The organism is Halopseudomonas xinjiangensis (genome assembly GCF_900104945.1).
Classification (GTDB): Bacteria; Pseudomonadota; Gammaproteobacteria; order Pseudomonadales; family Pseudomonadaceae; genus Halopseudomonas; species Halopseudomonas xinjiangensis.
On sequence record NZ_LT629736.1, the window covers coordinates 1,664,054 to 1,776,916 of the forward strand.

At 61.2% G+C, this 112,863-nt stretch carries 109 protein-coding genes, 3 tRNA genes, 2 pseudogenes and 1 riboswitch; of the genes and pseudogenes, 45 read left to right on the plus strand and 69 right to left on the minus strand.

The window, feature by feature from the left end; translation table 11 throughout:
* Positions 1–144: 144 nt before the first annotated feature.
* The gene (locus BLT85_RS07585) at positions 145–981 is read left to right on the plus strand and encodes a DUF1853 family protein (protein WP_231701563.1); all 837 of its coding nucleotides are present in this window, start codon (positions 145–147) and stop codon (positions 979–981) included.
* Here the strand turns inward: BLT85_RS07585 and BLT85_RS07590 are convergent.
* Positions 935–1,795: an MICOS complex subunit MIC60 gene (locus BLT85_RS07590; protein ID WP_093392774.1), complete on the minus strand. Its 861-nt coding sequence runs from the start codon at positions 1,793–1,795 to the stop codon at positions 935–937. The genes BLT85_RS07585 and BLT85_RS07590 overlap by 47 nt on opposite strands.
* 234 nt (positions 1,796–2,029) lie before the next feature.
* Entirely contained in the window at positions 2,030–4,066 is a 2,037-nt protein-coding gene (locus tag BLT85_RS07595; protein WP_093392776.1) for an NADPH-dependent 2,4-dienoyl-CoA reductase, read from the minus strand.
* A gap of 159 nt (positions 4,067–4,225) precedes the next feature.
* Here BLT85_RS07595 and BLT85_RS07600 point away from each other — a divergent pair, with 159 nt between their 5' ends.
* Complete coding sequence (locus tag BLT85_RS07600; protein ID WP_093392779.1) at positions 4,226–5,263, plus strand: AraC family transcriptional regulator; 1,038 nt, start codon at positions 4,226–4,228, stop codon at positions 5,261–5,263.
* Positions 5,264–5,493: 230 nt separating this feature from the next.
* Here the strand turns inward: BLT85_RS07600 and BLT85_RS07605 are convergent, their stop codons facing one another.
* Genes BLT85_RS07605 through btuB form a run of 13 tightly spaced genes read right to left on the minus strand, consistent with a single transcriptional unit; the run spans position 5,494 to position 17,486 of the window.
* On the minus strand, positions 5,494–6,234 hold the full coding sequence (locus BLT85_RS07605; protein WP_093392782.1) for an adenosylcobinamide-GDP ribazoletransferase: 741 nt from the start codon (positions 6,232–6,234) through the stop codon (positions 5,494–5,496).
* The gene (locus tag BLT85_RS07610) at positions 6,231–6,803 is read right to left on the minus strand and encodes a histidine phosphatase family protein (protein ID WP_093392785.1); all 573 of its coding nucleotides are present in this window, start codon (positions 6,801–6,803) and stop codon (positions 6,231–6,233) included. Before BLT85_RS07610 ends, BLT85_RS07605 begins: the two co-directional genes overlap by 4 nt.
* Positions 6,800–7,858, minus strand: coding sequence for a nicotinate-nucleotide--dimethylbenzimidazole phosphoribosyltransferase (gene cobT / locus BLT85_RS07615; RefSeq protein WP_407920162.1), 1,059 nt, complete (start codon positions 7,856–7,858; stop codon positions 6,800–6,802). The genes BLT85_RS07610 and cobT overlap by 4 nt, the downstream gene beginning before the upstream one ends.
* Positions 7,855–8,376, minus strand: a complete 522-nt coding sequence (cobU, locus tag BLT85_RS07620) for a bifunctional adenosylcobinamide kinase/adenosylcobinamide-phosphate guanylyltransferase (protein WP_093392791.1) — start codon at positions 8,374–8,376, stop codon at positions 7,855–7,857. The genes cobT and cobU overlap by 4 nt, the downstream gene beginning before the upstream one ends.
* Positions 8,373–9,830 (minus strand): cobyric acid synthase, encoded by a 1,458-nt coding sequence (locus BLT85_RS07625; RefSeq protein ID WP_093392793.1) that lies wholly within the window; start codon positions 9,828–9,830, stop codon positions 8,373–8,375. Before BLT85_RS07625 ends, cobU begins: the two co-directional genes overlap by 4 nt.
* 2 nt (positions 9,831–9,832) lie before the next feature.
* Positions 9,833–10,822, minus strand: coding sequence for a threonine-phosphate decarboxylase CobD (gene cobD, locus BLT85_RS07630; protein WP_093392796.1), 990 nt, complete (start codon positions 10,820–10,822; stop codon positions 9,833–9,835).
* On the minus strand, positions 10,815–11,720 hold the full coding sequence (cbiB, locus tag BLT85_RS07635) for an adenosylcobinamide-phosphate synthase CbiB (RefSeq protein WP_093392798.1): 906 nt from the start codon (positions 11,718–11,720) through the stop codon (positions 10,815–10,817). Before cbiB ends, cobD begins: the two co-directional genes overlap by 8 nt.
* Positions 11,717–12,514, minus strand: a complete 798-nt coding sequence (locus BLT85_RS07640; RefSeq protein ID WP_093392801.1) for a cobalamin-binding protein — start codon at positions 12,512–12,514, stop codon at positions 11,717–11,719. The genes cbiB and BLT85_RS07640 overlap by 4 nt, the downstream gene beginning before the upstream one ends.
* Before the next feature lie 2 nt (positions 12,515–12,516).
* Complete coding sequence (gene bluB / locus BLT85_RS07645; RefSeq protein WP_093392803.1) at positions 12,517–13,161, minus strand: 5,6-dimethylbenzimidazole synthase; 645 nt, start codon at positions 13,159–13,161, stop codon at positions 12,517–12,519.
* A complete protein-coding gene (locus BLT85_RS07650) occupies positions 13,158–14,450 on the minus strand; it encodes a cobyrinate a,c-diamide synthase (protein ID WP_093392806.1) in 1,293 nt (430 codons plus the stop codon). The genes bluB and BLT85_RS07650 overlap by 4 nt, the downstream gene beginning before the upstream one ends.
* Positions 14,447–15,016 carry a cob(I)yrinic acid a,c-diamide adenosyltransferase gene (gene cobO / locus BLT85_RS07655; RefSeq protein ID WP_093397512.1) on the minus strand — a complete coding sequence of 190 codons (570 nt, stop codon included), beginning with the start codon at positions 15,014–15,016 and terminating at the stop codon, positions 14,447–14,449. The genes BLT85_RS07650 and cobO overlap by 4 nt, the downstream gene beginning before the upstream one ends.
* Positions 15,017–15,051: 35 nt before the next feature.
* On the minus strand, positions 15,052–15,627 hold the full coding sequence (locus BLT85_RS07660) for a hypothetical protein (RefSeq protein WP_093392808.1): 576 nt from the start codon (positions 15,625–15,627) through the stop codon (positions 15,052–15,054).
* A gap of 38 nt (positions 15,628–15,665) precedes the next feature.
* Positions 15,666–17,486: a TonB-dependent vitamin B12 receptor gene (gene btuB / locus BLT85_RS07665; protein ID WP_093397515.1), complete on the minus strand. Its 1,821-nt coding sequence runs from the start codon at positions 17,484–17,486 to the stop codon at positions 15,666–15,668.
* A gap of 112 nt (positions 17,487–17,598) precedes the next feature.
* Positions 17,599–17,844: riboswitch (cobalamin riboswitch) on the minus strand.
* A 127-nt stretch (positions 17,845–17,971) separates the two neighbouring features.
* On the opposite strand from btuB, the gene cadR reads away from it, so the two are divergent.
* Positions 17,972–18,424, plus strand: coding sequence for a Cd(II)/Pb(II)-responsive transcriptional regulator (gene cadR, locus BLT85_RS07670; protein ID WP_093392810.1), 453 nt, complete (start codon positions 17,972–17,974; stop codon positions 18,422–18,424).
* Positions 18,425–18,433: 9 nt separating this feature from the next.
* Here cadR and BLT85_RS07675 read toward each other — a convergent pair whose 3' ends face one another.
* From BLT85_RS07675 to BLT85_RS16770, 6 genes and pseudogenes are all read right to left on the minus strand, one after another.
* On the minus strand, positions 18,434–18,685 hold the full coding sequence (locus BLT85_RS07675) for a hypothetical protein (RefSeq protein WP_093392813.1): 252 nt from the start codon (positions 18,683–18,685) through the stop codon (positions 18,434–18,436).
* Entirely contained in the window at positions 18,682–18,897 is a 216-nt protein-coding gene (locus BLT85_RS16655; RefSeq protein ID WP_157718148.1) for a cytochrome c oxidase subunit 3, read from the minus strand. Before BLT85_RS16655 ends, BLT85_RS07675 begins: the two co-directional genes overlap by 4 nt.
* A gap of 92 nt (positions 18,898–18,989) precedes the next feature.
* A complete protein-coding gene (locus BLT85_RS16660) occupies positions 18,990–19,202 on the minus strand; it encodes a hypothetical protein (protein ID WP_157718149.1) in 213 nt (70 codons plus the stop codon).
* Between the two features lie 110 nt (positions 19,203–19,312).
* Positions 19,313–19,564 carry a hypothetical protein gene (locus tag BLT85_RS16835; RefSeq protein WP_231701564.1) on the minus strand — a complete coding sequence of 84 codons (252 nt, stop codon included), beginning with the start codon at positions 19,562–19,564 and terminating at the stop codon, positions 19,313–19,315.
* Between the two features lie 111 nt (positions 19,565–19,675).
* Positions 19,676–20,040, minus strand: a pseudogene (locus BLT85_RS16845) (cbb3-type cytochrome c oxidase subunit I).
* A gap of 8 nt (positions 20,041–20,048) precedes the next feature.
* Entirely contained in the window at positions 20,049–20,192 is a 144-nt protein-coding gene (locus tag BLT85_RS16770) for a hypothetical protein (RefSeq protein ID WP_197673877.1), read from the minus strand.
* A 607-nt stretch (positions 20,193–20,799) separates the two neighbouring features.
* Between BLT85_RS16770 and fdhF the strand changes: the two genes are divergently transcribed.
* Together fdhF and BLT85_RS07700 are read left to right on the plus strand one after the other, a co-directional pair.
* Positions 20,800–23,769, plus strand: coding sequence for a formate dehydrogenase subunit alpha (gene fdhF, locus BLT85_RS07695; RefSeq protein ID WP_093392818.1), 2,970 nt, complete (start codon positions 20,800–20,802; stop codon positions 23,767–23,769).
* A complete protein-coding gene (locus BLT85_RS07700) occupies positions 23,769–24,251 on the plus strand; it encodes a DUF1641 domain-containing protein (protein WP_093392821.1) in 483 nt (160 codons plus the stop codon). Before fdhF ends, BLT85_RS07700 begins: the two co-directional genes overlap by 1 nt.
* 55 nt (positions 24,252–24,306) lie before the next feature.
* Here the strand turns inward: BLT85_RS07700 and BLT85_RS07705 are convergent.
* From BLT85_RS07705 to BLT85_RS07715, 3 genes are all read right to left on the minus strand, one after another.
* A tRNA-Asp gene (locus tag BLT85_RS07705) sits at positions 24,307–24,383 on the minus strand.
* A 146-nt stretch (positions 24,384–24,529) separates the two neighbouring features.
* Positions 24,530–27,565: an efflux RND transporter permease subunit gene (locus tag BLT85_RS07710; RefSeq protein WP_231701566.1), complete on the minus strand. Its 3,036-nt coding sequence runs from the start codon at positions 27,563–27,565 to the stop codon at positions 24,530–24,532.
* Entirely contained in the window at positions 27,562–28,656 is a 1,095-nt protein-coding gene (locus BLT85_RS07715) for an efflux RND transporter periplasmic adaptor subunit (protein ID WP_093392823.1), read from the minus strand. The genes BLT85_RS07710 and BLT85_RS07715 overlap by 4 nt, the downstream gene beginning before the upstream one ends.
* Positions 28,657–28,771: 115 nt before the next feature.
* On the opposite strand from BLT85_RS07715, the gene BLT85_RS07720 reads away from it, so the two are divergent.
* Positions 28,772–29,404 (plus strand): TetR/AcrR family transcriptional regulator, encoded by a 633-nt coding sequence (locus tag BLT85_RS07720; protein WP_093392826.1) that lies wholly within the window; start codon positions 28,772–28,774, stop codon positions 29,402–29,404.
* A 49-nt stretch (positions 29,405–29,453) separates the two neighbouring features.
* Positions 29,454–30,056 carry an NAD(P)H:quinone oxidoreductase gene (wrbA, locus tag BLT85_RS07725; protein WP_093392829.1) on the plus strand — a complete coding sequence of 201 codons (603 nt, stop codon included), beginning with the start codon at positions 29,454–29,456 and terminating at the stop codon, positions 30,054–30,056.
* A 51-nt stretch (positions 30,057–30,107) separates the two neighbouring features.
* On the opposite strand, the gene BLT85_RS07730 is transcribed toward wrbA, so the two are convergent.
* Together BLT85_RS07730 and BLT85_RS07735 are read right to left on the minus strand one after the other, a co-directional pair.
* Entirely contained in the window at positions 30,108–30,800 is a 693-nt protein-coding gene (locus BLT85_RS07730) for a pirin family protein (protein WP_093392832.1), read from the minus strand.
* 87 nt (positions 30,801–30,887) lie between these two features.
* Entirely contained in the window at positions 30,888–32,144 is a 1,257-nt protein-coding gene (locus tag BLT85_RS07735) for a D-serine ammonia-lyase (RefSeq protein ID WP_093392835.1), read from the minus strand.
* A 65-nt stretch (positions 32,145–32,209) separates the two neighbouring features.
* Here BLT85_RS07735 and BLT85_RS07740 point away from each other — a divergent pair, with 65 nt between their 5' ends.
* The gene (locus BLT85_RS07740; RefSeq protein WP_093392837.1) at positions 32,210–32,377 is read left to right on the plus strand and encodes a DUF2897 family protein; all 168 of its coding nucleotides are present in this window, start codon (positions 32,210–32,212) and stop codon (positions 32,375–32,377) included.
* A gap of 49 nt (positions 32,378–32,426) precedes the next feature.
* Positions 32,427–32,957 (plus strand): DUF2058 domain-containing protein, encoded by a 531-nt coding sequence (locus BLT85_RS07745; protein ID WP_093392839.1) that lies wholly within the window; start codon positions 32,427–32,429, stop codon positions 32,955–32,957.
* Positions 32,958–32,996: 39 nt separating this feature from the next.
* Here the strand turns inward: BLT85_RS07745 and rloA3 are convergent, their stop codons facing one another.
* Both rloA3 and BLT85_RS07755 read right to left on the minus strand, forming a co-directional pair.
* The gene (gene rloA3 / locus BLT85_RS07750; protein ID WP_197673878.1) at positions 32,997–33,677 is read right to left on the minus strand and encodes a retropepsin-like aspartic peptidase RloA3; all 681 of its coding nucleotides are present in this window, start codon (positions 33,675–33,677) and stop codon (positions 32,997–32,999) included.
* A 115-nt stretch (positions 33,678–33,792) separates the two neighbouring features.
* Positions 33,793–34,560: a substrate-binding periplasmic protein gene (locus tag BLT85_RS07755; protein WP_093392842.1), complete on the minus strand. Its 768-nt coding sequence runs from the start codon at positions 34,558–34,560 to the stop codon at positions 33,793–33,795.
* Between the two features lie 318 nt (positions 34,561–34,878).
* Here BLT85_RS07755 and BLT85_RS07760 point away from each other — a divergent pair, with 318 nt between their 5' ends.
* The 4 genes from BLT85_RS07760 to tal all read left to right on the plus strand — a co-directional run bounded on the left by BLT85_RS07760 (position 34,879) and on the right by tal (position 39,672).
* Complete coding sequence (locus tag BLT85_RS07760) at positions 34,879–36,525, plus strand: methyl-accepting chemotaxis protein (RefSeq protein ID WP_093392844.1); 1,647 nt, start codon at positions 34,879–34,881, stop codon at positions 36,523–36,525.
* A gap of 176 nt (positions 36,526–36,701) precedes the next feature.
* On the plus strand, positions 36,702–37,397 hold the full coding sequence (locus BLT85_RS07765; RefSeq protein WP_093392847.1) for a NirD/YgiW/YdeI family stress tolerance protein: 696 nt from the start codon (positions 36,702–36,704) through the stop codon (positions 37,395–37,397).
* 242 nt (positions 37,398–37,639) lie between these two features.
* Complete coding sequence (dusA, locus tag BLT85_RS07770) at positions 37,640–38,674, plus strand: tRNA dihydrouridine(20/20a) synthase DusA (RefSeq protein ID WP_093392849.1); 1,035 nt, start codon at positions 37,640–37,642, stop codon at positions 38,672–38,674.
* A 47-nt stretch (positions 38,675–38,721) separates the two neighbouring features.
* A complete protein-coding gene (tal, locus tag BLT85_RS07775) occupies positions 38,722–39,672 on the plus strand; it encodes a transaldolase (RefSeq protein WP_093392851.1) in 951 nt (316 codons plus the stop codon).
* On the opposite strand, the gene rssC is transcribed toward tal, so the two are convergent.
* Both rssC and BLT85_RS07785 read right to left on the minus strand, forming a co-directional pair.
* A complete protein-coding gene (gene rssC, locus BLT85_RS07780) occupies positions 39,661–40,146 on the minus strand; it encodes an anti-sigma factor antagonist RssC (RefSeq protein WP_093397524.1) in 486 nt (161 codons plus the stop codon). The genes tal and rssC overlap by 12 nt on opposite strands.
* Entirely contained in the window at positions 40,146–41,333 is a 1,188-nt protein-coding gene (locus BLT85_RS07785) for a PP2C family protein-serine/threonine phosphatase (RefSeq protein WP_093392853.1), read from the minus strand. The genes rssC and BLT85_RS07785 overlap by 1 nt, the downstream gene beginning before the upstream one ends.
* Before the next feature lie 230 nt (positions 41,334–41,563).
* Between BLT85_RS07785 and BLT85_RS07790 the strand changes: the two genes are divergently transcribed.
* Positions 41,564–41,869: a PilZ domain-containing protein gene (locus BLT85_RS07790; protein WP_093392855.1), complete on the plus strand. Its 306-nt coding sequence runs from the start codon at positions 41,564–41,566 to the stop codon at positions 41,867–41,869.
* An 18-nt stretch (positions 41,870–41,887) separates the two neighbouring features.
* Here BLT85_RS07790 and BLT85_RS07795 read toward each other — a convergent pair whose 3' ends face one another.
* On the minus strand, positions 41,888–42,613 hold the full coding sequence (locus BLT85_RS07795; RefSeq protein WP_093392858.1) for an MlaA family lipoprotein: 726 nt from the start codon (positions 42,611–42,613) through the stop codon (positions 41,888–41,890).
* Positions 42,614–42,774: 161 nt separating this feature from the next.
* On the opposite strand from BLT85_RS07795, the gene BLT85_RS07800 reads away from it, so the two are divergent.
* Both BLT85_RS07800 and BLT85_RS07805 read left to right on the plus strand, forming a co-directional pair.
* Positions 42,775–43,407: a hypothetical protein gene (locus tag BLT85_RS07800; RefSeq protein ID WP_093392860.1), complete on the plus strand. Its 633-nt coding sequence runs from the start codon at positions 42,775–42,777 to the stop codon at positions 43,405–43,407.
* Between the two features lie 31 nt (positions 43,408–43,438).
* Positions 43,439–43,717, plus strand: a complete 279-nt coding sequence (locus tag BLT85_RS07805) for a DUF4404 family protein (protein WP_093392862.1) — start codon at positions 43,439–43,441, stop codon at positions 43,715–43,717.
* A 2-nt stretch (positions 43,718–43,719) separates the two neighbouring features.
* Here BLT85_RS07805 and queF read toward each other — a convergent pair whose 3' ends face one another.
* The 3 genes from queF to BLT85_RS07820 all read right to left on the minus strand — a co-directional run bounded on the left by queF (position 43,720) and on the right by BLT85_RS07820 (position 46,343).
* The gene (gene queF, locus BLT85_RS07810; protein ID WP_093392864.1) at positions 43,720–44,559 is read right to left on the minus strand and encodes an NADPH-dependent 7-cyano-7-deazaguanine reductase QueF; all 840 of its coding nucleotides are present in this window, start codon (positions 44,557–44,559) and stop codon (positions 43,720–43,722) included.
* Positions 44,560–44,634: 75 nt separating this feature from the next.
* Positions 44,635–45,411, minus strand: a complete 777-nt coding sequence (locus BLT85_RS07815; RefSeq protein ID WP_093392866.1) for an ABC transporter permease — start codon at positions 45,409–45,411, stop codon at positions 44,635–44,637.
* On the minus strand, positions 45,408–46,343 hold the full coding sequence (locus BLT85_RS07820) for an ABC transporter ATP-binding protein (RefSeq protein ID WP_093392868.1): 936 nt from the start codon (positions 46,341–46,343) through the stop codon (positions 45,408–45,410). The genes BLT85_RS07815 and BLT85_RS07820 overlap by 4 nt, the downstream gene beginning before the upstream one ends.
* 202 nt (positions 46,344–46,545) lie before the next feature.
* On the opposite strand from BLT85_RS07820, the gene BLT85_RS07825 reads away from it, so the two are divergent.
* Both BLT85_RS07825 and BLT85_RS07830 read left to right on the plus strand, forming a co-directional pair.
* Positions 46,546–47,862, plus strand: coding sequence for a spinster family MFS transporter (locus tag BLT85_RS07825; protein WP_093392870.1), 1,317 nt, complete (start codon positions 46,546–46,548; stop codon positions 47,860–47,862).
* A 140-nt stretch (positions 47,863–48,002) separates the two neighbouring features.
* The gene (locus BLT85_RS07830) at positions 48,003–50,444 is read left to right on the plus strand and encodes an acyl-CoA dehydrogenase (protein ID WP_093392872.1); all 2,442 of its coding nucleotides are present in this window, start codon (positions 48,003–48,005) and stop codon (positions 50,442–50,444) included.
* A 34-nt stretch (positions 50,445–50,478) separates the two neighbouring features.
* Here BLT85_RS07830 and BLT85_RS07835 read toward each other — a convergent pair whose 3' ends face one another.
* The gene (locus BLT85_RS07835) at positions 50,479–51,798 is read right to left on the minus strand and encodes a Na+/H+ antiporter family protein (RefSeq protein ID WP_093392875.1); all 1,320 of its coding nucleotides are present in this window, start codon (positions 51,796–51,798) and stop codon (positions 50,479–50,481) included.
* 181 nt (positions 51,799–51,979) lie between these two features.
* Between BLT85_RS07835 and BLT85_RS07840 the strand changes: the two genes are divergently transcribed.
* Positions 51,980–52,576, plus strand: coding sequence for an NADPH-dependent FMN reductase (locus BLT85_RS07840; protein ID WP_093392877.1), 597 nt, complete (start codon positions 51,980–51,982; stop codon positions 52,574–52,576).
* Positions 52,577–52,814: 238 nt separating this feature from the next.
* Entirely contained in the window at positions 52,815–54,047 is a 1,233-nt protein-coding gene (locus BLT85_RS07845) for an OprD family porin (protein ID WP_231701567.1), read from the plus strand.
* A gap of 61 nt (positions 54,048–54,108) precedes the next feature.
* Here BLT85_RS07845 and BLT85_RS07850 read toward each other — a convergent pair whose 3' ends face one another.
* On the minus strand, positions 54,109–55,317 hold the full coding sequence (locus BLT85_RS07850; RefSeq protein WP_093392879.1) for an ammonium transporter: 1,209 nt from the start codon (positions 55,315–55,317) through the stop codon (positions 54,109–54,111).
* 393 nt (positions 55,318–55,710) lie between these two features.
* Between BLT85_RS07850 and BLT85_RS07855 the strand changes: the two genes are divergently transcribed.
* Positions 55,711–56,874, plus strand: coding sequence for an EAL domain-containing protein (locus tag BLT85_RS07855; RefSeq protein ID WP_231701568.1), 1,164 nt, complete (start codon positions 55,711–55,713; stop codon positions 56,872–56,874).
* On the opposite strand, the gene BLT85_RS07860 is transcribed toward BLT85_RS07855, so the two are convergent.
* From BLT85_RS07860 to BLT85_RS07875, 4 genes are read right to left on the minus strand one after another with little or no spacing between them, the layout of a single operon-like run.
* Positions 56,871–58,187 carry a sensor histidine kinase gene (locus BLT85_RS07860; protein WP_093392883.1) on the minus strand — a complete coding sequence of 439 codons (1,317 nt, stop codon included), beginning with the start codon at positions 58,185–58,187 and terminating at the stop codon, positions 56,871–56,873. The genes BLT85_RS07855 and BLT85_RS07860 overlap by 4 nt on opposite strands.
* Entirely contained in the window at positions 58,184–58,852 is a 669-nt protein-coding gene (locus BLT85_RS07865) for a response regulator transcription factor (protein ID WP_093392885.1), read from the minus strand. The genes BLT85_RS07860 and BLT85_RS07865 overlap by 4 nt, the downstream gene beginning before the upstream one ends.
* On the minus strand, positions 58,852–59,172 hold the full coding sequence (locus tag BLT85_RS07870; RefSeq protein WP_093392887.1) for a PepSY domain-containing protein: 321 nt from the start codon (positions 59,170–59,172) through the stop codon (positions 58,852–58,854). The genes BLT85_RS07865 and BLT85_RS07870 overlap by 1 nt, the downstream gene beginning before the upstream one ends.
* Positions 59,165–59,473, minus strand: a complete 309-nt coding sequence (locus BLT85_RS07875) for a PepSY domain-containing protein (protein WP_093392889.1) — start codon at positions 59,471–59,473, stop codon at positions 59,165–59,167. The genes BLT85_RS07870 and BLT85_RS07875 overlap by 8 nt, the downstream gene beginning before the upstream one ends.
* A gap of 99 nt (positions 59,474–59,572) precedes the next feature.
* On the opposite strand from BLT85_RS07875, the gene BLT85_RS07880 reads away from it, so the two are divergent.
* From BLT85_RS07880 to BLT85_RS07890, 3 genes are read left to right on the plus strand one after another with little or no spacing between them, the layout of a single operon-like run.
* A complete protein-coding gene (locus tag BLT85_RS07880) occupies positions 59,573–60,652 on the plus strand; it encodes a hypothetical protein (protein WP_093392891.1) in 1,080 nt (359 codons plus the stop codon).
* A 5-nt stretch (positions 60,653–60,657) separates the two neighbouring features.
* Entirely contained in the window at positions 60,658–61,401 is a 744-nt protein-coding gene (locus tag BLT85_RS07885) for a CPBP family intramembrane glutamic endopeptidase (protein ID WP_093392893.1), read from the plus strand.
* Positions 61,398–62,069, plus strand: a complete 672-nt coding sequence (locus BLT85_RS07890) for a class I SAM-dependent methyltransferase (RefSeq protein WP_093392895.1) — start codon at positions 61,398–61,400, stop codon at positions 62,067–62,069. Before BLT85_RS07885 ends, BLT85_RS07890 begins: the two co-directional genes overlap by 4 nt.
* On the opposite strand, the gene BLT85_RS07895 is transcribed toward BLT85_RS07890, so the two are convergent.
* From BLT85_RS07895 to BLT85_RS07940, 10 genes are all read right to left on the minus strand, one after another.
* Positions 62,028–62,909, minus strand: coding sequence for a LysR family transcriptional regulator (locus tag BLT85_RS07895; RefSeq protein WP_093392897.1), 882 nt, complete (start codon positions 62,907–62,909; stop codon positions 62,028–62,030). The genes BLT85_RS07890 and BLT85_RS07895 overlap by 42 nt on opposite strands.
* On the minus strand, positions 62,903–63,913 hold the full coding sequence (locus tag BLT85_RS07900) for a phosphonate dehydrogenase (protein ID WP_093392899.1): 1,011 nt from the start codon (positions 63,911–63,913) through the stop codon (positions 62,903–62,905). The genes BLT85_RS07895 and BLT85_RS07900 overlap by 7 nt, the downstream gene beginning before the upstream one ends.
* A gap of 12 nt (positions 63,914–63,925) precedes the next feature.
* Positions 63,926–64,753, minus strand: a complete 828-nt coding sequence (gene phnE, locus BLT85_RS07905; RefSeq protein ID WP_093392901.1) for a phosphonate ABC transporter, permease protein PhnE — start codon at positions 64,751–64,753, stop codon at positions 63,926–63,928.
* Positions 64,754–64,763: 10 nt separating this feature from the next.
* Entirely contained in the window at positions 64,764–65,627 is an 864-nt protein-coding gene (gene phnD / locus BLT85_RS07910; RefSeq protein WP_093392903.1) for a phosphate/phosphite/phosphonate ABC transporter substrate-binding protein, read from the minus strand.
* A complete protein-coding gene (gene phnC, locus BLT85_RS07915; RefSeq protein ID WP_093392905.1) occupies positions 65,624–66,463 on the minus strand; it encodes a phosphonate ABC transporter ATP-binding protein in 840 nt (279 codons plus the stop codon). Before phnC ends, phnD begins: the two co-directional genes overlap by 4 nt.
* A 121-nt stretch (positions 66,464–66,584) precedes the next feature.
* Positions 66,585–67,052 (minus strand): C40 family peptidase, encoded by a 468-nt coding sequence (locus BLT85_RS07920; protein ID WP_093397530.1) that lies wholly within the window; start codon positions 67,050–67,052, stop codon positions 66,585–66,587.
* A gap of 122 nt (positions 67,053–67,174) precedes the next feature.
* On the minus strand, positions 67,175–67,846 hold the full coding sequence (locus tag BLT85_RS07925; protein ID WP_093392907.1) for a DNA-3-methyladenine glycosylase I: 672 nt from the start codon (positions 67,844–67,846) through the stop codon (positions 67,175–67,177).
* 14 nt (positions 67,847–67,860) lie between these two features.
* A complete protein-coding gene (gene ttcA, locus BLT85_RS07930; RefSeq protein WP_093392909.1) occupies positions 67,861–68,685 on the minus strand; it encodes a tRNA 2-thiocytidine(32) synthetase TtcA in 825 nt (274 codons plus the stop codon).
* A 132-nt stretch (positions 68,686–68,817) separates the two neighbouring features.
* Positions 68,818–69,417: a Yip1 family protein gene (locus BLT85_RS07935; protein ID WP_093392911.1), complete on the minus strand. Its 600-nt coding sequence runs from the start codon at positions 69,415–69,417 to the stop codon at positions 68,818–68,820.
* A gap of 150 nt (positions 69,418–69,567) precedes the next feature.
* Positions 69,568–70,176, minus strand: a complete 609-nt coding sequence (locus BLT85_RS07940) for a DNA-J related domain-containing protein (RefSeq protein WP_093392913.1) — start codon at positions 70,174–70,176, stop codon at positions 69,568–69,570.
* Positions 70,177–70,319: 143 nt separating this feature from the next.
* Here BLT85_RS07940 and BLT85_RS07945 point away from each other — a divergent pair, with 143 nt between their 5' ends.
* Positions 70,320–72,200: a choice-of-anchor I family protein gene (locus BLT85_RS07945; protein ID WP_093397533.1), complete on the plus strand. Its 1,881-nt coding sequence runs from the start codon at positions 70,320–70,322 to the stop codon at positions 72,198–72,200.
* Between the two features lie 50 nt (positions 72,201–72,250).
* On the opposite strand, the gene ggpS is transcribed toward BLT85_RS07945, so the two are convergent.
* Positions 72,251–74,518: a glucosylglycerol-phosphate synthase gene (gene ggpS, locus BLT85_RS07950; protein WP_093392915.1), complete on the minus strand. Its 2,268-nt coding sequence runs from the start codon at positions 74,516–74,518 to the stop codon at positions 72,251–72,253.
* Between the two features lie 30 nt (positions 74,519–74,548).
* Positions 74,549–75,880 (minus strand): MFS transporter, encoded by a 1,332-nt coding sequence (locus tag BLT85_RS07955; RefSeq protein WP_093392917.1) that lies wholly within the window; start codon positions 75,878–75,880, stop codon positions 74,549–74,551.
* A gap of 233 nt (positions 75,881–76,113) precedes the next feature.
* On the opposite strand from BLT85_RS07955, the gene BLT85_RS07960 reads away from it, so the two are divergent.
* Genes BLT85_RS07960 through BLT85_RS07970 form a run of 3 tightly spaced genes read left to right on the plus strand, consistent with a single transcriptional unit; the run spans position 76,114 to position 77,425 of the window.
* Positions 76,114–76,401 (plus strand): hypothetical protein, encoded by a 288-nt coding sequence (locus BLT85_RS07960; protein ID WP_093392919.1) that lies wholly within the window; start codon positions 76,114–76,116, stop codon positions 76,399–76,401.
* Between the two features lie 15 nt (positions 76,402–76,416).
* Positions 76,417–76,884 (plus strand): flavodoxin family protein, encoded by a 468-nt coding sequence (locus BLT85_RS07965; RefSeq protein WP_093392922.1) that lies wholly within the window; start codon positions 76,417–76,419, stop codon positions 76,882–76,884.
* Between the two features lie 52 nt (positions 76,885–76,936).
* The gene (locus BLT85_RS07970) at positions 76,937–77,425 is read left to right on the plus strand and encodes a SprT family zinc-dependent metalloprotease (RefSeq protein WP_093392924.1); all 489 of its coding nucleotides are present in this window, start codon (positions 76,937–76,939) and stop codon (positions 77,423–77,425) included.
* Here BLT85_RS07970 and BLT85_RS07975 read toward each other — a convergent pair whose 3' ends face one another.
* Positions 77,426–78,268 (minus strand): spermidine synthase, encoded by an 843-nt coding sequence (locus tag BLT85_RS07975; protein ID WP_093392927.1) that lies wholly within the window; start codon positions 78,266–78,268, stop codon positions 77,426–77,428.
* A 55-nt stretch (positions 78,269–78,323) separates the two neighbouring features.
* Between BLT85_RS07975 and BLT85_RS07980 the strand changes: the two genes are divergently transcribed.
* From BLT85_RS07980 to BLT85_RS07995, 4 genes are all read left to right on the plus strand, one after another.
* A complete protein-coding gene (locus BLT85_RS07980) occupies positions 78,324–79,676 on the plus strand; it encodes a class II 3-deoxy-7-phosphoheptulonate synthase (protein WP_093392929.1) in 1,353 nt (450 codons plus the stop codon).
* Positions 79,677–79,817: 141 nt separating this feature from the next.
* A complete protein-coding gene (locus tag BLT85_RS07985; protein WP_093392931.1) occupies positions 79,818–80,492 on the plus strand; it encodes an SGNH/GDSL hydrolase family protein in 675 nt (224 codons plus the stop codon).
* Positions 80,493–80,606: 114 nt separating this feature from the next.
* Positions 80,607–82,439 (plus strand): ABC transporter ATP-binding protein, encoded by a 1,833-nt coding sequence (locus BLT85_RS07990; RefSeq protein WP_269432727.1) that lies wholly within the window; start codon positions 80,607–80,609, stop codon positions 82,437–82,439.
* Between the two features lie 80 nt (positions 82,440–82,519).
* Entirely contained in the window at positions 82,520–82,921 is a 402-nt protein-coding gene (locus tag BLT85_RS07995; protein WP_093392933.1) for a PA2817 family protein, read from the plus strand.
* A gap of 112 nt (positions 82,922–83,033) precedes the next feature.
* Here BLT85_RS07995 and BLT85_RS08000 read toward each other — a convergent pair.
* The 6 genes from BLT85_RS08000 to BLT85_RS08025 form a co-directional block, all read right to left on the minus strand.
* Positions 83,034–83,109, minus strand: a tRNA-Gly gene (locus BLT85_RS08000).
* Between the two features lie 16 nt (positions 83,110–83,125).
* Positions 83,126–83,201: transfer RNA gene (locus BLT85_RS08005), tRNA-Glu, on the minus strand.
* A 186-nt stretch (positions 83,202–83,387) separates the two neighbouring features.
* Positions 83,388–83,759 (minus strand): sensory rhodopsin transducer, encoded by a 372-nt coding sequence (locus tag BLT85_RS08010; protein WP_093392935.1) that lies wholly within the window; start codon positions 83,757–83,759, stop codon positions 83,388–83,390.
* 29 nt (positions 83,760–83,788) lie between these two features.
* Positions 83,789–86,725: an FAD-binding and (Fe-S)-binding domain-containing protein gene (locus BLT85_RS08015; RefSeq protein WP_093392937.1), complete on the minus strand. Its 2,937-nt coding sequence runs from the start codon at positions 86,723–86,725 to the stop codon at positions 83,789–83,791.
* A gap of 11 nt (positions 86,726–86,736) precedes the next feature.
* Complete coding sequence (locus tag BLT85_RS08020; RefSeq protein ID WP_093392939.1) at positions 86,737–87,825, minus strand: enolase C-terminal domain-like protein; 1,089 nt, start codon at positions 87,823–87,825, stop codon at positions 86,737–86,739.
* 1 nt (position 87,826) lies between these two features.
* The gene (locus BLT85_RS08025) at positions 87,827–89,611 is read right to left on the minus strand and encodes a thiamine pyrophosphate-requiring protein (protein ID WP_093392941.1); all 1,785 of its coding nucleotides are present in this window, start codon (positions 89,609–89,611) and stop codon (positions 87,827–87,829) included.
* A 254-nt stretch (positions 89,612–89,865) separates the two neighbouring features.
* On the opposite strand from BLT85_RS08025, the gene BLT85_RS08030 reads away from it, so the two are divergent.
* Together BLT85_RS08030 and BLT85_RS08035 are read left to right on the plus strand one after the other, a co-directional pair.
* Positions 89,866–90,636, plus strand: a complete 771-nt coding sequence (locus tag BLT85_RS08030; RefSeq protein ID WP_093392943.1) for a hypothetical protein — start codon at positions 89,866–89,868, stop codon at positions 90,634–90,636.
* Between the two features lie 45 nt (positions 90,637–90,681).
* Positions 90,682–91,338, plus strand: coding sequence for a glutathione S-transferase family protein (locus BLT85_RS08035; protein WP_093392945.1), 657 nt, complete (start codon positions 90,682–90,684; stop codon positions 91,336–91,338).
* A 1-nt stretch (position 91,339) separates the two neighbouring features.
* On the opposite strand, the gene BLT85_RS08040 is transcribed toward BLT85_RS08035, so the two are convergent.
* A complete protein-coding gene (locus BLT85_RS08040; RefSeq protein ID WP_093397538.1) occupies positions 91,340–92,227 on the minus strand; it encodes an ATP-binding protein in 888 nt (295 codons plus the stop codon).
* Positions 92,228–92,363: 136 nt separating this feature from the next.
* On the opposite strand from BLT85_RS08040, the gene BLT85_RS08045 reads away from it, so the two are divergent.
* Positions 92,364–94,709, plus strand: coding sequence for an ATP-binding protein (locus BLT85_RS08045; protein WP_093392947.1), 2,346 nt, complete (start codon positions 92,364–92,366; stop codon positions 94,707–94,709).
* Positions 94,710–94,914: 205 nt separating this feature from the next.
* Here BLT85_RS08045 and BLT85_RS08050 read toward each other — a convergent pair whose 3' ends face one another.
* The 3 genes from BLT85_RS08050 to msrB form a co-directional block, all read right to left on the minus strand.
* Positions 94,915–95,379 (minus strand): MarR family winged helix-turn-helix transcriptional regulator, encoded by a 465-nt coding sequence (locus tag BLT85_RS08050; RefSeq protein ID WP_093392949.1) that lies wholly within the window; start codon positions 95,377–95,379, stop codon positions 94,915–94,917.
* Entirely contained in the window at positions 95,376–95,861 is a 486-nt protein-coding gene (locus BLT85_RS08055) for a glutathione peroxidase (protein ID WP_093392951.1), read from the minus strand. Before BLT85_RS08055 ends, BLT85_RS08050 begins: the two co-directional genes overlap by 4 nt.
* A gap of 68 nt (positions 95,862–95,929) precedes the next feature.
* Positions 95,930–96,334 (minus strand): peptide-methionine (R)-S-oxide reductase MsrB, encoded by a 405-nt coding sequence (gene msrB, locus BLT85_RS08060; RefSeq protein WP_093392954.1) that lies wholly within the window; start codon positions 96,332–96,334, stop codon positions 95,930–95,932.
* Between the two features lie 132 nt (positions 96,335–96,466).
* Here msrB and BLT85_RS08065 point away from each other — a divergent pair, with 132 nt between their 5' ends.
* The 3 genes from BLT85_RS08065 (at position 96,467) to htpX (ending at position 99,171) form a co-directional block, all read left to right on the plus strand.
* Positions 96,467–97,678, plus strand: a complete 1,212-nt coding sequence (locus BLT85_RS08065) for a pyridoxal phosphate-dependent aminotransferase (protein ID WP_093392957.1) — start codon at positions 96,467–96,469, stop codon at positions 97,676–97,678.
* A gap of 29 nt (positions 97,679–97,707) precedes the next feature.
* A complete protein-coding gene (locus BLT85_RS08070) occupies positions 97,708–98,145 on the plus strand; it encodes a hypothetical protein (protein ID WP_093392959.1) in 438 nt (145 codons plus the stop codon).
* A gap of 132 nt (positions 98,146–98,277) precedes the next feature.
* Positions 98,278–99,171 (plus strand): protease HtpX, encoded by an 894-nt coding sequence (gene htpX / locus BLT85_RS08075; protein WP_093392961.1) that lies wholly within the window; start codon positions 98,278–98,280, stop codon positions 99,169–99,171.
* Between the two features lie 172 nt (positions 99,172–99,343).
* Here the strand turns inward: htpX and BLT85_RS08080 are convergent, their stop codons facing one another.
* Positions 99,344–100,474 carry an ATP-NAD kinase family protein gene (locus BLT85_RS08080; RefSeq protein ID WP_093392963.1) on the minus strand — a complete coding sequence of 377 codons (1,131 nt, stop codon included), beginning with the start codon at positions 100,472–100,474 and terminating at the stop codon, positions 99,344–99,346.
* Between the two features lie 119 nt (positions 100,475–100,593).
* Between BLT85_RS08080 and BLT85_RS08085 the strand changes: the two genes are divergently transcribed.
* Positions 100,594–100,797, plus strand: coding sequence for a PA1571 family protein (locus tag BLT85_RS08085; RefSeq protein WP_093392965.1), 204 nt, complete (start codon positions 100,594–100,596; stop codon positions 100,795–100,797).
* Here the strand turns inward: BLT85_RS08085 and pdxB are convergent.
* Entirely contained in the window at positions 100,763–101,959 is a 1,197-nt protein-coding gene (gene pdxB, locus BLT85_RS08090; protein ID WP_093392968.1) for a 4-phosphoerythronate dehydrogenase PdxB, read from the minus strand. The two genes, BLT85_RS08085 and pdxB, sit on opposite strands and share 35 nt — an antisense overlap.
* 63 nt (positions 101,960–102,022) lie before the next feature.
* A complete protein-coding gene (locus BLT85_RS08095) occupies positions 102,023–102,559 on the minus strand; it encodes an elongation factor P hydroxylase (RefSeq protein ID WP_093392971.1) in 537 nt (178 codons plus the stop codon).
* Between the two features lie 62 nt (positions 102,560–102,621).
* Here BLT85_RS08095 and BLT85_RS08100 point away from each other — a divergent pair, with 62 nt between their 5' ends.
* Both BLT85_RS08100 and BLT85_RS08105 read left to right on the plus strand, forming a co-directional pair.
* Positions 102,622–104,028 (plus strand): MATE family efflux transporter, encoded by a 1,407-nt coding sequence (locus BLT85_RS08100; RefSeq protein WP_093392974.1) that lies wholly within the window; start codon positions 102,622–102,624, stop codon positions 104,026–104,028.
* Between the two features lie 48 nt (positions 104,029–104,076).
* Positions 104,077–105,156: a DUF3080 family protein gene (locus tag BLT85_RS08105; RefSeq protein ID WP_093392977.1), complete on the plus strand. Its 1,080-nt coding sequence runs from the start codon at positions 104,077–104,079 to the stop codon at positions 105,154–105,156.
* A gap of 3 nt (positions 105,157–105,159) precedes the next feature.
* Here the strand turns inward: BLT85_RS08105 and tusA are convergent, their stop codons facing one another.
* Positions 105,160–105,396: a sulfurtransferase TusA gene (gene tusA, locus BLT85_RS08110; RefSeq protein WP_093392980.1), complete on the minus strand. Its 237-nt coding sequence runs from the start codon at positions 105,394–105,396 to the stop codon at positions 105,160–105,162.
* A gap of 124 nt (positions 105,397–105,520) precedes the next feature.
* On the opposite strand from tusA, the gene BLT85_RS08115 reads away from it, so the two are divergent.
* Positions 105,521–105,805 carry an antibiotic biosynthesis monooxygenase family protein gene (locus tag BLT85_RS08115; RefSeq protein ID WP_093392983.1) on the plus strand — a complete coding sequence of 95 codons (285 nt, stop codon included), beginning with the start codon at positions 105,521–105,523 and terminating at the stop codon, positions 105,803–105,805.
* 143 nt (positions 105,806–105,948) lie between these two features.
* Here the strand turns inward: BLT85_RS08115 and rlmM are convergent, their stop codons facing one another.
* Positions 105,949–107,025 carry a 23S rRNA (cytidine(2498)-2'-O)-methyltransferase RlmM gene (rlmM, locus tag BLT85_RS08120; protein WP_093392986.1) on the minus strand — a complete coding sequence of 359 codons (1,077 nt, stop codon included), beginning with the start codon at positions 107,023–107,025 and terminating at the stop codon, positions 105,949–105,951.
* A 27-nt stretch (positions 107,026–107,052) separates the two neighbouring features.
* Positions 107,053–109,397: pseudogene (gene metE / locus BLT85_RS08125) on the minus strand (5-methyltetrahydropteroyltriglutamate--homocysteine S-methyltransferase).
* Positions 109,398–109,514: 117 nt separating this feature from the next.
* Between metE and BLT85_RS08130 the strand changes: the two are divergent.
* From BLT85_RS08130 to BLT85_RS08140, 3 genes are all read left to right on the plus strand, one after another.
* Positions 109,515–110,429, plus strand: a complete 915-nt coding sequence (locus BLT85_RS08130; RefSeq protein ID WP_093392989.1) for a LysR family transcriptional regulator — start codon at positions 109,515–109,517, stop codon at positions 110,427–110,429.
* 217 nt (positions 110,430–110,646) lie between these two features.
* Positions 110,647–111,510 carry an alpha/beta hydrolase family protein gene (locus BLT85_RS08135; RefSeq protein WP_093392992.1) on the plus strand — a complete coding sequence of 288 codons (864 nt, stop codon included), beginning with the start codon at positions 110,647–110,649 and terminating at the stop codon, positions 111,508–111,510.
* 300 nt (positions 111,511–111,810) lie between these two features.
* Positions 111,811–112,668: a poly(ethylene terephthalate) hydrolase family protein gene (locus tag BLT85_RS08140; protein WP_093392995.1), complete on the plus strand. Its 858-nt coding sequence runs from the start codon at positions 111,811–111,813 to the stop codon at positions 112,666–112,668.
* Positions 112,669–112,863: the final 195 nt, after the last annotated feature.

Here is a 112,863-nt window from a genome sequence, read left to right on the forward strand (position 1 = left end):
ACTGCCCGGAAGCCCACCGATTATCCGCAGCCAGCTCGATACTGGCAAATTAGGCCTAGCATGTCGTTGTCGCCGTTACTGCACCCTATTTGCCGCGATCTGGCATGGATCGCCGACGCTCCCCCGCTGATGGAAGCGGGCTCCTTGTCCGTACTGGATCCGCTCGCCGGCAGCGTCTGGCGCAGCGACCCGGAACAGCGGCTCTACGCTCTCCGACAGCTCGATAACGATCCAGTGCGACTGGCGCAGCTGATCGGACCGTCCAAAGATTATCGATTGGGCAGTTATTACGAGCGGCTCTGGCGCGCCATGCTGACCATCGCGCCGGATATCGAGGTGCTCGCACATAACGTGGCGATACGTCAGGCCCAACGCAGTGTCGGCGAACTCGACCTGGTCATAGAGACAGCTGACGGGGCGGTAACGCACCTGGAATTGGCGATCAAGTTCTACCTCGGACGCGCCGACATCGGCGGCTCTGCAGGGCGAAGCTCGCAGCACGCATGGTGGGGGCCGGACCCGCGGGATCGCCTGGCGATCAAGATCAATCGGTTGATCAATCACCAGTTGCCCATGGCGACTCGCTACTCGGAGCTGCTTGCCGGGCTGCCTCGTATCGACAGGTCCTGCGCGTGGCTGCAGGGGTGCTTGTTCTATCCTGCAGACTCAACGATGCCGGCCGCGGAGCAGGCGTATGTTCCGCCCTGTCGGCATACCTGGCGTTATCGAGGAGAGCTGAACGACAGTTCGTTCGAGGGGTGGTTTGCGCTGCCTCATAAAAAGTGGCTGGCGCCGACTGCGGACAATTTTGAGTCTGTCCTGGATTGGGATGGGACATTGTCCCGCGGCCCGGTGATGCTGGTGCGCAAGGCCAGCCGCGACTCATGCGACGTGGCACGCATGCTGATCATGCCTGACGGCTGGCCGGACCTTGCTACTCCACCGAAGACCGTGTCTGCAGACGACTCAGATCGCGTTTGAGCGCGGCATTGGCTTTCTGTTGAGACGCCAGTTCCTGCTTGATGTCCATCAGCTCGCCCTGCGCCACTTTAAGGTGATCGGTGTGCTCTTCGCGCAACCGTTCGAGTTCGGCTTGGTGCGCTGACTGCATGGCACGCAGCTGCTCCTGAAGCGATTGAATCTGCCGGGTGTACAAGGCAGCCTTGCGCTGAAATTCCTCTCGCTCCTGCTGCACTTCCGCGGCCACAGCTTCCGGCTCGGGGGCATCTTCAGATTCCTCAGCTGAGCCCAGACGCACCGTCTCGATCGAGTTGCCACCGCCGTACCAGGCGTCCTCCGCGGCGACCTGCAGCCGCTCGGACGCCAGCAGTGCTCTGGCCTCCTCATCTTCGCCGACAATGCCCAGCGCGTTGCGGCGCACCGCTTCCTTGAGCCAGACCAGATCGGAGCGCCCGTTGCGCTGCCCCGGCTTCCATAGATGCGGCTTGTACTGTGTCTGATTGGTGAACCCGAGGCATACGAGCCGTATCGGTCCGCCACCCATATCGGGCCCACGTCCAGCCTTCTCGGCTATGCTCCGAAGCGGCAGATTCCACAACCGGTTGACGTAACCATCTTCGTCGAAATCCAGGGTGAAGAACACGGCGGCGCGAATTTGCAGGCGGTTGTTGATCTGCAGGAAGACCGCTTCCATCGTCTCGTCAGCAAAGTCGGGAGTGGCCATCAACCCATCGAGCAGGGCCTCGAACTCGGGATAAAGCATCTCCTTGCCTATCCCGCGCTCGGAAAAGAACATCACTGCTTCGGTCAGCAATGGTTTGGGTGCCGCGTTCATGTGATTCTCCGCCAAATCCTTCTTGCGATGCCGCTGGCCAGTATTACCCAGCGCACCCTACTTTGCGCACTTTTTCAGACAAATGCACCCAGGTCGCGCAAGTGTAGGTCAAAAGGCCATATGGCGATGTGATGCATTTGGCACGAACCGAGCGATGGCGGAGCCTTACCAGCCGCAGCGGCGACTCGCCGAGCACACGAGGCTAGGCGAGTCTTGGTGAGGGTGCGGAGGTCGTCAGATCGCTGCAGCGAGGCGGCAACCTTGGTTGATGGCACGCTTGGCATCGAGTTCGGCTGCGACATCTGCTCCGCCGATCAGGTGTACCGCTTTGCCGGCCGCTTGCAGACCCGCTTCCAGCTCGCGCAACGGCTCCTGACCGGCGCAGATGACAATCGTGTCGACCTCGAGCAGCTGCGGTTCGGCCGCTTCGCCCAGTCGAACATGCAAGCCCGCTTCGTCAATGCCCAGATACTGCACTGCATTGAGCATCTTCACCTGCTTGTTCTTCAACCCGGTGCGATGAATCCACCCGGTAGTCTTGCCCAGGCCATCGCCAACCTTGGTCACCTTGCGCTGCATCAGGTAAACCTCGCGAGCCGGCGCATGCGGCTGAGGCTGGACCCCGGCAATGCCGCCGCGAGCCTCAAGCGCCGGATCAATTCCCCATTCCTTCCAGAACAGCTCGGTGTTCAGGCTCGGATTCTCGCCCTGATGGGTGAGGAGTTCGGATACGTCGAAGCCGATCCCGCCGGCACCGATCACCGCGACCCGCTGGCCAACCGGCTTGCGACCGAGGATGGCGTCCAGATAGCTGATGACCATGGGATGATCAACGCCGGGAATCTCCGGCGTGCGCGGTTTGATGCCAGTCGCCAGAATGACTTCATCGAAGGCACTCAGATCCGCGACGTCGACGCGCTGGCCCAGGCGCAGCTGCACGCCGTGTTTCTCGATCATGCGCGCGAAATAGCGCAGCGTTTCGTAGAACTCTTCCTTGCCGGGGATGCGCTTGGCGACGTTGAACTGGCCGCCGATCTCGTCGGCGGAATCGAACAGCGTCACGTCATGGCCCCGCTCGGCAGCCACGGTGGCGGCGGACAGACCCGCCGGGCCGGCGCCGACCACGGCGATCTTCTTCACCTGGGTGGTCGGAATGTAGTTGAGTTCGGTTTCGTGACAGGCGCGCGGGTTAACCAGGCAGCTGGTCAGCTTGCCACCGAAGGTATGATCAAGGCAGGCCTGGTTACAACCGATACAGGTATTGATCTCATCGGCGCGGCCTTCTGCAGCCTTGTTGACGAAGTCCGCATCGGCGAGAAACGGACGGGCCATCGAGACCATGTCCGCCTCACCTTCGGCCAATACCCGCTCGGCCACTTCCGGCGTGTTGATACGGTTGGTGGTTACCAGCGGAATGTTTACCTCGCCCTTGAGCTTGGCGGTTACCCGGGTGAAGGCTCCCCGCGGCACTTTGGTGGCAATGGTAGGAATCCGCGCCTCGTGCCAGCCGATACCAGTATTGATCAGCGTAGCGCCGGCTTTCTCGACGGCCTTGGCCAGCATTACCACTTCATCCCAGGTGCTGCCGCTCTCGACCAGATCCAGCATCGACAGGCGATAAATGATGATGAAGTTGGTTCCGACAGCCTCGCGTACGCGGCGGACGATCTCCACCGGCAGACGCATGCGGTTTTCGTAACTGCCTCCCCAGCTGTCGGTGCGCTTGTTGACGTGGGCGACCAGGAACTGGTTGATGAAGTAACCTTCCGAGCCCATGATCTCCACGCCGTCGTAGCCGGCGCTTTGCGCCAGGCTGGCGCAGTTTGCGAAGTCGGCAATCTGTTTCTCGATGCCCGCCTCGTCCAGCTCTTTCGGCGTGAACGGATTGATCGGCGCTTTCACTGCGCTGGCCGATACCTGCTTGGGGCTGTAGGCATAGCGTCCGGCATGCAGAATCTGCATACAGATCTTGCCGCCCGCTTCATGCACCGCAGCGGTTACCACCTTGTGTCGCTCGGCCTCCTCTGGCGTGCTCATCTTCGCCGCACCGTGGCCTACGCTGCCCTCTTCATTCGGGCCTATCCCGCCGGTGACGATCAGGCCGACACCGCCGCGGGCACGCTCGGCGAAATAAACGGCCATCTTTTCGAAGCCGTTCTCGCGCTCTTCCAGGCCGGTATGCATGGAGCCCATCAAGGTGCGATTGCGCAGGGTAGTGAAGCCCAGATCGAGCGGGGCCAGAAGATTAGGGTACAGGCTGTGGGTGCTCATGTGTCGCTCCGGTGACTCATCATCAGTGCCTGGCGGTCCTTGCCGCCCGGGTCATGGAGCAAGACGATAGGCTCGCGCACGCGCTTGCTCAATCACCTTGGATCACAGTTAAATACCCGCTAGTAACAATCTGACCCAGAAACCCCGGAAGCATCGTCCATGAAACTCGGCGACCTGTCGGTCGGCTATCTCTATAGCCTGCGCGCGGCCCTGGAATATCTGGGGCATGACCCGGCGCCACTATTCCAGCGTTTCGCCGTGGCGGATGAACTGCTGGCCAAGGCGGAGGCAAGAATCAGCATTCCACGCTTCATGCGCCTGGGCAACGCTGCCATCCAGCTGAGCGGACAACCGGCAATCGGGTTGTGGATGGGCCGGCACAGTCATGCCAGCCATCTGGGGCTCCCAGGCATGGCGGCAAGTAGTGCACCCACGCTTGGCGCGGCATTCGCCACGCTGACGCGCTTCGAGCGGCTGACCAGTCAGAACTATCGAGGTCATTCGGCCTACGTACCGCCCGCGCTGCGCTTCTATTCCATCAGCCCGTACAACCAGTACAACCTGTTCGTCGTCGACTCGGCGCTCAGCTCGCGCGCCACCATTGCCCTGCAGTTGACCGGAGGGCGGGCGCGGCTGCGCGAAGTGCATATCGAGTTCCCCGAACCGGACTACGCCGATGCGTACGCGCAATTTTTCCCCTGCCCGGTTCTGTTCGGCCAGGCAGAAAACCAACTGGTGTGGGAGCCGTCGAGTCTCGAATTGCCCCTGATTCAGACTGCACTTTCCACGCATGCGGAGCTGGTCGAGTTGTGCATAGCGCGCCTCGAGCGCCTGAGTCGGGTACGAAGATTACGGGACCGCGTGGCGGATATCGTGTCGCCCGAACTGCACCAGCGTCTACCGACACTCAGCGAGGTCGCGCGGAAACTGGGGCAACCATCCTGGACGCTGCGGCGACGCTTGCTCGCAGAGGACAACGTGCGATTCCAGGAGATCATCGACGAAACCCGCCGGGATCTGGCTCTCAGCTATATCCGCGATACGGAGATGGCGCTGGGTGAAGTGGCGTTTCTGCTGGGGTTTTCCTCACCGGCGGCATTTCAGCGCGCATTCCGGCGCTGGACCGGCCAGGCCCCGGGAGGCTACAGGCGAGAGTTTCGGCGATCGCGCAGTGAGGCGATCACAAAGGAAGGCTGAACAAAGGAGAGAAACAGATGCGCTTGTTAACCGGAAAACGCCGGAAGAGTTACATCTCTTCGGCGTCTTCTACTTCCTGATCCCATTCCTGGGCGTGCTGCTCAATAAGTTCTTCCACATAGTCATTCATGGGTTTTCTCCTGACTGTACGAGCGGGTCGAAACCAGACCTCGACTCGACGTTATTGTCCTTACATTACAGTCAGATGAAGCACCTTTGGAAAAGTTCAGTCAAGAGACGAACGGTCCGTTCGCCCATACTAGGGCGACCAGAGCCAGGGCTTCGCCCAGCTCCACCAGCGCACCGGCGGTGTCGCCGGTCGTGCCGCCCAAGCGTCGCTTGAGGAGCGCTCGCCACACCACGCCCAACAAGAGCACGATCAGCAGCCAGCCAAACCCGCCGATCACCATCATCGCGAAGCCGTGCACGAACAGCACCGCCGGGAGCCAGACGCGAGGTATGTGTTCACTGAGCGCTTGCCCTAAACCACCTTCTCGCACGTAGGAGGTGGTCAGCAGCAGTGCGGGCAGCAACCAGCGCCCGATCCAGGGAGCGATCAGCAGTACCCACCAGAAGTTCATTTCGATGGCGGTAGCCAGCGCAGCGAACTTGACCAGCAGAACCAGCACCAGCGCCAGTACACCCATCGGCCCGCTTGCCGGATCCTTCATGATGGCGAGCGTCTTCTCCCGGTCGCCGCGCCCGCCCACCCATGCATCCACAGTGTCGGCCAGACCGTCCAGGTGCAGCCCCCCGCTGATCGCTACCCAGAAGGCCAGCACCAGCGCCGCCTGCAGCATGATCGGCAACCCGGCCACCGCCCACTGAACCAGCAGCAATAACAGTCCGACGAGGAAACCAACCACCGGATACCAGAGCAGCGATGCGCCGGTTTCTTCCGGGCGCGGCGGTCTAGACAGGCGAATCGGGATGGTCGTCAAAAATTGCAGGGCAATCAGCAATGGGGTCATGCAGATACCTCCTTAAGGGTGCCGTCATCCAGGCGACGCAGCGACACGAGCTGTGCGTAACCGACCTGAACCTGCAACAGATCGCGGTCCGGTAGCCCTCGGGCGCGCGCGAGCAACAGGCGCATGACGCCGGCGTGGGTGACCGCGAGTACCCGTTGCCCGGCATAACGCTCGGCAAGCGCCGCCAGCACATCGACGATACGCTGACGGAACGCGACGACCGGTTCGCCAGCCGGTGGTGTGAAGGTATAGGGATCATCCCAGAACCTGCCGAGTTCCTCCGCCTGATCCAACATCAGCTCGCTGGGGTGCCTGCCCTCCCACTGGCCAAAGTGCAATTCCCGCAGATCCGGGCGAATATCCACTGCGACCCCGTGAAGCTTACCCAGTTCGGCAGCGAAGCCAGCACAGCGCTGCAGCGGTGACGAGACGATCGCGTCCCAACCGTCCAGCCCTGCCAGGGCCTCATTCATCTGTTTCCAGCCGGCCGGCGTCAGCGCATCATCGATGCTCCCGCGGAAACCGCCGCCGCGTTCGGTTTCGCCGTGTCGCAGCAGCTCGAGGATCATTGGCCGGCCCTGCCGGACACGGCGGCTTCGGCGAACGTGGCCATGCCGTTGTGCAGGACGCAGGCCAGGCGCAACAGCGGGACCACCGCTGCAGCTCCACTGGCTTCGCCCAGACGCATGCCTATGTCGAGCAACGGTTTGGCCTTCATCGCCTCGAGTACGTGGCGATGGCCGGGCTCGGCACTGCTGTGACCGAACAGTAACCAGGGTCGCACTCCAGCGTTCAACCGGACCGCACAGAGCGCAGCGACCGAACAGATGTATCCATCAACCAGTACCGGAACACCACGCTGCGCGGCTCGCACATAGGCGCCAGTCAAAGCAGCGATTTCCAAGCCCCCGAGACAGGCAAGCGCATCGAACGGCAATGCCGTCCGCGACGCATGCAACCTCAAGGCTTTCTCGATGACGCGCAGCTTATGTCTCACCCCGGACGCGTCCAGACCGGTGCCAGGCCCGACCAGAGCATTGGGCGCGAGACCGAGCAAGGCGCTGGCCAGTGCGCTTGCGCTGGTGGTGTTGCCGATCCCCATTTCACCTGCGATATACAGGTCGGCGCCCTCTTCGGCCGTCGCTTCGAGAGCGTCATGTCCGGCATGCAGCGCCAGTTCACATTGTTCGTTGGTCATCGCCGCGGTACGGGAGAAATTGGCCGTCCCTGCTGCGATATTCAGATGTTTGACGCCTGGCAGCTCTTCGATGGGCACCGCCAGGCCGAGGTCGAAAACACGCAACCGGGCATCCAGCGATTTCGCCAGCACACTAATCGCCGCCCCACCATTGGCAAAATTGGCCAGCATCTGACCGGTCACGGCCTGGGGGAAGGCGGAGACGCCTTCGGCAACGACGCCGTGATCGGCGGCAAATATATGAATCGCCACGAGCCCGGCCTGCGGCTGGTCGCGGCCCTGAAGCGCGGCCAGCGTGGTGGCAACCTCCTCCAGCCGACCCAGCGACCCGGGCGGCTTGGTCAGTTCACCCTGTCGGGTCATGGCGCGGGCGCGACACGCCTCGTCCGGTGATGCGGCAGGCGCTTCCCACCATGCGCGCTTCACGCTTTCCCTCCCTTGAGAATCATCGGTAGCCCTGCCACGCAAAACGTGACCCGATCGCTCAATCCGGCCAAGGCCTGATGTAGCCATCCCGCTTCATCGACATAGCGGCGCGTGAGCTCCCCCATCGGCACGACACCGAGTCCGGTTTCGTTGCTGACCAGGATGATGTGTCCCGGTAATTGAGGCAGAACTTCAATCAACGCGGAACGCTCGGCAGCCAAACGCTGCGGGTCGTTATGCAGCAGCAAATTGGTGAGCCAAAGGGTCAGGCAATCCACCAGCACGCAGCGGTCCTCTGCGGCTATCTGGCGCAGAGCATCTGCCAGCGCAACCGGCTCTTCGACAAGGCCCCAGTGGGCAGGCCGTTGGGCGCGATGGCGTGCAATACGCTCGGCCATGGCATCGTCCAGCGGCTGGCTGGTGGCGACGTAACTGACGGTCTGACCGGAGGCGGCAGCGGTGTCTTCCGCCAACCTGCTCTTGCCGGAACGTGCACCGCCTAATATTAACTCGATCATATAGTTAGACCTATTACTTCGCGTAACCTGGGAATATCCATATGCCGTTCTATCAGGTCCGCCAGACGGTCGATATCACGCGCGCGAAGCCCAGCGTAATCCTGCCCTTCGACCCGTTCGACGCCGGCCCAGGCAAGTAAAGCACCGCTCGCCTCGGCCGCCTCGAACAACCCGTGTAGATAGGTACCGGCTACCAGACCGTCCTCGCTCAAGGCTCCATCCGACTGGCCGTTGTCGAAATTCACCAGGGCCCGAGCCAGGGCCGGCCCTGAGCTTATCCCCGCGTGAATTTCATAACCACGTACGACCGCGTCGTCCAGCACCAGCCGCCCTGAAACGTTGGTCAGACGCTTCTGCGCCTGCAACGTCGTTTCGAAATCGAGCAGGCCGAAGCCCGGCGAGTCACCCGCCGGCCCTTCCAAACCCAGCGGGTCGCAGACGCGCTTGCCGAGCATCTGCAGGCCGCCGCAGATCCCCAGGACCCGACCGCCGTAACGCAAATGTCGCTGGATTGCTGTTTCCCAGCCGTGTTCACGGAGGAACGCCAGATCAGCGCGCACGCTTTTTGAACCAGGAAGGATGATCAGGTCTGCCGGCGGAATAATCTCGCCCGCGCGTACGAATTGCAGGTCGACCTGCAGATGCAGGCGCAACGGGTCGAAATCGGTGTGGTTGCTGATGCGCGGCAATACCGGTACGACCACCTTCAACGCTGCCTGGGATTTGCTCGCCTGGCGCGCATTCACTGCGTCTTCGGCTTCCAGATGCAGGTCGTGCAGATACGGCAGCACGCCCAGCACCGGCACACCGGTGCGCGCCTCGAGCCAGTCGATACCCGGCTGCAGCAGGCTCACGTCGCCGCGAAAACGGTTGATGACGAAACCGCGTACCCGGGCGCGTTCAGTCGGCGACAGCAGCTCCAGCGTGCCGACCAGATGGGCGAACACGCCACCCTTGTCGATATCGGCGACCAGCAGTACCGGGCAGTCGACTGCCTCGGCGAATCCCATGTTGGCGATGTCGCCTTCACGCAGGTTGATTTCGGCAGGCGAACCGGCACCTTCGACCATGATCACGTCATAGCGCTGACAGAGACGCTGATGCGAGACCAGCACGGCGCGCATCGCCTCGGGTTTGTAGGCGTGGTAGGTCCGGGCATCCATGCAGCCAATCGCGTGCCCGTGGATGATCACCTGCGCCCCGGTATCGGTATTTGGCTTCAGCAGTACCGGATTCATATCGGTGTGCGGCAAGACGCCTGAGGCCTCGGCCTGGACCGCCTGGGCGCGCCCGATCTCTCCGCCATCAACCGTCACCGCTGAGTTCAGCGCCATGTTTTGCGGCTTGAACGGCGCCACACTGACGCCCTGACGACGCAGCCAGCGGCATAGCGCGGTCACGAGCGTACTCTTGCCGGCGTCCGAGGTGGTGCCCTGCACCATGACGGTAGGCATGATCAGCGAAACTCCCGCACGGGCTGCAAGGCCAGGCTCAAGCGCTTCCAGCCGGACTCGTCCGCCGGCAAGCCGATACGCAGGGCCGATTGCTCGGCAAACAGCCGCGTGAGGATCCCCTGTCTGGCAAATGATTCATATATCGATATCGACTGTGCGTCTTGAACCCACTGAAACAACGCGCAGCCGCCGGAGGGAGCAAGGCTGCGGGAAGCCAGCAGCTCGGCAAGCCGCCAACCGTCCGCGGCGAGGCGATCACGCCAGTCCTGCTGGGTTTTCCAGTCAGCCAGAGCGAGCCGTCCGACATAGCGAGTCGGCCCACTGACAGCCCAAGGTCCCAGTCGCTCCGCCAGTGCCTGACAAACCGGCTCGGCGGCCAACACGAAACCCAGCCGTGCACCACCCAGCCCGAAGAACTTGCCGAGCGAACGCAGCACGACCAGACCGGGAAGATGTGAATGCGCGGCGAGGCTATCCTCGGGGGTCGGGTCGACGAACGCCTCGTCGACAATCAGGCAGCCACCGCGACTCGCCAGGTGCGAGTGCCAGCCGAGAAGCTGATCGACAGTGAACCGTCGTCCGGTCGGATTGTTGGGGTTGATCACAACAAGCACGTCGATATGCGCGAGACCGGCTTCCACATCCTCTGAACCCAGCGACTCGGGCACGAAGCCGGCCGCTTCCCAGGCATGGCGATGCTCGGCATAACATGGCTCGACGATGCCCACGCGCTTACCGGCGAACAGAGAAGGCAATGCCTGTATCGCCGCCTGCGATCCCGCCACGGCAAGGATCGAGTCGGCGCCGTAATACGCTCGCGCGGCCTCTTCGAGGCCGTCCTGCTCTTCCGGCAGACGCTGCCATACCTCAGCGGGAACGGGCTGCAGCGGCCAGGCATAGGGGGCCAGGCCGGTCGACAGATCCAGCCAGTCCGCAAGCGGGATCCCGTACTGCGCGGCCGCTTGGCGCAAACGCCCACCGTGTTCAAGCAAGGCTTAATCCCCAGATGAGGAAAATGACTATCACCCAGAGCGTGACGCTGCGGCGTACCAGCCGAAGGGCATGCAGGATGTCTACCGCGCCGGGCGCAGGTCCCGCGCCGAGCAAGGGTCGCTTATGGATCTCACCTTCGTAGCTGGCTGGTCCGCCGAGGCTGACGCCGAGCGCACCTGCCCCGGCCGCCATGACCGGGCCGGCGTTGGGACTATCCCAGAGCGGAGCTTGCTGCGCCCAACAGGCAAGCGCCAGCCGCGTCTTGCCGCACAATGCATAGGTCAGCGCGACAAGGCGGGCCGGAATGAAGTTGAGGAAGTCGTCGATCTTCGCCGCAGCCCAGCCGAAGTGCAGGAAGCGCTCGTTCCGATAGCCCCACATTGCGTCCAGCGTATTGGCCAGCCGGTACAGAACCACACCAGGCCCGCCGAAGATGGCAAACCAGAACAGCGCAGCGAACACGGCATCGCTGCCATTTTCCAGAACCGACTCGGTGGTGGCGCGGGCGATACCGGTCTCATCCAGGGCGTTGGTGTTACGGCTGACTATGCGTCCGACCCGTTCCCTTGCGGCGTCCACGTTGCCCGCTCCCAGAGCCCGCACGATCGGCATCGCGTGTTCGGAGAGACTGCGCAGGCCGATGGCAAGATAGAGCAGTATCATTTCCGCGAGCCAGCCAATGCCGGGCAGATTCGAGATCAGCCAGGCCGCGAAGGTGAGCGGCAACACCGCCAGTGACCATGCCAGGAGTCCCTTGTTGCGCCGCGGCTGCCCCCGGTTGAACCGCAGCTCGATGGCCGAAGCCAGCCAGCCGAACCCCACCAGCGGATGCCAGCGACGCGGCTCGCCCAGTACCTGGTCGAGCAGGATGGCAGCCAGCATGAGCGGCGCCATCATCGCATGCGCTCCGCACAGTTACGGATGAGACGCTGCAATTCATCGAGCCCCAGCGTCAGCGCCGAGATACCCGGCTGAAGAATGTCCGGAGACTTGATTTCGTGTACGTCACCACTACGAATCGCCGGGATCGATCGCCAACCATCGCGCTCGGCCAGCTGCTCCGGGCGGAAACGCTTGCCGCACCAGGAGCCGATGATCAGATCCGGCGCGCGGCGAACCACCTCCATTGGTTCGGTGATATAGCGGTCACGCGCCCGGGGGTGATGGCTGAGATCGGCGAAGCAGTCCTCACCCCCGGCTATGTCGATCAGCTCGCTGACCCAGCGGATGCCCGAGATCAACGGATCATTCCACTCCTCGAAGTACACCCGTGGTCTGCAGGGCAAGGATGAAGACTGCTGACGAACCTGATCGAGGCGCTCCTGCAGCCCCTGAACCAGCTCAGCGGCCCGCTCACCCGCGCCGACGAGCGCACCCAGCGTTTCGATCATGCGCAGGATGCCGGCTATGTCGCGCTGGTTGAACAGATGCACTTCCAGCCCTTCCCGGGCCAGGTCGGCAGCGATACCGGCTTGCAGGTCGCAATATCCCAGGACCAGATCAGGCTTGAGCTCGATAATCCGCTCGGTCTTGGCACTGGTGAAGGCGGAGACCTTGGGTTTTTCCCGGCGCGCCTGTGGCGGATGAACGGTAAAGCCGGAAATACCGGCAATGCGATCCTGCTCGCCAAGCCGGTATAGCACTTCGCAGGTTTCGGTAGACAGACAGACGATGCGCTGTGGCCCCTTCACGACTAATGACCCCAGCCATCGGTAAAGACCAGTTCGGACAGCGGTTGCGCCTGGGCCCAGCCCTCTTCTTCCAGCATTGGTCGCGGATAGAATTCCCGCACCGGTCCCAGACAGAGTATTGCCACCGGACGCGCGCCCTCCGGCATGCTAAGCAACGCGGCGAGCGCATCGGGATCGAAAAGCGATACCCAGCCCATGCCGAGTCCTTCGGCGCGAGCTGCCAGCCACATGTTCTGGATGGCGCAGGCCAGCGATGCCAGATCCATCTCAGGCAAGGTGCGGCGGCCGAACAGATGCTTCTCGCGCCCATCCGGCAGCGCAGCGACCAGCAGTTCGGCGCAGTCGAGGATGCCTTCGACCTTGAGTTGCATGAACTCATCGCTGCGCTGACCCAGCGCTTCGGCGGTAAGACGGCGCTCGGCCTCGACCAGGCGATGAAGCTCGGCGCGGATATCCTGGCGAGTGATTCTCACGAAGCGCCACGGCTGCATCAGCCCGACGCTGGGCGCGTTATGGGCTGCCTGCAGCAGCCGCGCAAGCAGCTCCGGCTCGACGCTGCCGCCACTGAAGTGGCGCATGTCGCGGCGTTCGCGAATAGCCCGGTACACCCCTGCCCGCTCGGTGTCGGTGAAGGCCTGATCGTTCATGGCTGAAACAATGCTGCCACGGCGCGCGGATTGCCGGGAAAATACAGATGGATATACGACGCGGTCAGCCGACCCAACCGATAGACCGCCTCGGCCGTGCGCTTGTAGTTCGGGCATTCGCCGCGCACCAGAACGGGATGCTCGCACTGCAGCGCAGAGTGATGGAAGGTGTGGCCGCGCAGAGAACCTTCAGGCAGCGACACCTCCTGCAAGGCCAGCGCAGCCAGGCGCTTTTGCATGGTGACCTGCCCCGAAACCAGCCCGACCATTTCAGCCGTCGTGCCCTCGGCATCGGTCAACGTTTCGCATAGATAGAGCATGCCGCCGCATTCGGCGAGGATCGGCTTGCCGGACTGCTGGTGCTGGCGGATCGCCGATTGCATCGCGCGGTTGGACGCCAACTGTTCGAGGTGCAATTCGGGATATCCCCCCGGCAGATACAGACTCTCAACATCTGGCAGCGCCGAATCGCGCAGCGGCGAGAAAAACACCAACTCGGCACCGAGCGATTCGAGCACGTCGAGGTTGGCCTGGTAGATAAAAGCGAACGCAGGATCACGCGCGACACCTATGCGCACGCCGGCCAGCAGCCGATCCCGAGCGGCTTGCGGCGCGCCCTCAAAGTCGACCGGTGCGGGCAGCGCCGAACCGGCACTGGCCTCCAGCGCGTCGGCCGCGGCATCCAACCGCGCGTCGAGGTCGAGCAGCTCGTCCGCCTGCACCAGACCCAGATGCCGGCTGGGCAGCGCTACGTCCGGACTGCGTGGTAGCGCGCCATACCAATGCATGCCCGCCGGCAGGCTGTCACGAAGGATCTTGCCATGACGGGCGCTGCCAACCTTGTTACCGAGCACACCGGAGAATGGCAAGTGCAACTGGAAATGCGCCAGCCCGTGAGCCATGGCGCCGAAGGTCTGCGCCATCCCCGACCCGTCGATGACGCCCATCACCGGCACGCCGAAGTGCCGGGCGAGATCCGCCGCGGAAGGATTGCCGTCGAACAGTCCCATGACGCCTTCGATCAGGATGAGATCCGCCTCGCCTGCCGCTCCCCACAGCATGCGCCGGCTCTCCTGCTCTCCGATCATCCACAAATCGAGCTGGTAGACCGGCTGGCCGCTGGCTCGCTGCAGGATCATCGGATCGAGAAAGTCCGGGCCGCACTTGAACACCCGGACGCGACGCCCTTGCCTGTGGTGCAAGCGCGCCAGTGCCGCGGTGACGGTGGTCTTGCCCTGCCCCGAAGCAGGCGCGGCGATCAGAAGCGCCGGGCACTGCCGTGTGGTCAAAACTCGACCCCCTTCTGCGCCTTGATCCCGGACTTGAAGGCGTGCTTGACCACGCCCATCTCAGTCACCGTATCGGCGGCCTCGATCAGCTCGGGCGGCGCACCACGGCCAGTCACGACAACATGCTGATGCATGGGCCGCGAACCGATGTCGCGCAGTACCTGTTCGATTTCGAGATAACGATATTTCAAAGCGATGTTCAGCTCGTCGAGCACTACCAGGGCGATCTCCGGATCGCTCATCAACTCGACCGCCACGTCCCAGGCTGCACGAGCCTTGGCCATGTCGTCCTGACGATCCTGCGTTTCCCAGGTGAAGCCGGCGCCCATGACGTGATAGCGCACTTCGTCAGGGAAGCGACGGAAGAAGGTTTCCTCACCGGTACTGCGTGCGCCCTTGATGAACTGGACGATGCCCACCTTGTAACCGTGGCCGAGCGAGCGAGCCGCCATGCCGAACGCGGAGCTGCTCTTGCCCTTGCCGTTGCCGGTCAACACCAGGAGCAGCCCGTGTTCATCCTGGGCCTGGGCGATCTTCTCGTCCATTACCGCCTTCTTGCGCTGCATGCGCAGGCGGTGACGTTCATCGCGTTCGGCGTCGCTCACGCGTGACGGTCCTGCCCGTTGCGCAGCGGCGCCGCGGCGTGAAGCGCTGCATACAACAGCGCAGCGACAGCCACGTAGAAGGCCATGGTCGCCAGATACTGCGGATAGTAGGTCGCGATCCGCTCAAGCATGCCAACGAACGTCGGCTCGGCGTAACGGCCAGAGAAGAAGTAGAACCCGCCGCTGGAGAACAACTGGCATACCAGCGCGCTGACCGACATCACACCGGCAAGAACCGGCAGGCTACGCAGGCTGTCCTGGTGCCAGCGAGCGTACAGACGACCGCCAAACCACAGCGCGGCGTAGGCGGGAACCAGCATCCAGTAGGCTACGGTCATGCAGTGATGACCGGCGTTTGTCCAGCCAACACTCATGACGTCCATGAAGGTCGCCTGCAGAAACAGCGCAGGGAAGATCCAGCGCGGACGCAGCAACACGCCAGCGAGGAAAAACACCGCCCACGAGGCGCTGCGCAGGTTCACCAGATCGAAATGGCTCCCCCGTGTCATCGCCATCAACAGGACCAGGGCGACGCCCACGATCACCTGGCTACGTTTGGATAGTTCGAGCATGTATTTCCCCTTTTTTGCTGTCGTTATAAGTCAACTTCTCAAATCGGTTGGTAGCGCAAGGTCAGATAACCGGCCCGGCCCGGCTGCTGATAGGTACGGGCGGTTTCATAATCGGTATCGAACAGGTTGGTCACACTGACCTGTACCCGCCAAGCATGGCTGAACCAGTACTGGGCGCGTAGATCGACTGTATTGTAGCCAGACAACTCGTTGGTGTTCTGGGTATTGTCCCAACGGCGCCCTTCGGCATGCACGCTGGCGCCGACGCCAACCGAGCCGAAGCGGCGATCGACGTCAAGATTGAACAACTGTTCTGCCCGGCGTGGCAACAGCTCACCCTGGTTGGCGCGACTGGAACGGTTCGCCGGGTCCTGCAGAGTCAGATTGGTGCGCCAGTCCCAGCTCAGCCACTGGCTGCCCAGACCCATCTCGACACCCCGGATGACTGCCTTGTCGATGTTGTACGCGCGCAGCCCGTCTCCTTGGTTGAAGTAGGCAATCAGATCATCGATCTCGTTGTGGAATACGGCTACCGACCAGTCCCCCCAGCCATGCTCGCCGTTCAGGCCTGCCTCGATATTCTTCGATGTCTCGTCAGTGATATCGGGGTTGCCGTAAAACGGATGGTACAGCTGGTTGAAGGTCGGAGCCTTGTAGGCAGTACCGTAGCTGAGGGTGGCCTGTATCGCCTGGCTGAGCGCGAAACCGTAGCCGACGCTACCTGTGTTGTGCCGACCGTGTGCTTCGTTATCGTCACTGCGAAGGCCGAGCTGCCAGGAATGGCGACCGAAGTCGGCAAGATACTGAGCATAGATGCCATGGTTGTCGCGGCTGTCTTCACGAAAATCCGTGGTGCCGTTGACCGAATCGTCGAGGTAGTCGTAGCCCAGCGTCAGTAGCTGATCCTTGGCGATCTCCACGTCGTTCTGCCAACCGAAACTGTCCCGACGGGTATCGATCCGCGTATCGAATACGCTGCCGTTGAAGGTGTCGAGCTTGTCTTCGCTGCGCCCCGCCTGAATGGTCATCCGCCATGGATCGATCGGCGAAAATGCTGCCCGGGCACCGTAGGTCTTGAGCACATTGTCCGCGTTGGCCTTACGTCCGGAGTCGAAATCGTTATGCGAGTGCACTTCGGTCACGTAGCCGTCCAGTTCCAGGCCGTTATCGAATCGATAACCGCCGTTGAGATTCGCTGCCAGCTCGCGGTAGCCGTCATGGTCCGGCTCGGGCGAAGGCGCACCGGGACGCGCGTCTATCCCACGCGTATCCAGGCTGCTGATACCCAGGTTGTACCAGGCATTGCCATGCCCGCCCGATACGCCGGCGCTGCCAGCGTGATGGTTGCGGCTGCCGACAGTGACCGACGCGTACGGATTGACGCCATCCTGCTCGCCGCGCCGGGTGAAGATCTGTATGACGCCACCTATAGCCTCGGAGCCGTACAGACTGGAGCGAGGCCCGCGTACAACTTCAATGCGCTCGATCAGCTCCACCGGCAGGTTCTGCCAGGCCGCGTCGCCGGTCGTCGCCGACCCCGTGCGGACGCCGTCGATCAGCACCAGCACGTGATTGCTGTTGCTGCCACGAATGCTCACCGTGGTGTTCTTGCCGGGGCCTCCGGTGTTGGTCAGGCTGATGCCCGGTACCCGGCGCAGCAGATCAGGCACGCTTGTCGCCTGCAAACGCTCGATTTCATAACGACCTATGACACTGGTGGCGGCGATGCCGGGCGTACTGCTCTGAGTGGTCCGGGTGGCGGTGACCACCTGATCGTCGAGACGATAGGGGTTTGCCAGAGACAAGCTGGAAGTACTGACGATGGCCACGGCCACCGAAGCGGAAAGAAAGGTTTTCATCTGAGTGCGCTGCTCCGTCGTGCCTACCCGCACGACCCTGCTGTTGGTATTGCAGGGCGAGCAACGCTGGCAGACGGCACGAGAGCCGAACACCCGCAGAAGCCCGCCGCTCTGCTGTGGAAAGCGTCAGGCCGGTCTCCGGGCTCACAAGTGAATGATCCATCGCGATGGATGATCGATTCGGCGATCGCACCTTCCCATGCCGAGGCACAGTGGTCTGAGCGATCGCTGCCGGCCAAGAGGCTGGCGGCACTTGTATACCGTTGCGGGGGCAGCGCCGGGATTGCTCGAAGAGCGCACCGGCTTCCCAGTTTCACCCACCGAATCATTGGCGGGCACCTGAAGCAGGCGCAAGGTTAGAAGTTTTGTAACAACGCGTCAACGACAGCGTCAGCGGCCATCCGCCCGCCAGGTCCGCTAACCTGGTTGCCAAGCCAGCACCCTCTAGCCACTATAGGATGAACCGGTCATTCGTTGAGGTGGACATGAGAATTGGAGAACTGGGTGCCAGCACCGCCTGCCAGGTGGAAACCATACGTTATTACGAGCAGCAACAACTGCTCCCCCCGCCCGCGCGAATGGCCAACAATTATCGCGTGTACGGGCCGGAGCACGTCGAGCGCCTGACCTTCATCCGTAACTGCCGCACCCTGGACATGACGCTCGACGAGATCAAGCGGCTGCTCGCCCTGCGCGACCAGCCCCAGGAAAGCTGCGAGACGGTGGACAGCCTGATCGACGAGCACATCACCCATGTGCAGGCTCGAATCAATGCCTTGCATGACCTGCAGAAGCAACTGGTCGAACTGCGCCACCGCTGCGGTGGCGCACGCGACATCGACAACTGCGCGATACTCGGCCAGCTCAATACGTCCGGGTCAATCAGCGCGCCGGATACGCAGGGCACGCACGTCGGCAACAGCCATCAGCACCGCTAGGATCGCACTTTAGCGCGTGAAGAGATCAGCCAGCGTCAGGGTGAACATCAGAACTATCCAGAAGCCGGCACCGAGCGCGAAAAAGCGCACCAGCGCGGGATGATCCTGCAGACGCACGAAGCCGCCGAGAAGCAGGACCACTTGCCCCGCAGAACCGATCAGCGCGAGCCAGGCGTAAGCGGGGAAAAAGTGAGCCAGCCCGACCATGCCGGCCAGCAGCGCCAGCAGGCCGATCCAGACGATGAATAGTCGTTGGCTCATGCGCCGCGCCCCACCAGGTACAGCGACGCGTAAAGCAATATCCAGATCGCGTCCACCAGGTGCCAATAAAAAGCGACTGCCTCGAGCGTGATCGCCCGTTCGGGCATCTTCATGTGGCCGGTATGGATGCGTAACAGCATGCCGATCGTCAGGGCGACGGCGACCAGTACGTGAATGGCGTGCAGCCCGGTGGCGAACAGATAGACGTGCATGTAGAGCCTCGCCGGCTGTGAGCTCAGCGGGGACTCCGGCGAGGTCGGCGGCGACAGTCCTTCGCGCACTTCCCAGGCGTACTCGAAACCCTTCAGCGCCAGAATGCCAGGCCAAACAGCGCGGCACCGCCCAGCATCCACTTCACCCGGCCGTATACCTGCCGCCGGGCCGCCTCGACCACCAGCGTCATGCACAGGCTGCCGGTCAGCAGCAGTGCGCTGTTGAAACCGGCAAGCAGGTAGTGCAAGTGTCCCATGGCCTCGGCAACTGCCTGGGTGTGGGCAACCCGATAGTAGTAGATCACCAGGCACGCCGCCGAACATCATCAGCTCTGTCGCCAGGAACAGCCATATGCCCAGGTAGGTCGCCTCGCGCTGCTGCGCAGGGGTCTGGAAATGCTCCGCCAAGTATTCCCTACGAGGTTCCATGAGTGGCCTCCGGCGGGTACTCGTAGGCTTCGAAATCGACAATGGGGATCTCCGCGAAGTTGTGCGTCGGCGGCGGCGAGGACGTGCGCCACTCGAGGCCGGCAGCGTCCCACGGATCATCGTCCGCCAGCGGACCATAGCGCAGCGACCAGAGCAGGTAGAAGAACGGCAGCACGTAACCGACCGCCAGGACCGCAGCGCCCGTCGACGACATGACATGCACGGAACATGAACTCATCCGGATAGCTGTGGTAGCGCCGCGGCATGCCCAGACAACCGAGGATGAACTGCGGAAAAAGGTCAGGTTGAAGCCGAAGAAGATGGTCGAAGCGGAGATCTTGCCCCACAGCTATGAATACATGCGCCCGGTCATCTTCGGCCACCAGAAGTGCAGCGCGCCGAAGAAGCCCGCTACCGCCGCGCCGATCATGATGTAGTGAAAATGCGCGACGACGAAGTGGTATCGTGCACGTGCACGTCCGCAGCCAGCAGCGCCAGGAACAATCCGGTCACGCCGCCGATGACGAACAAACCAATGAAGGTGACCGCGAACAGAAAGGGCGCATTGATCGTCAGGTTGCTCTTGTACAGTGTGGCGGTCCAGTTGTAGACCTTGATCGCCGAGGGAATCGCGACGGGAAAGCTTAGCAGCGAAAAGACCATGCTGGCGTACATCGATTGTCCGGCAACGAACATGTGATGCCCCCAGACCATGAAGCCGATTACCGCGATGGCCAGGCTGGAATAGGCAACGAAGCGATAGCCGAAGCGCCGTGGTGGAAATAGACGAAGTCCGGCAGTTCGGTGACGCGATTCCAGCGAATCGGTTTCCCCTCGACCAGGCTCTGCACCACCGGCTGGAGCATCTCTTCATCCGTCCATATCTGCGAATGGCAGTTCATGCAGGTGTGGGTTGCTGGCAATCCGGCAACCGAACTGGTTTCGCGGTGTCGTGGCAGTAGCGGCAATCAATCTGCAAGCCTCCCGCGTGACGCTCATGGGAAAACGGTACAGGCTGCCTGACGAACCAGCCCTTGCCGGTGCGGTAGTCGGAACGGTCGAACACGACGGCCGCGGCGAAGGCGCCGACAACTGTCAACAGGAGCAGGCCTAGTATCAGCCTCAGCCACATGTCAGCCGATCGCGGGAATAGTTGTGCCATGGCGTAGCGGTACCAATTTGTATCTGTCTGTTTCGTCAACCGAGCCGGGAGTGAGTTCCATCGGATCGCCGTCCTAGCCGTGAACGAATCCGGACCCGGTCAGTCCCAATCCGAAAGCGAGACCACAAGCGTCGTCCTAGACCAGATGGCCGGGTTCGCTCGTTTGGCAGCGCTGATAGGTTCAGCGGGAGCAGTAGTCGGTTCGCGATGGTGTTTCGCCACCATCTGTTGCCAGAGCGTCTCGAAGAAGGCGCAGGATGCCAGGATGGTCCAAGCCGGATGAGCCCCAGGCCCCATAACAAGGTGCCCTGATGAGCAAAGCGACAGACTGCACGATTATCTACGACGGACAGAAACTGACCGGCAAAGCCGATCAGCCTCTGGTCGAATTCCTCGGCGAGCACGGCATCGAGTTGCCGCATGTCTGCTATCACCCCTCTCTCGGTCCGTTGCAAACCTGCGATACCTGCTGGGTGCTGGTCGACGGCGAACTGCAGCGCGGCTGCACCTTGCGAACCGCTGAAGGTCTGGCGTTATCGAGCACCGGGCAGGCGCAGACGGCACGCGGCGAAGGCATGGACCGGCTTCTCGCCAAACACGAGCTGTATTGCACCGTCTGCGAGAACAACAACGACTGCACGCTGCACGACACCGTGGTCAGCATGGACATCCCCATACAGCGCTACGAATTCGAGCGCACGCCCTACGAGAAAGACGAATCCAACCCGTTCTACACCTACGATCCCGACCAGTGCATCCTCTGCGGCCGCTGCGTCGAGGCGTGTCAGAACGTCGAGGTCAACGAAACGCTGAGCATCGACTTCACCATGGAGCGCCCGCGCGTGCTGTGGGACGGCGGCCAGCCAATCGATGAATCCAGCTGCGTCAGCTGCGGCCACTGCGTCACCGTGTGCCCGTGCAACGCCTTGATGGAAAAGACCATGCAGCCGGACGCCGGCCCCTTTACCTCGATTCCGCAGGACCTGAAACGGCCGATGATCGATATGGTCAAGACGGTCGAGCGCACCATCAGCGCCAAGCCGATCACGGCCATCTCGGTGATGGACAAGCACTGGCGTCAGCCCGAGGTGAAGCGCACCAAGACCGTGTGCACTTACTGCGGCGTGGGTTGTTCATTCGAGATGTGGACGCGCGACCGGCAGATTCTCAAGGTCCAGCCGGTGGAACATGCGCCCGCCAACGGCATTTCCACTTGCATCAAGGGCAAGTTCGCCTGGGACTTCGTCAACGATCCCAAACGTTTGACCACCCCGCTCATCCGCGAAAACGGCCAGTTTCGCGAGGCCAGCTGGGACGAAGCGCTCGACCTGGTCGCGCGTCGCTTCATGCAGATTCGCGATACGGAAGGTCCGGAAAAGATCGGCTTCATCGGCTCCAGCAAGGCGAGCAACGAAGAGGCCTACCTGACACAGAAGATCGCCAGGCTGATCATCGGCACCAACAGCGTCGACAACTCCTCGCGCTACTGCCAGAACCCCGCTACCAAGGGCCTGTTCCGCACGGTCGGTTACGGCGGAGACGCCGGCACCATCGAAGACATGGAAAAGGCCGAGCTGATCGTCATCGTCGGCAGCAACCTCTCCGAGAACCACCCGGTTATCGCCTCCAAGCTGAAGGCAGCGCGCAAGCTGCGCGGGCAAAAGTTGATCGTTGCCGATGTGCGCGGGCATGAGATGGCCGAGCGCGCCGATATCTTCCTGCGTCCGAACGCCAGTACCGACATGATCTGGGCGTCTGCCATGGCCCGCTACATTCTCGACAACGACCTGGCCGACACCGAGTTCCTCGAAACCAAGGTCAATCAGGTCGAGGAATTCCGTGAATCGCTGGCTCCATTCACCATGGAGTTCGCCGAGCAAAAGACCGGTATTCCGAAGCAGCAACTGATCGACGCGGCGGAGATGATCGCCCGCGCCGATTCGGTTTGCCTGCTGTGGGCAATGGGTATCACCCAGCATAGCCATGGTGCTGACATCAGCACCTCGCTATCCAACCTGTTGCTGGTTACCGGCAACTACGGCAAGCCTGGCACCGGCGGCTACCCGATGCGCGGCCATAACAACGTCCAGGGCGCCAGTGACTTCGGTTGCCTGAAGAACATGTACCCGGGCTACGAGAAAGTCAGCAACGACGAGGTCCGGGCGAAGTGGGCGAAGGCCTGGGGCGTTCCGCCCGAGAAGCTGTCCGGCGAAGTCGGCTCGGATAATTTTCTGATGGTTCAGGACGCCGGGACCGAGAAACTGCAGGCCATGTACATCATCGGCGAGGAAACCGCGTTCTCCGATGCGAACGCCAACAGTGTTCACGACTCCTTCAGTAATCTGGAATTCATGGTGGTGCAGGACATCTTTCTCAGCCGCACTGCACAGTTCGCTGACGTCGTTCTGCCCGCCTGCCCCAGTGTGGAGAAGGAAGGTACCTTCACCAATACCGAGCGCCGCATTCAGCGCTTCTATCAGGTCATGCCACCGTTGGGGAACAGCCGGCCGGACTGGGAAATCCTCACAGACCTGGCCAAGCGCATGGGCCATGACTGGGGCTATACGCACCCTTCGGAGATCATGGCCGAGTGCGCGGGGATCTCAGAGATGTTCAAGGGTGTAAGCTACGAGCGGCTCGAAGGCTGGAAGTCGCAGTGCTGGCCGGTTCGTGAAGACGGGACCGACACGCCGCTGCTGTACACCGATGGTTTTCACACCGATGACGGCAAGGCGGTGCTGTTCCCGCTGGAATGGAAAGAGCCCGCCGAAGGTCCGGATGCGGAATACGATCTCATGCTCGACAATGGCCGTATGCTCGAACACTTTCAGGGTCTGAACCAGACCGGTCGTGGCGAGCGGCTCATGTCCCGGTCGCCGAACTGGTTCGTCGAGGTCAGCCCAGAGCTGGCCAAGGAGAAGAACATCGAGGATGGCACGTGGGTCAAAGTCACCTCGCGTCGGGGCTCGGTAGAAGTTCAGGCGTTGGTCACCGAACGCGTCCGCGGCAAGACCCTGTTCATGCCGATTCACCAGGGCAAGCCCGGACTCAACTTGCTGACCGGTGAGCATCACGACCCCGATGTGAACACGCCGGCCTACAAGGAGACTGCGGTCAAACTCGAGGTCCTGCCCCGCGAACGCGGCCCCTCCCCACTGCCCGCGCACAACTTCCGCAACGGCCACCGCACGCCCAACGAAGGCGTGCCAGTCGAGGTGAAGTGGATGCAGCCCGAGTACGTCGAACCGCCCGTCCATGCACCGCAGCCGGAGAAATTCTGATGGCCGAACGAATCGATTATGACGTCAAACCCACCCCCATCGGCCCAGACGCCCATGAAGAGCTTCAGCGGCTGCTGCAGAGTCTGCATGAAGGCGGTGTGTTGCGCTTCGCCAACGACCTGGTCTCGTCCAAGAGCGAGGTGACGAAAGTGCTGATCGACGGCATGAATCAGGAAGGATCGCTGAACGCCGTGCAGAATCTGTCGATTCTGCTGATGGCGCTGTCGCGCATCGAGCCGGGCGAATTCTACAAGGTCGTATTCGGTCTCAAGGACGCCATGACCGAGCTAGGCCGGCACGCGCCGGACACACAGCAGGAGGACGCGCCGGGCATTACTGGCGCCTACAAGATGCTGCATGACGACAAGTTATGGGCCGCGCTAACGCCGGTGATCAGCGCATTGAAGGTGTTTGCCGAGCGCCTGGGTGAAGACACCGAAAAACCGGTGACCAAGTTCACCGGCAAGCCAACCGAACTCTGACCGTCGGCCGGAAACAAAAAAAGCGACCCAAGGGTCGCTTTTTTCGTTTGAATAGTGGCGCAGCGGACGGGACTCGAACCCGCGACCCCCGGCGTGACAGGCCGGTATTCTAACCGACTGAACTACCGCTGCGCGTCGGCCCAGCGACACCGGCGAGCGGTACGGGTGGGGTGCACCCTGTCATCTGAACTGGCGCGCATTTTAACCATTCCCCGAAGCGAGTCAAGCAGTTAGCGCATATTTTTATCACGCACTGCCAACTCACCGGCTCGCCCGCTTCAGACCGGCTGCGCCGCCGTTGGTCGAGCGGCTTGGGCGTCGGATGCCAGTGTCAACCTGCATACCGCTGGCACCACCAGCAGCGTCAGCACGGTCGACGCCAGCAACCCGGAAATAATCGCCCAGGCCATCGGTGGCCACAGCGTCGAAGCCGAAAAGGCCAGCGGCAGCAACCCCGCAATCGTCGTCGCGGTCGTGAGCAGGATCGGCCGGGTCCGACGCGTCACCGCCTCGGCTACCGCGTCGCCTATCGACAAGCCCTCGCCCAGCCGCTGATCGACCACATCGATCAGCACGATGGCGTTGTTTACCACGATACCCACCAGCGCGATGATACCCAGCACCGACTGGAATCCGAACGGCGACCCGGACAATACCAGCCCGGGGAAAACGCCGACGCTGGCCAGCGGCACGGTCAGCAGGATGATCCCGACCCGTCGGAACGAGTTGAATTGCAACAGCAGGAAAAACAGCAGCAGCAGGATGCCCACCGGCGCAGTGGTGAACAAGGCGCGGTTGGCGTCGCCTGAGCCTTCGCTATCACCGCCCAGTTCCAACCGGGTACCAGCCGGCAAGGGGTTGGTTTCCAGGCGGGTCTGCAACTGATCTAGCACCTGGCTGAAGCTGTAGCCGTCCTCAAGACCTGCTGTGACCGTATACATCCTGGCGCCATCACGCTGACGGATGCTCGCTGGCTGCCAATCGGCATCGATTCGGGCGACTGCGGTCAGCGGCACGCCCTGCCCGGCTTCATTGAACACCTGCGCGGACATCAACCGCTCAACGCTCTGCTGTGTCCCTTCGCGTGAGCGCAGGACCAGCGGGATCGGGTCCAGCTCCTGGCGGTATTGTTCGGCGGTGAAACCGAGACTCTGGGTGAACAGCGTACGTGCTACATCGGCACGGGTGACCCCATGGCGCTGCGCCAGCGCATCATCCACCTCGACCTTCAGCACAGGCACGCCCAGATCGATATCGTGACGCACGTCCACCGCCCCCTCGCTCTGCTTGATCAAGGTGAACACGTGTTCGGCAGCGGCGATCCGCTGGCGATCGTCGTGATGGTAGAGACGAACCTCAACCGGCGCCGCACGCGGCGGACCCTGCCCCAGGGTACTGGCTACCACATCCAGTTCCGGCATGGTTTCGGCCACGTGATGACGAACCCAATGGATGACGCCGGTGGTGTCGGCAAGTTGCGAGGTGGTAACCACCAGCCGCGCCCGATTGGGTGCCTCGGGTGCACGCATCAGGTTGTAGTAGAAACTCGGACCCGCCGAGCCGACGAAGCGGTGTACGGACAGTACATCTGGTCGCTGGCGAAGGCGCTGTTCCAGGTCGGCCGCAACGGTTTCTGTACGCTGCTGATCGGTTCCTTCCGGCATGTACAGCTCGACCACCACCAGCGGACGATCAGCGTTGGGGAAGAACTGCAGTTTCATCAATGGCGTCAGTGCCAGGCTGGCCAGCAGCACGACGGCCCCGAACGCGATGACCCGACGCGGCGCGCGGGTGGTGAGCCTGGCCAGACGTGAGCCGAGTGCCTCCATCCGATCCCCGCGACCGGGCCGCGCAGGTTTGAGAAAGCGGCCAGCCAGCAACGGCGCCACGCTGATCGCCAGCAGATAGCTGACGATCAGCGTGAGCATGATCATGACCGGAATCCCGCGGGTGAAGTCGGCAGTGCCCCCCTTGGACAGCAGCATGGGCGTGAACGCAGCAAGCGTGGTCGCCGTGGAGGCGCCGAGCGGGCCGGCCAGCTCATGTATTCCGTTACGCACCGCATCGCGGGACGTCTCGCCACGGTTCAGCCGATCCTGGATGTTTTCGACCATGACGATGGCGTTGTCGATGAGGATACCCAGCGAGATGACCATGCCGATCACCGCGATCTGGTGCAGTATCCCACCGCCCAGGTCGTAGATACCCAGGCTGATCAAAGCGACGAGGGGCAGCATGGCCGCCACCAGCACGCCCATACGCCAGCCCATGCCGAGCAGCACGACAGCCACGATAATCGCGACGCTACCGATGAGATTGGCTTCCAGGCCATCGAGACGCTCCTTGACCTGGTCTGGCTGAAAGAACATTTCGTCGATATGCAGCGGCTCGAAATCCGCGCGAACCAGATTCAGCCGCTCGCGCACGGCGCTGCCGAAGCTGATCGCATCGACCTGCCCCCGCTGCGCGGTCAGCTCCACCAGCACTGCCTGTTCGCCATCGAACCACGCCCGCGGTTGCATGGGCTCCTGTGGGCCACGCCATATCTCGGCGATGGCCGCCAAGGGCACACTGGCACCGTCAGGCAGCGGTATCTGCGTCGCCCTCAATGCATCCAGGCTGGCGAATTCACTGTTGGGCAAAATGCCCAGGCGCTTGCCACCTGCCTCGACGAAGCCGCCGGGTATCACCTGGTTGCGCTGGGCCAGCAGCTGAGCGAGATAACCCGGGGAGATGCCCAGGCGCTGAAGCTCGGCATCCTGGATGGCAATAGTGATCTGCTCGTCGACATCACCCGACAACTCCACGCGCGACAGCCCGGGCAGGTCGGCGAGCTCCCGTTTGAGCCGCTCGGCCTCTTCGCTCAGCCGGACCAGTGAGGCATCACCACGCACCGCCAGGATGATGGCGGGAATATCGATAAGCCGATCATCCAGAGCCACCTGGCCGACACCGGCCGGGAATTCCAGACGGGCTCGCTCCATTGCCTGTCTGACCCGATCCCAGGCCGAATCAGTGTCGTAGATTTCATCCTCGAGATGGATGGTAACCAGCGCGACACCCGAGCGGGCGGTCGCCATGAAATGCTCGATTTCCTCGACCTGGGAGAGTTCGTCGGACAGAGGCTCGAGCACCAGACGCTCGACCGACTCGGCTATCGCGCCCGGATAGATCACGGTGATCATGCCCGAGCGATAGGGGAAGCTCGGATCCTCCTGTCGAGCCATGGTCAGATAAGAGGCGACACCCAGCAAACAGAGCATCACCACGACCATGCCGATCAGCCTAGGCCTGACGAGAAACCCGGCGTTCACGGCAGAAGCTCCACTGCATCACCCTCTGCCAGCCGCGTCAGCCCGGCGTAAACCACCCTGTCGCCTACCTGCAGCGCCTCCCCGCGCAGCACTGCCCGCTCGCCTTGCAGCGAGCTGACTTCCACCGCTATCCGCCGGGCACGGTCCTGTTCAACGCGAAACACCGCCAGCCCAGTGGGCGAGCGCATGATGGCCGAGACCGGTACGCTGGTCTGGGCAAGCCGGGAAGCCTTTAGCCCGACCTCTACTCCGTCGCCGGAACGAGCCACGTCACCATCCAATCCAACCACCAGGGGGTACAGGGACCCGCCCGCCGACGAGCCAAGACCTATATCGATGATGCGCCCAGCACTTTCTGCACCAGTCAGGCTGTTCCAGACGGGTAGCGTCTGCCCGGTTTCCAGGCCGGCTAGCAACCGTGCCGGTACACTCACTTCGACCTCGTGGCGATCAAACGCGGCCAGACGCATGACCATCTGACCAGGCGAAACGAATTCGCCTGGTTCCACCTCGAGCGCTTCGATGCTGCCAGCGAAAGGTGCACGCAGTTCGGTCTCACGCTGCAGCTGCTGAGTCTGGCGCAACGACGCCCGCGCGCTCGCCATTCCCGCCTGCAAGGCTTCCAGACGGGACCGTTGCTGCTCCCGCTGCTGAGTGGACACCACGCCACGCTCGAACAACTGCTCGGAGCGCTGCAGATCGCGTTCGGCCTGGGCTGTCTGCGCCTGTAGCTCGGCCAGTCTTGCTTTGGCCGCATCCCGGGCCGGAAGCAGTTCGGGGTTGTAAAGTGTGGCCAGCAGCTGACCCGCCTCGACTCGCTGCCCGAGCTGTACCGGCCGCTCCTTCAGCACCCCTCCAACCTGGAAGGTCAGGCCGGCGCGCTGGCGAGCGCGAACCACCCCGGCGAAACGCAAAGGCTCACCGATTTCTGCGCGGCTGACCTCGGCGACCCGTACCGGCACGGCACCAACTGGAGTCATCTCGGCAGCATCGGCGTTGCTGTCTCCGCCACAGCCAGCCAGGGTCGCGACACCGAAGGTGGCGAACGCGATAAGAAGGGTGAACCGGGGAACACACGAGGGGATCAACATGGCTTTGGCTCCGCAAGAGCTGGACGGTGATTAACATATTGTCAGTTATTGACACTTTGTCAACATGCCGCGCACACTTGCCGCTGAGCAACATAAAACCAGTTGTGAGGACTACATGAGCGCCGATGAACGCCGCGAGCGGGAAAAACAGGAACGTCGAGTCAGCATTCTCGATGCAGCCGAACAGGTGTTCTTCACCAAGGGCTACGACAAGTGCTCGATGGACGAAATCGCTCGCACCGCGCAACTGAGCCGAGCCCTGCTCTACGTCTATTTCAAGGATAAGTCGGCGATGATGCGCGGTATCATGCTGCGCGCTGTGGAGTGCCTTCGCGATCGCTTCGCCCGGGCAATCAGTGAGGCCGAACTGGGGCTCGACCAGGTCGGCAAATTCGGCCAGGCCTACTACGATTTCAGCCGTGAAGAGTCGCACTATTTCGACGTGCTGACACAGATCAACACCTTTCCTCATCTGAGCGAAGACGACGAACACAGCGAGGCGCTGCGGTGCTGCGCCGAAGACGTGATGGGCCTTATGGTCGAAGCGCTTCAGCGTGGCGTGGCAGACGGCAGCCTCAGCCGCGACCGGGTGCGCGATCCGATGATGACGGCATTCTATCTGCGCGGCGCATTGCACGGCGTGATCATGGAAACCCGGCAGGCAGACCAGAAAGCAACGCAGCTACCCGACGCCGCTGAACTTATCTGCTATACCATCGACGCACTGGGGCAATCGCTCCGCCCTTGATAGGCAATCTTTCCTACACTGGGGGCACGTCAATCAACCGGAGAGAAGCATGGCTAAGATTCTTGTGTTGTATCACTCGATGTACGGGCACGTGGAGATTCTGGCGAACGCCGTCGTCGAGGGTGCCCGCCGGGTTTCGGGGACCGAGGTCAGCGTGAAACGCGTACCGGAGACCATGCCTGAAGATGCGTTCAAGGCTGCCGGCGGCAAGACCGACCAGGCCGCGCCTATTGCCTCCCCCGCGGAGCTCGCCGACTATGACGCCATCATCGTCGGCACACCTACCCGGTTCGGCAACATGAGCGGACAGATGCGAACCTTCTTCGATCAGACCGGCGGACTCTGGGCCAAGGGTGCGCTGCGCGGCAAGGTGGCCAGTGCGTTCACCTCGACCGGCACCGGCGGCGGTGAGGAAATGACCATCACCTCGACCTGGACCACACTTGCCCATCATGGGATGGTCATTGTGCCGATCGGGTACGGCGTACCGGAGATGTTCGACATATCGAAGGTGCGTGGCGGCACGCCTTACGGCGCGGGCACCGTCGCTGGAGGAGACAACTCGCGACAGCCGAGCGAAGACGAACTGACCGTGGCGCGGCACCAGGGCGAATTTGTCGCCCAGATCACCAGCAAGCTCGCGTCCAACTGATCCGATGACAGCGGCCGGGCGAACACCCGGCCTTTGCTCGGCACTCGAGCTTCAGGGCAGGTCGAATACCAGCGCCCTGACGGACGCGTCCTGAGCCCGGAATACCATCGCCTCGACCTCCGATGCCTGCAGCCCATCTCCCGCTTTGAGGACCTCGTTGGCCGCCTCCAGCGGGCCATCCACCACGTGCACGTATAGCTTGCGGCCCGCATCCAGGGACAACGGGGCGCTGTCGCCGGGGCCGAGCAACAACTGATACAGACGCGCATCCTGGCGAATGGTCAGGCTGGAATCAGAGCCGTCCGGGCTCGCTACGAGGGTCAGACCCGGCTCCAGACCGAAGTCCTTTTGTTGATAGCCAGGCTGCTCATCTCGCACATTCGGCTCGATCCATACCTGCAAAAATCGCAGCGGGTCGGCGGACGAACCGTTGTATTCACTATGTGATATCCCGCTGCCGGCCGACATGAGCTGAAATTCGCCCGCTGGCAGCCTTTCCACGTTCCCCTCACTGTCTCGGTGTCGGATTTCCCCGGACAGCACGTAACTGATGATTTCCATGTTGCGGTGACGATGGGTGTCAAAACCGGCACCTGCCGCGACTTCATCGTCGTTGATCACCCGCAGTGCCGAGAAACCCATACGCCGGGAATCGTGATAATCCCCGAAGGAAAAACTGTGCTGGCTGCGCAGCCAGCTGAACGCCGACCGGCCCCGTTGATGACTGCGAAATGTTTCGATCATGACTCGCTCCCTTGGGCGGAGACAGGGGGAATGACGCACTTTTCGCGGAAGTCAACTGGCGAGCCAGGGCAGATAGGGCGTCGGCTTCTACCCCTGCAGCCACTCATCGAACACCTCCGCTGGCACCAGTCCGCCTCCGGTGCTCCAGAGCACGTGCGTCGCGCTATCCAGGTTCACTTCGTTTGCCTTGCACCACGACCGCCCCGCCTCGGTTTCGGCAAGCCATCGCGGGCCCGCAAAGCCCGCCGCGGCAGACGGTTCCAGTCGCTCACCCAGTTTGTCCCATGCCAATCGAAGATAGTCCGGCAATGATTCGTCGGCCACGGTGAACACTCCGGCCAATCGGCTGGCCATGCATGTTGCCGCCAGCATCGACGCCTGCGCCACCGCCAGACCGTCGGCGAGCGTCTGATTGTCCAGCCCTACGTCATACACGGAAACAGGCGTCTCGAGGCCTGAAGCCAGCTGAGCCAGCACGCTCGGCGAGGCGACAGGCTCGGCAAACCAGCAGTGCACCGAATCACCGAAAACCTGTTTCAATCCATAGGTAATTCCGCCTGGCGCCCCGCCCACTCCACAGGGCAGATAAACGACTAGCGGCCGTTCACGGGACACCTCGATCCGCTGATCAGTGAGCTGCTCAGCGAGGCGCCGGCCAGCTACTGCGTAACCGGCAAAGAGCAGCTCGGAGCGCTCATCATCGACAAAGTGCGCCGCCGGGTCGGACTCTGCCTCGCGGCGCCCGGCCTGCACGGCCTTCGCATAGTCACCTGAGTGCTCGACGACTTCGGCGCCCTTGTCGCGCAGCAGCTGCTTTTTCCACTCGCTCGCGTCACGAGACATATGCACCTGCGCCTTGAAGCCCAGTGCCCTAGACAGCAGACCGATGCTGATCCCCAGATTGCCGGTGCTACCGACGATCAGACGGTGAGATTCGAAGCGGCTGCGCCACTGATCACCGGCCAGCTCGCCGAAGTCTTTCCCATCCCAACCCAATCTGTGCGCAACGCGTTCGGCGTAAACCAGCACTTCATGGAACCCGCCCCGGGCCTTGACCGATCCAGCCAGCGGCATCCGGTGGTCCGCTTTCAATAGCCAGCGCCCCTTGCCGTCCAGAGCTGCGCGTAGCGGCTCGGCATCAAGCAGAGGCGATTCCACCAGTCCGTCGCTTCCCTTCAGGACCTCGATCGTGCGCGACAGAAGCGCTCCCGCGCGGTCAAAACGGTCAGCAGCCTGGTCGACTGCTTCCGGAGGGAATGTCTCCTGGAGCATGTCATGGCGCGGATTGATCCAGAGAGTGGGTTCGCGCCGGGACAACGTATCCAATAAATGCGTTTTGAGCATGGGCTTGCCTTGAGCGGTCGACTAGACTTTAGCTTAGACACCTTCACCGCAATACGGAGCCACGAATGCCCTTGATTGGCTGGTTTTTCCTGCTTGGGGCTGTCGGCATGATTATCGGCAGCCTGCTCGTGCTTCGCGACACGGCGAACAAGCAGCCTATCGATCCGGAAAAGATGAAGCGCATCAAGGAGCGTCAGGCCGAGCTCGAAGCGCAGGAAAAGAACCGGGATTAGCGCTAGAATCGCCCTCCTCAACCCAGCTCAAAGCAGGTAGCAGCACAGCATGGTCAACTCCCTACAAGCCCAGTTGCTCAAGGCCGGACTGGTCGACGAGAAGAAGCTCAAGCAGGCCCAACGGGCCAAGAAGAAGCAGGCCAAGAACGAGCCCGAGAAAGTTCACAACCCCGCCGAGGCAGTAGAAAAGGCTCGCGCCGAAAAGGCAGAGCGGGACCGGCAGTTAAACCAGCAACGCCGGGAAGAAACCGCAAAGAAGGAACGCGAAGCGCAGGCAAAGCAGTTGATCGACCAGGGCAAGGTGGACCGCGCAGGCGGCGAGACGCCGTATCAGTTCGTGATGAAGAACAAGGTCAAGAAAATGCACGTGACGGCGGAGCAGTTCGACAAGCTGAGCCGTGGCAAGCTGGCAATCGTTCGCCTGTCCGGCAACTTCGAACTGATTCCCTTGGACGTGGCGGAAAAGGTGATGGAACGGGCACCGCACTGGCCGGTGGTGATCGCCAAGGTACAAGCTGATACACCTGCCGACGATGATCCGTACGCGGCATTCAAGGTTCCCGACGATCTGATGTGGTAACGCGCCTCGGGCGGCTCGAAACGAGCCGCCCGAAAGCTATCAGTCGTCGTTGTCGTCTTCGGATTCTTCCGGATCGTCCATATGGCTGTCGTCGACCAGCTTCTCGTCGTCCTTCATCCGCTTCTGCTTGGTGCGCTCGTCATCTTCTGCAGCCTTCGGGCAATTCAGCGGCAGCATGAACGTCTGCGACACATCGATCAGACCGATGTGTTCGATGGTGCGACGGCCGATCAGCACCGGATAGGTCATGTCGCCACGATCACGTAACGTAAATTGCTCTTCATACACCTTGTCGCCCAGGCAGATCGACATTTGCACCACCGGGCGGCGCTCCTTGCCACCGGCACCACGGATCAGCACACGGCGATAGACCGGACGCTCGAACTTCATGGTCACCATCTCCTCGGTGTCGGCGTCACGCACCGGTACGTCATAGCGCACCCACTCTTTGCCCTTGCGCTTGAATTTCTCGATGTTCACCGCGTGCATGGATGAGGTCAGTGCGCCGGAATCCACCTTGATCTTCACCGCAGCACGCTCGGGCAGCACCCGGCCCTTTTCGATCCAGCCAACCACCACGCGACCGGCGAGCTCGTCTGAGGTGGTGATCGAGGAAGCCATCTCACCGCTGACTTCTCGCTCAGCGTAGGCGACGGAGCTCTGAAAACTGACAGCGGCACATAGCGCGGCGACAGAACACAGTTTGTAAAACGACAACATAGGAAATCCTTTGAGGGGAGACGTCGGGTAGACCCGGCTCGGGCTGTAAAGTGCCGGTGCGCGCATTCTATCCAAACCAACGAAGGTGCCAAGGGGCCAGCCTGCGAATGGGGGTTCAGGGCTGTGTCTGATTGATTCCGTTGTGCTCGAGGATCAGACCCAGCGCCCCGGAATCCTGCAGTTGGTCGACGTATGCCTTCATTTGCGCCAGCCCCGGCTCTGCCCCACTGCGCATCAACAGAAAGTGCTGGTAGTACTGATCGGCCTCCTCGGCGATCAGCAGCCGGCTTCGGTAATGCGGGTGCCTGGAGAGATAGGCTTCGAGAAAGGATTCGGTGACTACCGCCATGTCCACCCGTCCGCGCAGGACCATCTGGATGTTGCTTTCCTGCGAAAGCGTCAGTACCGCATTGTGTACATCGCGCAGATGATTGGGGTCCGCGATGAAGCCAGCGAAGGCGTAGTGGTATCCGCTGAACAGCGCGATGCGCTTGCCTTGCCGATCGTCGAAATAGTCCTGGGTGCGGCTATCCTCGGCCAGCGCGATGAACAATGCCCGGCTCAGCACGACGCCGTCGATGCTTTGAGTGTCCTGCCCTTGCCAACCCCACGCCGGGTTTTCGAAAAACAGCATGTCGAAGTGGCCCGTTTCCAATTCGCGGTAGCGTCGTGCAGCAGCCGTAGGCACGAACTCGAAGTGGTACTCGGACTGCATGGCATTGAGCCGATCGATGAGATCGAGCGTTACGCCGGTCCACTCGCCTTCGGAACTCACCTCGACGAAAGGCGGAAAGACATAACCGCCTACCCGCACGGTAGCCGGGTTAGCCAAGGCAAGCGTCGCAAGGCTCCACAGCAATAGAATTCGTGCGCAAAAGGACATGGGAAGCTCTTGTTATCATCGATGGCACATCGCCATACGGAGAGTATAGGAGACTTCAGGCGTACGCACACTCGACTGGCATGATCACCTTATGTTTTGACCACTCATCGGTTGAATTGATACCCGGCGAAATGAGGTTGCGAGGTCGCCAAGGATCGTCCAATAATCTGACGCCAGATTGCCATCGCACCCTCGAAAAAGCCGCTCAGGTTTTTCTCGTTCGTGTCGATATAACTATAAGCAGCTCGTCTCGCCTTGATATACATAGGATGGCGGCTCTAAAAAAAATAATGCTCGAATGGAAGTGGGAGAGACTCAATGAAGCTGTTGCGCAGCATCAACATACGTCAGCGAATCTGGTTGATTCTGATCGTGGCGCTGGTCGGCATGCTGGCCCTGGAAGCGGTGTCTCTGACACACCTGCGCTCGGAAATCCGTAATGCCGAAGTCACCAAAGCGACGCATCTGGTGGAGGTTGCGCATGATCTGCTTGCCCATTACCACGGCCTGCAGCAGCGCGGCGAGCTGAGCGAGGCCGAGGCCAAGACCCAGGCCCTGGCTGCGTTGCGCGTTTTACGATACGGCGGCAATGAGTATTTCTGGATCAATGACATGAACAACATCATGATCATGCATCCTTTCGCGCCCCAGACCGAGGGCACCGACCTGTCCACCATGAACAATCAGCATGGTGTCTCGGTCATCAAGGAAATGGTCGCCCTGGCGCGCAAGGAAGGCACGGCCAGCTTCGAATACAGCTGGGCCAAACCGGGCCAGACACCTGGCGAAGATCCCGGCTCACGCAAGCTTGCCGCGTTCAAGCATTTCACCCCGTGGGGCTACATGATCGGGACCGGTATCTTCCTCGACGACATGCGCGCTAAGGTGGTCCAGCAGGCCGTGCAATCGTCGGCCATCGTGCTAGGCCTGATCGCCATCATGGTCATCATCCTGTACATCATCGGCAGCAGCATTTCGCAACCGCTCAACCGGATTGTCGAGGCCATGCGCAACGTCGCCAGCGGCGAAGGCGATCTCACGCGCAAGCTGGACGACGACGCCCACGACGAATTGTCACTGATCGCCCGACACTTCAATCAGTTCACCGGCAACCTGCGCAGCCTGGTGCAACAACTGGGGGACAGCGCGCGGCAGCTGATCAGCGCCAGCCAGCAGCTCGATGGCATCAGCAACAACAGCCTGCGTGACATGACTCGCCAATCCGAGCGCATGGAGCTGATGGCCACTGCGATCAACGAGATCACCTACGGCGTGCAGGATGTTGCGCAAAATGCCAACGCAGCTGCGCAGGAAGTCGAGAATGCCAACGAGGGCGCAAACAATGGCCGGGTGCAGGTTACACGCACCATCGAGCAGATCGGTCACCTGTCGACCAGCGTCAAGACTGCCGTTGCGCATATGGAGACGCTATCCACCGATGCGAACGAGATCACCACTGTCCTGGACGTGATTCGCAACATCGCCGAACAGACCAACTTGCTCGCCCTCAACGCCGCTATCGAGGCCGCGCGAGCCGGCGAGATGGGCCGTGGCTTTGCCGTGGTCGCCGACGAAGTGCGCAACCTTGCCCAGCGCACCCAAAAGTCCACCGAAGAGATTCACAACATGATCACCAAGCTGCAGAACAACACGCAGACGGTGGTGACCGTGATCAACGAAAGCAGCCGTTATTCGGAGCTGAGCGTTCAACAAGCCAACGCAGCCGGGGAAGCGCTGGACCTCATCGCACAATCGATGCAGCAAATGGTGGAATTGAACGCATCGATCGCCAGCGCCACCACCCAGCAGTCCACCGTGGTGGAAGACGTCAACCGCAACGTGACCGAAGCAGCCGAGCTGGCTCGCGAGACCACCGACGGCGCGCAGCAAACTGCCCAGGCTAGCCAGCACCTGGCGCAGCTAGGCCAGCAGATCGACAATCTGGTCAGCCGTTTCCGTACCTGACGGTGCAAAAGCAGCGGCATTCGCAAGGGTGCCGCTGCCCTGCCCTTCTATTCCATCTTTCCCTTCTTCCTTCTGTTACTCGGGCAAGCGAGCCCGGTGAACTCTGACAAATCGTCTCTGTCGACCGCACTGAGAGCCAAGTCGGCTCATGTATCCACCAAATCAGCGGAGGAAACATGATGAAGAAACAGACATTCGCCCTTGGGTTGCTCACCTCGGCTTTGGTTGCCGCTCCCGCAATGGCGCAATCGCCCAAGCAGCAGCCGGACGACTCCTGGGTTTCAATCAGCGGTACGGTTGTTGACTCGGAAAACGATGAGTTCACGCTTGACTATGGCCACGGGCAAATCAGCGTCGAGACCGATGACTGGGAATGGTATGGCAACGAGCTGCCACTCCTGCCAGGCGATGTGGTAACCGTGTATGGCCAGGTCGAGAAACACTTGTTCGTGGACGCGTCCATCGAGGCTGACAGCATCTATGTGGAAAGCCTCGGCACCTACTTCCATCCTTCACCAGCTGCTGACGTGACAACCTTCACTGTCATGGATGTGACGCCGGTAACGCCTGTTGTCGTCGGGAACCTGGTATTCACCGGCACCGTGGAAAACGTCAAGGATCGGGAGTTCACCATCAACACCGGCGACCTCCAGCTCACCGTAGACACCAGCGACATGGAGAACAATCCTCTCGACGACCAGGGCCGCCTGAAAGTAGAGAAGGGAGACACCGTCTCCGTGCTGGGCGACCTGGGCACCGGTGTGATCGGCGATCGTAAGCTGCAGGCCGATAGCATCGTCATCCTCGAAGAACGCAACCAGCAGAATCAGCAAAACCAGAATAATCAGCAGCAACAGAAACAGAGCGGCTGATGTCCCCTCAGGCCGGCTAGTCCGAGCGGGCTGACTGGCCTCGCTCTATATACGTGGAGTACCAACACCGAGCGTCAGGGCAGAATAGCCATTAGTTATCCCTGCCTTGAACCGGTCACGAGACCGACGTACCATTTCGGCCCGCCTATCGGACGGCCTGACCCCACCAGACCGCTGCCCGCGGCATCGGCTTCACCGGGCACGGCCCACTACGTCCCTCACCGGCAGGATGACCATCAAGCATGCAAGCGAAACGTTCGGCAGATCCCATCATCACGCGCCCCGGCCCGTCCCGGCGGTTCTGCGTGGCGCCAATGATGGACTGGACGGACCGGCACTATCGCTATTTCGCGCGTCTTGTCAGTCGTCACGCCCTGCTCTATACCGAGATGGTCACCAGCGGGGCAGTACTGAAAGGTGATCGCGAACGACTTCTCGGTTTCGACGTTGCTGAACACCCCCTGGCGCTTCAGCTCGGCGGCAGCAATGCCAGCGAGTTGGCGCAGTGCGCAACCATTGCCGAGGAGTACGGATACGCTGAGGTGAATCTGAACGTCGGCTGCCCAAGCGATCGCGTCCAGAACAACCTGATCGGTGCCTGCCTGATGGCACATCCGCACCTCGTCGCAGAGGCCGTCGCCGCCATGAGAGATGCGTGTTCGCTGCCCGTCACCGTCAAGCACCGCATCGGCATCAACGGTCGGGACAGCTATGAGCAGTTGGGTGATTTCGTCGAAACCGTCCACAAGGCAGGCTGTGAAACCTTCATCGTGCACGCACGCATCGCCATTCTCGAAGGGCTCTCGCCCAAGGAAAACCGCGAGATTCCGCCGCTGCGCTACGAGGTGGTCCACCAGCTCAAGCGTGATTTCCCCCAGCTGGAGATCATTATCAATGGTGGCCTGGTCGACATCGAAACCATCCGGACCGAGCTTGAGCTGGTCGACGGCACGATGGTTGGAAGGGAGGCCTATCACAATCCCTATCTGCTGGCCGATGTCGATCGATTACTGTTTGGCGACGACGCGCCGGTCCTCAGCCGTCTCGATGTGCTTCGCGCGATGCGCCCCTACATAGCCAGGCATCTGGCAAGCGGCGGTCAGATGCACCATGTCACCCGGCATATGCTTGGCCTGTTCCAAGGGCTGCCCGGTGCGCGGCATTTCCGCCGCCAACTCAGTAGCGAAATCCACCGCCGCCAGGACCCTCTCGGGCTGTTCGACGAACTGATCAGCGAGATGAGCGCCCGTCTGGAGCAGCGGGATTGCCCCGCCTGACAGCGCTGAGGTAAGGTCGGAGCATACCCACTGATATGATCCGACCAATGACAAGCAAACTAGACAGCCTCAAGCAACACACACTCATCGTCGCCGACACCGGTGACATCCAGGCCATTCGGACGTTGCGCCCCCAGGATGCAACCACCAACCCTTCCCTGCTCCTGAAAGCTTCCGGCCAGGCGGAGTATCACCACCTACTCGACGATGCCATAGCGCGTGCTAAAAACAGCGCCAGTCCGGTGGTCGAGGCGTGCGACCATTTCTCCGTCGCCCTGGGCAGTGAAATCGTCAAGCTGGTTCCTGGCAGAGTTTCCACTGAAGTCGACGCCCGGTTGTCCTTCGACCGCGAAGCCACGCTGGACAAAGCGCGTGACCTGATCGCGCGCTACGAAAAATTCGGCGTCACTCGCGACCGGGTACTCATCAAGATCGCCTCCACCTGGGAAGGGATTCAGGCTGCCCGCGAGCTGGAGAAGGAGGGCATTCAGTGCAACCTGACGCTGCTCTTCTCATTCGCCCAGGCGCAAGCCTGTGCCGACGCCGGCGCATTTCTCATATCGCCTTTCGTTGGCCGTATCTACGACTGGTACAAGCAGCGCGACGGCCGTGACTTTACCGGCATCGAAGATCCCGGCGTGCAATCGGTCGCTCGTATTTACCGGTATTTCAAGCAGCATATGTACGACACGGTGGTGATGGGCGCGAGCTTCCGCAATATCGGGCAGATCGAAGCGCTGACAGGCTGCGACCGCCTGACGATAAGTCCCGCCCTGCTCACGCAGCTCGCCGGAGAACAAGGCGAGCTGTCCCAGTCTCCGTTGCTGACCAGCGGCTGTGAAGACCAGCTTGAGCGGCTCGACGAGAAACGCTTCCGCTGGGAACACAACGAGGATGCGATGGCCACCGAAAAACTGGCCGAAGGCATACGCACGTTCGCTGCGGATCAGATCAAGCTGGAAAAAGTGATGGCGAAACGCGCTGGATCAGCGGCTTGATTCCAACGAACTGACGAGGTCGCGGAAAGCTTCGCGGTTGTTGTCGTTGAGGTTCATCAGGATGCGATGGGCCTCGATGACCTTGTCACGGACCAGGTCCTCGGAGAGGATTTGCCCCGGCAGATCGGCAAGCTCGGCATCGGTGGGTGTACTTTGCGACACGATGTGGAACACCTGATCGAATCCCATGCTGTAAAGCAGGCGATTCATGTCCTCGTTGTGGGATACCAGCGTGGGCAGCAAGCCGACCTTCTGCTTGGACAGGATGGACAACTTCGCCAGCAGGCCTAACGAGGTGCTGTCTATTCCTTGAGTCTCGGTCAGGTCGATGATGATCGACTCGAAGCTCAAGGCGCTGAAAATCTTCTCGATATAGGCGTCCAGCGCCGCGCACAGAGTTAAGCGAACGTCGCCGATGAATTTCAGGACGAAGGTTCCCTCCGATTCTGCGAACTGGATCTTGCCGGTACTCATCATGCCGGATTCCTGCTAAGCACCAAGACTGAAATGTCATCGGGCATGGGTCTGGACGGATCCAGTCCCAGCCGCTCCATGAAGCGACGCATCTCGCCACCCGCCTCGGCAACCCGAGTGGGCAGGCGCTGCTCCTTTTCTCTAAGCGTAGTCCCTTCCAGGCAATCGAGCACACCATCGGAGCAAAGCGTCAGACTGAAGCGGGGCGGCAGATCAATGGTGTGATCTTCATAGCTCGCATCGTCGAACAGCCCGACCGGGCGCCCCTTGCCCTGCAGGTAACGCGCCTCACCCTCGGCAAACAACACCGGCAGCGGTAGATGGCCGCCGATACTGTAGGTGAGCGTCTGCGCGGCCTCGTCGATGACGCCGCCAAGCATGGTCACATGCTTGCCGAGCTTGCAGGCGATAAGGCTACGGTTGATATGCCCCAGCACGTCCGACGGCTTGAACGCTACCGGACCAGCAACGTCCTGCTTTCGCTGCTCGTACATCAACCGGGTAGTCATGAATTTCAGCAGCACCGTGACGAAGGCCGAGGACGCTCCATGGCCGGAAACATCGGCCAGATAAAACCCCAGTTGGGTATCCGAAACGCGGAAGTAGTCGACGAAGTCGCCTGAGAGATACAACGAGGGGATGATTCTATGTTCCAGCCGGTACTCACCGCTATTCCAGGGCGAAGCAGGAAGCATGTTCAGCTGAACCTGCCGGCCCGCCGCCTGATCATCCTTGAGCTCCTTCAGGTGAAGCTCGAGCTCGCGGTTGACGCGTTCGAGTCGCTCGCGGATGCGCTGATTCTCCAGGCGCAGGCTGGCACGGTCCAGGGAGCGTCGTACGGCATGTTCGATGACCGGGGCATCGGCAGGTTTGATCAGATAGTCACTGGCGCCCAGACGCAGCGCCTCGACTACATCGCCCATGCTGCCCGCGGCGGAGGAAACGATGACCGGCATGTCCGGATCGAGCTCGGTAATCTGGCGCAGCAGTTCGAAGCCGCTCATGTCGGCGATCTGCAGGTCGCACAGCACCAGATCCGGACGTTGCCTGCCGAGCAGAGCCAACCCGTCTGCTGCAAGCCCCGCCTGCAATACATTGAAACCACTTTCTTCCAGAGAGTTGGCGACGCGCTCACGGATCGCTGCGTCGTCATCTATTACCAGCAATGTCGTGCCAGGAAGCTGCATAGAGTCCCTACGTCATTACCGTGGAATCAGGCATTCCGCGGTCACAGGGGTGTGTTTGTATGGCGCCGGTCGAGCCGACCTTATATTGGGGGCAAACAGTACTCCCATACTTTGCCGCAGGCAACCGTTCCTGGCTTCCCGGCTCTTGTAACCCAGGGGGCCTGCAACTAGCATGAGGAGGGCCAAGAAGTGTCGTCAGCCAGACCTGCCAGGCGCCCACGGAGAACGTCATGTCATTCCACGACCAGCAGTACAGTGAAAAGCGCGACTACATGCGGATGCAGGTACAAGCCACGGCAGTCATGAAACTGCCCGAACTGGGTGAAACCCTGGCCGTGCAATGTCACGATCTGTCGAGCCAGGGCATGCAGGCCACATCCGAGCTTGCCGTAGCGCCAGGCACGGCAGTGGAAGTCTCGATTCCGTCACCCAATCCGCACTTGCCGGGCCTCGAAGCGAAGGGCAGCGTCGTTCGCTGCTCCGAGGACGAGGCCGGCCGGCACATCCTCGGCGTCCAGTTCGACAGCCTGGGATAAACCCGGGCTGCCGAATCATCAGAAGTCGTCGACGACCGCACCATCCTTTACCTTGAATTCGCGGTTCTGCAGATAGGCGTTGCGTATGAACAGGTAGCGATCTCCGCGGATCAGCCGCTCCTGTGACAGCAGAGCTGCCCGCGTGTCGACCATGTCGAACCCAAATGCCGTGTTGCGGGTCGGTACGTGATCGACCTGGTCCGGGTAGGTGTAGCCGGCGAAGCCTTCGGGGACGCGCACCAGGCCATCACGCAAGGTCGAGGGTCCGAGCAGCGGAAGAACGACGTAGGGTCCGCTCGGCACGCCCCAGCTGCCAATGGTCTGGCCCAGGTCTTCATCGTTTCGCTGCAGCCCCATACGCGTTGCCACGTCGAAAAAGCCGCCCAGACCCAGGGTCGTGTTGAACAGGAAGCGCGCCGTGTCGATGCCCGCGTCGTGGAATTTGCCCTGCAAGGTATCGTTGACCAGATTCTTCGGTTCGCCGAGGTTGGCGAAGAAGTTGGTCACACCGTCGTCAACCAGCTGCGGTACGACCGAATCGTAGGCACGCGCAATCGGTTTCAGCGTGAAACGGTCGACGGTGTCGTTGAAGCGGAATATCGCGCGGTTTACCGGTTCCCACGGATCCGGGTTGGCATAGCTTTCATATTCATCGTATTCGTCCTGGGCATGGACCGGGACGACGACGAATACGCCAGCAGCTCCTAGCAGGCAGACCGAGAAGACGCGCTTGCAGAGGTTCATCAGGCTCTCCGTTTCAGGTTGTGGCGCTCGTGCCGTGCGCCTGCCCGCCATTCTCTTATGAGCGCGGTCAATACACAACCGACGCGGCGTGCACCGCTGGTGTCACCAAACAGTCACGCAGCTGACGCATACTGGAGCAAAACCGGCAGAAGGAGCCTGCAATGCCAGTCACATCCATTCAGGCTGTGGTATTCGATCTGGTCGGTACCCTGCTCAGCCCCGTGGTAACAGACTCCCCGCCGCGGGTGCGCCTTCTTGCAAAGACTCAGGCGACCCTCGATCACTTGCTCAGCATCGACGTGCCTGTCGCCATCATCGACAGCAGCGAGGATCGCTGCGCTTCTAACGCGGCACTCAAGCACGGTCTCGACAGCTGGCGTCCGTTGTTGCTGGCTCCGCCTGCACGGGTGGAACGCCCCCTACCCTGCCCCGATATGCCGGTCAACGCCGCGTTACGCATCGGCGCGACGCAATTTCGCCGCTGTCTATTCGTCACGGCATCCCTGGATGGCGTCGCGGCCGGTCTCAATGCGGGGTTCTGGACTGTGGGCATCGCGCTGGGCGGACTCCTGCCGGGTATAGACCTGACCGGGTGGGAGAAGCGGTCCTCTGCTGAACAGGATCGGCTGCGTATGGACGCGACGGTACGGCTCATGAATGCCGGTGCGCATTACGTGATCGACGGCATCTCCGAGCTGGCCGGCTGCCTTGACGACATCGAAGGCCGTCACGGCCGCCGGGACACACCTCAGCCACTGCTGCGAGAGGACGCGAGGCAACTGGAACGGCTATAGTGAGAGGAGATTTTTACCAAAGGAGCCGTTCATGCCCGCGAATCGTCTGAAAGTGCAGCTCGAACATCTGCAGGAAACCCTCAACGACGGCGAAGCCCCCCTGACCCCTGAAGAGCGCGAGTCGCTTCAGGAACTGGCGACCAACCTCGAGGCCCGGGTCATCGCCATGGAAGCGCAGGAAGAGGCCGAGTCAGACCCGACCCTGGTGGATGGCGTCAATCTCATGGTCGAGCGCTTCGAAGTGAGCCATCCGCGCGTGGCCGGTACTCTGCGCAGCGTCATGCAGACACTGGTCGACATTGGCGTTTAGCCTTACTGCCTCGCCAGCCTGAAGTTTTCCGGCATGCCTGGCTCGGTGGAGCGGTATGGATTGATATCCAATCCGCCCCGCCGCACGTAGCGGGCATACACCGTCAGTTCGGCACTGTCGCCCAGCAACGCACGCATATCACAGAAAATTCGTTCCACGCACTGCTCGTGGAAATCCGAATGCTGCCGGAAGGACACCAGATACCGCAGCAGGCTGGCACGGTCGATACGCGGCCCGGCATAACGGATGGACACCGAAGCCCAGTCCGGCTGGCCTGTAACGGGGCAGTTGGATTTGAGCAGATGGCTGTACAGGCTCTCTCTGGTAGCCTCGCTGTTGCTGTCAAGCTGCAGTAGGCCGGCGTCGTATTCGTAGCAATCCACTCGCACGTCCAGGTCATCCAGGCAGAAACCCGGCATCTGACTCATTCCGCCCTGGTAGAGCTGCCCCATGTTCAGCAGGCGCACCATGACTGGCCCCTGTGCGGCAACCGAGAGATCCGACTCCAGCGTACGCAGCACTTCGCGGCGATCACTGAAGACGGTCTGATTGAACGAGTTCAGGTATAGCTTGAAGGACTTGGATTCGACGATGCGCGCGCCTCGCAGTGGAAACACGAACTCTGCCGCGGCGATCTCCGGTTTGCCGGAGGGATTCAGCCAGGACAGCTCATAGCAATTCCAGATATCCGCACCGTGAAACGGCAGATTTTCCGCATCCAGGCCGAGTTCCTGCCACTTGGGCTCACGCGCGATAGGAAACAGCAACGACGGCGTATACACGCTTACATAGGCGCTGGACTTTCCCAGAGGTGACTGTTCAGCCGGGTGCTGTTGCGACATGAAGGGATCTCCGTTCGATCAGAGCGGCAGGATACCGTTAGCATCTCGTGCAGGCCAGCCCCTGTCGGCGCTGGCCTATTGACGCATACCGGTTCCGCGCACCAGCAAGCGATAGCTGTAGCCATACAGCAGCGCAGTGAACACCGCCATCAATATCAGGGCCGTGGCGATGGGGATGTCGGATACGCCGAGGATGCCGTAGCGAAAGGCATTGACCATGTGCAGGATCGGATTGATCAGCGACACGTTCTGCCAGAACTCCGGCAGCATGTTGATCGAATAGAACACCCCGCCCAGATAGGTCAGTGGCGTCAGCACGAAGGTCGGAACGATGGAGATGTCATCGAAAGTCCGCGCATACACCGCATTGATGAACCCGCCGAGCGCGAACACCAGCGAGGTGAAGAACACCACCACGATGGTCAGCCCGATGTGCTGCACGCCCAGCCGGGTGAAGAACAGTGACATGATGGTCACGATCAACCCTACCGCCAATCCACGCGCAACGCCGCCGAAGGTGTACCCCAGCAGAATCACATGCGGTGATACAGGTGCGACCATCAGCTCTTCGATCGACCGCTGGAACTTGGTACTGAAAAAGCTCGAGACCACATTCGAATAGCTATTGGTAATCACCGACATCATGATCAGGCCCGGCACGATGTAATCGATGTACTCGTAGCCGTCCATGGTCCCGATCCGACTGCCGATGAGATTGCCGAAAATAACGAAGTACAGGGCCATGGTGATGCCCGGCGGCAGCAGGGTCTGCGGCCAGATACGGGTGAACCGGCGGATTTCCTTGTTGAGGATGGTGGTGAAGGCAACCCAGCTGTTGCGCCAATACGTCATGCTTGAGCTCCTTTTTCCGCATTTTCGTCAACCAGCGAGAGGAAAAGCTCTTCCAGCCGGTTGCTCTTGTTTCTCAGACTGAGTACTTCGATACCCTGGCGTCCAAGCTCGATGAACAATCTGTTGAGCCCCTGCTCCTTGTCCACCTGCACCTCGAGCGTGTGCTCGTCGGCCAGCACGCACGGATAACCGTCCAGGGCAGGAGCAGCGCTCAGGCCATCACGGGTGTCGAGCAGGAATGTTTCGACGTGCAGCTCTTTGAGCAACTTGCGCATGCTGGTGTTATGAATGATGCGGCCCTGATCGATGATTGCGATATGCCGGCACAGCTGCTCCGCCTCTTCGAGGTAGTGCGTCGTCAGGACGATGGTGACGCCCTGCGCGTTGATCTCCTGCAGAAACTGCCACATCGAACGACGGATTTCGATATCGACACCGGCAGTGGGCTCATCGAGAATCAGCAGCTTCGGCTCGTGAATCAGTGCCCGGGCGATCATCAGACGCCGTTTCATGCCGCCTGAAAGCATGCGCGAAGCTACGTCACGCTTGTCCCACAGACCCAGTCGCTTCAGGTAATGCTCGGCACGCTCGCGTGCCTGGCGTAGCGGAATGCCGTAGTAACCCGCCTGGTTGACCAGAATGTCGAACGTCTTTTCGAACTGACTGAAATTGAATTCCTGCGGCACCACGCCGATGCAGCGCTTGGCTGCCATCAGGTCAGTATCGATGTCGTGGCCGAACACCCGTACCTTGCCGGCGGTCTTGTTCACCAGCGAAGAGAGAATGCCGATGGTCGTGGACTTGCCTGCGCCATTCGGGCCGAGCAGAGCGAAAAAGTCGCCTTCCTTCACTTCCAGATCGATTCCGCGCAGGGCGGTGAACCCGTTACCGTAGGTTTTGGTCAGCCCTTTGATACTGATCGCTGCTGTCATGCGTCACTCACTAGCCCAATGGGGACCCAAATCAATGGGGTCGGCTCGCGTTTTTTCAACCCTGTAGCCGGCGACGGCGTCCCGTCATCCGGCGCGCTGCACTTACAAAAGTGCTACAAATGTGACCTGCCGGTCCGTTGTTCAGCGCGATCCGACATCCTATCCTCGGGTTCACAAAAACAACACGACACCGGAGAAAGTCATGGCCCAAACGCCAGATTCACCCCCCGGCGCGTTCGATGACGATGTCGCTCGTCGCATAACGCCCGCTTACCGCCGCTACGCTCTTATCGTTCTGGTTGCCGCGTATACGTCGAGTCACGTAGACCGCAACATCGTCGGCATTTTGATCGAACCGCTTAAAGCGGATCTGGGTCTGTCCGACACCCAGCTGGGCTTTTTGTCTGGCATCGCCTTCGCTCTTTTCTACGCAACGCTTGGCATTCCGATCGCCATCTGGGCTGACCGATCCAACCGCCGCAACATCATCGCCTGGTCCGTAGCGATCTGGAGCGCCATGACAGCCGTCTGCGGTCTGGCTCAAAATTTCTGGCAGCTCGCCCTGGCCCGGATCGGTGTCGGTATTGGTGAGGCTGGCTCTAGTCCACCGTCGCACTCCATGCTCTCGGATCTATATCCGAAGGAGCAGCGTTCCAGCGCCATGTCCATCTACGCGCTCGGCGTTTACTTCGGCATCATGATCGGCTTTCTGGTTGGCGGCTTCGTTGCCGATCAGTGGGGCTGGCGAGCGGCTTTCTTCGTCGTAGGTCTGCCGGGATTACTCATAGCCCTGCTGGTGCGTTTCACCATGATCGAACCGCCTCGCGGCTTCGCCGACGGCGTACCGCCTCCGCCGCGTGGCAAGGTCGATATCAAGAAGGGCTTCGCCGTCTTGTGGCGCGTGCGTACTTCGCGGCACGTAGTGGTCGGCGTCACCCTGACTGCGCTGGTCGGCTACGGCACAATCGTCTGGAACCCGGCATTTCTAATCCGGAACCATGGCCTCACGGCTACTCAGGTCGGCCTGTTCCTGGGTCCGGTGATGGGTATTATCGGCGGTCTTGGCGCCTTCGTAGGCGGCATGCTGGCTGACAAACTGGCAGCCCGTGACATGGCCTGGAACGCCTGGATCGTTGGCCTGGCGAAGTTTATTGCCGTGCCCTTCGTCATCGCTTTCTACATGATTGACAATACCTTCTGGGCGCTCGTGGCCTATTGTCCGGCAGTGTTCCTCGGCGCGTTCTATCTTGGGCCGAGCTTCGCCATGATCCAGAGCCTGACGCCGCTGCGCAATCGCGCCTTGGCCTCGGCAATCATGTTGCTGGTGCTGAACCTGTTTGGTCTGGGTTTCGGTCCGCAGCTGATCGGCATCGTCAGCGACCTGATGCGTGACTTCGCCGGGATCGAAAGTCTGAGGTATGCACTCATTGGCGCAGCCTTCGCCAATCTCTGGGCATGCTGGCATTACTTCCTGGCCGGAAAGACGATTCGTTACGATCTCGACCATATCGAGCACTAATCTTTTTGCGAAACAGCCGGGCGCCCCTTGGCGCCCGGCTGTTTCGTTCCCTTATCACCCCTTCCTCACGGCCTCCTTCGATGCCTACGACCAAAGCGACTATGCTGGGGTCAGCACAGACATGACGAAAGGAGCGCGCAATGTTCACCCTGCTTTGGCTGATTGGTCTATTTTTCTGCATCACCGGTCTGGCCTACGCCCGCAGCGGCTTGCTCAATGCCTGCCTGGTTGTGGGTCTGTATCTGCTCGCGATGTCCCTGTTCAGTCCGGCGCACTGGTCGCTCATGCTTGTTCTCTGGGCGGTGTTCCTTGGGCTGGCGATCCCGCTGAATCTCTCCGGCTGGCGTCGTGACAAGGTCAGCGCACCGCTGTTCGGCTGGTTCCAGAAAGTATTGCCGCCTTTATCAGACACGGAAAAGGAAGCCATCGAGGCCGGTACAGTCTGGTGGGACGGTGAACTGTTCAGCGGTCGGCCGGACTGGAATCAGTTGCATGATTACCCCATGCCTCAACTCACCGAGGAGGAGCAGGCCTTCATAGACGGCCCGGTCGAAGAGCTATGCCGCATGACCAGCGAGTGGGAGCTCACCACCACCTTGCAGGATCTGCCGCCGGACGTGTGGGAGTTTGTCCGTAACAATGGCTTTTTCGGGCTGATCATCCCAACCGAGTTCGGCGGCAAGGGGTTCTCCGCGTTCGCTCATTCGCAAATCGTCATGAAACTCGCCAGCCGTAGCGGCGATCTTGGCTCGACGGTAATGGTGCCCAACTCGCTGGGGCCGGCGGAACTCCTGCTGCAATACGGTACCGAGGAGCAGAAAAAGCACTACCTGCCCCGGCTGGCTGCCGGCGAAGAGGTTCCCTGCTTCGCGCTTACCTCGCCCGAGGCCGGCTCCGATGCGGGTGCAATGCCCGATCGCGGGATCGTATGCCACGGCCAATGGCAGGGCGAAGAGGTGCTTGGCCTTCGGGTTAGCTGGGAAAAGCGCTACATCACCCTGGGCCCGGTGGCGACGCTGCTGGGTCTGGCCTTCAAGGTATTCGATCCCGACCGTCTGCTGGGCGATGACGAGGAGCTGGGCATTTCATTGGCGCTGATTCCCACCGAGACACCCGGCGTCGAAATCGGGCGGCGGCATTTCCCGCTCAACGCCGCTTTCATGAACGGTCCCAACTCCGGCAAGGATGTGTTCATTCCAATGGACTACCTGATCGGTGGGCAGCCGATGATCGGCCAGGGCTGGGTGATGCTGATGAATTGCCTCTCGGTCGGCCGGTCCATCTCCCTGCCCGCCGGCAGTACCGGTGGAGCAAAAATGGCGAGCATGACGACCGGTGCGTACGCGCGTATCCGCCAGCAGTTCGGCCTGCCCATCGGCGAGTTCGAAGGGGTACAGGAAGCTTTGGCGCGCATCGGCGGCAACACCTACATCATGGACGCGGCACGCACCATGACCGCCGGTGCCGTGGATCTCGGTGAAAAGCCTTCCGTGCTGTCAGCGGTGGTGAAATACCATCTGACCGAGCGTATGCGGCAGTGCATCAACGACGCGATGGACATTCACGGCGGCAAGGGCATTTGCATGGGCCCGAAGAATTACCTGGGCCGCTCGTATCAGTCGGTACCGATCTCGATCACCGTGGAAGGCGCCAACATCCTCACTCGCAACATGATGATCTTTGGTCAGGGGGCGATTCGCTGCCACCCGTACGTGCTGAAGGAAATGCTCGCCACGCAGGACGAGGATCGCGACCGCGGGCTGCGCCACTTCGACAAGTTGTTATTCGATCACGTCGGCTTTGCCACCAGCAACGCCGCAGCCAGCCTGTTGCTCGGATTGACCGGAGGGGCGCTGGTCAGCGTACCGGAGTATGCCGAAACGCGGCGCTTCTATAGGCAGTTATCCAGACTATCGGCCTGCTTCGCCACGCTGGCCGATACCACCATGCTGGTGCTCGGCGGAGAGCTGAAACGCCGCGAACGATTGTCCGCGCGCCTGGGCGACATGCTCAGCAACCTGTACCTGGCGAGCGCTGCGCTAAAACGGTTCGAAGACCAGGGGCGGCCGGACGAAGATCTTCCGTTTCTGGAGTGGAGCGTACAGGACGCCCTCACCCGGACCGAACAGGCGATGGACGAAACACTCAAGAACTTCCCGGTACGCTGGGCGGCGGTGCTGCTGCGCATACTGGTCATGCCGCTGGGGCGTCGCAACGCGCCACCTTCCGACCGGATCGGCGCCGAGGTTGCGCGCCGCATGATGACCCCAGGCGCTGCGCGAGACCGGTTGATCGCCGGCTGTTTCCGTAGCAACGACCCTGACGACGTCACCGGACTGCTTAATCATGCGCTGGAAAAGGTCATCCAGGCCGAGGCGATCGAGAAGCGCATGGCCCGCTCTGTGCGCGAAGGCAATCTGGCCTACGACGACGATGCGGACATGCTCGCGGTAGCGATCGCCGCCGATATCATCACCGCAGAGGACGCCGAAATCATTCGCCAGGCCCACACCGCACGGCGCGCAGTAATAGAGGTAGACGACTTTTCCAAGGAGGAAATGACGCCGTCGACCGAGAAGTAATTACATATCTGGCGTGCCAGACGGCACGCCAGATTCAGAGCACCATCACCGCGAGCCAGCCGAAGACCAGCAATGGCAGGTTGTAGTGCAGGAAGGTCGGCACGACCGTGTCCCAGATGTGGTTGTGCTGCCCGTCTGCGTTCAAGCCTGCAGTTGGACCGAGCGTCGAATCGGATGCAGGCGAGCCGGCGTCACCGAGCGCCGCCGCAGTACCAACCAGTGCAACGATTGCCAGCGGGCTGAAACCCAGCTGCATGGCGAGCGGCACGTAGATCGCGGCAATAATCGGGATGGTCGAAAACGACGAGCCGATACCCATGGTGATGAGCAGGCCGACTAGCAACATCAGCAACGCAGCCAGAGCCTTGTTGCCGCCGATCAGCTCGGCCGAGCCGTCTACCAGCGTCTGTATGGAACCCGTGGCGCGCATCACCTCGGCGAATCCGGCTGCGGTGATCATGATGAAACCGATCATCGCCATCATTTTCATCCCTTCGGTGAACACGTCGTCCGCTTCGCGCCAGCGCACCACACCGGACACCGAGAAGATGACGAAACCAGCCAGCGCGCCGATGATCATCGAATCCAGCCATAACTGCATGACGAACGCCACCACAATGGCGATCAGCGCCACCAGAAGCGCCAGTGGCCGGCCGACCCGGTGGATATGCTCAACCTGCCCCACATTTGCCGTGTCGTAGCTGCGGGGCCGGCGATAGCTGAAGAAAATCGCCACCAGTAGCCCTAATAGCATGCCCAGCGCGGGTAGCCCCATGGCTGTCATCACGTTCACCCCGGACACGTCCCCGCCGCTCTCGGTCACGTTCGCCAGCAGGATGTCATTCAGAAAAATGCCGCCGAAACCCACCGGCAGAAACATGTAGGGTGTGATCAGCCCGAAAGTGAGCACACAGGCGACGAGGCGGCGATCGAGATTGAGCCGGCCCATGACGTACAACAGCGGAGGAACCAGCAACGGGATGAACGCGATGTGAATGGGCAGGATGTTCTGCGACGAAATCGCGACAGCGAGCAAGACCAAAATCATAAAGGCCTTGAGCATCCCCTGGCCTTCCTGCGCTCGACTGTTGACCAGGCCCAGAGCCTTGTCCGCCAGTACATGAGCCAACCCGGACTTCGCGATGGCGACAGCGAAGGCACCTAGCAGAGCGTAGCTGAGCGCGACATTGGCGCCCTTGCCCAGGCCGCCCTGAAAGGCTTCTAGCGTGGCTTCCAGTCCCAGCCCGCCAAGCAGACCTCCGGTGACTGCGCCAATGATCAGCGCGACCACAACGTGTACGCGGCATAAACTGAGAACAAGCATCACCGCAACGGCGGCTACCACGGCATTCATCGATCCATCCTCGGGTTGGGCCAGTCGGCCGAAGGCCGCGTACTCTGCAGCAACCGGCACCCGCTGTCAAAAATGCCGCGACTGGTCGGCGCAGACGTTTCGATGAATCCGATCGGGAATTTCCGCTGGTTTCCTGCCAACCTGACTCGTAGCATTCCTCGAAACCGTAAGGAGGAACGCCATGCTCAACATCGCCATCGTCGCCGGCAGTAACCGCAGCAACAGCCAGACTGCCAAGGTCGCGCGGTTCATTCGCCAAACCCTTCTCCAGCGGTTCGACCTTCCGGGCGAGAATGTCTCGGTAATCGATCTCGGGAGCTACCCGCTGCCGCTCTGGCCTGCGGACGACGTCGGTCCCTGGGGCATGTTCGAGAAGCAGCTGATCAAGGCCGACGCCATTATCATCCTGTCACCGGAATACAACGGCATGGCCAGCCCCGCGATCAAGAACTTCTTCCTGTTTGCCAGCAAGGCCCAACTCGCCCACAAGCCAGCCATGCTTACCGGCGTCTCGGCTGGCATCGGCGGAGCCAATCCGATAAGCGAACTGCGTACTTCGAGCTACAAGAACTGCCGCCTGTGCTATATCCCCGAGCATCTGATCGTGCGTGGAGTGGAACAGGTGATGAACATGCCGGAGCCGGTTTCAGAAGATGACCGCCGGATCCGCGCCCGTCTCGAATACACCCTGGATGTGCTACTGCGCTATGCCGAGGCGCTGAAGCCGGTGCGTGAGCAGATCGATATGACCAATCCCGCGTTCACCAACGGCATGTGAGATGCGACTAATGTCTAGTGGCTCGGGTCGCGTCGCGCCCGGGTTGCCCTCGAACCGGCGCGACAGCTCAAGATCAGCGCTTTCCCCGCTCTGGACGGCGCACCGGGAATGACCGCAAAGTGACTGGACGATGACAGTTCGACCAATGTATTAGGGTCGGCGTCTCCCGCCCATGCTTTATTGGACTCCGCGATCCGGCTCGGCTCCGGCCCGCACATGATCACACAGGAGAACAATAATGAAGCATGTGAAACCCCACGCCCTGGCCGCCGCTGTGGCCCTGAGCCTTGCCATCCCCAGCACACCAGTCATCGCCATGAGTCTCACCGATGACGCCACGGCCACCTTGCAACTGCGCAACCTCTACTTCAACCGTGATTTCCGAGGACCCGGAGCGCAATCAAAGGCCGAGGAGTGGGCACAGGGATTCATCTTCCGCGGCAAGACCGGCTACACGCATGGAGATCAGGGCCTGGGTATCGACGTACATGCCGCTCTCGGGGTCAAGCTGGATTCCTCCGATGATCGAGCCGGCACGTTGCTGTTGCCCAACAGCTTCGGCGACGAAGGTCCGGATCATTACAGCCACATACTCTTCACCGGTAAGGCCCGAGTCTCCAACAGCGAACTCAAGGTCGGCGGCATCATCCCGACCATTCCCGTCGCTCAGGCTAGCGATATCCGCCTGCTGCCTCAGACGTACACCGGTGCTGCACTCGGCGTCGGCGAAGTGCCAGGGCTGGACATTCAGGCCGGCCAGCTGCGTCAGGTGAACTACCTGAACAGCAGCGACCTGCAGGATATCGGCGCCACGGTCGGCGGAATGTCGGACCGCTTCAACTACCTCGGCGGCACCTACAAGGTGGATGCGATCAGTTCGACCCTCGGCCTGTGGCGCGCCGAATTGGACAACGTCTACGCGCAAAATCTGCTGAACCTGATTCTCACCAAACCGGTTGGCAGCGTCACGCTCGGCGCCAACCTCGCCTACTTCGATACCAGCGATCACGGCAACCAGACGCTCGCCATCGACCATAAAATGAAATCGTTGATGCTGTCTGCCGGCGCCGGGTCACATACTTTCCGTCTCGGCTATCAGCACAGCGATGGCGACACGTCGTTCCCCTATCTGAGCCAGAACAATCCGTACCTGGCCAACTATGTACAAATCCTCGATTTTGCCAGAGCGGATGAGCGTTCCTGGCAGGCCCGCTACGACGTCGATTTCGCCGGCCTTGGTTTGCCGGGCCTGAAAGGTCTGGTGCGTTACGTGAAAGGTACCGATATCGACCTGGCAGCCACGGACGATGGCAGCGAATGGGAGCGTGACATCGATTTCACCTACACCATCCAGTCGGGCCCCTTGAAGAATGTCGCGCTGCAGTGGCGCAACGCGATGGTGCGCTCTGATGCCATCCGCGATATCAACGAAAACCGGTTGATCCTCAACTACACCATTACGCTTCGCTGACCTTCGCGCCACTCGCGCGCAAAAAAGCCCGGGCATGCCCGGGCTTTTTTGTTCTTGTTGCTCAGTCGTCCGATACGGCCGGAATGCGGTGGATCGACAGATCAGCCCCGCGAAACTCCTGCTCCTCGGTCAGACGAATGCCCGCAATTGCGCGGATCAGTCCATAAACGACCAGTCCGCCGATAAAGGCAACGGCGATACCGAGCAACGTACCGATGAGCTGAGAAACAATGTTCACCCCACCCAGGCCGCCGAACATCTCGGCGCCAAAGACGCCTGCAGCGATTCCACCCCAGGCGCCGCAGAGTCCGTGCAGCGGCCAAACACCCAGCACGTCGTCGATCTTCCAGCGATTCTGCGTCAGGATGAACGTCCAGACGAACAGCGCACCCGCCACGACACCGGTGAACAGGGCTCCGAGCGGATGCATGACATCCGAGCCAGCGCACACCGCCACCAGTCCGGCCAGCGGGCCGTTGTGCAGAAAGCCGGGATCGCAGCGACCCAGAACCAGCGCCGCAATGATTCCGCCGACCATGGCCATCAGCGAATTCACGGCTACCAGGCCGCTGATGCCGTCGATGGTCTGCGCGGACATCACATTGAAACCGAACCAGCCGATAGTAAGTATCCAGGCGCCCAGGGCGAGAAACGGAATGTTGGACGGCGGAAAGGCAACAACATGACCTTCGCGATACCGGCCGCGACGTGCGCCGAGCAACAAGACTGCACCAAGCGCCAGCCATCCGCCCATCGCGTGCACCACTACCGAGCCGGCGAAGTCATGGAAGCCCGCGCCGAAGCGGTCTTGCAGCCAGTCCTGCAGACCGTAGTTGCCATTCCAGACGATGCCTTCGAAAAACGGATATATCAGACCGACGATGAACAACGAGGCGCAAAGCTGGGGTGCGAACCTGGCTCGCTCGGCGATGCCGCCGGAGATGATGGCCGGGATCGCCGCTGCGAAGGTCATCAGGAAGAAGAACTTGACCAGGGCATAGCCGTTGTTTTCCGACAACTCTGCCGCCCCGGTAAAAAAATGCGCGCCGTAAGCAATCCAGTAACCAATAAAGAAGTACGCCAGACACGATACAGCGAAGTCGCTGATGATTTTCGACAGTGCATTGACCTGGTTCTTCTGGCGTACCGTGCCGACTTCAAGGAAGGCAAACCCGGCGTGCATCGCCAGCACCATGATTGCGCCCATGAGAATGAACAAGGTGTTTGCACCGTGAATGAGCGTATCCACCGCGCTTTGCAAATTTTCCATCTCCGACCACCCCATTACGTGCACCACATCGGGGCCGTCGTTCTATCGGCGCACCATCTGCGGGCAATATTCGAAAAGAAGCCGGCACCGAGGTTTGCCACGAGCGCCGGCCATTAACGTTTTTGCTTATATATTTCAGACACTTGCGCGCCCACTCGGCGAGCCGATACGTCGCGCCTGCACCAGCGCAGCGCGACTACACGCAAGCCGTCACCAATACAGTGCAATCAGCGTACCAATCGAAACGAAACGGTGCCCCATGCTGGTTCATGGTTCAGGATGTGCCCATCCACACAGCGCCCGACCGACAGGACGACGCACCGGAGCGCACTCGCGATCGCTTGGCTACAATCTTGCATCTGCGTGTCGGCAATTGCTCAAAAGGAGAAACTTGTGATCGACGGCCATGCGCTGCCCTATTTTCAGCCATTGATCGATACAGCTACCGGCCGGATTGCCGGGTACGAGGCACTCGCCCGCTTGCGCGACGATAACGGCGACGTGCGCAGTGCCGGTCCCCTGTTCACGGATCCGCAGGTGGATCCTGACGACCTGCTGGAGCTTGATCGCACTATCCGCCGTATGGCACTGGAGAGCTTTCGGGACAACCCGGCAGGCTTTCTCAGCCTGAACATCTCACCGCTTTGGGTCAGCCGTCTGGAGCCAGGCACGCCGCTTCCGAGTCTCGCGCTGATGGCGGAAATAGGTTTGCCACCGGAACAGGTGGTATTCGAGATTACCGAACTGCAGGGCGACATCCATCAATTGAAAGATGTCGTGCAGCGGTATCGTCAGGCCGGCATTCGCATTGCCATTGACGATTTCGGCGCAGGCTATTCGATGCTCGATAGGGTGCTTGCGCTCGAGCCGGATATTCTCAAACTGGATATCCAGCTATTCCGCAAGGCGGCCAGCGGAACAGGCAATAGCGGGGACTTCGTCCGAGCCTTGGCGTTGATGGCTGAAAAGAGCGGTTGCTGGATCATCGCCGAGGGAGTGGAAACCGAAGCTGAACTGCATTTCGCGTTGGAGTGCGGTGCCCGCTACGTACAGGGATACCTGTTCGCCAGGCCCGAGGAGAACTTTCTTCCGGACGACGCCGTGCAAGCGAAGTTCTCGACCATGCGTGATCATTACGTCAGTGAGAAACTCGCTGAACGCGCCAAGCTTGCGACCCTGCGCCGCTCGCTGGCGCAGCTTTTCGCCGAGCTGCGGGAGTGGCTGGCTACCGGAGCGCAGCCGACCAGACTGCCCTCCCCCAAGCGCTACCCTTGGCTCATTCGCTGTTTTCTCTGCGACGCTCATGGCACGCAGATATCGCCCAACTACGAATGGATTGACCGGCACTGGCGAGCCGATCCGAGATACCTGGACCACAACTGGTCCTGGCGCCCTTACTTCTATCAGATCCTGGCTGAAGCTGGCGAAGACAGCCGAGTCATACTGTCCAATCGTTACCGCGACGCTACCACCAACCAGTACTGCATGACGTCAGGGTTGTTCATTGATGACAGCCGCCATTTGTTGCTGGTGGATATCGATATCGCCCATATCTAGTCCGACGGGTGACAGGGGAGCCGAACGATCACTAGCAGCCCGCCGGTTTCAGCCTGCTCCAGGCTCAGGCTGCCGTGGTATGCCTCGACCAGGTCCTTGACGATGGCCAGCCCGAGTCCCTGCCCTTCGACGCTTTCGTCGAGTCGGCTGCCCCGCCCCAGTGCCGCGCTACGTTCATCAGAGCTCAGGCCTGGTCCGTCGTCTTCGACACTCAACTCGAACACCTGCGCTCCAGCGCGCCAGCGCAACGTGGCCGCCCCGCCTGCCCACTTACAGGCATTGTCGAGCAGGTTGCCGAGCAGCTCGAGCATGTCATCGCGATCGAACGGCCATGGCTGGTCACTGTCCCCCGCCAGCGAAATCGCGACTCGATCGTCGTGCGCCATGGAAAGCGAGGCAATCAGCCAAGGCAGGTCACGGGCGGGGTCGAGCCAGTCCCCAGCCTTGCGCTCCGGTGCCAGGTGCGCCCGCTGCAGCGCCCGTTGCAACTGGCCACGCATGGCCGTGACCTGTTCGCGCATCAGTTCGATAGCCATGGGGTTCTGGCCTTCGGCCTGCCGCGCGAGCGTTGACTCGATCACCGCGAGCGGTGTTTTCAGGCCATGTCCCAGGTCGCTCACCGCGCTCCGTGAACGCTTGAGCAGCACCTCGATCTGATGCCCCAAATGATTGATCTCCGAAACCAGCGCACGCAGTTCGATCGGTACGTTCTCGTCGAGGGCGACACGCTGACCGCTACGCCATTCAGCAAGCTGTTGCCGTGCGCTGCGCAAAGGACTCAGCGCACGCTGCAGCAGGCCCTGCTGGAGCGCCACGCTCAGCGTAATGGCCAGCATGCCCAAGCCCCAGACCCACCACCGTGCCCGGGCCAGCGACTGCAGCATCGGCCGGTAGTCCAGGGCCACCGTTACCGTAAGCGGCTCACCGTGCGCTACGTAGCGTCCAGAGAGACTCAACAACTGCTGATTCTGTGGGCCATCGACCAGCTCAGGGCGCAAACCCTCGCCATCCAGCGGCAGCCGCTGGTCCCAGAGAGACCTCGAGCGCCAGCGCTCGGATGCATCAATTACGAAATAGCGGCCGGAAAACGGCCGGCGGTAGTCCGGATCGATACGCAGCTGGTCCAGATACAAGCCGTCAGGTCCCATTTCCAGTGCCGCGAGCAGACTGTCGATTTCCCGCTGTAAAACGTCTTCGAGGTAACCGCGTAGTGCCCGGTCGAACAGCCATGCGCTGCCTTGCCCGACCGAGATGACGGTAATCAGCAGGATCGCGACCAATCCTGTACCCAGCTGTCGCCCGATGCTGTTCACCTGGACGAACCTGCCAACACGTAACCCTGACCCCGACGCGTCTCGATGCAATCGCGCCCCAACTTGCGACGTAGGTGGTTTACCAGCACCTCGATCACATTGGAGTCGCGCTCATTGTCGTAGTCGTAGAGATGGTCAGCGAGCCGCGTCTTGGAGAGTATCTGCCCGGCATTGAGCATGAAATAGCGCAGCAGACGAAACTCCGAAGCGGATAGCGTAATGGTCGCGTCGCCGCGCCTGACCTGCTGAGTCTGCTCATCGAGCTCGAGCCCGGCAGCCATCAAACGTGGGCTGGGCAGCGTGCCGTGGGCGCGCCGCACGAGGTTCTGCATGCGCAACAGCAGCTCTTCGTTATGAAAGGGCTTGGGCAAATAATCATCGGCCCCCGCACGCAGACCCTCTACCCTCTCGCTCCAACTGCCTCGCGCCGTCAGCACGAGTACCGGCAGGGCGAGCCCTGCTGCGCGCCAGGCACGCAACACATCGAGCCCGCTACGGCCCGGCAAGCCGAGATCGAGGATACATAGATCGTAAGGCTCGATCCCGCCGAGCATCTGCACATCGCGGCCATCGGCGCGCCAGTCCACGACGTACCCGGCTTCGCGCAGTACCGAGCTAAGCGCATCGGCCATTGCGACGTTATCCTCAGCCAGTAACAGACGCATCAGTCGTCCTCGTCCTCGTCCACGTCCAGAAGCCGGCCCGTCCGGCCGTCGAACTCCAGCTCGGTCACACGGCCATCCTTTGTCACGATTTCGATCTCGTACCGATAGTCACCATCCTCGTGCTCCAGTTCGGCTTCGAGCAGCCGGCCCGGATAGCGGGCCAGAGCCGCATCGACGATCGATTGCAAAGGCCGCAACTCGCCCTGTTCGGCGAGTCGCAGCGCTTCATCATGACTCACGTCGCGCCCGGCGTGCACCGCCCAGGGCAGCGACACCAGCGCTGCCAGGGCGAACACAACTGGACTGATGCGTTCAGTCATCCTGCCGATTCTGGAGGATCTCGCCATTGCTTGCGTCGAGTTCGAGGTCCCAATCCGCTCCCTGCGCATAGCGCACCTCCACTTTGTAGACATAGCGGCCATGCTCCTGCTCTAGCTCGGAGTCGGTAATTTCGCCAGCGCGCGCCTTGAGCGCCTTTTCGTTAAGACTGTCAAAGGACTGGATCTTCCCTTCCTGCATCAATCGATTCGCCTCATCGAGGCGAACATCGTCGTCAGCCTGAACGGTGGTGGCGGATACGGCAAGCAGGAGGGGGAACAGCAACGGCAATAATTTTTTCATGGTATAACTCTCCGGTTTTTTGGACACGTTCGAAGCCTATACCGCGAAGCTGAAGCCAAGCTTAAAAGCGGCCGCTCGACACGATCGAGGAGCACCCTGATGACCGCCATCCATGTCCCCTACCCAGCGCTCACGCTACGCGCAGGCCGGCAGGCTCTGGAGCACATCCTCGACAAAGGGCTGAGCCCGGCGGACGTTCACTTGATCCCCGGCGCTGCTGGCGGGCCCAAGGCGCTTGGGATTCAGGGTCTCGATCTGGCGTTGTTCGGAGAGTGGCTGCCTCGGGTACCGCAGCCGCGCAGCCTGATTGGCGCATCGATTGGCAGCTGGCGCTTCGCAGCCGCCTGCCTACCGGACCCGGTCGAGGGCATCAGGCAACTCGGCGAACTCTACACCACTCAGCGTTTTCCCAAGGGCATCAGCGTTGCCGAGATCAGCCGTCGCTGCGCCGACATGCTCGACCAGCTGCTCGACGGCCGCTTCGTCGAGTTACTGAACAATCCGCTCTATCATCTGAACGTGGTCGTCGTGGGCTGCCTGGGCCTGCTTCAGCATGACACGCGTTCTCGTCTCGGCCTGGGCCTGGGCGGCGTCATCGGCGCCAATCTGCTCGGTCGGCGTTATCTGAAGCGCTATTTCGAGCGGATCATCCTGCATGACCCGCGCGATCTGCCCCCCCTGGCTGAACTCAAGGATTTTCCCAGCCGTCACGTCGCCTTGCGCGCGGATAATCTGCGCCCGGCTCTACTGGCGTCCGGCTCGATTCCCATGGTGATGGAAGCCGTACGCGACATTCCCGGTTGCGAGCCAGGGGTATACCGCGACGGCGGGCTGCTCGACTACCATCTCGACCTGCCCTACCAGGCACCCGGTGTGGTGTTGTATCCGCATTTCGTCGATCGTGTCGTTCCGGGCTGGTTCGACAAGACCCTGCCCTGGCGACGCGGGAACCGCGAGCAATTGAAAGATGTACTGCTACTGGCTCCGTCGAAGGACTATCTGAGCGCGCTGCCGTACGGCAAGCTGCCGGACCGAAAGGACTTCACCCGTTTCGTAGGCGACGACGCCACCCGGGAGAACTACTGGCGCAAGGCGATGGACGCCAGCCGCAGGCTCGGTGACGAGTTCCTCGAGCTGACCGAGAGTGGCCGGATTGCCGACCGCCTCCGTCCTCTCTGACGCGCATGCGCCGTTTCGTTGCACTACCGGACCCCAGCCGATCAGCCTTCGATGACGCGCTGATTCTGCTGCGTCTGGCCATCGGTTATGCCGCGCTGGGTATGCTCGCCCATCAGATCGCCGGCTGGCTGATGCGCCACGTCGGTCACCACTTCCACATCGATACACAATTCCTCTTGCTCGATGCGCTATTCGCCGGCGTGATTCTGCTCGGGAGCCTGGCGTTGGCACGGCTGTATCAGCCTAGCGCAACGCTAAGATGGATGTTCGGTACGGGCTGGCGATTGCGGGGCGCACTGATCGCCATAGCCGGCGCGATCGCCATGGTCTGGCTGGCCGATCCACTGGCCGACTGGCTCGATATTCGCCTGCCGCAGCGCGGCATCATGCCCGAGAGCGAAGCGGCTCCGCAGGCGATAACCCCTTTGCTGGATCTCGCTGGCGGACGTTTCGTCACGGCACTGTTGATCGCCGTAATCTGGGTGCCCATGGCGGAGGAATGGGTGTTTCGCGGCTGGCTGTTCCGGGCATTACAGCGTACACGCCCCGGCCTGTTGGTTGCGCTGCCCGCGACCACGCTGATTTTCTCGCTGCTACACAGCTTCTACAGTCCAGGCGGCGTACTCGTCATCGGTCTGCTCGGCCTGTTCCTCGGCTGGCTGCGCTGGCGCTACGATCAGCTCTGGTTCTGCGTGCTGGCCCACGCCACCTACAACTGGATCACCCTGCTGCGCGTAGCCGGGCAATGAATCAAACGGCTCCCGCTTCGCCTTGCCCGCTATGCGGCGCTCACTCAGCCGAGTACTTCCGCGACCGTCGCAGCTACCTTCAATGCCAAACCTGCGCATTGGTGCACGTGCCGCCACCCTGGCATCTCGATCCAGGGCAGGAGCATGCCGAGTATGAGCTGCATCAGAACGACCCAGAGGACCCAGGATACCGCCAGTTCCTTTCACGGCTAGCCACTCCGCTTCTGGACCGCCTGCCGCCACACAGCCATGGGCTGGACTTTGGCTGCGGCCCAGGCCCTGCCCTCGCCGCAATGCTGGAAGAGCGCGGCCACTCGGTAGCGCTCTACGACCTCTTCTATCATCCCGACGCGAGTACCCTCGAAAGTCGCTACGATTTCATCACGGCAACCGAGGTGATCGAGCATCTCGCCCACCCGCGGAAGGAATTGGAGAGATTGTGGCGACTGGTAAAGCCCGGCGGCTGGCTCGGCATCATGACCAAACGCGTCCGTGACCGTGACGCCTTTGCGCACTGGCATTACAAGAACGACCCGACACACATCGCGTTTTTCAGCGAAGCTACCTTCAAATGGTTGGCTGAGGCATTGGACGCCGAGCTGACCATTCTTCAGCCTGACGTGGTGCTACTGCGAAAGCCGGCCAGCGCCGATCGTCGATTCCATTAGATGGTGCACGAACTTCGGCATCGCGGGACGGCGAAAGCCACGGTCTCTCCAGGCGACCATCAGTTGCTTGCCCAAGCCCTGCAACGGCACTGCACACAACGAGCCATCCTGCACCTCTCTGGCCACGGCAGACGCAAGCACGATGGAGATACCCAGCCCGGCCTTGACGGCCTCCTTCACCGCCTCGGTGTTTCCCAAATGCATCGAGACGCGTGGCACACCGTGTTTCCCGAAGTAGGCAGTAAGCAAACGCCCCGTACCACTACCAGGCTCGCCACCGAGCATGTCGAACCCGCTGATATGTTCCAGGGAAATGGCGCCAGCGTGTGCAAGTTCGTGTTCCGCCGGAACAATCAGCACCAAAGGCTCATACCGCCAAGGGCGACTGATAAAACCGGGGACCGGCTCCCACCATTCGGTCACGGCAATATCTATCTCCCCGGTTAACAGCTTGCTGACGGTGTCGGGATTGGACGCGACATTCAGCTCCAACTGCCCTACCCGGCCGTCATCGAGAAAGGTCCGGATCAGCGGCGGCAACAGGTAGGTGCCGACGTTGGAGCTCGCGCCGACGCGCTCCACCTCCGCGCGCAACGCCTGCAAGGCTCGTTCGTTCAACATGACCAACTGCTCCGCATAGGGCAGCAGTAGCTCGGCCCGCGCGGTTGGCCGACAGCCTGCCCGGCCGCGCTCCACCAGCTGCGCGCCGACCTGCTCTTCAAGCTTCTTCAAGTGCAACGAAACCGTCGGTTGCGCAATGCCGAGCCGTTTGGCGGCCCTCTGAAAACTGCCTTCACGTAGCAGCGTCACCAGCGTTTTGAGCCAGGTAGGATTCAGCATGTAATACGGCTTGCAGAACCAGGCGAATTGGCAGGGTCCAGCGGCACGCGGCCCTGCAGCACAGCGAGGATGTTCTGTGCCGCGCGCATCTCGATCGCTTCGCGAACCTCGCTGACGGCGGAGCCGATATGAGCGCTGAACAAGGTAGCCGGATGCGCCAGCAACGAAGGCGATATCTGACGCGGCCGATCGGTTCGTGCCCAGTCTTCCATCTCGAATACGTCCGCTGCGTACCCGCCTAGCGATCCGCTTTCCAGCGCTGCGAGCACCGCGTCTTCGTCGACGATCGATCCACGGCACGGATTGATCAACAGAGCTCCGGGTTTGACCCCTTTCAGGCTGCCGTCGTTGATGACGTGCAGTGTTTCCGAACTCAAAGCCAGCGCCAGAATGACAATGTCGGAGCGCGCAAGCAGTTGCTCGATCGACACGCGCGATACATCCAGGCGACTCTCGCGCTCGCGATCCAGCCCCTGGTGATCGGCGTAATGCAGCTGCGCGCCCCAACCCCCGAGCCGCTCGGCGACCGCTTTGCCAATGGCTCCCATACCCAGGATACCTACGATCGAACCGGCGATACCCTTGCCGTAGAACTGCGGCTGCCAGCCCCTGAAACTGCCCGAACGCACGTGGGCGTCGGCTGCCCGTACATGCCGTGCCAGGCCGATGGTCAGACCGATCGCCAGTTCCGCAGTGGGAATGGTCAGCAAATCCGGAACGAAGCTCAGCCACACTCCTGCTTCATCGAAAGCCCGTAGGTCAAAGTTGTCGTAGCCTTTCAGTGCAGCGCCTACGACTTTCAGCCGAGGTGCGGCTTGCAAGAACTGGGCATCGACGAAATCCGGCATGAACGCCATCAGCGCGTCTGCATCGCGGCAGCGTGCGATCACCTCAGCACGATCGAGCGTGTCTGGCGACTGGTTGGCCACGACCCGGCAGTGTTGGGACAGCATCGCGAGGACCGAGTCATGGACGCGATGAGTCAGTACAACGGTCGGTTTCATGTGTGCTCCTGTTTACTTAAAGCGCTTGCGCAGGTGGCCACTGATACCGTCGACGATGGTGACCATCAGCAGGATGACCAGTAGGATCGCGCTGACCTCCTGGTACTGCATGATCCGCAGCGATCCCATCAGCTCGAAGCCGATACCACCCGCGCCGACCATCCCCATGACGGTTGACGCGCGGAAGTTGTATTCCCAGCGATAGATAGCGACGTCGGCGAACTGCGGTGTGACCTGCGGCAGCACTGCGTGCCATAGAACCTGCAGTGGCGTTGCCCCGGCCGCTCGGGCAGCTTCAACCGGAGCTTCATCGACATGCTCGATGGCTTCAGCGAAGAATTTGCCGACCATACCGATCGAATGCAGCCCTAGCGCCAGCACACCCGGCAACGCGCCAAAACCCACCGCGGCGACGAAGATGATGCCCATGATCAGTTCCGGTACCGAGCGCAGCGCATTGAGCAAGGTCCGCGTGACGTGAAACACTACCGGGTGTGGCGACGTGTTGCGTGCAGCCAGAAAAGCCAGCCCAAGCGAAAAGATCACTGCGATCGCCGTGCCGGCGATGCTCATGGCCAGCGTATCCAGCAACGGTCCCCACCAGCTCAGCGCATTGCTGAAATCCGGTGGGAAGGACTCCGCCATCAGCGTACCGATCGACGGCAGACCATCGAGCAATACGCTGCCGTCCAGCAGTCCAACGTACCAGGCGGCGATCAGGACGATCAGCACCAGCCCGGCGACCTGCAGCGCGCCCTGGGTCCAACCACTGGCGTAACGCTTCAATACGTCCTCGCGACTGGCTGCGCTGATGGCAGCAGGATGAGTATCGGTGTTCATGAGCTACTCCTCACATCGTTGCGAAATCCAGCCCCAGCAGCGAACCCATCTCGCGGATCACGTCGTAGTCGCTGTCCGAAATCGGTGCAAAGCTCTCGGCCTTGAAGTTCTTGAGGACCTCCGGGTCGTTGATATTCAAAAAGCTGTCGCGAATGCGCTGCTTGAGATCGGCGTCCAGATTAGAGCGCATCGCCCAGGGGTATTGGGGGTACTCCTCGCTATAGCCAAGCACTTTTACTTTCTTCGGGTCGACCAAGCCGCGCTCGGTCACGTGGCCGAAAATGACTTCCGAAAGCCCGCCAGCATCGGCGTTGCCATTGGCGACGTTGACCGCGACCGAATCATGCGAGCCGACGAAATGCTGCTCGTAATCGTCGCCCGCCTTCAGCCCTGCCGTCTCGAGCAACACAGTCTTGGGAATCAGGTGGCTGGAGGTGGACGCACGGTCGCCGTAGGCGACCTTGCGGCCTTGGATATCGGCGTATTCGGAGATGCCGGACTCGGCGTTGGCGATGATCACCGAACGATAGGTTGGCTTGCCGTCTACCACCATGGCCGCAAACGGCTCGATATCGCTTTTGCTCTTGGCCATGACGTAGGACAGCGGACCGAAATAAGCCAGATCAATCCGTCCGAAGCGCATCGCCTCGATCATTGATGAATAATCGGTTGTCACGATCAGTTCGACGTTCTTGTCCAGCGACTTCTCCAGATAGTCCTTCAAAGGCTGGTTACGCTTGATCAGTTCTGAAGCGTTCTCATCGGGCAAAAGAGCGACTTTCAATGTGTCCGGATCGCTCTCAGCGGCCTGTGCCAGCGACGGCAAGCCAATCGCGATCAATAAGGTAGTCACCAACGAGGCAAGCAGTTTCATCGGGCAGTCTCCAGGGTTAGGCCCGGCGCACGTTGAGACGCATCGGCCGGTGCAGCATGGGATTGGGAGTGTTGCGAGGGTGCGGCGTAGTCAGGGTAAATGCGCGCCAGTTGCGATCGGTCGAGCGCCGCTGGGGCAGCGTCAAACACAACATGCGCATCGGCGAGGCCGATGATTCGATCAGCGAAGCGTTGCGCATAGTCAAGCTGGTGCAGGGACACGATGGCGGTGATGCCGTCTTCCCGACAAACGCGCTGCAGCAGCGCCAGGACCCGTTCGGAGGTAGAAGGATCTAGGCTGGCTACGGGTTCGTCTGCAAGAATGATCCGGGGCTTCTGGGCAAGCGCCCTGGCGATACCGACTCGCTGTTGCTGGCCCCCGGATAGCTGGTCGACGCGGCTTAGAGCCTTGTCTGCCAGGCCTACCCGTTCGAGGCAATGCAGCGCCAGCTCCTGATCTTCACGTGGGAGTGGAACCAGCGACCGCAAGGTTGAGTGATAGGCTAGGCGACCGGTCAGAACGTTGGCTAGCGCCGTCTTTCTATGCAGCAGCTGATGGTGCTGAAACACCATCGCGGTGGCACGTCGGTGACGACGGATCAAAGCCGCAGAACTCAGCCGGCCAATCCCCTGCGCCTCGACATGCCCTGCAGTCGGTTTGACGAGCCCATTAAGCGACCGAAGCAGAGTCGATTTTCCCGCACCCGATAATCCGAGCAGCACGGTGAACTGACCCTTGCGAAACGCCACCGAGGTGTCGGCCAGTGCTCGAACATTTCCGGGATAGGTAACATTCAGCCCGTCGACGGAAAGAATGATGTCGGCATTTGGTGTCATTGGATCACCTTCTGCAATATAAGCGGCCGCTTTATTACGGTTCGCTATGCAAAAGGTAGGCGCTGTTCGTTAAGCTCCGATGGCGGGGCGATGACAATCTCGTGATGTGTGGATTGGAGACTCAATCCAGAACGCGGCGCGAGCCCAGATAACTGCGCTGCCAGTAGCCGGCATGCAGGCTGTCGACCCGGACTCGTCCACCGGAGCTGGGAGCGTGCAGAAAACGGCCCTCCCCCACGTAGATACCGGCGTGGTTAACCTTGCGTCCGCTGGTAGCGAACAACAGCAGGTCGCCAGGCTGCAGCGGTGCCTTGGGATTGGCCGATTGCAAGGAATACAGACCCGATGTCGTGCGCGGAAGCGTAATGCCGGCGGCCCTGTTGTAGACGTAGTGGATCAGGCCGCTGCAATCGAACCCGGTACTGGGCGAAGAGCCGCCGTAACGATAAGGCGTGCCAACGTGGCTGAAGGCCTCGAACAGAACGTCGTCGCGGGAGGTCGAGGCTGGGGACCGTGTCACCGGAGCCTCTGCGGCGACGTCGATGACCGGCCTGGGTGAGCTCGCGCAGCCGACAAGGATTGCCATCATGCCAATGCCCGCATATAGCCGAAACCCGGAAATCATTCCCTCACCCCAGCCAGAAAGTCGTTGGCAAAACAGTGCCTTACGAACCTGCCCGGGTCAAGCTCTGGCCATCCATTAGTGCTGGCTCAATGATTGACGGTATGCGCCAGCATCAAGGACAGCTGACACATAGGGCGGCCGCTCTGCTCGTGCCAGTGATTGAAAGCGTCCTGTACCGCCGCGAGATCGCGTTGACTGGTGGGTACGCGATCGACGATCTTCTGCGCAGCCAGTGCCGCTACCACATCATTGGTCGGCACGAAGGTATCCTTGCCGACCATGCGCAGATAACGAGGAGCGGAGAGCCCGCCCAGCTGGCTGCCGCGGCGAGTCAGTACTTGCCATAGGCCGACTATCTCGATAATCGGCCAGCTGGCGATCATCTCTCCCGCCCCGCCGTATTCCTTGCGCAGGTCGAGAATCAGCTGCGCATTACGCGGCACGCTTCGCAGCTTGCCAAGATGACGGATCAATCGCTTGTCCTGCATCAGCCGCTCGATATGCTCTCCGCTCATCAGCACCACCTTGTCGGGGTCGAAGCGGAAAAAGGCCTCCTCGAAGGCGGGCCACTTGGCATCGACAAGACTGTGCTTGAGCCCTGCGCGGAAGATGCGCAGCGCCATCAATGACAGATAACGATCATCCGTCATCGACCGAAGCGCGTCGGCTTGAGCCGGTACCGGCAGCCGCTCTTCCAGCGCCTGCTGTGAACCGAACCGGTTCAGGCAGAACTCATACATCCAGCTGTAATCGCGCATCAGGGCGGCTTCGATCAGAGATTCATGACGTTGAGGAAACGTGACGCGGCCTGTTCGTCCACCCTCAGACTGGCGAAATCGAACAGGCTGCTATCGGCCAGTTGTGATGGCTGTACGTGTCGCAGGGCACGGAAAATGTTTTCCACACGGCCGGGGGTCTCCCGCTCCCAGCCTTGCAGCATCTGCTTGACCACCTTGCGCTGCAGATTCTCCTGCGAGCCACACAGGTTGCACGGAATGATGGGGAATTCGCGCATTGCCGCGTAGGCGGTAATGTCCTTCTCGTTGCAGTAGGCGAGCGGTCGGATCACCACGTTGCGCCCGTCGTCGGACAACAGCTTGGGCGGCATGGCTTTGAGGTTGCCACCGTAGAACATGTTGAGGAAGAAGGTCTCGACGATATCGTCGCGGTGATGTCCCAGCGCCATCTTGTTCGCGCCGATTTCGTCGGCAAAGGTGTAAAGGTTGCCACGACGCAGGCGCGAGCACAGTGAGCAGGTCGTCTTACCTTCGGGGATCTTTTCCTTGACGATCGAATACGTGTCGCGCTCGAGGATGTGGTACGGCACTCCGACCTGGTCCAGATAGGCGGGCAGGACATCTTCGGGGAAGCCAGGTTGCTTCTGGTCCATGTTGACCGCGACCAGCTCGAAACGAACCGGAGCTACCTTCTGCAGGTGCATGAGCATGTCCAGCATCGTGTAGCTGTCCTTGCCACCAGACAGGCACACCATGATCTTGTCGCCTTCCTCGATCATGTTGTAATCGGTCACCGCCTCCGCGGTGAGGCGCCGCAGGCGTTTCTGCAGTTTGTTCTGGTTGACACTCAGGGTGGTCATGGCAGCGGACATCCGGGTAGATCGAAAGGCGCTATGTTACCCGTAAAGCCCGGCCATAAAAACAACACCCCCCGCCGGCCATCATCGGGCCGACAAGGGGCGTTGCGTTACCGCGGAAAAGTAGCGAGAGGCTTAGCGCAGATACACCGGACCAATGCCAAAGCCCCAGAAGATAACCGCTGTGGCCATCATGCCGACCAGCACGACGAGACCGACCGCGAGAATGGAGCTGGAAAACAGGAAGCCTTCTTCACTGGGGATATCCATGAAGATCGGGATGCCCTGATAGAGCAGGTACACGGTGTACGAGATCGCTGCGGTGCCAACCACCATGGCCAACCACAGGTTCGGATACAAGGCCGACAGGCCGGCGATGAACAAGGGCGTGGCAGTGTAGGCAGCAAACACCAGGCAGTCGTTGAAGCTTGGCGTAGAATCATAGGTGCGCGCCATCCAGTGGATGAATGCGCCCATCACGACGACACCTGCAAGCATGGCGATATAGGACAGCACGGTCATGTACATCGCGCTGGCCTGGGTCAGGCGCACCGGCTCGATGGTGCCAATCGCCCACCCGACCTGGGTGGTACCGATGTAGGCAGAGACGACCGGGATAGCGGCAAGTACCAGTACGTGCATGAGATACATGGGACCGATAGAACGTTCTTCGCCCTTGATATCCCGCCATTCCTGCCCGGGATGGGTGAAAAGTCCCACAACGTGATGGATCATGGTCTGACCTCCTGATTATTATTCTCGCCCTGCAGCGGAAGCCGCTGCCCCGCGCGGGCCAAGGCTGTGACGGAATGTCGCATGCCCATGCCATGACTATAGTCAAAAATGTTCGCGAGAAAACCAGGCCGGTTAGGCTGATTGGCGACTTCAGCGTGGTCGGTAATAGCGTTCCAGAATTAGCATCGCTGCGTTGATCGCTTGCAGCTGCTCTGTGTCGCCGCCTCTGTCAGGGTGATGCTGACTGACCAGTTGGCGGTAGCGTCGCTTGATCTCTCCGCTATCGGTCGGGTTCTTCAGTCCGAAACAGTCGAGAGCAGCGGTCACTTCGTGGTCATCGATACCACCGCCCCGCCAGAAGCTATCAAGCAGCGCCTGAACATCGTCCGCGTGGGTGGTCGCCCACTGGGTCCAGTCCAGATAATAGCTGCGCAGTGGATCGTTAAGCGCAAGCCCGGGTGCGCCCGGCTCACGAGGCTCGATTACGATCCGCAGTGCATGAATATGCAATTGCCGGCCGGAGGCAGCCAGCCGATCTGATAGCCGGTACAAGCTGTGAAACAGAAGAAAATGGAGCTGGAACAGCCGCAACGGGTCACGCAGCGCTCCGGGCGAGGCGAATACCGAATCGGGATGCTCCGCGGCAAGCTGCTTGATCAGGGTGAATTCATCCATGCCATGGGGCGTCGATTCCAGCACGTCGAGCAATAGCTGATCAAAGCCCGGCGGCAGGAGGTGATCGGGTAAGGATGTGGTCATTGCCGGATTGTACCCGAGTGAGCCGGGCACGACGTGTTGCGCGACTGAGGCGACCTTCACCGATTCGTCATGATTCGGAAACCGCTCTGTAAGAGCCCTTGCGTATGAATGTCATCGAACTTCACCTCGACAAGGACAGAACTATGCACAAGTGGATCGTCACCACCGCCGCCGCGGCGGTACTCGCAGCACTGGCTGGTTGCAAGAGCGACAGTTCCGACGACCCGGCTCCGGCCGCACCGGCGCCCACACCAACGCCGGCTCCCGAGGTGGTTACCCCCGACCGCATAAACCTCAGCCTGATCGGACGGTACAGCTCCGGCGTATTCGGCGAGAGCGCCGCAGAGATTCCCGCCTTTGACGCGGCCAACCGTCAGATTTTCATCGTCAACGCGCAAAAAGGCGCGATCGACATACTCGACGCCAGCAACCCCGCGGCTCCCGTGCTGATCAAGACATTGACAGTGGAGGACATCGCGCCGGGCGCGGTGATCAATAGCGTGGCCTATCGGGACGGACTGATCGCCGTCGCCATCGAAGCCGATGAGAGGACTCAGCCGGGCTACGTCGGCCTGTACGACGCTACGAGCCATACTTTGCTCGATAGCGCCGTGGTCGGCTCGCTGCCCGACATGCTGACCTTCACCCCGGACGGTCAGTACATCCTCGTGGCCAACGAAGGCGAGCCAAGCGACGACTACAGCGTGGACCCGGAAGGATCGATCAGCGTGATCGCCGTGTCGGATCGTACATTGGGGACGGTATCGAGCGCTTCCTTCAGCTCGTTCAACGCACGTGAGGCACAGCTGCGCGAGAGCGGCGTGCGCCTGTACGGTCCGAACGCCAGCGGGGCCCAGGATCTCGAACCGGAATACATCGCCGTATCAGCGGATAGCACCACCGCGTGGGTCACCTTGCAGGAAAACAACGCTCTGGCTCGCGTGGATGTCGCCACCGCGACGGTGACCGACGTGTTACCACTCGGTTTGAAGGACCACAGCCAAGCCGGCAATGGCATTGATGCAAGCGACGAGGATGGCGTGATCAACATCCGCACCTGGCCGGGTGTCGTCGGGACGTATCACCCAGACAGCATTGCCAGCTACACAGCGGGCGATCAGACCTACCTGGTAACCGCCAACGAAGGCGACGCGCGAGCCTGGGGTGAGGACAATGATCTGTACTGGGCTGGCGACGCCAGCAAGGGGTTCGTCGAAGAATTTCGCGTCAAGCATCTGGTACACACCGGCGGCTTCGATCGACGCGCCGGCGAGGATCTGCCGCCGCAACTGCGGGCCCTGGCCGCCGGCGCACTGCTTGATCCGAGCGTGTTCGGCTACTGTGGCGCCACGGCGGCTGACCCGGGCGATTGCCGCGCTGACGACCAGTTGGGCAGGCTCAACATCACCTGGGTTGATGGTTACCTGAAGGATAGTTCGGGTGCCCCGGTGCTGTTCGACGCCAGCGGAAACCAGAATGCTGCCGGCGATCGCCTGATGTACAGCCAGCTTCACGCATACGGCAGCCGTTCCTTCTCGATCTGGGATGCCGACGGCACGCTGATCTGGGATTCCGGCGACGCCATCGAGCAGTATCTCGCCAGCGACGATTGCCGCCTGGGTAGCGATCGCAGCATTCCCTGCGCTACCTACTTCAACTCCGGCCACGACGAGGGCGACGCCTTCGACAGCCGCAGCGATGCCAAGGGTCCGGAACCGGAAGGACTGGCTTTGGGCAAGCTGGGTGACAAGACGTTTGTGTTCATCGGACTGGAACGCATGGGCGGGATCATGGTGTATGACATCACCGACCCGCGGGCACCGGCATTCGTCGACTACTTCAATAGTCGCGAAGACTGGATTCTGGATCCGGAAACAAACCTGGCAGCCGCCGGCGATCTGGGACCGGAAGGCCTGCTGTTCGTGCCGGCAGACGCTTCACCCACGGGTGAAGCATTACTGGTGGTCGGTAACGAAGTCAGCGGAACGACGGCCATTTACGAGATCGAGCAGATCACCGAGTGAACGACCCGGCCCGGCCTCTCGGCCGGGCTTTCCGTGCATCGCTTCGTTGTTCAGGCAACCTGACCAGCAGGAACGTCCACAGCGACCCGCCAGCTGTCCTCCACTGCTTGCAGGAATTCATCTCCCCAGCGCTGGATATCGTTATGACGGACCGTCGCGTACAGCTCGCGCAGGCGAGCCTGTCTTTCTGCCTTGCCTAGCGTCAAGCCGATATACAAGGTGTCGCGTAGATCATGAGGATCATGCGGATTGGTCAGCAAGGCCCCGTGCAACTCCGCGGCGCTCCCGGCGAATTCCGATAGCACCAGCGCACCCGTGCCATTGCATAGCCCCTGGGTCGCGACGTATTCCTTGGCCACCAGATTCAGGCCATCCCGTAGCGGAGTGATCCACATGACGTCAGCCATCAGGTAGTACGGCACCAACTCGCGGAACGGGAAGGCCCGGTAAAAGAACTGAACTGGCGACCAGCCAACCCGCGAGAAGCGGCCATTGATACGCCCTACCGCTCGCTCGATATCTGCCAGTAGGGTTTCGTATACAGTCATTTCCTTCGCAGCGGGGACGCAGATGGTCAGTAGCGATACCTTACCGACCAGTTCGGGATGCGCATCGAGCAACGCCTCGAACGCCAACAGCTTGGCCAGGATGCCCTTGGTATAGTCCAGCCTTTCCACCGACAGAACGACCCGGACGCCGCGCAGCTGCTTTCGCAGCTCATCCATCAGATTCTGACACTCAGGCTCCTTCACGACCTGCTCTACCCGTCCCAGATCGAGACCGACCGGGTGCGCACCCAGGCCGATGCGTCGCCCGTGTACCGAGATGGCCGTGGTCATCGCTTCTATCCCGACCGCGCAGCCGTACGTCTGGTAACGCGGCGCACACGCTCGGGTCTCAAGCACTTCCAGCGGCGCGACACCGCGCACCACATCGACAAAGTTTTCCGATTGCCGTGGAATGTGAAAACCGATGTAGTCGCACTGCAGCAGGCTGCCGATGATTTCCCGGCGCCAGGGCAGCACGTTGAACACGTCAGCGGAGGGGAAGTAGGTGTGATGAAAAAAGGCGATATTCAGGTCTGGCCGCAGGCGGCGCAGGAATGACGGAACCATCCACAGGTTGTAGTCGTGCAACCACACCAGCGCTCCTTCAGCCGCCTCCGCCGCCGTGCGCTCGGCGAACAGGCGGTTCACCTTGAGAAACACCTGCCAGTCTTCCTCTCGGAATACGGCGCGCTCCCAGAAGGTGTGCAGTGTTGGCCAGAACGCTTCCTTGGAGAAGCGCTTGTAGAAAATGTCCACGTCCTGCTTGGTCAGCGCGACGCGGGCCGCGACGAGATTCGGGTAACGCTCGGCATCGACTTGCGTGTGCACTTCGAACGCCCGTCCCTCGCGCGGGTCATGTACGGACCAGGCGACCCATGATCCTTTCTGGCCATTCGCGAAAAAACTCAGCAGCGTCGGAATGATTCCATTGGGTGAAGATGGCGGCCGGCGCACCACGTGGTCGCCTTCGATGACCTCTTCATACGGAAGACGATGGTAGACCATCACCAGCTGTGCTTTGCCTTGGGCGCTGATGTCGGGGAGCTCGAAGTCCACGCCCAGCGGGCCTAGAAAGCCGAAGTGGGCAATCGCCTCGAGGATGCCGCCGCAGCCGCTCAGTCGTGCATGAAGCACGCGGGCGCGATCGTGCGTGGCGTCGAGCAATGCCGGCTCGGACTCTCCGACGCAGACGCCCTTGAAGCCTTGCTCGTACATCGAGAGATCGTTCAGCGTATCCCCCGCGACCAGGACGTCCTCTTCCGCCACACCGAGATGCTCGACGAGCTTGCGCAACGTGCTGCCTTTATTAACGCCTGGGGGCAGTACGTCGAGATACATCTCGGCGGAAAACAACAGATCGCAACCCAGCTCGTCGACCGCAGCGCGCAGTTCATCGGTGATGGCTCCAGCTTCGCAGAAGTAGGAACAGCGGCGTTGCTGCGGCACGGTCTGGCGCTCAAGGCCGTCGAATCCAGCCAGACGTTGAAGCACCGACTGTTCGCCGGGCCAGCGGCTTTCGATGTCGCTTTGCAGGGGATAGACCGACTGCAGCGTGGCACCATCGACGAGCGTGGCGCCGACGTCGCAGACGATGTAGTCAGGGCGCGGCATGGTCGGGTCGGATAACAGCGGCACCACCACTTCCAGACCTCGACCGGTGACGAACACCAGCTTGATGCCCGGGTGGGCGCTGATGAGGTTGTAAAGACGTTGGCGATTTTCCGGATCGCCAGCGAGAAATGTACCATCCAGATCGGTTGCCAGAATCATCTTCTGTTACTCCCTTGTGGCCGATCGCGGTCACCCTGTCGATCGGCGTTCGACTATTTCCTCTTCGTTGGCAGTGTCTGGGGTGTCAAGGTTGTCCGGGCCCTGTTCAGCCTCGGTAGTGTGTGCCGTCTCTGTGGACGTCATCTGGTCTTCGGCCATCATCTCGAGCGATGCGGTCGAAGTACGAACCATGGGAACGAAATGCGCCGGCTCATCGACGATAACGTCTTTGATCTTGCGCGACTGCAGCAGGGCGAACGCTGCGCACAGGCCGAACATCACGGCAAAAAACAGTGGCAGCGCGCTTGGTACGGTGGCGCTCATCAGCGCACCGGCGAGTGTCGGCCCCAATGCCGAGCCGGCGCCCTGCACCAGCAGCAGTGCTGAGCTGCCGGCGAGAATCTCTTCCTGATGTAAATGATCGACCAGATGGGCAACGACCACCGGATAGGCGGCGAAGGCGCCTGCGCCGAACACCACTGCGCCGATCATCATGGCGTTACCATGCACACCCAGGATGGCCATCAGCAGGCCACCCACGGCCGATATGCCCGCGATGAGTGCGAGCGCCACGCGGCGATCGATTCGGTCGGAGAGCAGACCGAGCGGCCACTGCATGACCGCACCAGTGATGATCACCAGGGAAACGAAGCTCGCGATGTCTTCGGTCGCCATGCCCATACGGCCCGCCCATACCGCACCCAGGCCCCAGAACGCACCCATGGCCACACCGGAAAGAAGCGCACCGGAGAAAGCCACCGGAGCGACATCCCAAAGACGTCGTAGCGACATGGCTGGTGTATCGGTGATGGTCGGTTGCGGCAGCTTGGTCATAGCGACCGGCATGATCGCCAACACCAGAAATATTGCGCCGACGGCAAAAAGCGTGAATAGCAGAGGACTGTCGATGCGCAGCATCTGCTGAGCCAGCGCCAGCGCCACAAGGTTGACCACCATATAAACCGCAAACACCTGGCCGCGGCGATCATTCGGAGCCTGGGTGTTCAGCCAGCTTTCGATGACCATGTACAGGCCGACGAGACTGACGCCCGTCAACAAGCGCAACGCGAACCAGAACCAGGCGTCGATGACGAGTCCATGCAGCAGCAGCGATACCGCAGTGGCCGCGCAGAAGAAGGCGAACGAGCGAATATGACCCATGCGCCGGATCAGTTTCGGACAGACGTATGTTCCTACGATAAACCCGAGGAAATAAGCGGACCCGAGCAGACCCAGGGTCTGATCGCTAAATCCTTCGGCGCTTCCCCGTAGCGCCAGCAGGGTGTTCATCAACCCTGTGCCTAACAGCAGCAGTGCCACGCCCGAGAGCAACGCCCCGATGGGCAACAAAATCGGAATCATGGATCCGTATCCCCCTTGCGGTCTCTTCCGGTTCCAGCCTCTCCGATGGCTCTAATCCATTCAGCTGTAAGCACCTTAGCGCATAAGAAAAGGACTGGCCACCGCGAGGGGCTGGTCGCTCGCCTGATTTCAAGACGCCATCACCGTACGTCTGGTTGCGCTTAAACTATGCGCAACGAAGCGCTACACTCCGATCAAAGGAACTTATCAATCACAAAATGGTCGCGCCAACGATGTCCAGCATAAAGGCTTCTGCCAGGCAAATTCTCTCGCCCATTCTGTCGCCACTCGAAGACAGCCCCAAACCCTACGCCTATACTCCCAAGAGTCGCCTGATTCTATGGACCATGAGCGTGCTGTTCGTTGCCCTGGCGGTCGCGCTCGCCGCGTTTCTGCCGGAAAGAACGGACAGCTCGGTCTGGTTCCCGGTAGCAGTATTCGGTTCGCTCGGCGTATTCGGCTCGTTGGTCGCCTGGCTAGGCACCGACAAGGCAGTGGCGCGCGTATGGGGCAGCCGCTAACCAGCGGAGGTATCAATGGCCGGCAAACGGCTGCTCATCGTTGCGCACGCCCCTTCGGACAATACGCGCCGGCTCGCGGAGTCCGCGCTGCGCGGCGCCAGCCATCCCGACCTCTCGGCTGTTGAAACCTTCTGGATACCGCCACTGGAAGCGGGCCCGGACGATGTTCTTGCGGCTGATGCGATTCTACTGGGGACCACCGAGAATCTCGGCTACATGAGCGGTGCGCTGAAGGACTTTTTCGATCGCTGTTACTATCCAGTTCTCGAACTCAAACAAGGGCTGCCCTGCGCCCTGTATGTCCGCGCCGGCATGGACGGAACCGGAACCCGGCGGGCGGTGGAAACCATCCTCACCGGGCTACGTTGGAACTGGGTCCAGGAGCCGCTTGTTTTACGAGGGCCCTGGCAGGACGCCTTTGCCGAACAGGTGGAAGAACTCGGTCTCTACATGGCGGCGGGGCTGGATAGCGGGGTTCTCTGACATCCGTCGGCCGAGCCTTCTGGAATAGGTCTGTCAGCCGTATACTCCACCCATGGACCGCATACTTTCCAGCCTCGAAACCTGCTACCAGCTCGCAGAAGCTCACTTTGAGCGGCGCTTCGAGCGGCCCCGCGTAACCCTCGATCTGAAAGGCCAGCGTGCCGGCGTCGCCTATCTGGCGCGCAATCTGTTGCGCTTCAATGGTCAGATGTATAGCGAAAACACCGAAGACTTCCTCAAGCAGACCGTTCCACACGAAGCAGCCCATCTGATCGCCGACGCGGTTTATGGCGCTCGCATCCGTCCGCACGGCCCTGAATGGCAGAACCTGATGACGGGTCTGTTCGACCTACCCGCCAAGCGCTGCCATGATTACCCCGTGCAGGCGCGCCGTTCCACTCGGTACTTCTATCAGTGCGGCTGTCCCGGGCCGATCCCCTTCACTCCCCAGCGTCACGCCTGGGTAGCACGGGGGCGTCGCTATCAATGCCGCCGCTGTGGCGATATGTTGCGTTTTACCGGACAGCAGCAGCGCGCCTGATCACGCTGCGGGCGCCTCGGGAGCATCCGCAGCGCGCCGCAATGCATGGATATATGGCCTGAGCGTGTAGCCCAGATGTGACTCAAGCCCATCTGACCAGGCATACATTCCCTGCCGGTCCAGCTCTAGCTCCCCGGCCTCCGGCACCAGGAGGATGATGTTGCCCTCCTCGACTGGAGCCTGCAGATAGCCGTCACCAAAGAGTTCTCTGAGCATACGAGAGGCATACGGTTGTCCACTTTCACCCAACTGCCATTGATTGATGACAAGCACCCCGCCAGGCTTCAGAAGACTCCTGCACTCTGCGAAGAAAGCCGCCTGCAATTGAAGACGAGACAAACCGCCCTCCAGATACAGGTCCAGACAGATCATATCGAAGCAGTCCGGGGTCTGAGCGACAAAACGCTCGGCGTTGTCCGCGACCACCGTCAACCGTGGGTCAGCCGACAATCCCAATCGAGAGCGAGCGAGCTCGACCACTGCCTTGCGCAGCTCTACAGCGACGACTCGCCGCGGGTCAAAATGCTCGATCAGGCAATTGGCCAGGCTGCCCCCGCCCAGACCAAGCAGCAGGATATCGGGGTTCGGACCGATCCAGAAATTACCCAGCAGCATGGCACGGGTGTAGTCGTACTCCAGCCAGCCGGGCTCGCTGGTCAGGCAGCAGCTTTGCTCGGTCTGCGCGCCGAAATAGAGAAATCGATAGGCACCGAGCTGGGTGATGCGCAGTTCGCCGAAGTCGTCGTGGACGCTTTCGATCAGTGTTTCGGATTCGGTCATGATGAGTCGCCGGGCGTAGCCAAGAAGCCGGCCGAGGATGGTTTCGGGGTGTCGTGAAGTCATTACTCAGCGTACCATTCCACGCTCCCGACCGTAATCATTCCAAGCAGAATACGCCATGACCTCCTGGACTCCCGACAGCTGGCGCAGCAAGCCGATCCTTCAACAGCCCGTGTATCCCGCCGCGCAGGCGCTGGCGCAGGTGGAGCAGACCCTGGCCAGCTACCCGCCCCTGGTATTCGCCGGCGAAGCGCGCGAACTGCGCAGGCAATTTTCCGAGGTCACCGAAGGGCGAGCCTTCCTGCTGCAGGGTGGCGACTGCGCGGAAAGCTTCGCCGAGTTTTCGGCCACCAAGATTCGCGACACGTTCAAGGTGATGTTGCAGATGGCTGTGGTCATGACCTTCGCCGCGAGCTGCCCGGTCGTCAAGGTGGGCCGAATGGCCGGTCAGTTCGCCAAGCCTCGCTCCGCCGACGATGAAACCCAGGGCGACCTGACGTTGCCAGCGTACCGGGGTGACATTGTCAACGGCATCGCCTTCGAGGCGGCTGGCCGTGCACCGGATCCGCAGCGTCTGCTGATGGCCTATCATCAGGCCACGGCGACGCTGAACCTGCTGCGCGCCTTCGCCCAGGGCGGTTTCGCCAGCCTGGACAAAGTGCATCAATGGAACCTTGATTTCGTCGCCAGCAGCGCCACCAGCGACCGCTTCCAGCACCTGGCTGATCGTATCGACGAATCGCTTGCATTCATGCGGGCCTGTGGCTTCGATGGCGTCAACAGCCCACAGCTGCGCGAGACATCACTGTTCACGGCCCACGAAGCACTCCTGCTCAACTACGAACAGGCCTTTACCCGTCGCGACAGCTTGACCGGCGACTGGTATGACTGCTCCGCGCACATGCTGTGGATCGGCGATCGTACGCGTCAGCCGGACGGCGCTCATGTCGAGTTCATGCGCGGCATCAACAACCCTATCGGCGTAAAGGTAGGGCCGACCAGCGATCCCGACGAACTCCTGCGCCTGATCGATATTCTCAACCCGACCAACGACAGCGGTCGCCTGAACCTGATCGTGCGCATGGGCGCCGACAAGGTTGAAGCGCACATGCCGAAGCTGGTGAAGGCGGTGCAGCGCGAGGGCAAGCAGGTGCTGTGGAGCTCGGATCCGATGCATGGCAACACCATAAAGGCCTCCAGCGGGTACAAGACCCGGGATTTCGCGCAGATCCTCGCCGAGGTCGAACAGTTTTTCGCTGTACATCGCGCCGAAGGCAGCTGGGCCGGCGGGATTCATATCGAAATGACCGGGCAGAATGTCACCGAGTGCATTGGCGGGGCCACGCCGGTCACCGAAGATGGTCTATCCGATCGTTACCATACCCACTGCGACCCGCGCCTGAACGCCGACCAGTCTCTGGAGCTCGCGTTCATGATCGCAGAAACGCTGAAGAAGACGCGACGCCCCTAGCCGGGTCTCCCCGGCGCGCCACGGTCAACCACCCGTTTGCGCGATGGTGCGCCCGTTGCGCTGGATTAAGCTGTCGAGGCAAAACCGGAGTGTGTCTCGCTTTCCGGTTTCGCTCCAACAACAATATCCAGAGGAACCGACATGCTCAGCTTCATTCAATTGCGTAAAGCCGCCGTTATTCCGGCGTTGCTCGCCCTACTCTTTTCCGCTCCCGGTCACGCCACGAACCCACCGGTCAATACTGGCGATACGCTCATCGTCGGCGACTCGGTGTTTGCCTTGAGTGGTGACATCCAGCGCTACCTGGAGCAGGACCTGAACGAGGAAGTCGACAGCCACGCACGTTCCGGCTGCCAGATGATCGGCGGCAACCTGATCTGCAGCCGTCGTTACGCCATCCCCCAGCAATACGCCAACGCATCGAAAGCCGGCATCAACACCGTGATCTTCAACGGCGGTGGCAACGACATCCAGCTCAACAGCTGCCGTCCATCGCTGAGCGCCTGCATGCCGCTGCTGAACAGTCTGGAAGCTGAAATTGCCAATCTGGTCGCTCGCATGAAGGCGGACGGCATTGAGAACATCATCTTCCTCGGCTATTACAACGCCACCGGCCAGGCCGCCGAGCTGCGCGAGATCAACGAATACAGCATGGATTACAAGGCCGCCAACTATCCGGCCATGGGAGTGACTTTCATCGACGTGCGCGATGCCTTCGCGGGCAACGAAGCGCAATACATCGCCAGCGATGGCATCCACCCCACCGCAGCCGGCTCCCGCGTTCTGGCGGATCTGATTCTGCAGCAACTCGACTGATCCACCTCGTCGGGCAGCCCCAGGCTGCCCGACCTCGTTTACACGGCCACTATTGAGCCGGAGCCAGCCCTGCACCGATAATGCCCGTCCGCTTCATAGCCCCCGGGTGCACCAATGCTGTTTCGCTGGTTCGAACGCCGTCTCGATCCATTCCCTGCCGCAGAGCCGGCAGAACCACCCCGCAGCCTGATCGCCTTCTGCCTGTACTACACGCGTGGCGCCTGGCCTTATCTGATCTTTGCCGCTGTGTTGATGGCCGGTATCGCCATCGCAGAAGTCTGGCTGTTTAGTTTTCTCGGCAACATCGTCGATTGGCTGTCAGAGCAAAACCGCGAGACCTTTCTCCAGGCTGAACGGTGGAAGCTTGCAGGCATGGCATTCGTCGTCATCGGCCTGCTGCCGCTGCTGATCCTGGTCAATTCGCTACTCACTCATCAGACGCTCATGGGCAACTACCCTATGCGCATCCGCTGGCTGGTGCACCGCTACCTGCTCAAGCAGTCAATGGCGTTCTACCAGGACGAGTTTGCCGGCCGCATCGCGACCAAGCTGATGCAGACCGCGCTCGCCGTGCGCGAGTGCGTGATCAAGCTGATCGACGTGCTGAACTACGTACTGATCTATTTCATCGGTACCCTGATTGCAGTGGGCTCGGCGGATTGGCGGCTGACACTGCCGATGCTTGTCTGGCTTGCTGGCTACATCGCGTTGATGCGGTATTTCATCCCGATTATGGGTCGGGTCGCCGAACGGCAGGCGGATGCCCGCTCGGTCATGACCGGCCGCATCGTCGACAGTTACACCAACATCCAGACGGTCAAGCTGTTCTCCCACGCCCGGCGCGAGTCGGATTATGCCCGCGAAGGCATGGACGGCTTCATGCGCACCGTATATCAGCAGATGCGGCTGGTCACACTGGTGTATTTCTCGCTCTATTTGCTGAACGGCCTGTTGCTGCTCGGTGTGGCAGGACTGGCCATTTGGCTATGGATCGTTGAAGCGATCAGCGTGGGTGGCGTGGCCGTCGCCGTAGGCCTGGTGCTGCGCCTGTGGGGCATGTCGCAATGGATCATGTGGGAGCTCTCGGCCCTGTTCGAGAACATCGGTACCGTGCAGGACGGTATCGGCTCGATTTCCCAGCCGCAGCTGGTCGACGACCGACCCGGCGCGCGCCCACTGAAGGTCACCAGCGGTGACATCCGTTTCGACGCGGTGCGCTTTCACTACGGCAAAAGCCACGGCGTCATGGATCATCTCGATCTGCACATTCGCCCTGGCGAGAAGATCGGCCTGGTAGGCCGCTCGGGGGCCGGCAAGTCGACGCTGGTCAACTTGCTGCTGCGCTTCTACGATGTGGAAGGCGGCCGCATTCTTATCGACGGTCAGAATATATCCGAGGTGCGCCAGGACTCGCTTCGCGAGCATATCGGCATGGTGACGCAGGATACGTCGCTGCTGCACCGTTCGGTTCGCGACAACATCCTTTACGGCCGACCCGATGCCACTGAGGACATGATGCGGCAGGCCGCAAGGCAAGCGAAATCAGAACTGTTCATCGAAGAGCTGAGCGATGCCAGCGGCCGCCGCGGTTTCGATGCGCATGTTGGCGAGCGCGGCGTGAAACTTTCCGGCGGACAGCGGCAACGCATCGCCATTGCACGGGTCATGCTCAAAGACGCGCCGATCCTGATCCTGGATGAAGCAACCTCAGCGCTGGACTCCGAAGTCGAGGCCGCGATCCAGGACAGCCTGAACGAACTCATGGCCGGCAAGACGGTGATCGCCATCGCCCACCGGCTCTCGACCATCGCTGCGATGGATCGCCTGATCGTGATGGACCAGGGCCGCATCGTCGAGGACGGCACGCATGAACAGCTGATCCAGCAAGGTGGGCTGTACGCGCAACTCTGGGCCCGTCAGTCGGGAGGCTTTCTTGGTGAACAATAGCCGGACCGAGGGAAGGCTGTACTTGCTCGGCAATGGTGCTGCAGCTTTGCTAGACTGCCGCGCTTGAACGAGGAGCCATCATGAATCCCAACCAGCCCTACCACGCCTACCACGTGGCGCTACTCAAAAGCCTGTTTGACACTCTGCGCGCCCAGGCGCTGCTGATGGAGCAGGTGCCGGAAGAAAGCAACATCCTGTTCCTCGAGCGCTTCGATGATCTCATCGGCCAGCTCGAGGCCGGCTCGGATGAAGCGCTCTACCAGGGTCAGGACATCATCTGCCAGATTATCGCTCGCTACCCGCAGGTTGCGCACATGATTCCTCGCGACCTGATCTGGTACTTCGGTGGCGACTGCCTGCACTTCATGCCGGACGAAGAGATCCAGCTGTATCAGGCACTGGACGAACAGCGCGCCGAGACGGAAGCGCGCGGGGAAGCCTTCGACTGGGCGGCTGCCCGGCTGGCCATGCAGGGGCGTTGATCCTGCGGCGACTTGCTCGGCAGACGATGAACCGAATTCTCTGTCGAGCGCACCGCGCCAGGCTCGAATCGCAGGCACAAAAAAACCGCCACATGGGCGGTTTTCTTGAATTTGGAGCGGGAAACGAGACTCGAACTCGCGACCCCGACCTTGGCAAGGTCGTGCTCTACCAACTGAGCTATTCCCGCAAATCTGACGCCGAAGTGGCGTCCCCTAGGGGACTCGAACCCCTGTTACCGCCGTGAAAGGGCGGTGTCCTAGGCCACTAGACGAAGGGGACGTATCCGGACTTCACAGTGCCGAGGTGTTAACCCTGGCTACTTGCCACGTTTCAGACCGCTTGTTTAGCTGCCTTGTTCGCTGCAAGTGGCGCGCATTTTAGGCATGCCCCCATACACCGTCAACCCCTCAACTCGATATTTTCTCAGGTTTTTTTCAAAGACCTGAAAAACCTCACCAACGCATCTCAGTCCTCACCATAGGCCAGGGTAGATAGCAATGCCAGCTCTCCCGTCCGGGCATCGAGACGCGTGTGCTGAATGATCACCGGCTGTGTCGATTCGATCACGCTGGCATAGTCGGTTTTGCGCGGAATGGGCTCAGGATCATACAGATCGTCGAAACGCAGGTGCAGTGTACGTCGAGCCGGGACCTCGACCCGGTACGGGCCGGCGGGCTCGCGGTCGGTGAAGTAGATGGTCAGGGTAAGCTGTGCGTCCTGATCACCGGCATTGAGTATGCAAGCTGCCTCATGGCTGCGCAGCGCCGGGTTGTCCGCGTGCGACCCCGCATCAGGTATATAGCCTTCAGGAATGACCCAGCGTGTCTTGCCGAGCATCGGCACCCTCCTCGTTTATCGTCATCGGTTTATCGGCCGCGTCCGGTGGACGCCAACACCTCGAAATTGCGCTCTCCTTCGGCCAGGGCAAGATCGAGTACCTCAGCCATGTGCCAGGCGCGTTGACCGGTGGTATGGGCGATCTGCTCCCGACAGCTGAAGCCGTTGGTGATCACCATCTCGTCGTCCGCCTTGCTGCGCAGTGCCGGTGCTAGCTGCTGTTCGGCTATGTCGATGGACACCTGATACTTTTCAGCATCGTAGCCAAAGGATCCGGCCATGCCGCAGCAACCGGCATCGAGCACGCGGTGCTCCACACCCATGCGCGCCAGCATGGCCGAGTCAGATTCGGCCTGAAGCGCTGCGTACTGGTGACAATGGACATGCACGACCGCTCGGCGGTTCAGGATGGGCGGGTGATAGCCCTCGCGCTGGAGGAACTCGGTCAGCAGAAACGCGCGCTCAGCGAGACCGTGCGCGCGTTCGTCCGCCAGATGCAACTGCCGAAGTTCGTCGCGAAAGGCGGTGACGCATGAAGGCTCCAGCCCCACGACCGGTACATCGCGCATGGCTTCGTCGCCGAGCGTCTCAATAATATCGCGCAACTGGCGGGCCGCCTGGTCTAGCATCCCCTCGGCATACAGCGGTCTGCCGCAACATAGCGGTCGTGGTGGGATCAGCACCTGGTAACCGGCAGCTTCCAGCACGCGTACCGCGGCCTGCAACAGATCGGGGTAGAAATGATTGTGAAACGTATCCGGCCACAGCAGTACCGGAGGCAGGCCCTGATTTCGAGCGCCTCGTTTGGTGAACCAGGCGCTGAACGTCTGGACGGCGTAATGGGGCAAGTCACGCTCCTCGGCCACCCCGCCGACGCGCTTGGCCAGCTTGCCTAACGGACCATGCAGCAGTGCATTGCTCAACCTTGGCAGCCGCGATGCAATACGGCTCAACGGCCAGATCTGGCTCAGCGCATACGCAGCACGCGGACGTAGCCGGCCCTTGTAGTGCTGGTGCATGAACTCGGCTTTCAGCGTCGCCATATCGACGCTGACCGGGCAATCCTGTTTGCAGCCTTTGCAGGCAAGGCATAGATCCAGCGCGTCGCGCACCGACTCGTTGCGCCAACCTCCATCAAGCTCCTTGCCCTGGAGCATTTCGAACAACAGGCGCGAGCGACCGCGGGTGGAATGCTGTTCGTCTCGCGTCGCGCGGTAGCTGGGACACATCACGCCGCCATGGTCGTTGCGACATTCACCGATCCCGACGCAACGATTCGCCGCTCGATAGAAGCTGAACCGATCATCGCCGAACGCCATGCGTGTTCGGGTTGCGGGCGGGACGAAACCCGGTCCGGTACGCAGCGCCTGGTCCATCGGATAAGGGTCGACCACCTTCCCCGGATTCATCAGGCCTTGCGGGTCCCACAGCGTCTTGAATTCGCGCAGTGCGGCCATCAGGCTTTCGCCGTACATACGCGGCAGCAACTCTGCGCGAACCTGGCCGTCGCCATGCTCACCTGATAGCGAACCGCCAAAGCTGACCACCAGATCGGCGGCCTCGGTCATGAACGTGCGCCAGCGTGCCAGCTCGCTATCCGTACACAGCTCGAAATTGATCCGGCAGTGGACGCAGCCGTTGCCGAAATGTCCGTACAGCGCAGCCTCGTAACCATACTTGTGCATCAGATTTCGGAAAGCGCACAGGTACTCGCCCACCCGCTCCGGCGGCACGGCCGCGTCTTCCCATCCGGGGAAGGTGTCGCCCAGCATCGGTGAGCGGGAGGTCGCGCCCAGGCTGGCTTCACGCGTTTTCCAGATCATCGCCTGTTCGTCCGGATCCTCGAACAGCGCCATGGTCGGCGTCTGATCCGCCTGCTCCAGCTCCTGCATTGCCGCTCGCGCCTTGTCGCCCGCCTCTTCCGCTGTGTCGCCGCCGAACTCGACGAGCAACCAGCTATGCCCCTCGGGAAGCATTTGCCGCGCCTCAGGATGCATGTCCTTGCGCTGCATCTCGTTGACCAGCAGGTGGTCCATTCCTTCGAGCCCGGTGGGACCGAAGCGAAGAATCTCTGCCACGTGCTCCCCGGTCGCGTACACATCGGGGTAACCGAGCATCAGCACGCAGCGATGACGGGGGCTTGGCACCAGCTCCAGTTCGGCTTCGAGAATCGTGACGCAGGTGCCCTCGGAGCCGACCAGCGCCCGGGCGACATTGAAACCTTTCTCTGGTAGCAGTTCGTCGAGGTTGTAGCCAGATACCCGCCGCGGGATGTCCGGGTAGTGGCTCCGGATGAGATCATCATAACGATCACGGATATCGCGCAGACCGGCATAGATTTCGCCGCGACGCCCCCCCTCGGAAATGATCTGTTCGAGTTCGCGGTCGGTAGTCGGCCCCACCCACATGTCCAGCCCGTCGCAGGTCAGTACGCGCAATCTGCGAACGTTATCCGCAGTGCGGCCTGCCATCACCGAATGCACTCCGCAGGAGTTGTTGCCAAGCATGCCGCCGAGCGTGTTGTGGGCGTGCGTAGACGGGTCCGGGCCGAACGTCAGATGGTGCTCCTCGGCCGCATCGCGCAGGTGATCGAGAACGCAGCCGGGCTCCACCCGCGCCAGCCGCGCGTCAGGATCGAGATGGGTAATCCTCGACAGATATTTGGTGAAATCGATGACCACCGCCACATTGCAGCACTGGCCGGCCAGACTCGTTCCCGCCCCGCGCGCCAGGATCGGCAGCTGTCGCTCGCGACACAGAGCCACTGTTTCGACTACGTCGTCCAGTGTTCGCGGCACTACTACACCTATCGGCACCTGCCGATAAAGCGAGCCATCGGTGGCATACAGCGCTCTACTGCCCTTGTCGAAGCGAACTTCACCGCGAATCCGCTGACGCAGTTCATCGCCAAGCTCTGCTGCCTGTTCTATCGACAGCTTGTCGGGCGTATTGCGGGTAGCAATCATCTCTCCCCCGTTCACAGTCGAAAGCGTTCGGCGTCAGCATCACGAAAGGCCAGTCCGTGCCCCGGCTGTTGCGGGTCAGGCCACAACTCGCCACGCCGCAACACCGTGCCGCTATCGAACAGCATCGATTCGAGCCGAACGTGATCATGAAAGTGTTCAAGGTGAAGCAGCTGAGGCACCGCCGTGCATATTGGAGCATGTACCGCAGGGGCACAGTGCGCTGAGATCGGCACGTTAGCCGCTTCGCACAGGGTCGCCGCCTGCAGAAAGCCGGTGTAACCGCAGCGCGTCGCATCGGCCTGCAGCACATCCACGGCGCTGGATCGCAGCATCCGCTCGAAATAATCCACACCCCAGCCGTATTCCCCAGCCGCCAGCGCCAGGTCGCCCGGAACCCGGTCACGCAACCAGGCCATGCCCCCCAGATCATCGGACGACACGGGTTCTTCCATCCAGGCAACGCCCAGCTCGGCCAGCTCGCCAGCCATCCCGAGAGCGTCGCGCGGGCCGCAGGCGCCGTTCAGATCGACCATCAAGGTCGCATTGGCGGCATGATCCCGAACCAGCTCTGCACGCCGCAGTGATTCCCGTCGGTGATTGCCAATCTTGATCTTGATAGCGGAAAGCTCGAGCTCGACCCAGCCCCTGACCTGTTCAATCAGCTCCGGGTCAGTCTGGTTGATGAACCCGCCGCTGCCATAGACCGGAACCGAATCACGCAGCTGCCCCCACAATCGCGGCAAGGGGAGCTGGAGAAGCCGCGCCTTGAGGTCCCACAGCGCCTGGTCCACCGCAGCGATCGCCATCATGGCCAGACCTGGTCGTCCCAGGTTGCGCACACTGTCGTTCATTCGCGCCCATATGGCCCCGGTATTGAATGGGGACGAGCCCTGGACGATAGGCGCGAGCTTGTCTTCGATCAGCATCGCCGCAGGCCGCGCCGAGGTATAGCTGTAGCCCAACCCTTCCCGAGCGCCGGCGCCTATGCGCACCACGACCATTTCAGTAGCGTCCCAGCGCAGTGTGCCGTCCTGCTCCGGGCGCTCGGTCGGAATCCGGTAGGTATCGACCCGCAATGTTTCGATCGGCGCATCGAACATGTCAGCGACCTGGGATATCCAGTCCGGCGACGAACTGCTTGGCGCTCTGCTTGATGATGTCCCATTGATCCGGATCGACCTTGCCCAGCGCCTTCATGTATGACATGACCTGATCCTTGGTGATGTGCGGTGGCATCGGCGGCACGTTGGCATCGGTGATGAACTCGATCACCACCGGCCGCTTCGCGGCCAGCGCTTCCTCCCATGCAGGTTTGATGTCCTCAGGCTTGTCCACGCGTATGCCATGAAAGCCCAGCAGCTCGCCGTAGGCCGAATAGGGAAAGTCGATGACATCCTGAGCTATCGAGAATTTTGGATCGCCCGCCAGGACCCGCTGTTCCCAGGTCACCTGGTTAAGGTCATGGTTGACCAGTACCAGAACGATGAAGGTCGGGTTCTGCCAGCGCTCCCAGTACTGCTTCACCGTAACCAGCTCGGCATTACCATTCATCTGCATGGCGCCGTCGCCAACCATGGCAATGACCGGACGCTCCGGGTAGGCCATCTTGGCGGCGATGGCATAAGGTACGCCGCTGCCCATGCTGGCCAGCTTGCCGGACAGCGAACCCATCATGCCGGGGCGCATCTTGATGTTGCGTGCGTACCAGTTGGTGTGCGAGCCGCTGTCGCCACACAGGATCACGTCATCCGGCAATTGCGGCGAAAGCTCCCAGAACACCCGCTGCGGGTTGATCGGGTCGGCGTCTTCCATCGCCCGGCGTTCGACATCTTCCCACCAGGTGGCCACGTTCTCCTCGACCGTCTCGCGCCAGCTGCGGTCTTCCTTGCGCTTGAGCAGGGGAATCAATTGACGAAGCGTTTCCGCGCTGTCGCCGATCAGATTCACCTCGGTCGGATAGCGTATGCCGACGTTGCGTGACTGGAGGTCGATTTGCACGGCACGCGCCTGACCGTCCTTGGGCAGAAATTCGGAATACGGAAAAGTCGTGCCGATCATCAAAAGCGTGTCGCAATCGCGCATCAGCTTCCAGCTCGGCTCCGTTCCCAGCAGGCCGATGCTTCCGGTCACGAACGGTAGATCGTCGGGCAGCGCAGCCTTGCCAAGCAGCGCCTTGGCGACACCGGCTCCAAGTAGGTCGCACACCTCGATCACTTCGCGGCTGGCGTTCAGCGCCCCGGCACCGACCAGCACGGCAACCTTCTCGCCCGCGTTGAGCACCTCGGCGGCAGCAGTAAGCTCGGACTGGCCCGGGCGCGGGCAGTAAGGTGCAGGTGTCGCGCTGGAGTAGTTGGAACCGTGCGAGCGCGGCGGGCTTTCCACTGCATCCTTCATTTGCACATCGTTGGGAATGATGATCACGCTTATCGCGCGCTCGGCTTTGGCGATGCGAAAAGCCCGGTCGACGATATGCCGCGCCTGGCTCGGGTCGGATATCTGCTGGACATAGTTGCCCACGTCCTGGAACACAGACTCGAGGTTGACCTCCTGCTGAAAGTCGCTTCCCAGGGAGCTCAGTCCTTGCTGGCCGACGATCGCCACGACCGGCACGTGATCCATCTTCGCGTCATACAGCCCGGCCAGCAGATGCAGCGCACCCGGGCCGGAGGTGGCCATGCAAACGCCCACTTCGCCCGTGAACTTGGCGTGGGCACCGGCCATGAACGCGGACATCTCCTCATGGCGAACGCGGACGTAGTCGAACCGGTCGCTGGCCCGGTCAAGCGCGCCCATGATCCCGTTGATCCCGTCGCCAGGGTATCCGAATATGCGCTTCACGCCCCATTCCGACATACGTTCGAGAATAAAATCGCCGACTTCGGCCATCGGTCACCTCCGCTTTGTTTGCCCGCCAGTAACGGTTGTCACAGCGTGTGACTGGGTGTCCCTAGCCACGTTCAGATGGTTTGGTGATAAGACGTGCGCGGAGCATGGCGAGAGGTTTTATGCGGCTCTCCGGCCATCCGTTTGGCACACGTGAAGCTTGCAGAAAAACGTCGCTTGAATGATTCTAAAGTGACAGTCCGCCATACCTGACGGGAAAGCAGGTGCGGTCCCTGTATTACAAGAGAGGCAATGCAATGTCCCCACTTCTTATCGGCAGTCTGGTAGCGATCGGCGTGCTGGTACTTATCAGCATCGGTTTTATCAGTCACAGTCTCGAACGTTCCAGACTCGAGCGCGCACGGCAGACGGCGGAGCTCAACGCCAAGGTCAGACACGCGAGCACCATCGCCGCGCAGCTGCCGGGCCAGTTCATGTCTGCAGAGTTGAAAGTGCTGCTGCTGAATATCGAGCGTCACCTGCTCTCGCAGCTGACCCGGCTGGACCGCAAGAACGAGCGCGCCGAACGCCAGCTTGAGCAGGTCAACCAGCAACTCAGCCTCGGCGAGGCAACCGTCGACAACCCTCCTGTCGCGGTGACCAGCGAAGCACAAGCCAAGGAAATCAGGCAGTTACTGGAAAGTCTTCACAAATTGATTACCCAGGCTCAGCAGGACGGACTGCTGGACAAAGCAGCGCTGCAACAATGGTCGGTGGTCATTCGTCAGCACCTGGTCTCGACCGCCCTGGACATGTTCCAGGCGCTGGCACGCCAGGCATTGCAGCAAGGCAAGCCGCGGGTCGCCAAGTTGCAATACGAACGCGCGATTGCCTATCTTCAGAAGCAGGCCAACCCGGCCCACGCCGAACAACTCGCGCTATTCAAGCGCCTGCATCGCGAAGCGGAAGAAGCCGCTATCCGTTCCGAGCAAGCCTCCACGGCGGAGTCGAGCGAACTGGGCACGGGCCTGCAGGCGCTCGAAGCAGATGACGACGCCTGGAAGAAGAAAGCGGTGTACGACGACTGACAATCCGCCTCCGTCCAGGAGGCGCATGCCTAGGATTTTCTGCTTATGTCTCTGACTGTCTACGGCGCCATTCTGTCGCCTTTCGTTCGCAAGATTCGCATCATCCTGGCTGAACACCAGATCGAACATGAACTGGTTGCCCAGGCGCCTTTCAAACAGCCGGACTGGTACTACGAGATAAGCCCTCTCGGCCGGATCCCGGCCATCAAGGATGGCGACTTCACACTCGCCGACTCCGCAGTGATCGCCCAATACCTGGAAGAAAGTCGCGGCAAGCTGCATCTGTACGGCGCCTCGGCGCAGGAGGCGGCCAGGGTTCGCTGGCTCGAGAAGTTCGCCGACTACGAGTTGGCCCCGCTGGCCACATTCACCTGTTTTCGCAACCGCGTACTCAAACCGCTGATTGGCGAGCCATGCGATGAACAGGCGATCAGCAAGGCACTGACCGAGCAGCTTCCGCCGCTTTTCGATTATCTGGAGCAGGAACTGGGCGGCCAGGACTTTTTCCTCGGCACCTACAGCCTGGCCGACATAGCGGTCGCCAGTCAGCTCATCAACCTGGCTCATGGCGGCGAGGCGATCGACTCTGCTCGCTGGCCGGGGCTGGCGGGGCTACTGCGACGCGTTAGCGACCGGCAAGGCGTGGCCGGACTGTTAGCGGATGAGCAGCGTCTGCTGGCCAAGATGACTCAGCGCGGCTGAGTCATCCCTGCAAGAGCGCCCGGCCGGTCCACGACCGGGCAAATTGATAGGCGCAGCGGCCGTTACGATTGCCCCGCGCCGACGCCCAACGGATCGCTTCGAGTTCCAGCGCGTCACTCCACGACCATTCGAGCCCGTGCCTGGCAGCCAATACGCCCAGCCAGTGCTTCACCACGTCCAGGTAATGTTGCTGACTGAAGGGGTAGAACGACACCCAGAGTCCGAAACGGTCCGATAGCGCCACCTTCTCTTCGATCGCCTCGCCCGGGTGCAGCTCCCCATCCACCATGTTCGCCCCGAGGTTGTCGCTGCGCTGCTCCGGAAGCAAATGTCGACGGTTGGAGGTCGCGTAGAGCAACAGATTGTCCGGGGTCGACTCGACGGTGCCATCCAGTACGGTCTTGAGCGTCTTGTACGCGCTATCGTCGGCTTCGAAAGCCAGGTCATCGCAGAACAGCACGAAGCGCCACGGGAGTCCTTTGATAGCCTCGACGACGGCAGGCAGATGTACCAGATCGGCCTTGTCGATTTCGATCAGGCGCATGCCGGAATCGGCGTAGGCGGCCAGCAAGGCGCGGACTAGTGACGACTTTCCGGTACCTCGGGCACCCCAAAGCAAAGCATTGTTGGCGGGCAATCCTTCGACGAACTGATGCGTATTGCCCTCAAGCAGTTGTTTCTGCCTATCCACACCGACCAGGTCGGTCATCGTGGTCGTCAGGTCGACCGTCAGCGGTCGCAACCACCCGCCCTCGCCTTCGGCCATCCAGCGCGCGGCGAGGATGCTACGCCAGTCGACCGGCACAGCTTCGCGTGGGAGGATCTGCTCATAGCGATCCAGAAAAGCGCTGACGCGCTGCATGAACTGTTCAATCGGCGTAGCGGACATGTGGTCTCCCCGGGATTCGATAATTGCATTATCGTTCATGATATCCGGGCTGCGGCAAACCCGATTTTCCTTTCGGTGGTGTGGGTATTCTGCGCTAAGCTCCGGCTTAGATACGCAGCAGGATGCGCCGGCGCTCATGAATATTCGTTTCACCGATCGACTGTCTTTCAAACAGGCCCGCCTGGGCGTCCTGGCCGCGTTCATCCTCGGCACGCTGCTTGGCCTGGTTCAGGTGGCACTGGACTACCAGTCCGAGGATGCCGCCATCGATCGTGAAATCCAGGCGCAAATCAATGTGAGCCTGGGGCCAGCCTCGCGCATTGCCTACAACATAGACGCCGAGCTGGCGGCGGAGCTGGTCAACGGACTGCTGCAGTCACCGCCTATCGTCCGTGCCGAAATCGTCGATAACAACGGTATGGCGCTGGCCAGCGTCAGCCGCCCCATGGCGTCCAGTCCCTACCGGTTGGTCAGCGATGCGCTTTTCGACCGCCGACGCGAATATTCCCAGCCCCTCTACGTTCAGCACGCACCCAACGAGCTGCTCGGTCATCTGATCATCGAAGTCGATACCTTCCACCAGGGCGCGAGTTTCCTGCGTCGCGCCGGCCTGACCATGCTTTCAGGGTTCATTCTGAGTCTGGTGTTGTCGCTGATTCTCGTGGTGTTGTTCTACGGCATGCTGACCAAGCCTCTGGTTCGGCTGATCGATGATCTTCTCAACATGCGAACCGAAGAGGAGCGAAGCCGCCTGCCCTGCCCCGTCGGTCACGAGCGGGACGAGATCGGTGCACTGGTCGAAGTGATCAACCGGCAGCTGCAGAGCATCGACGTGAACATGCGCCAGAAGCTCCGTGCAGAGGAGCGCCTGCGCCAGTATCTGGAAGAATTGGAAATCATCGTCGAGGCGCGCACCACCGAGCTGCAGGATGCAAACATTCAACTGCGGTTGTCCAACCAGGAGCTGGAGCGCTCCCGCGAGGAAGCGCTGAGCATGGCGCGGGCACGCTCGGCATTTCTCGCCCATATGAGTCACGAAATCCGAACTCCGATCAACGGCTTGCTCGGCATGATCGGCCTGACGCTGGACAGTTCGCTCAACGACGAGCAGCGCCAGCAGCTGTCGATCGCCTACGACTCAGGCAAGGTGCTGGTTGCGCTGCTCAACGACATTCTCGACCTGTCGAAATTCGAAGCCGGCAAGCTGCAGCTCGAGCAGATCCCGTTCGATCTTGGCGCGCTTGTCGAAGAGACCGCAGGCTTGCTCTCGCAGAACGTCGGCAAGCAGGACATCGAGCTGACCTGCCGGATAGATCCAGCCCTGCCTGGCATGCTTGTCGGCGACCCCACCCGCGTCCGGCAGATCATCAGCAACCTGCTATCCAACGCATTGAAGTTCACCGAGCAGGGCCACGTTGCCATACGCGTGGAAACCGAACAGCGACGCAAGACCGAACAATGGGTGCACGTGATCATTCGCGACACGGGTATCGGTATTGCCAGCGAAGCGCTTGGCGAGATCTTCAGTCCCTTCACTCAGGCCAACGCAAACATCTCCCGGCGCTTCGGCGGGACCGGCCTGGGCCTGACGCTCTGCAAAAGTCTCACCGAAGCGATGGGTGGCCAGTTGAAAGTCGAATCGGTCATCGACCAGGGCAGCACCTTCACCGTCAGCCTGCCGCTGCACACGCATATGCTGGTGCCGACCTTCGCCTTCCCGACGCCACGCTCGGCAGTGGTGTTCAATCGTCAGGGGCGCCTGCAGGGACGCGTCCTGCTTGAACAGCTCGAGTACTGGCAGATGCGCTGCCACCTCATCGAGTACCGCGATGGCGAGCCGCTACCTGCCGAGCTTCCGGAAGCGGACTTCTGGCTGCTAGACAGCGTCGCGCTCGCCGAGCGCCTGGCCGACACCTGTCGCAGCATCCCGCGTCTGCTGGTCTGTTCCTATTCCCAACTCCGGAACACCGAGGACGCCCGGGCGTGCGGGATTTACCAGCAAGTACCCAGCCCACCGGCCCGCGCGCGGCTGGCAAGGGCCATCGAGGAGCTGTTCGTCGTAGACGTCACGCCCAGCCAGGCGGCCAGAGCGCTGCCGCCGCCGACGGGACAGCGCATTCTGCTGGTCGAGGACAACATGGTGAACCAGATGGTCGCCAAGGGCATGTTGAGCCGTCTGGGCTATCGGGTCGCCGTTGCCGAGCACGGCGAAGCCGCCCTCGACCGGTTGCAGGAGGAAGATTTCGAACTGGTGTTGATGGACTGCAATATGCCGGTGATGGACGGTTACGAGACCAGCAGACGAATGCGCGCCGATTCGCGCTGGCGGAACATTCCCGTCGTCGCGCTGACCGCCAACGCTCTACATGAGGATCGGCAACGCTGCGAAGAGGCCGGCATGAACGACTACCTGGCCAAGCCATTCAAACGTGAGGACCTGCAGGCATTGCTTGAGAAATGGCTGGGGCACACCGAGAGCTGAAGGTGTACCAAGCATTGAGAGCGCAGTCAGGTGCGAATAGGTCTTTCAGCTGATTTTCTGAATTCTGCTTCGCGGCCGGGTCCACTCCTACACAGCTTGAGTGCACCGCCCTTCTGTGTAGGAGCGCACCCGGGCGCGAACAGCATGTTCAGACGGCAGCCAAAGCCGTACGTGGAGCCCCCTCCCCGCCGGCCATGCAACCGGATCATCGGCCATCGCCGAGATTGCTCAGCAGCATCGACAGTTGATCCCGCAGCGCAGCGATGTCGCTGGCCGGCATGCTGGTGGAGCAGACCAGCTTGCGGGGAATCTCTTCCGCGCGCGCGCGCAACTCGCTGCCCGCCCCAGTCAGGCTCAGGTGAACCTGGCGGTCATCACCTCCGCCTCCGCGACGACGCTCGACGAATTTCAACTGCTCGAGACGCTTCAGCAACGGCGTGAGCGTGCCCGAGTCCAGTCTCAGGCGCTCGCCTAGCGCCTTGACAGTCGGCGCCGGCGGCGCCTGTCTCTCCCACTCCCAGAGCACCAGCATCGCCAGATATTGCGGATAGGTCAGCCCCAGCGGGTCGAGCAGCGGCTTGTACAGTCTGGTGATGGCTCGGGAGCTTGCGTACAGCTGAAAGCATAACTGGCTGTCCAGCGATAGCCAGTTGGAGTCCTCCGCGCTCAAGACAGCAGCTTCTCGATGTCCGCGGTGAGATCATCCGGCGAGGTCGTCGGCGCGTAACGGGTCACCTTCTCGCCGCTCGCATCCACTAGAAACTTGGTGAAGTTCCATTTGATCTTCTTGCTGCCCAGTACACCCGGCGCCTGCTGTTTCAGCTCGACAAACAACGGATGGGCATCATCTCCATTGACGTCGACCTTGGAAAACAGCGGAAAGCTGACGCCGAAATTCAGTTCGCAAAACTCCGAGATTTCCTCGGCATTGCCCGGCTCCTGCCCCCCGAACTGATTGCAGGGAAAGCCCACGACGCGCAGGCCGCGCTCGCCGTAGGTCTTCCACAGTTGCTCAAGTCCTTTGTACTGCGGAGTAAAGCCGCACTTGCTGGCGGTGTTGACGATCAGGAATGCCTTGCCTTCAAGATCGGCCAAGCGGATCTCACGGCCGTCGATGGTGTTACAGGGGATGTGCAGAATATTGGTGGTCATGGGCGCTCTCCTTGGATAAGCGCCCAGCCTAGCAGAGGTTGAATTGTAGTAAATTAGATTGCGTGCAATTAATTTGTCGCTGCGCTTGGTTCGAACTTCATCGCTACCGAGTTGATGCAGTAACGAAGGCCGGACGGTGGCGGTCCGTCAGGAAAGACGTGGCCCAGGTGCGCGTCGCACTGCGCGCAGAGCACTTCGGTGCGATGCATGCCATGGCTGCGATCCTCTGCCTCGACCACGGCGTCGGCGCTGATCGGTTCGTAGTAGCTGGGCCATCCGCAACCGGCATCGAACTGGGTGCGCGTTTCGAAAAGCGGCGCATCACAGCACACGCAACGGTAGGTGCCAGGCGTGGTGTTGTTGTAGTACTCGCCGGTGAAGGGTCGCTCGGTGCCCTTCAGCCGGCAGACCTGAAACTGCGCATCGCTCAATTGCTCGCGCCAGGCGTTTTCGGTCTTGCTGACTTTCTTCATATCGGCTCCGCAAGTTGTGATGTTCAGGCTTTCCCAGGGGCCGCCGCAGGACGTATGATGCGGCTTTGCCGTTGCGCCGGCGCCCGGCCGCCCCGCCTCACTTTAGCCCCCTGGATCGACAAGGTAAGCACCATGCAGGTTAGCAAGTCCAATAAATTGGCCAATGTCTGTTATGACATTCGCGGGCCCGTCCTGCGTCATGCCAAGCGTCTTGAAGAAGAAGGCCACCGGATTCTCAAGCTGAATATCGGCAACCCTGCACCCTTCGGCTTCGAAGCGCCGGAAGAGATTCTCCAGGACGTGATCCTGAACCTGCCTACCGCGCAAGGTTACAGCGATTCCAAGGGCCTGTTTTCCGCACGGAAGGCGGTCATGCATTACACCCAGACCAAGGGCATTCCGGGCGTCACTATCGAGGACATCTACCTCGGCAACGGCGTGTCCGAGCTGATCGTCATGTCGATGCAGGGGCTGCTCAACAACGGCGACGAAGTGCTGATTCCGGCACCCGATTATCCGCTGTGGACGGCTGCGGTAAGCCTCTCGGGCGGCAAGCCGGTGCATTACCTGTGCGACGAGGAGTCCGACTGGTATCCGGACATCGAAGACATTCGCAGCAAGGTGACGCCGAACACGCGCGCCATCGTCGTGATCAACCCGAACAATCCGACCGGCGCGGTCTATTCGCACGACATGCTGGAGCAGTTGGCTCAGGTCGCACGCGAACACAACCTGATCATCTTCGCCGACGAAATTTACGACAAGATTCTCTATGACGGTGCCGAGCACGAGTCGCTCGCTGCGGTGGCGCCCGATGTGCTGTGCCTGACCTTCAACGGGCTGTCCAAGTCCTACCGCGTCGCAGGCTTCCGTTCCGGCTGGATGATCATCAGCGGACCGAAGCACCTCGCACAGAGCTACATCGAAGGCATCGACATCCTTGCTTCCATGCGCCTGTGCGCCAACGTGCCGTCGCAGCATGCGATCCAGACCGCACTCGGCGGTTATCAAAGCATCAACGACCTCATCCTGCCGGGCGGCCGCCTGCTGGAGCAACGCGATGTTGCGTGGGAGTTGCTCAACGAGATTCCGGGCGTCAGCTGCACCAAGCCCAAGGGCGCGCTGTATCTTTTCCCCAAACTCGATCCCAAGGTCTACCCGATCCACAACGACGAGAAGATGGTGCTCGATCTTCTCCTCAAGGAGAAAATTCTCGTGGTGCAGGGTACGGCCTTCAACTGGCCCTGGCCGGATCACTTCCGCATCGTTTCCCTGCCGCGCAAGGATGATCTGGAAGTCGCCATCGGCCGCATTGCCAACTTCCTCAAGACCTACCGGCAGTAAGCCCGGCTGGCGATCGGAGCTGCACGAGCATGGCTGACCTGCATATCGATGATTTCTACCGCGATGTTGCCGGCATCCTGCTCGCGCTGTACCGCAGCTTCCCGCAGCCGAGCATTCTCTTCGTCGAAGATCTGATTGGCCCGCAGGAACCGGACGCCTTCGGCGTGCCGGCACCGCGACACCAGGCGTGTTACAGCGCGATGCTGTGGCTGGCAGAGGAAGGCTTCCTGCGTTACGCGGACGTGATCCGCCAGGAAGGTCTCGACCAGTGCCGCCTGAGCGAACGCGCCTTCGTCATGCTCGCTACCCCCGCTCCGCATCTGGTGGATCCGCAGGTACCGGCAAGCATCGCCCGGCAGAAAGCCACCCTCGCCCAGCAGCTTCGCGATGCGCTTGCCGGCGGCTCTTCCACGCAGCTTGCCGATGTCGTACAGCGCTGTTTCAGGCGGTCTGGACCGGGTGTTTAGGCGATACACCTTGAAACAGATCGCAGATTGAAAGCGGTACGCTTTCACCCAATATACGCAACTGCAGTAAGGCATTCGCTTCGCTCTTAGCGGTGCCTTCCCGCCTTATTATCTTCGGAGTTCACGATCACCATGATGCGCATTTTGCTGTTTCTGGCGACCAACCTGGCTATCGTCCTGGTTGCCAGTGTCACCCTGAGTCTGCTCGGCGTCGGTACGATTCACGACGGCCAGGGAGGGATGAACCTCCAGGCCCTGCTGATTTTCTGCGCCGTGATCGGCTTCGCCGGCTCGTTCGTTTCGCTGTTCCTGTCAAAGTGGATGGCCAAACGTGGCACCGGTGCACGTGTCATCACACAGCCGCAGACCCGCCAGGAGCAGTGGCTGGTCGACACCGTAGCGGAACTGGCCGACAAGGCCGGTATCGGCATGCCTGAAGTGGCGATCTTCCCCTCGCGCGCTTCTAACGCGTTCGCCACCGGCTGGAACAAGAACGACTCGCTGGTCGCTGTTTCGGAAGGTATGTTGCAGCGCTTCAGCCCGGCTGAAGTGCGCGCGGTAATGGCTCACGAAATTGGCCACGTAGCCAACGGCGACATGGTGACCCTGACGTTGATCCAGGGCGTTGTGAACACTTTCGTGATGTTCTTCGCGCGAATCATCGGCAACTTCGTGGACCGCGCGGTGTTCCGTAACGAGGGTTCCGGCCCCGGTATTGGCTATTTCATCGCGACCATCGTCGCCGAGCTGGTGCTGGGTCTGCTGGCGAGCATCATCGTCATGTGGTTCTCGCGCCAGCGCGAGTTTCGCGCCGACGCAGCCAGCGCCCAGCTGGTTGGCTCCGGCAGCATGATCGCCGCACTGGAGCGTCTGCGTGCCGAACAGGGCATCCCTGTGGAAATGCCCGGCGAGCTGACCGCCTTTGGCATTAACGGCAACCTGAAAAAGGGCCTGGCGGGTCTGCTGATCACCCACCCGCCGCTGGAAGAGCGCATCGCAGCTCTGCGAGCTGGCAACTACCGCTAAGAAATTGGCGGAACAACGAAAGCCGGGCACATGCCCGGTTTTTTTTGCGATTCGTTGTGTCGCGGATTCTTCTTCGCGGTCATGCCCGCTCCTACAGCGGTGCGCGATACCCAATGTAGGAGCACACCTGGGCGCGAAAGCGGAGCCTCGGGCAGCCCTGCAATAAGCCGCGCTACTCCGCCTTCCAGCTCGCCGGATAGAGCATCTCTTCACGATACCCGCTCAATACCCGCCGCACCCCGGTAAGCTCCTGATCGAGCTCAGGATCACCGCTGTCGAGCAGAAAAGGTCGACCCGCCAGCGTTTTCAGCTTGGTCTTGGTCGCGATGACCAGCAGGTTATCCAGCCCCACCGCTCGCACGACCCGGGCCGATATCTGCTGATTGCCACGACCGAGGATATGGCCTTGCCCACCAATGGCGGAGACCAGAATCCGCCATGCTCCACCCTGCTTGAGCAGCTCCCACAATTGCTGTTCGGTAGCGTCGCGCAGTAGCAAATCCTGCCCACGCAGTACGTCCACGCCGAGCAATGTGCCTTCGTGCCCCAGCGCCTGAAGCAATTCGAAATTGGTCGAGCCCGGTCCCAGGATCCAGCCGATGTCGTCATCCTGTTGCTCCCGCAGCCAGGCGGCGATGTCGTCCAGGACCAGCGTTTCCTGCTCGCGCCCACCCTGCTTGACCTGCTGTACAAAGCGTCCCTCCTCCGGCACTCGCAGCTCGCCAAAGTGACGGGTACGCACTGTCCCTGCGCGAAACGCTTCTTCGTCGATATCGCGAACCTCGGCCTCCGCTAGGCGCACCAGCTCGCCTTGAATCAGCAAGGTCACCAGCTCCCCTGCTGCACGGGGGTTGACCGCGTAGACGCCTGAGTGAATCTTCACTCCGGCAGGTATGCCCAGCACCAGTTGGCCAGCGCTCACGGCTGCGCAGATATCCCTGGCCGTGCCGTCTCCTCCAGCGAACAACAACAGATCGAGACCTTTCTGCGCGAGTTCTGCAGCCAGGCGCTGGGTGTCTTCGGCGGTTGTGTCAGGAATATCCAGACGGCCTACTACTTCATGCGCCAGGCCTAGCTCGGCAAGCAAGTCGGCGCCCATCGGACCGGGGGCTGCGTAAATCCGAAGCGACTCGGAGAACGGTAACAAGAGCTCCAGCGCCTGCCGCACACGCTCCTGCGCACGCGGCCTGACGCCCATCGCCAGCGCTTTCTCGGCCACACCGTCGGAGCCTTTGAGGCCGGCCTGTCCGCCTAGGCCAGCGAGAGGATTGATCAGTAAACCGAGGCGAAAAACATGATTCATGGGGATATTCCAAGCGGATCGGCGGTCACAAATGAGTCATCGTTGTGCCATATGCTGACAACACACGATGAGCTGCCCCTCCGCAGTACGTGAAGCCTGGTTGATACAAGGAGCAAGAGATGAGTTTACACGCCCGGAAGATGAACCACTCCCGCGACGTGGCCACACAGGCCTCTGCACAACAAGAAGCAGTCGGATACATGATCGATGAGCAAGGCCGGGAAATTCCGATTACCGAACAGATGATCCAGCGTGCCTGCGCCACATTGCATGAGAACTGGATCCCGCCTATCCCCTCAGGTCGTGCCGGCGTGCACCGCTGAATCCGGCTGCCTTCAGCATACGCTCGCACTGCCCGGTCCGGGTTCCGGTACCTGGCTGGCCGTCCGCGTCAGCCAGACCGACCGCAAGCCATTGGCATTCCCGGCGCAACGGGTACTCCTTGCGCAGGCGATCGAATCCTTCCTTGCGTTGCGTTACGCCAGTCGCTGCCACCAGCATCGAACGAAAGCGCGCATCATCATCGCGAACGTCATATACGTAGCGTAACGCCTTCGCCACTACCCATTCCGGTGGCGTAGCCGAGTCCAGAAGCAGCGTGCCGACACCCTGACTCGGCGACAGCTCGGCCAAGGTCTTGTCGGCTGAACGGCCGAGAAAGCTGCACAGTTCACGGTAAATCTGTTCCGTCCCTCGCAGTTTGCCGTCGAGACTGTACCCTGCAATATGCGGCGTCGCCAGAACGCAGCGGACGGCCAGATCAATATCCACGTCCGGCTCATGTTCCCATACATCCAGGACGACCTGGAGATCGCCACGCGCTTCAAGCACCTGCCGCAGGGCAAGGTTATCGACCACAGGGCCCCGACTGCTGTTGATAAGCCAGGCGCCTGGGCGGAGTCGGTCGAGGCGCGCCGTGTCCAACAGATGTCGCGTGGCATGGCGGCCTGTGACCTCGAGCGGTACGTGCAGGCTGATCACATCGGCCTGATCGATCAACTCGTCGAGCGAAACGAAGCCCTGCTCGGCCTGCTCCGCACGGGGCGGGTCGCAGCGCAGCACGTGAACGTCCAGCGCTTCGAGGGTGGCTACCAGACGACCGCCGACTTCGCCGACCCCGACGACGCCCACCGTCAACTTTCGCCAGTCGCGCCCGGTACGCTCGGACAACACCAGCAGGCAACTCAATACATACTCGACCACACCCCGTGCATTGCAACCTGGCGCGCTCGCTGTTTTGATCCCCGCTGCGGCCAGCCCTGCCAGATCCAGGTGATCCGTACCAATCGTGCAGGTACCGACAAAGCGAACCGGGGTGCCCGCAAGCGTGGCCGCAGCAACCGGGGTAACCGAGCGTACCAGGAGCACATCGGCGTCCTGCAGAGCATGTCCGTCAATGCGACGACCCGGCAGGCGAGTAATGCGCCCGAGATCAGAGAAAAACGCATCGACTAGCGGGATATTCTCGTCAGCGACGATATGCATGCGCAGGCTCCGGAGGGTCAGGCCTGCATTGTCCAGTCACTGCGTGGTGACTGTCCACCCGGTTCAGAGGCGATCGAGGCGGAACGCGGCGGCTTCGAGCTGTTCGCCGCTGCGGTAGAAGCTGAGCAGCTCCTGGATGAAGCGCGCGGGCCGCGGGGGAATTCCGTTATGCAGGTACGCCTGCACTTGCTCCACGACGCTGCGCTTGAACGGCCCGGAGTCGGTCGCCTCGCCATTGAGGTTGTCCAGGCTGACTCGAAACGGGTGACCAGCCGCCTCGCAAAACAGCCATTCGAGTGCCTGAGGTTTGACTTCAACCGACTCGAACGCCTGCTGCTGCGCCGCGGTACGGCCGTCCGGGGCATACCAGTAGCCGAAATCCGGCAGCAATCTTCGCTCAGGCCCGGCGACGCACCAGTGGGCAATTTCATGCAGGGCACTGCGGAAATAGTCGCGGGTGAAGACAACGCGGTGGAGCCCTTGCTGGCCGCCCGCAGGGACATACTCGGGCTCGGCTGCGCCGCCGATCAATTCGGTGGAGTAATCGGTCTCAAAACAGATTGCGAACAGGCGAACCAGGTCCTGGCAGTCGTGCTTCATCGTGAGTGGACAAAGGTGGGCAAGTTGTTAGGATGGGGCGCTTTTCCTGCAAATCATAATTCATGACTCAGACCCACACCCGTTGGCGGCGCAGTGTAGCAGAACTGCGCGGCCTGATATGGCTCGCCCTGCCGATTATCGCCGCGCAGATGGCGCACACCCTGCTCGGCTTCGTCGATACGGCCATGGCCGGCCGCGTCAGCGCCGAGGATCTTGCTGCCGTCGCCCTCGGCAACGCCTTCTGGGTGCCGACCTTCCTGTTTCTGACCGGGGTGTTGATGATCGTCACGTCCAAGGTCGCCGCCAGCAGCGGCGCCGGACGACTGAACGAAACCGGAGCGCTGGTTCGTCAGGGGGTGTGGCTTGGGCTCGGCGTCGGCTCCTTGTGCGCGCTGTTTCTGATGTCGGTTGAACCCATCCTCCGGGCCATGGACGTTCAGGCCGAGCTGATACCCACAACCATCGACTATCTCATCGGGGTGGCCGTGGGCTTTCCGGCGATTGCCGGTTACCAGGCACTGCGTGGCCTGAGTGACGGCCTGTCGCGTACCAAGCCGACCATGGTCATCGGCTTCCTCGGGCTCGCGCTCAACGTTCCGGTCAACTATGTGCTGGTCTACGGAAAACTTGGTCTGCCGGCAATGGGTGCGGCAGGTTGTGGCTGGGCGACGGCGATCGTGATGTATTTCATGCTGGTCTGCATGATTGTCTACCTGGGGAAAACCTCCCTGTATCGGCCCAGCGGGCTATTCGAGCGTTTCGATTGGCCGCATTGGCCCACCGTGCGCCACCTCCTCGGCTTGGGCTTACCCATCGGCGTTGCGCTGTTTGCCGAAACCAGCATGTTCTGTCTGATCGCGTTGCTGATCGGCGGATTGGGGGCCGTGGTGGTGGCGAGCCATCAGGTCGCTCTGAACTTTTCGTCGCTCACCTTCATGGTCCCGTTCAGCCTGGGGTTGGCAATCACCGTACGCGTGGGGCACAACCTTGGTCTAAACGGCCCACGTGCGGGACTCTTCGCGGCAAAGACCGGCATCGCCGTCGCATTGCTTTACGCCGTCATGGCGGCAAGTTTGATGCTCGGTCTGGCAGACTGGATTCCGCGGCTGTACACCGACGATGCTGCCGTGATTGCGCTCGCTTCGTCGCTGTTCTTCTACGCTGCTCTGTATCAGTTCTCCGACGCGGTGCAGGTGGCCTGCGCCGGCGCACTGCGAGGTTATCAGGACACCCGGCTGCCGATGCTGCTGACGATGGTCGCGTACTGGATGATCGGATTGCCGACCGGATATGTGCTGGGCCTGACCGACCTGCTTGGTCCGCCGCAGGGCCCGGCAGGCTTCTGGCAAGGCCTGATCTTCGGACTGACCGCCGCTGCGGTGTTTCTTTCAATACGCCTGGCTATTGTCGGCGCCCGACGCAAGCGCACTGAGGCCCGACGCAGCAACGCTGTATCCGAAACGACGTAATCGAGGTTGCCGCGCAGCAGTCGCTAAAAGCTGCGTGACGGAGGTGTCATGCACCGAGCTATTGCACTGGTTCTACTTGTAACGTCCTGCGCGTTGGCACCTGGCTGTGCGCGTGAGCCGGAAGCGAACCGCCAGTTGAGCAATTACCTGGACCGCGTCGGGCGGGTACTAGGCCAGAGCTGGCGTCCCTGGGACAGCGAGCATCTCGCGCAGTACCGCCCACCGTCACGTCGCGAGGCGATGCAGCCCGTACCGGAGCTGCGGCTGAGCTTGCTCGATCTTCTCGTAGAGAGCCGCGAATGCGGTCCGCTGCAGCAGCTGATAGCCGAACGTAACAGCAGCCTCGGGCGACTCATGGCGCCGAGCACGCTGCTCGGGTTCGAAGGGGAGCTGCTTCGGGCAGTCGAAGGCTGTCTCGCCGTCATCGGCGATCAACCGGGGCGTGAGAGCCTGGTTGAGGATTTGCAACACATCGCGCAAATCAAACGTGACAACCTTCCCCAGCTGTTCTGGAATGCGGTCGGCGGGAGCGAGGAGTTTTCCCGGTTCCTGCGCTTCGACGGCCAACCCCTGCCTTTGAGCGACAGCGCGCTGGCCAACCATCAGGGGGTTGATGCAGTGCGGCAGCTGGCAGACATCGGTACCGCGCTGCCCGAACGACTCCCAGCAGATCGCAGCGAAACCGAGCCACTCTTCGCTACGCTAGCGCGCGACCAGCGTAGCGGCCAGCTCATCCACAGCCTGGCACGGCTGACCCATACGCTTGACCAAGCCAGCGCCATGTTGCGAGCCAGACCGGCAAATCATCTTTGCCCGATGGGCAGCCCGACCGAGCGATCACGGACTCTGTTGAACGTTTTCAGCCTGTTTTACGCCGGCGAGGTTCAGCCGCAAATGGCTCAGGCCCAACGGCTCGGCGATCCCTGGCAGGCTGCGCTGGGTGATTTGCGATCCATTCCCGGCGCAGCGCCTGCTGTGGATGACTATCTCAAGACTCTGGTCGGACCGGAGACGGGGCTATGGGTACGCTACCAGCGCAGCATCAAAGAACACAGCGAGGCCTGGCAGGAGGTGCTGGGAGCGTGCCAGATGCGCCCTGGCGAGCCGGGCTGGAAGAATCGTCGCTAGTGCTTAGTCGGCCTTGCGGATGAGGTAGCGATAAACGCCGTCTGCCTCGTCCTGTTCGAGCAATTCATGCCCGAGAAACGAGCAAAAGCGTGGAATGTCGCGCTGGGTGGATGGATCGGTGGCGCGCACCTCCACCTCCTCTCCCGTCGCGAGGTCGCGCACTGCGTTGTGCAGCATCATCACAGGTTCAGGACAGGTCAGTCCTGTCGTGTCGAGTTGCTTGCGCGCTGTGTCAGTCATACCGCACCAGTTCAGGATAGAAACATGGATTATCCGGAAAACCCGCAGGCCTTGCCAGCCGAGGCGGCGCAACCGACACTAGTCCGAACGTATTCGCATGTATCGGTAAATAATAAGGAACGCCATGATAAGAGTTCTCATCCAGCGAGTCATCGCTGACGGCCTCGAACAACCCTACGAAGAAGCGGCGCGCCGCGTCATTCAGAAAGCCGTGCAATCGCCCGGCTTCATCTCCGGCGAATCATTCCGCGACCTGGAGCGCCCCAACCACCGAGTGGTCATGGTCACCTGGCAGAATCGTCATTCGTGGGAGCGTTGGGAAAATTCTCCGGAGCGCAAGGACACCCTCAGCGCATTTCGGGCGATGTTGATGGAAGACGAAAAGATCACACTGCTCGAGCCGCTGTAAAGGGTCCCGAGTGTTCTGCTTCGCGCCCAGGTGCGTTTCCTACATCCGCTTCGCATGCCCCCTCCCGCGTAGGAGCGGGCATGACCGCGAAGGGGTTGGCGGATTCGGCTTCGCGCCCGGGTGCGCTCCTACAGGGGGTTGCGCTACGCGGCGCGGTAACTACCGGCGCGCAGAATGCGCACGTGGCAGGTCACTTCTTCGCGGTCGGTATACAACTGCTTGCAGGCAATCGATGCGGTGATGTCCGCCTCGTCGAGCGCGGACTGAACGTGCTCCAGGCAGCTCAGCACTTCCTGATAGCGCTGCTTCATTGGCAATTTGAAATTGATGATCGCCTCGCGACACCAACCTCGCGACACCCAACGGGCAAGCAAAGCGCTGCTGCGCGCCGGCTTGTCGACAATGTCGCATACCATCCAGTTGACCTGTTTCTTGGGTTTGAACAGGTAGCCGTCGGCCTCGACGTGCTCGACCTGGCCGCTGTCCATCAGGCTGCGGGCCATCGGGCCGTTGTCCACCGCGGTAACCTTCATGTGACGGTTGACCAATTGCCAGGTCCAGCCACCCGGTGCAGCGCCGAGATCCACCGCCGTCATGCCCGGCGCCAAACGTGCATCCCATTCATCACGCGGGATGAAATGATGCCAGGCTTCCTCGAGTTTCAACGTCGACCGGCTGGGCGCGTCGCGGGGCACCTTGAGCCGGGGAATACCCATCGGCCAGGGTGCGGCATTGTCCGCCCAGGACCAGCCGACGAAGATACGCTCGCCGCTTTCGAAAAAGACGTGCAGCCGCGGCGCATCGCTCTTTGCCGGGCGCACGAACCTGGTCTTGGTCAGCGCGGTTTCCAGCGGCCGGCCGAGCTTCTTGGTCAGCGCCGCCATGGCTTTGCCATCGTTGGTATCGGCAGTCTCCAGCCACAGCGTCGACGCGATCGGTCCCTTGGAACAGGCGGTGATGATCGGCGATATGCGGTCTCCGGGCGGCACATCCAGCCAGCTACCCACCGCCCATTGGCGAGCGAAGATAAGCTGGCTGAAATCAATCTGACGCATCAGCAATTCCGCATCGCCCTCAGCCGGGCATACGAAACGCACCAGGGCAGTGTTGGCAGACGCGATCGCATACCCGGCGATACCCTGCATCGCCGCGATATCCTGCATCTCGGCCGCGACTTCGCCCTCGAATCCCGCACGGCAGTGCAACAACAATTCCTGCATGACCTACCCCTGCTAGCTGAAGGGTCGCTACTCTACAGGCTGCGCCCTGGCAGTAGAAGGCTCCCTGCCATGCAGCGGCGAGCCTTGCGTGACACCAAGCTCGGCTCGCAGCCGCTGCGCCGCCTCGATCATCGCTGACAAGGCTTGACGCACCTCCACCCAGCCGCGCGTTTTCAGCCCACAGTCCGGGTTCACCCAGAGCCGCTCCAGCGGGATAAGTCGTGCCGCCCTGCGCAGCAGCTCCAACATCTCGCCAGTATTCGGAACACGCGGGGAGTGAATATCATAGACGCCCGGACCGATGGCGTTGGGATAATCGAAGCTATCGAAAGCATCCAGCAAGCGCATTGCAGAACGTGATGTTTCAATGGTGATGACGTCGGCATCCATCGCTGCGATCGCATCGATCACGCCATTGAATTCGCTGTAGCACATATGGGTGTGTATCTGCGTGTCGTCCCGTACGACGCTTGCGCTCAGCCGAAAGGCTTCAGCCGCCCAGGCCAGATAGTCCGCTTGCGCGCCTTTGCGCAGCGGAAGCCCTTCGCGAAACGCCGGCTCGTCGATTTGCACGATGGCGATGCCGGCCCGCTCGAGGTCGGTCACTTCATCGCGGATGGCCAGGGCAAGTTGCCGGGCGCTGACACGCGGCAGAACATCCTCGCGCGGGAATGACCACATGAGCATGGTCACCGGGCGGTCAGCATCCCTTTCACTGGCAGAGCGGTCAGGCCTTGTGCATAGACCGTCCAGTCCACCGTCATGGGGCTGGGCCGGCTTATGTCTCCAATGATGATCGGAGGCTTCACGCAGCGCGAACCATAACTCTGCACCCAGCCGAAACGGCTGAAGGCGTAGCCCCTTAGCTGCTGACCGAAGTACTCGACCATGTCGTTACGCTCTGCCTCGCCATGCACCAGCACATCCAGGCCCAGATGTTCCTGCTCGGCGATGACCGAGGCTATCTCGGTCTGCATGGCTGTCCTGTATTCGTCTTCGCTGATCCGTCCTTCGCGCTGCGCCGCACGGGCGGAGCGGATTGCTGCGGTCTGCGGAAACGAGCCAATCGTAGTAGTGGGTAGCGCCGGCAAGCGCAGCCGTTTTTGCTGAACCAGGGCACGCTGCGCATAGGCTGATCCGCGCTGGGCGTCCTCTGGCAGGGTCGCCGCAACGCGTTGACCGACCTGGGTGTCATGAATCCGAATCGACGTCGTGCGGTTCTGCTGAATCTCACTCGAGCGCCTGAGTGCGGCCTGGACCTGCGGATCCGCCGAAGACGTGAGAGCTTTGGCGAGTAGCGCGGTTTCCTCAAGTTTTTGCACAGCGAAGGCCAGCCAGTCGCGCAATTCGGCATCGAGGTCTGTCTCGCTGGCAAGATCCACCGGGCAATGCAGTAGCGAACAGCTCGGGGCAACCCAGATGTCGCCGCTACGATGCTCACGTGCCTGCTCAAGCAGCGCCAGGGCTCGCTTCATATCACAGCGCCAGACGTTGCGCCCGTTGACCAGCCCCAGCGACAGCACCTTGTAGGACGGCAAGCGATCAAGCACCCCGGGCAGTTGGTGCGGCGCCCTGACGAGATCGACATGGAGCCCGGCAACAGGTAACGCGCAGGCCAGCCCCAGATTGTCTTCAAGCCCACCGAAATAGGTGGCCAGCAGCAGCTTCACGGGGGTGCGCTGCAGCTGGTTATAGGCGGCCTCGTAAGCCGCTTTCCAGTCTGCCGGCAGATCCAGCACCAGCGCGGGTTCGTCAATCTGTACCCACTCCACGCCCTGCTCGGCCAGCTTCTCCAGTATTTGCGCATAAACCGTCAGTAGCGGTTCGAGCAGCTCGAGCCGATCGAAGTCCTCGCCAGCGCAGCGGCCCAGCCAAAGATAAGTCAGAGGCCCCAGCAGCACCGGCTTGGGCGTAAAACCGAGAGCCTGCGCCTCGGCTACCTCATCGAACAATTGCAACCAGCCCAGTCGAAAGGCCTGATCGCGGCTGAACTCGGGTACCAGATAGTGGTAGTTGGTATCGAACCATTTGGTCATCGCACACGCCGGTAGCGACTCGCCGCGACGATTCACGCCACGAGCCATGTGAAACAGCGTGTCAATGTCAGCATCGGCAGGAGAACCAAACCGCTCCGGCACGGCGCCGACCATCAGGCTGTGCGTAAGCACATGGTCGTACCAGGCGAAATCGCCGACTACAACCGAGTCGAGTCCGGCCTCGGCTTGCAACTGCCAATGCCGTTCACGCAGCGCCTTGCCGGTTTGATGAAGATCGTCCGGGCTGCTCGTGCCGGCCCAGTAGGCTTCCAGGGCGTGCTTGAGTTCCCGGTGAGCGCCAATGCGTGGAAAGCCGAGAATATGCGCAGCGGTCATGATCGTGCTCCTGATTCGATTCGTGGTGGCATATGGTCAAGCCCACGGCTGAATGAATCAAACTCAACTCCGTCATGTTAAGCTTTAGAAATTCTCAAGTTGAATTCAGGAATAGCCATGCTGGAAATCCGTCATCTGAAGACACTGGTCGCGCTCCGCGAAGCGGATAGTCTGGTTGAGGCGGCCGAACGGCTGCATCTAACGCAGTCCGCTCTCTCCCACCAGCTGAAGGATCTGGAAGAGCGCCTGGGTCTGCCTCTGTTCGTGCGCAAAAGCCGCCCGGTACGCTTCACCAGCGCCGGACTACGGCTGCTTCGACTGGCCGACAAGATGCTACCGGAGCTGCGCCAGGCAGAACGCGATCTGCATCGCCTGGCCGGTGGTCAGGCCGGCAGACTGCACATGGCGATCGAATGCCACAGCTGCTTTCAGTGGCTGATGCCGACCATCGATCAGTTCCGCAATGCGTGGCCGGACGTAGAGGTCGATTTCGCCTCGGGATATTTTTTCGCCCCCCTGCCAGCGCTCGCACGTGGCGATCTGGACCTGGTGGTGACCTCGGACCCACAGGAGATCCCGGGCGTGACCTATGTCCAGTTGTTCACGTATGAGGCCCTGCTCGCGGTGAGCAATCAGCATCCGTTGGCCAGCCGCAGCCACGTATTGCCTCCGGACCTGTCCGACGAGACATTGATATGCTATCCGGTCGAGCGCGAACGACTGGATGTGTTCAAGCACTTTCTCGACCCCGCAGGCGTCGAACCCGCCTCGATCCGCAATGCTGAACTCACCGTCATGATGCTGCAACTCGTGGCTTCGGGACGCGGCGTCTGCTGCCTCCCCAACTGGGCCGTCGCCGAATATGCGCAGCGAGGCTACGTGACGGCTCGCCGACTCGGCGACACAGGCCTGTTCGGCACGCTGTACGCCGCAGTTCGCGCCGACATGCTCGAATCCGCCTATCTGCAGGACTTCCTGCTGACGGCCAAGGACATCTCGTTTTCGACGCTCGATGGCGTGCGTGCCGGATAACGGGACTTCCGCTTTCGAAGGAAGTTCCCACCAGTCCCAGCCTTTCCCATACTTTGCGCATGATCGCGCATTTTAGGAGCAATTTGCCCGCAGTTCACCCAAACAGGCGAGTTTAAAAAGTAGTGCAAAGCTCTACATTCGTCGACCAGAGTGCTGCGGTTGGCTTCTCGCCAAGCACTCCAGGCAGATAACAACAATTTCCTGAAGGTATGACGAAATGAAAGCACCTGCTTACAAACTCACTGGCCTTGCCCTGGGCCTGATGCTGTCTACCGCTGCACTGGCAAACAACCCCACTCCTCCCCCGACCGATCCAGGCGATGGCGGTGATTTTCCGGCTGTATCCGATTTCAGCCGTTCCGGTCCGTTTGCCACCACCAGCGGCAACGAAGGCCCAAGCTGCACTATCTACCGTCCGCGTACCCTCGGCGAAGCCGGTCGCGATCATCCGATCATCATCTGGGGTAACGGCACTGGCGCATCGCCCAGCACCTACAGCGGGATCCTCACTCACTGGGCGAGCCATGGATTTGTGGTCGCAGCCGCACGTACTTCCAATGCCGGTTCGGGCGAAGAAATGATCGACTGCCTGGATTATCTGGTTCAGCAGAACAACCGCAGCACCGGCACCTATGCCGGCAACCTGAACGTCAACCGCGTCGGCGCAGCGGGTCACTCGCAGGGCGGCGGCGGCACCATCATGGCCGGCCAGGATAACCGTGTCACGGTCACTGCTCCTTTCCAGCCGTACACCATCGGACTGGGTCATCGTTCGTCTTCGCAGAGCAACCAGAACGGCCCGATGTTCCTGATGACCGGGGGCAGCGACACCATTGCCAGCCCCACCTTGAACGCCGCACCGGTATTCAACCGGGCAAACGTGCCGGTGTTCTGGGGCGAGCTGGAAGGTGCCAGTCACTTTGAGCCGGTCGGCAATGCCGGCGATTACCGTGGTCCGTCCACGGCCTGGTTCCGCTTCCATCTGATGAATGACAGCAGCGCCCAGAGCACCTTCTACGGCAGCAACTGCGGCCTGTGTACTGACCGTGACTGGACCGTTCGTCGCAAGGGCATCAACTAAGCGATAAACCAAACCTGTCGAAGAAACCGAAACCGGCTGCCTTGTGCAGCCGGTTTTTTTGCGTCTGGCCCCCGCGCCAGAGCAGCCCGGGACCAGGGGCATGCCTCCCGCAGGCTTCGCAAAGATTGATGCGAAAAAAGACCTCATTTGAACGTTTTTGTAGTTTTGTCTCGTTTTTAACCCGAATAGGCGAGTGATCGGTCGTGAGCCTACCGGTACCTTGAGCCGGCGTCGATTACTGCGGTTGGCTATGCCATAGGGCGGCGCATCGTCCCACAACAAGTAAAAGAGAGAGACTCCATGAATGCACCTCTAATGAAGTACAGCGGCCTTACCCTGGGCCTTATGTTTTCCGCTAGCGTGCTGGCAGGCAATCCCGATACAGGTGGTGGTGATACCGGCACAGGTTTCCCGGGCGTTTCAAATTTCGCCAGCTCCGGCCCCTTTGCCACGACTAGCGGTAACGAAGGTCCCAGCTGCCGCATCTATCGCCCTCGCACGCTCGGCGCAGAAGGTCGCGACCATCCAATCATCATCTGGGGGAACGGCACCGGCTCGACGCCGAGCACCTATGGCAGCCTGCTCGAGCACTGGGCCAGCCATGGCTTCGTAGTCGCTGCAGCGCGTACCTCCAACGCCGGGTCGGGGCGTGAGATGATTGCCTGCCTGGACTACCTGGTTGAACAGAACGGCCGCAGCTTCGGCACCTACTCCGGTAACCTCAATGTCAACCGCGTTGCTACCGCAGGCCATTCGCAGGGCGGCGGCGGCAGCATCATGGCCGGGCAGGACAGCCGCATAACCGTAACGGCTCCGTTCCAGCCTTACACCATCGGTCTGGGACATCGCTCTTCCTCGCAGAGCAACCAGAATGGTCCGATGTTCCTGATGACCGGCGGCAGCGATGTGATCGCCAGCCCGTCGCTCAACGCAGCTCCGGTATTCAATCGTGCCAACGTGCCGGTGTTCTGGGGTGAGCGTACCAGCGCCAGCCATTTCGAGCCGGTGGGTAACGGCGGCGATTATAGGGGTCCGTCGACCGCCTGGATGCGCTTTCACCTGATGGACGACCAGAGCGCAGAGAGCACCTTCTACGGTTCGCGCTGTGATCTGTGTACCGATTACCGCTGGGATGTTCGTCGCAAGGGTATCAACTGATAGCAGAACTTGCTCTGCAAGCCGGCGGCTCGGGTCGCCGGCTTTTTCGCGCCTTCAAGCTGTCCAAACAATGTCAAAATGATTCTATATTATTGATTTTGTAAGCTATTTCACCCAAATAGGCGAGTGATTGACCAACCGGTCACCAGTAAGGTCTACGGGTGCCGAGCACTGTAGTTGGGATGCACCATTGCG

Excerpts from the sequence above, each read along its gene's own strand:
- BLT85_RS07605 (WP_093392782.1), bottom strand. The coding sequence starts at position 6,234 with ATGACCCCATTGCTGATTGCCCTGCAATTTTTGACGACCATCCCGATT.
- BLT85_RS07815 (WP_093392866.1), bottom strand. The coding sequence starts at position 45,411 with ATGACGTATTGGCGCAACAGCTGGGTTGCCTTCACCACCATCCTCAAC.
- rloA3 (WP_197673878.1), bottom strand. The coding sequence starts at position 33,677 with ATGTTGTCGTTTTACAAACTGTGTTCTGTCGCCGCGCTATGTGCCGCT.
- BLT85_RS07865 (WP_093392885.1), bottom strand. The coding sequence starts at position 58,852 with ATGCGTCTGTTACTGGCTGAGGATAACGTCGCAATGGCCGATGCGCTT.
- BLT85_RS07920 (WP_093397530.1), bottom strand. The coding sequence starts at position 67,052 with ATGATGGCAATCCTTGTCGGCTGCGCGAGCTCACCCAGGCCGGTCATC.
- BLT85_RS07985 (WP_093392931.1), top strand. The coding sequence starts at position 79,818 with ATGCTCAGCTTCATTCAATTGCGTAAAGCCGCCGTTATTCCGGCGTTG.
- BLT85_RS07700 (WP_093392821.1), top strand. The coding sequence starts at position 23,769 with ATGGCCGAACGAATCGATTATGACGTCAAACCCACCCCCATCGGCCCA.
- BLT85_RS07805 (WP_093392862.1), top strand. The coding sequence starts at position 43,439 with ATGCCCGCGAATCGTCTGAAAGTGCAGCTCGAACATCTGCAGGAAACC.
- BLT85_RS08100 (WP_093392974.1), top strand. The coding sequence starts at position 102,622 with ATGACTCAGACCCACACCCGTTGGCGGCGCAGTGTAGCAGAACTGCGC.
- rssC (WP_093397524.1), bottom strand. The coding sequence starts at position 40,146 with ATGAGTACCGGCAAGATCCAGTTCGCAGAATCGGAGGGAACCTTCGTC.
- tusA (WP_093392980.1), bottom strand. The coding sequence starts at position 105,396 with ATGACTGACACAGCGCGCAAGCAACTCGACACGACAGGACTGACCTGT.
- BLT85_RS08130 (WP_093392989.1), top strand. The coding sequence starts at position 109,515 with ATGCTGGAAATCCGTCATCTGAAGACACTGGTCGCGCTCCGCGAAGCG.
- BLT85_RS07990 (WP_269432727.1), top strand. The coding sequence starts at position 80,607 with ATGCTGTTTCGCTGGTTCGAACGCCGTCTCGATCCATTCCCTGCCGCA.
- BLT85_RS07955 (WP_093392917.1), bottom strand. The coding sequence starts at position 75,880 with ATGATTCCGATTTTGTTGCCCATCGGGGCGTTGCTCTCGGGCGTGGCA.
- BLT85_RS07675 (WP_093392813.1), bottom strand. The coding sequence starts at position 18,685 with ATGAGCCAACGACTATTCATCGTCTGGATCGGCCTGCTGGCGCTGCTG.
- BLT85_RS07975 (WP_093392927.1), bottom strand. The coding sequence starts at position 78,268 with ATGACTTCACGACACCCCGAAACCATCCTCGGCCGGCTTCTTGGCTAC.
- htpX (WP_093392961.1), top strand. The coding sequence starts at position 98,278 with ATGATGCGCATTTTGCTGTTTCTGGCGACCAACCTGGCTATCGTCCTG.
- BLT85_RS08085 (WP_093392965.1), top strand. The coding sequence starts at position 100,594 with ATGAGTTTACACGCCCGGAAGATGAACCACTCCCGCGACGTGGCCACA.
- BLT85_RS07890 (WP_093392895.1), top strand. The coding sequence starts at position 61,398 with ATGAATCAAACGGCTCCCGCTTCGCCTTGCCCGCTATGCGGCGCTCAC.
- BLT85_RS07735 (WP_093392835.1), bottom strand. The coding sequence starts at position 32,144 with ATGCTCAAAACGCATTTATTGGATACGTTGTCCCGGCGCGAACCCACT.
- cbiB (WP_093392798.1), bottom strand. The coding sequence starts at position 11,720 with ATGATGGCGCCGCTCATGCTGGCTGCCATCCTGCTCGACCAGGTACTG.
- queF (WP_093392864.1), bottom strand. The coding sequence starts at position 44,559 with ATGTCGCAACAGCACCCGGCTGAACAGTCACCTCTGGGAAAGTCCAGC.
- BLT85_RS07875 (WP_093392889.1), bottom strand. The coding sequence starts at position 59,473 with ATGAAAAAATTATTGCCGTTGCTGTTCCCCCTCCTGCTTGCCGTATCC.
- BLT85_RS08065 (WP_093392957.1), top strand. The coding sequence starts at position 96,467 with ATGCAGGTTAGCAAGTCCAATAAATTGGCCAATGTCTGTTATGACATT.
- BLT85_RS08035 (WP_093392945.1), top strand. The coding sequence starts at position 90,682 with ATGTCTCTGACTGTCTACGGCGCCATTCTGTCGCCTTTCGTTCGCAAG.
- BLT85_RS08055 (WP_093392951.1), bottom strand. The coding sequence starts at position 95,861 with ATGACCACCAATATTCTGCACATCCCCTGTAACACCATCGACGGCCGT.
- BLT85_RS07935 (WP_093392911.1), bottom strand. The coding sequence starts at position 69,417 with ATGATCCATCACGTTGTGGGACTTTTCACCCATCCCGGGCAGGAATGG.
- BLT85_RS07660 (WP_093392808.1), bottom strand. The coding sequence starts at position 15,627 with ATGCTCGAACTATCCAAACGTAGCCAGGTGATCGTGGGCGTCGCCCTG.
- BLT85_RS08045 (WP_093392947.1), top strand. The coding sequence starts at position 92,364 with ATGAATATTCGTTTCACCGATCGACTGTCTTTCAAACAGGCCCGCCTG.
- BLT85_RS07900 (WP_093392899.1), bottom strand. The coding sequence starts at position 63,913 with ATGAAACCGACCGTTGTACTGACTCATCGCGTCCATGACTCGGTCCTC.
- BLT85_RS07745 (WP_093392839.1), top strand. The coding sequence starts at position 32,427 with ATGGTCAACTCCCTACAAGCCCAGTTGCTCAAGGCCGGACTGGTCGAC.
- BLT85_RS08095 (WP_093392971.1), bottom strand. The coding sequence starts at position 102,559 with ATGAAGCACGACTGCCAGGACCTGGTTCGCCTGTTCGCAATCTGTTTT.
- BLT85_RS07720 (WP_093392826.1), top strand. The coding sequence starts at position 28,772 with ATGAGCGCCGATGAACGCCGCGAGCGGGAAAAACAGGAACGTCGAGTC.
- BLT85_RS07795 (WP_093392858.1), bottom strand. The coding sequence starts at position 42,613 with ATGAACCTCTGCAAGCGCGTCTTCTCGGTCTGCCTGCTAGGAGCTGCT.
- BLT85_RS07940 (WP_093392913.1), bottom strand. The coding sequence starts at position 70,176 with ATGACCACATCCTTACCCGATCACCTCCTGCCGCCGGGCTTTGATCAG.
- ggpS (WP_093392915.1), bottom strand. The coding sequence starts at position 74,518 with ATGATTCTGGCAACCGATCTGGATGGTACATTTCTCGCTGGCGATCCG.
- BLT85_RS07595 (WP_093392776.1), bottom strand. The coding sequence starts at position 4,066 with ATGAGCACCCACAGCCTGTACCCTAATCTTCTGGCCCCGCTCGATCTG.
- ttcA (WP_093392909.1), bottom strand. The coding sequence starts at position 68,685 with ATGACCACCCTGAGTGTCAACCAGAACAAACTGCAGAAACGCCTGCGG.
- BLT85_RS08105 (WP_093392977.1), top strand. The coding sequence starts at position 104,077 with ATGCACCGAGCTATTGCACTGGTTCTACTTGTAACGTCCTGCGCGTTG.
- phnC (WP_093392905.1), bottom strand. The coding sequence starts at position 66,463 with ATGACACCAAATGCCGACATCATTCTTTCCGTCGACGGGCTGAATGTT.
- phnE (WP_093392901.1), bottom strand. The coding sequence starts at position 64,753 with ATGAACACCGATACTCATCCTGCTGCCATCAGCGCAGCCAGTCGCGAG.
- BLT85_RS07740 (WP_093392837.1), top strand. The coding sequence starts at position 32,210 with ATGCCCTTGATTGGCTGGTTTTTCCTGCTTGGGGCTGTCGGCATGATT.
- BLT85_RS08080 (WP_093392963.1), bottom strand. The coding sequence starts at position 100,474 with ATGAATCATGTTTTTCGCCTCGGTTTACTGATCAATCCTCTCGCTGGC.
- wrbA (WP_093392829.1), top strand. The coding sequence starts at position 29,454 with ATGGCTAAGATTCTTGTGTTGTATCACTCGATGTACGGGCACGTGGAG.
- phnD (WP_093392903.1), bottom strand. The coding sequence starts at position 65,627 with ATGAAACTGCTTGCCTCGTTGGTGACTACCTTATTGATCGCGATTGGC.
- rlmM (WP_093392986.1), bottom strand. The coding sequence starts at position 107,025 with ATGCAGGAATTGTTGTTGCACTGCCGTGCGGGATTCGAGGGCGAAGTC.
- BLT85_RS07845 (WP_231701567.1), top strand. The coding sequence starts at position 52,815 with ATGAAGCATGTGAAACCCCACGCCCTGGCCGCCGCTGTGGCCCTGAGC.
- BLT85_RS07715 (WP_093392823.1), bottom strand. The coding sequence starts at position 28,656 with ATGTTGATCCCCTCGTGTGTTCCCCGGTTCACCCTTCTTATCGCGTTC.
- BLT85_RS07755 (WP_093392842.1), bottom strand. The coding sequence starts at position 34,560 with ATGTCCTTTTGCGCACGAATTCTATTGCTGTGGAGCCTTGCGACGCTT.
- BLT85_RS07760 (WP_093392844.1), top strand. The coding sequence starts at position 34,879 with ATGAAGCTGTTGCGCAGCATCAACATACGTCAGCGAATCTGGTTGATT.
- fdhF (WP_093392818.1), top strand. The coding sequence starts at position 20,800 with ATGAGCAAAGCGACAGACTGCACGATTATCTACGACGGACAGAAACTG.
- BLT85_RS07870 (WP_093392887.1), bottom strand. The coding sequence starts at position 59,172 with ATGACTGAACGCATCAGTCCAGTTGTGTTCGCCCTGGCAGCGCTGGTG.
- BLT85_RS07835 (WP_093392875.1), bottom strand. The coding sequence starts at position 51,798 with ATGAATGCCGTGGTAGCCGCCGTTGCGGTGATGCTTGTTCTCAGTTTA.
- BLT85_RS16770 (WP_197673877.1), bottom strand. The coding sequence starts at position 20,192 with ATGCTCCAGCCGGTGGTGCAGAGCCTGGTCGAGGGGAAACCGATTCGC.
- BLT85_RS07825 (WP_093392870.1), top strand. The coding sequence starts at position 46,546 with ATGGCCCAAACGCCAGATTCACCCCCCGGCGCGTTCGATGACGATGTC.
- BLT85_RS07820 (WP_093392868.1), bottom strand. The coding sequence starts at position 46,343 with ATGACAGCAGCGATCAGTATCAAAGGGCTGACCAAAACCTACGGTAAC.
- pdxB (WP_093392968.1), bottom strand. The coding sequence starts at position 101,959 with ATGCATATCGTCGCTGACGAGAATATCCCGCTAGTCGATGCGTTTTTC.
- BLT85_RS08115 (WP_093392983.1), top strand. The coding sequence starts at position 105,521 with ATGATAAGAGTTCTCATCCAGCGAGTCATCGCTGACGGCCTCGAACAA.
- BLT85_RS07830 (WP_093392872.1), top strand. The coding sequence starts at position 48,003 with ATGTTCACCCTGCTTTGGCTGATTGGTCTATTTTTCTGCATCACCGGT.
- BLT85_RS07600 (WP_093392779.1), top strand. The coding sequence starts at position 4,226 with ATGAAACTCGGCGACCTGTCGGTCGGCTATCTCTATAGCCTGCGCGCG.
- cobU (WP_093392791.1), bottom strand. The coding sequence starts at position 8,376 with ATGATCGAGTTAATATTAGGCGGTGCACGTTCCGGCAAGAGCAGGTTG.
- BLT85_RS08140 (WP_093392995.1), top strand. The coding sequence starts at position 111,811 with ATGAATGCACCTCTAATGAAGTACAGCGGCCTTACCCTGGGCCTTATG.
- BLT85_RS07800 (WP_093392860.1), top strand. The coding sequence starts at position 42,775 with ATGCCAGTCACATCCATTCAGGCTGTGGTATTCGATCTGGTCGGTACC.
- BLT85_RS08040 (WP_093397538.1), bottom strand. The coding sequence starts at position 92,227 with ATGTCCGCTACGCCGATTGAACAGTTCATGCAGCGCGTCAGCGCTTTT.
- BLT85_RS07765 (WP_093392847.1), top strand. The coding sequence starts at position 36,702 with ATGATGAAGAAACAGACATTCGCCCTTGGGTTGCTCACCTCGGCTTTG.
- cobO (WP_093397512.1), bottom strand. The coding sequence starts at position 15,016 with ATGCAGCGCAAGAAGGCGGTAATGGACGAGAAGATCGCCCAGGCCCAG.
- BLT85_RS07965 (WP_093392922.1), top strand. The coding sequence starts at position 76,417 with ATGGCCGGCAAACGGCTGCTCATCGTTGCGCACGCCCCTTCGGACAAT.
- BLT85_RS08025 (WP_093392941.1), bottom strand. The coding sequence starts at position 89,611 with ATGGCCGAAGTCGGCGATTTTATTCTCGAACGTATGTCGGAATGGGGC.
- BLT85_RS07960 (WP_093392919.1), top strand. The coding sequence starts at position 76,114 with ATGTCCAGCATAAAGGCTTCTGCCAGGCAAATTCTCTCGCCCATTCTG.
- dusA (WP_093392849.1), top strand. The coding sequence starts at position 37,640 with ATGCAAGCGAAACGTTCGGCAGATCCCATCATCACGCGCCCCGGCCCG.
- BLT85_RS07885 (WP_093392893.1), top strand. The coding sequence starts at position 60,658 with ATGCGCCGTTTCGTTGCACTACCGGACCCCAGCCGATCAGCCTTCGAT.
- BLT85_RS07590 (WP_093392774.1), bottom strand. The coding sequence starts at position 1,795 with ATGAACGCGGCACCCAAACCATTGCTGACCGAAGCAGTGATGTTCTTT.
- BLT85_RS07945 (WP_093397533.1), top strand. The coding sequence starts at position 70,320 with ATGCACAAGTGGATCGTCACCACCGCCGCCGCGGCGGTACTCGCAGCA.
- BLT85_RS07785 (WP_093392853.1), bottom strand. The coding sequence starts at position 41,333 with ATGCAGCTTCCTGGCACGACATTGCTGGTAATAGATGACGACGCAGCG.
- BLT85_RS07995 (WP_093392933.1), top strand. The coding sequence starts at position 82,520 with ATGAATCCCAACCAGCCCTACCACGCCTACCACGTGGCGCTACTCAAA.
- BLT85_RS07840 (WP_093392877.1), top strand. The coding sequence starts at position 51,980 with ATGCTCAACATCGCCATCGTCGCCGGCAGTAACCGCAGCAACAGCCAG.
- msrB (WP_093392954.1), bottom strand. The coding sequence starts at position 96,334 with ATGAAGAAAGTCAGCAAGACCGAAAACGCCTGGCGCGAGCAATTGAGC.
- BLT85_RS08030 (WP_093392943.1), top strand. The coding sequence starts at position 89,866 with ATGTCCCCACTTCTTATCGGCAGTCTGGTAGCGATCGGCGTGCTGGTA.
- BLT85_RS16835 (WP_231701564.1), bottom strand. The coding sequence starts at position 19,564 with ATGAGTTCATGTTCCGTGCATGTCATGTCGTCGACGGGCGCTGCGGTC.
- cadR (WP_093392810.1), top strand. The coding sequence starts at position 17,972 with ATGAGAATTGGAGAACTGGGTGCCAGCACCGCCTGCCAGGTGGAAACC.
- btuB (WP_093397515.1), bottom strand. The coding sequence starts at position 17,486 with ATGAAAACCTTTCTTTCCGCTTCGGTGGCCGTGGCCATCGTCAGTACT.
- BLT85_RS07925 (WP_093392907.1), bottom strand. The coding sequence starts at position 67,846 with ATGCGCGATTACAGCTGGATGTATGAGTTCTGCCTGAACCGGTTCGGT.
- BLT85_RS07730 (WP_093392832.1), bottom strand. The coding sequence starts at position 30,800 with ATGATCGAAACATTTCGCAGTCATCAACGGGGCCGGTCGGCGTTCAGC.
- BLT85_RS07970 (WP_093392924.1), top strand. The coding sequence starts at position 76,937 with ATGGACCGCATACTTTCCAGCCTCGAAACCTGCTACCAGCTCGCAGAA.
- BLT85_RS08010 (WP_093392935.1), bottom strand. The coding sequence starts at position 83,759 with ATGCTCGGCAAGACACGCTGGGTCATTCCTGAAGGCTATATACCTGAT.
- BLT85_RS07790 (WP_093392855.1), top strand. The coding sequence starts at position 41,564 with ATGTCATTCCACGACCAGCAGTACAGTGAAAAGCGCGACTACATGCGG.
- BLT85_RS08135 (WP_093392992.1), top strand. The coding sequence starts at position 110,647 with ATGAAAGCACCTGCTTACAAACTCACTGGCCTTGCCCTGGGCCTGATG.
- BLT85_RS08015 (WP_093392937.1), bottom strand. The coding sequence starts at position 86,725 with ATGATTGCTACCCGCAATACGCCCGACAAGCTGTCGATAGAACAGGCA.
- BLT85_RS07610 (WP_093392785.1), bottom strand. The coding sequence starts at position 6,803 with ATGATCCTCGAGCTGCTGCGACACGGCGAAACCGAACGCGGCGGCGGT.
- tal (WP_093392851.1), top strand. The coding sequence starts at position 38,722 with ATGACAAGCAAACTAGACAGCCTCAAGCAACACACACTCATCGTCGCC.
- BLT85_RS07895 (WP_093392897.1), bottom strand. The coding sequence starts at position 62,909 with ATGCTGAATCCTACCTGGCTCAAAACGCTGGTGACGCTGCTACGTGAA.
- BLT85_RS07880 (WP_093392891.1), top strand. The coding sequence starts at position 59,573 with ATGACCGCCATCCATGTCCCCTACCCAGCGCTCACGCTACGCGCAGGC.
- BLT85_RS07850 (WP_093392879.1), bottom strand. The coding sequence starts at position 55,317 with ATGGAAAATTTGCAAAGCGCGGTGGATACGCTCATTCACGGTGCAAAC.
- BLT85_RS16655 (WP_157718148.1), bottom strand. The coding sequence starts at position 18,897 with ATGCACGTCTATCTGTTCGCCACCGGGCTGCACGCCATTCACGTACTG.
- BLT85_RS08070 (WP_093392959.1), top strand. The coding sequence starts at position 97,708 with ATGGCTGACCTGCATATCGATGATTTCTACCGCGATGTTGCCGGCATC.
- BLT85_RS08020 (WP_093392939.1), bottom strand. The coding sequence starts at position 87,825 with ATGTTCGATGCGCCGATCGAAACATTGCGGGTCGATACCTACCGGATT.
- BLT85_RS07980 (WP_093392929.1), top strand. The coding sequence starts at position 78,324 with ATGACCTCCTGGACTCCCGACAGCTGGCGCAGCAAGCCGATCCTTCAA.
- bluB (WP_093392803.1), bottom strand. The coding sequence starts at position 13,161 with ATGAACGATCAGGCCTTCACCGACACCGAGCGGGCAGGGGTGTACCGG.
- BLT85_RS07625 (WP_093392793.1), bottom strand. The coding sequence starts at position 9,830 with ATGCCTACCGTCATGGTGCAGGGCACCACCTCGGACGCCGGCAAGAGT.